Here is a 95,562-nt window from a genome sequence, read left to right as displayed (position 1 = left end):
ACGCTTCCTCCCCACACTCGGTCACCCTCATGCAGTTGCGCTTCGCTTCGTTCGCTGTGATCAACTCACGGGAGGACTTGCACCTCCAAGAGTGCGCCCGTGCCGGGCGCACAACGAAAAAGCCCTAGAACATTGCTGTTCTAGGGCTATCCGTTTGGTGCGGCTGGCAGGATTCGAACCCACGACCCCTTGGTTCGTAGCCAAGTACTCTATCCAACTGAGCTACAGCCGCTGAGCTTTGAATTATAGCACGGAAAAATCAGTGCTTGGTAGGGCGTGTTGGACTTGAACCAACGACCAAAGGATTATGAGTCCTCTGCTCTGACCAACTGAGCTAACGCCCCGCGTGCCGGCCCCCGTTTCGGAACCGGCGCGAGCCCGTATTGTAGGGGCCTATTTGTTGTGGCTCAGCGCATTGCTGAGCAGACGCGAGGTGATGTCCACGATCTGGATCATTCGATCGTAGGGCATGCGCGTGGGACCGATCACCCCCAGGGTGCCGACCACCTGGCCGTCGACCTCGTAGGACGCGCTCACCACCGACAGCTCCTCGACCGGGACGACCTGGCTTTCGCCGCCGATGTAGATGCGCACACCGTCGGCCTGGGCCGAGACGTCGAGCAGGCGCATCAGCTGGGCCTTCTGCTCGAACAGGTCGAAGGCGCGGCGCAGCTGGCTCATGTCGCTGGAGAAGTCGCTCACGGCCAGCAGGTTGCGCTCGCCCGAGATCACCACCTCGCCCTGGGCCTGGTTCAGGGCCTCGGAGCTGGCCTGCACGGCCGCCTGCATCAGCGTGGCGATCTCGCCGCGCAGGGTGTCGACCTCCTGCTGCAGCTTGCCGCGCACCTGCTCGATCGCCATGCCGGCGTAATGCGCGTTGAGGTAGTTGGCCGCCTCGACCAGCTGCGACTGCGAGTAGTCGGCCTCGGTGAAAAGGACGCGGTTCTGCACGTCGCCTTCGGGCGAAACGATGATGACCAGCAGGCGGCGCTCGGACAGGCGCAGGAACTCGATGTGCCGGAACACCGAGCTGCGGCGCGGCGCCATGACCACGCCGACGAACTGGGAGAGGTTGGACAGCAGGCTGGCCGCGTTCGCGATCACCTTTTGCGGCTGGTCCGGCGCCAGGCTAGGCGCGGCCAGCTCCTCGCGCTGGGCGGTCAGCATGGTGTCGACGAACAGGCGGTAGCCGCGCGCCGTCGGGATGCGTCCGGCCGAGGTGTGCGGGCTGGCGATCAGGCCCAGCGCCTCCAGGTCCGACATGACGTTGCGTATGGTCGCCGGGGAAAGCTCCAGCCCCGAGGCGCGCGACAGCGTGCGCGAGCCCACGGGCTGGCCTTCTGCGATGTAGCGCTCCACCAGCGCCTTGAGCAGCAGGCGGGCCCGGTCGTCGAGCATGTTGGAATCCCTTGACATGTTGTGTCAGATTTTAGTGATGTAATTCAGGGCCTGTTTACACTGTTTTTGCCAGATGCGTTGCGGAGCAACCCGGAGGGAACGTGGTTAAAAGCGCGCCACTCGTTGTTGCACTCCTGGCCCAGGCGGCCAGCCTGGGCGTCGTCGCGCGCCTAGATTGGCGCGGTTTTAACCACGTTCGCACTGGCAAAAACAGTGTGAACAGGCCCTAATCCATGAAGTCGAAATTCCGCCATGTGGCACTGATCGGCAAGTACCACGCCACGGTCTCGGGCAAAGCGGCCGACAGCGCGCGGCAGGTGCTCGATGGCCTGGCGCATTTCCTGAGCCGCCAGGGCTGCGAGGTGGCGCTGGAGCAGGTCACGGCGGCCAGCATGGGCCTGTCCACCTACGCCACACTGGACGTGGCTGGCATAGGTGCGCAGTGCGACCTGGGCCTGGTGGTCGGCGGCGACGGCACCATGCTGGGCATAGGGCGGCAGCTGGCGCGCCACGGCGTGCCGCTGATAGGCATCAACCAGGGCCGCCTGGGCTTCATCACCGACATCCCGCTGGACCATTACCGCGAGACGCTCACGCCCATGCTGCAGGGCCAGTACGAGGAGGACCAGCGCAGCCTGATGCACGCCAAGGTGCTGCGCGACGGCCACTGCGTGTTCGATGCGCTGGCGATGAACGACGTGGTGGTCAACCGCGGCGCCACCTCGGGCATGGTGGAGCTGCGCGTCGAGGTCGACGGCCATTTCGTCGCCAACCAGCGCGCCGACGGCCTGATCGTCGCCACGCCGACCGGCTCGACCGCCTACGCGCTGTCGGCCGGCGGGCCCATGCTGCACCCCTCGATTCCGGGCTGGGTGCTGGTGCCTATCGCGCCGCACACGCTGTCCAACCGGCCCATCGTGCTGTCCGACAGCGCGGAGATCGCGATCGAGGTGGTCGCGGGACGCGACGCCAGCGCCAGCTTCGACATGCAGTCGCTGGCCTCGCTGCTGCACGGCGACCGCATCTCGGTGCGCCGCTCGCAGCACCGCGTGCGCTTCCTGCATCCGCGCGGCTGGAGCTATTTCGACACGCTGCGCAAGAAGCTGCACTGGTACGAGGGAGGTTCCTGAAGGTGGCGCTCAGAAACATCAGCCTGCGCGATTTCGTGATCGTGCACGCCCTGGAGCTGGACCTGTCGGAGGGCTTCACGGCCCTGACCGGCGAGACCGGCGCCGGCAAGTCCATCCTGATCGACGCGCTGCAGCTCGCGCTGGGCGCGCGCGCCGACCCGGCCCTGGTACGCGAGGGCGCGGCCCGCACCGAGGTCAGCGCCGAGTTCGACTGTCCGCCCGGCTGCGCGGCCTGGCTCGAGGATGCCGGCTTCGAAGTCTCGACCCAGCTGCTGTTGCGGCGCAGTGTCGACACCCAGGGCAAGAGCCGCGCCTGGATCAACGGCAGCCCGGCCACGGCCACCCAGCTGCGCGAGATCGGCGAGGCCCTGCTCGACATCCACGGCCAGCATGCCTGGCAAAGCCTGACGCGGCCCGACGCGGTGCGCGGCCTGCTCGACGCCTACGCGGGCCTGGACACCCAGGCCCTGGGCCGGCTATGGCAGCAGTGGCGCCAGGCCCAGAAAATCCTGGGCGAGGCGCGTGCGGCGCAGGACTCGCTGCAGCGCGAGCGCGAGCGGCTGGCCTGGCAGATCGCCGAGCTCGACAAGCTCGCGCCCGGCGCGGACGAGTGGGAGGAGCTCAGCGCCAGCCACAACCGGCTATCGCACGCCCAGGCCCTGATCGATGCCGCAGGCCAGGCCCTGGCCGCGCTCGAGGCCGACGATGGCGGCGCCCTGCCCGGCCTGTCGCGGTCCTGCGGCCTGCTGCAGCAGCAGGAGCAGGTCGAACCCGAATTCGGAGCGCTGGCCGAGATCCTGGCCTCCAGCCTGGCCCAGGCCCAGGACGCCGTGCACTCGCTGCACGCCTACCTGCGCCGGGCCGAGCTGGACCCCGAGCGCCTGGCCGAGCTCGACCAACGCATGGGCCAATGGGTGTCGCTGGCGCGGCGCTACAAGCGCCCGCCGCCCGAGCTGGCCACGCTGCTGGCCGGCTGGAAGGAAGAGCTCGCCAAGCTCGATGCGGCGGCCGACCTGGCCGCGCTCGAGTCCGCCGAGCAGGCCGCCGCGTCCGCCTGGCTGGCCGAGGCGCGCCGCGTCTCGGCCCAGCGCATCCAGGCCGCGCCGCGGCTGGCGCGCGCCGTCACGAGCGCCATGCAGGCCCTGGGCATGCAGGGCGGGCGCTTCGAGGTCGCGCTGGACAAGGCCGCCGAGCCGGCCCAGCATGGCCTGGAGGACCTGGCCTTCCTGGTCGCGGGGCACGCGGGCAGCACGCCGCGCCCGGTCGGCAAGGTGGCCTCGGGGGGCGAGCTCTCGCGCATCGCGCTGGCGATCGCGGTCACCACCAGCCAGCTCGGCGCGGCCCAGACCCTGATCTTCGACGAGGTGGACTCGGGCGTGGGCGGCGCCGTCGCGGAAACCGTGGGCCGGCTGATGAAGCAGCTGGGCCGCGACCGCCAAGTGCTGGCCGTGACCCACCTGCCCCAGGTGGCGGCCTGCGCCGACCACCACCTGGTGGTCGCCAAGCGCCAGGAGGGCGGCCGCGTCGCCAGCGGCGTGAGCCTGGTGCTCGGCGAGCAGCGCGTCGGCGAGGTCGCGCGCATGCTGGGCGGCGAACGCCTGTCCGACACCACCCTGGCCCATGCGCGCGAGATGCTGGGCGTCCAGGCCGATGGCGGCGCGCCGCGCGAGCGCAAGGTCAAGGCATGAATCTCGAGCAGGAGCCCGGGCGATGAGCGCGGCCGAGGCGAGCCCGCTGGAGGTGGTGCTGATCACCGGCATGTCCGGTTCGGGCAAGTCGGTGGCGCTGCACGCGCTCGAGGACGCGGGCTACTACTGCGTGGACAACCTGCCGCCCGAATTGCTGCAGCCCTTCGTCGCGCTGCAGCAGGCGCACCACACGCAGCGCGTGGCGATCGCCATGGACGTGCGCAGCGCCGCCTCGCTGCCCATGGTGCCCGAGCAGCTGGCCGCGCTGCGCGCCCAGGGCGTGGCGATCAAGCCGGTGTTCCTGGACGCGACCACCGACACCCTGGTGCGCCGCTACTCGGAGACCCGGCGCAAGCACCCGCTGTCGCGGCGCGACGACGCCGACATCCAGCACGCGCTGATCGAGGCGATCGAGCTCGAGCGCGAGCTGCTGGCCGAGCTGCGCGAGCAGGCCCATGCGATCGACACCAGCCTGATGCGCTCGGCCCAGCTGCAGGGCTACGTCAAGGCGCTGATCGCGGCGCCGGCCAGCCACCTGACCCTGGTCTTCGAGTCCTTCGCCTTCAAGCGCGGCATTCCGGTCGATGCCGACTACGTGTTCGACGTGCGCATGCTGCCCAATCCGCATTACGAGGATGCGCTGCGCCCGCTGACCGGGCGCGACCCCGCGGTGGCCGAGTTCCTGCGGCGCGCGCCCGAGGTGCTGCAGATGGAGCGCCAGATCGAGGCCTTTCTCAGCGCCTGGCTGGGCGCGCTGGCCCAGGACCATCGAAGCTATGTCACGGTGGCCATAGGCTGCACCGGCGGCCAGCACCGCTCGGTCTACCTGGTCGAGCAGCTGGCGCAGGCCTTCAGCCCCCATTGGCTGACGCTCACGCGCCACCGCGAGCTCGACAAGGCCTGATCCGGGGACTTCAGTCAGGCAGCAGCAGTCTGCGCACCGGTGCAGGCAGGCCTAGGGCTGGCCATTGCTCGGCGGTGAACCAGGCGCCGGGCCGACCGGCCAGCGCACGGCTGCCCAGGCGCACGCGCACCGGGTGCAGGTGCAGGTCCTTGTGCGTCAGCACATGCTTGAAGCCCTCCAGGTCTTCGAGCGCCGCCTGCTGGCCCTCGGGCAGGGCCGCCTCCAGCGCGGCGCGGCTGTCGAACAGGGGCAGGCAATACAGGCCCGCCCAGACTCCCGGCGTGGGCCGCTGCTCGAGCCAGACCGAGCCGGCGCGGTCGCTGGCCCACAGCAGCCACAGCGACTCGCTGCTGCGCCTGAGCTTGCGCGTCTTGACCGGATAGGCCTCGGGCCTGCCCTCGCGCCTGGCCTCGCAGAGCTCGGTCACGGGACAGGCGGCGCAGTCCGGGCTGCGCGCCTGGCAGACCGTGGCACCCAGGTCCATCAGGCCCTGCGTGTAGCTCGGCATGGCCTCCTCGAGCCGCGCCCGGGGCAGCAATTCCTCGGCCAGGCCCCAGAGGCTGCGCTCGTGCGCCGCCACGGACAGGTCGGCGCCGTAGCCCAGGGTCCGGCTGAGCACCCGCTTGACGTTGCCGTCCAGGATGGCGGCGCGCTCGCCAAAGCAGAAGGCCGCGATGGCCGCGGCCGTGGAGCGGCCTATGCCCGGCAGGCTCTGCAATTGCTCGGCGCTGTCCGGAAAGCGGCCGCCGAAGCGGGTCACCACCTCTACGGCGCAGCGGTGCAGGTTGCGCGCGCGGCTGTAGTAACCCAGGCCGCTCCACAGCCCCAGCACCTCGTCGAGCGAGGCCGCAGCCAGCGCCGCCACGTCGGGAAAGCGCTGCAGGAAGCGCGGGTAGTAGTCGAGCACGGTGGCAACCTGGGTCTGCTGCAGCATGATCTCGGACAGCCAGACGCGATAGGGGTCGCGCTGGTCCTGCCAGGGCAGGTGGCGGCGGCCGTGCCGCCTCTGCCAGGCCACGACCCGGCCGGCAAAATCTTCCTCCAGCGCCCTCATGGCAGCGCCTGCTCTGCGGGGGCGGCCGCGCCGGCTGCGAGCATGGGCGCCGTCAGGGCATCGAGCCGGACCTGCACCGCGTCCAGCGCGGCCTCCTGCGCCTCGAGCTCGGACAGGCGCTGCTCCAGACCGTCGGCCGCCTGCTCGATGCGCGCGATCGCCTCGATGCGGCGCCCGAAGTCGCGCCGCCGGTCGCGCAGCTGCACGTCGAGCTGGGACGCGAAGGCCTTGCTCCAGCGCTCGACGTCGGCCAGCGCGGCCTCGAAGATGGCACGCACCCGCCCCATCAGCGCGCGCGCCAGACGGTCGGAGAAGTCGGCCCGGGACAGCCTCAGCACGTTGCCCACGCCCAGGTACTGGCGGTAGCTCTGCGCCACCTGGTCCAGGTCGGCGAGCAGCGGACTCAAGTCGGGCGGATCGCTCATCTGCACGGAAAAACCATGCTCGGCATTGATCTGGCGGCAGCTCGCCTCCAGCATGGCCTGGATGTCCAGGATCAGATCCTGGGCCTGGGTCAGGCTGGCGCGCAGGCGCTCGAAGGCCAGGCCGTAGGCCTTGTTCAGCCCGAGCTTGAAACCGCCCTGGCGCAGGGCCGCGCCGAGTTCGGCCAGTTCGGCCTTGAGGGTGGCCGTGCCCAGCTGCTGAAACACCTGCTGCAGCAGCTTCAGGTGCACCGAGCGCATGGCGTGCACGCGGGTGGCGCTGCGGTCGAATTCCAGCCGCTCCTGCTCGACGCGCTGACGCATCTGGCGTATCACCGCCGTGTTCTTGCCGCGCAGGCCGCGCAGCTCGAGTGTCTGCTCGGCCAGCGCCCGGCGGCGCACATGCAGCACGCGAGCGGCCTCGGCGCGCAGGCCCCTGACGCCCGCGGCCAGGGCCGCGGCCAGCACCTGCTGGCGCCGCGCAAGCAGGCCCTCGCCCAGGGCCTGCTCCAGCTGGGGCAGGCCGCTGGCGCGCAGCAGCTCGGCATCGCCGCGCACCTTGGCCAGCAGGCCCTTCTGGGCCGACACCGGAATCACCTGCTGCGGCGCCACGCCCAGGGTCTCGGCGCAGGCCGCGCGCTGGCGCTCGATCTGGGCCTGGACCTGGGCCGGGGCGCTGAGCGCATCCCACAGCGTGTCGACCTTGTTGAGCACCACCAGGCGGCTGGCCGGATCGGCGCCGACCTCGGGCAGGTGTTCGCGCCAGACCTCCAGGTCGGTGCGCGACACGCCGGCATCGGCGGCCAGGATGAACACCACCGCATGGGCCTGCGGCAGCAGGCCCAGCGTCAGCTCGGGCTCGGCGCCGACCGCGTTGAGGCCCGGCGTGTCCAGCACCACCAGCCCCTGGCGCAGCAGCGGGTGTGGCAGGTTGACCAGGGCATGGCGCCAGCGCGGCACCTCGACGCAACCTTCGGCGTCGGGCAGCGGGTTGTCCTGCGGGCTGTCGTCGTGCCAGAAGCCCAGGGCGCGCGCCTGGTCCAGGTCCACCCGCCGGGTCTCGGCCACCTGCTGCAGCGCAGCGGCCAGGCGCGGCGCGTCGGCCACGTCGAGCTCTACCCGGTTCCAGCGCTGCGGCATCTGGCGCCACTCGGCCAGGGTCTGGGGCGCAAGCCGCGACTCTATGGGCAGCAGGCGCAGGCAGGCCGGCTCGCCGGCCTCGTAGGACAGCTCGGTCGGGCACATGGTGGTGCGACCGGCACTGGCCGGCACGATGCGCTGGCCGTAGCCGGAGAAGAACACGGCGTTGATCAGCTCGGACTTGCCGCGCGAGAACTCGGCGGCAAAAGCCACCATCAGCTTGCCCTGCCGCAGCTGCGCATCGAGCCGCTGCAGGCGCTCCTGCACAGCCGCGTCCAGCAGCTCCTGGTCCTTCAACCATTCGCCCAGGCCCTTGAGCCGAAGCGCATGCTCGCGGCACCATGCGCCATGCAGGTCGAACTGCTGATCGAAAGACATCTCCCGGCCACCTCCAAACTGCGGGCCAATATAACACCGGGGCTTGGCCGCAGCGCCCCGGGACGCGCCGACTTCAGCGCTGCTGGCAGACCGGACAGAAGAAAGTGCTGCGCTGCCCCTGCCGCAGGCTGCGCACCGGCGTGCCGCAGACGCGGCAGGGCTGGCCCGCGCGGCCGTAGACCATGGCCTCGAGCTGGAAATGGCCGGCCTGGCCGTCGGCGCTGGCGAAGTCCCTGAGCGTGCTGCCGCCGCGGTCCACGGCCCGCGCCAGCACCTCGCGGATCGCCGCGTGCAGGCGCGCCGCGCGCGGCGCGCTCAGCCGCGTGGCGCTCAGGGTCGGACGTATGCCGGCCAGGAACAGCACCTCGGAGGCGTAGATGTTGCCGACCCCGACCACCAGGTCGCCGGCCAGCAGCACCTGCTTGAGCGGGCCGCGGCGCTTCTTCAGGCCGGCCTGGAAGGCCTCCAGATCGAAGCCCTCGCCCAGCGGCTCCATGCCCAGCTTGCCGAGCAGCTGCTGGGCCCGCGGCGAGGCCTCGCCGGGCGCCCAGACCACGGCGCCGAAGCGGCGCGGGTCGTGCAGGCGCAGCGTGCCGCGGCTGGTGACCAGGTCGAAATGGTCGTGCGTGCCGGGCGGTGGCTGCTGGGGCGCGAAGTTCAGGCTGCCCGACATGCCCAGGTGCAGCAGCAGCAGGCCCTGGTCCAGCTGCAGCAGCAGGTACTTGCCGCGCCGCCCCACGCCCTGCACCACGCGGCCCTCCAGGGCCGAAGGGTCCAGGCCTAGCGGCCAGCGCAGCGGCTTGCCGAGCCGGACCGCGGCGATGCGCGCGCCGCGGATGCGCTCGGCAAAGCTCAGGCGCGTGACTTCGACTTCGGGCAGTTCGGGCATGGAGGTCCAAGGGTGAGAGCTGTGGATTATCATGATTTCATGAAGTTTTCTTACCGCCTGGCCGCCCTGCTGGCCTGTGCCCTGAACGCGGCGGCCCAGGCGCCCGCGGCAGACGCGCCCGCCCCCGAGGCGCCTCAGCCCTCGGCCCTCGATGCGCAGCTGTTCTACCAGCTGCTGCTGGGTGAGCTCCAGGTGGGCGGCGGCGAGCCCGGCGCCGGCTACTCGCTGATCCTCGACGCCGCGCGCCGCAGCAAGGACCCGGCCCTGTACCAGCGCGCGGTCGAGATCGCGCTGCAGTCGCGCTCGGGCGACGCCGCGCTGCAGGCGGCGCGCGCCTGGCGCCAGGCGCTGCCGGCTTCGCGCGATGCCAGCCGCTACGAGCTGCAGATCCTGATTGCGCTCAACCGCATCGAGGACACCGCCGAGACCCTGCAGCTGGTGCTGGCGGGCACGCCGGTGGCCGAGCGCCCGGCCCTGATCGCGACCTTGCCGCGCCTGTACAGCCGCACCCAGGACAAGAAGCTGTCGGCCCGCGTGGTCGAGGGCGCGCTGGCCGAGGCGTCGCGCCAGCCACCCACGGCGGTCGCGGCCTGGACCGCCAACGGCCGCATGCGCATGCTGGCGGGCGACCTGGCGGGCGCGATCGAGGCGGCGCGCCAGGCCCAGGCCCTGGACCTCGGGGCCGAGGGCCCGGTCCTGCTGGCGCTCGAGATGATGGACGGCTCGCAACCCCAGGCCGAAGCGCTGGTGCGCAGCTACCTGGAAGGCAAAGGCAAGCCCTTGCCCGAGCTGCGCCTGGCCTATGCCCGCGCCCTGCTGGACCAGAGCCGCCACGCCGAGGCCCAGCGCGAACTGCAGCGCGTGATTGCCGAAAAGGCCGAACTCGCCGAGGCCTGGCTGCTGCTGGGCACGCTGCAGGCCCAGGACAACCAGTTGGCCCAGGCCGAAGCCACGCTGCGCCGCTTCCTGGAGCTGGCGGCGGCCGACCTGCCGGCCGAGGAACTGCAGCGCGGCACCACGCAGGCCTACCTGGTGCTGGCCCAGATCGCGGAGAAGCGCCGCGATTACGCCGCCGCCGAACGCTGGCTGAGCCGCATCGAGAATTCGGCCGACATGGTCGGCGTGCAGAGCCGGCGCGCCTCCATCCTGGCGCGCCAGGGCCGGATGGACCAGGCCCGCCAGTTGCTGCGCAGCCTGCCCGAGCGCAGCCCCGAGGACGCGCGCATGAAGCTGATGGCCGAGGTGCAGCTGCTGCGCGAGCAGCAGATGCTGCGCCAGGCCTACGAACTGCTCGGCGCCGCCATCGCCCGTTATCCGCAGGACTTCGAGCTGCTCTACGAGCAGGCCCTGCTCAGCGAGAAGCTGGGCAACTTCGAGGAAATGGAGCGCCTGCTGCGCGAGCTGATCGCGCGCCGGCCCGACCACCACCACGCCTACAACGCCCTGGGTTACTCGCTGGCCGAGCGCAACGTCCGCCTGGCCGAGGCGCGCGAGCTGGTGCAGAAGGCGCTCGCCATGGCGCCTAACGACCCCTTCATCCAGGACAGCCTGGCCTGGGTCGAGTTCCGCCTGGGTCGCAAGGACGAGGCGCTGCGCATCCTCGAGTCGGCCTTCCGCGCCCGCCCGGACCCGGAGATCGCCGCCCACATGGGCGAGGTGCTCTGGAGCCTGGGCCAGCGCGAGCGCGCCACCGCCATCTGGCGCGAGGGCCTGCGCCTGAATCCCGAGAACGACACCCTGGTCCAGACCCTGCGCCGGCTGCAGGTGAAGCCGTGACCGGCACGCGTCGGCGCTGCGTCCTGGCCGGCCTCGCACTGCCGCTCGCGGCAGCCCTGCTCGCGGGCTGCGCGCAGCCGCCCCGCAGCGCGCCGCCGGGCCCGGGCGTCTGGAGCGGCCGCCTGGCGCTGCAGATCGCGTCCGAGCCGCCGCAGTCCTTTGCGGCGGGCTTCGAGCTGCGCGGCCGTGCGGACGAGGGCGAGCTGCTGCTGACCAGTCCGCTGGGCAACACCCTGGCGCTGATGAGCTGGTCGGCGGACTCTGCCCGGCTGCGCCAGGGCACCGAGGAGCGCCGCTACGAGTCGCTCGACGCGCTGGCCAGCGAGATCACGGGCGCGCCGATTCCGGTGCGCGCGCTGTTCGACTGGCTGGAAGGCCATGCCACCGTGGCCGACGGCTGGCAGGCCGACCTCACGCGCCTGGCCGAGGGCCGTCTGCTCGCGCGCCGCGCCGAACCCGCGCCGGCGGCCGAGCTGCGCCTGCTGCTCGAACGCTGAATAGTGCCCCCACGCTCGGCACTGGCGTGTCCTCGCTGCCCCCCGAGGGGGCCCAGGTCGGCTTGGGGCGGCCCGGCGCCAACCTGGGCCGCGCTAGCGATAATGCCGCGATGAAGTCGCTGTACGACGTGCCGGCCCCGGCCAAGCTCAACCTGTTCCTGCACATCACGGGCCGCCGCGCCGACGGCTACCACCTGCTGCAGTCGGCCTTCATGCTGATCGACTGGTGCGACACCCTGCACTTCGAGCTGCGCGCCGCAGGCGACATCAGCCGCGAGGACCTGACCACGCCGCTGCCCGCCGACGACCTGGTCACGCGCGCCGCGCGTGCGCTCAAGGCGCACACGGGCTGCCCGCTGGGCGCGCACATAGCCGTGGCCAAGCAGATTCCGGCCCAGGCCGGCATGGGCGGCGGCTCCTCCGACGCGGCCAGCTGCCTGCTGGCGCTCAACCGCCTGTGGAAGCTGGGCCTGCGTCTGTCCGAGCTCGAGGCCATAGGCCTGACCCTGGGCGCCGACGTGCCCTTCTTCCTGCGCGGGCGCAACGCCTGGGTCGAAGGCATAGGCGAGCGCATCGCGCCGATCTCCCTGCCCGCGGCCCGCTTCGTGGTCGTCAAACCACCCGCGGGACTGGAGACAAGAAAGATTTTTGAAGACCCGACTTTGAAGCGCGATACAAATGCTGCTAGAATTTCAGTCTTTGCTGCAAACGCATACGACTTCGGTCGAAACGACTTGCAGCCGGTTGCCCAGAGGCTTTGCCCGCAGGTCACCCAGGCCCTTCAGTGGCTTGAAGACGCGGGTTTGCACGGCAGAATGACCGGCTCAGGCAGTGCGGTGTTTGCACAATTGCCGGATGGCAAGAATCTCGGTCAGGTCCCTGACCAATGGCAGGTTCGGACATGCGGCAACATGGATGTTCATCCCTTGCTGGGATGGGCAACCAGCGACGATTATCGGTAGGCAGTTTCTGACTGTCGACCTGTGTAGGGGAGTCGCCAAGTTGGTCAAGGCACCGGATTTTGATTCCGGCATGCGAGGGTTCGAGTCCTTCCTCCCCTGCCAAATACGTTTCACGTACAGGCACACTGTCACGTACAGGCATATTGTTTAGATCGCTGGGACGCTGATGCAGCCGAACTCCACCCCCGACTTCATGGTTTTCACGGGCAATGCCAATCCCGGCATGGCGGCCGAGATCGCGCGTCACCTGGGCATCTCGCTCGGCGCCGCCGACGTGGGCCGCTTCTCCGACGGGGAGGTCACCGTGGAGGTCAAGCAGAACGTGCGCGCCCGCGACGTGTTCGTGGTCCAGTCCACCTGCGCGCCGACCAACGAGAACCTGATGGAACTGCTGATCATGGTCGACGCGCTCAAGCGCGCCTCGGCCGAGCGCATCAGCGCCGTCATCCCCTACTTCGGCTACGCCCGCCAGGACCGCCGCCCGCGCTCCACGCGCGTGCCGATCTCGGCCAAGGTCGTGGCCAACATGCTGCAGGCCGTGGGCGTGGCGCGCGTGCTGACCATGGACCTGCACGCCGACCAGATCCAGGGCTTCTTCGACATCCCGGTCGACAACATCTACGCCTCGCCGGTGCTGCTGGGCGACCTGCGCCAGAAGAACTACGAGGACCTGATCGTGGTCTCGCCCGACGTGGGCGGCGTGGTGCGCGCGCGCGCCCTGGCCAAGCAGCTGGGCTGCGACCTGGCCATCATCGACAAGCGCCGCCCCAAGGCCAATGTCAGCGAGGTCATGCACGTGATCGGCGAGATCGAGGGCCGCAACTGCGTGGTCATGGACGACATGATCGATACCGCCGGCACCCTGGTGAAGGCGGCCGAGGTGCTCAAGGAGCGCGGCGCCAAGAACGTCTACGCCTACTGCACGCACCCGATCTTCTCCGGCCCGGCCATCGAGCGCATCGCCAAGGGCGCGGCGCTCGACGAGGTGGTGGTGACCAACACCATCCCGCTGAGCGACGCCGCCGCCGGCTGCCGGAAAATCCGCCAGCTCTCCGTGGCGCCGCTGATCGCCGAGACGATACAGCGCATCGCCAAGGGCGAGTCGGTCATGAGTTTGTTCTCGGATCAAGAAAACCTTTTCTGATCCGGACAAGAAGCGGGCCTGCCAGCCCCTCGCGGGCGAAGCAGGCCTTTTTGTAATCGGAGCCGCACTGGTCGCGGTCGGCTTCCCTAGGAGTCTTTATATGAAATTCGTCGCTTTTGAGCGCGCCAAGCAGGGTACGGGTGCGAGCCGCCGTCTGCGCATCTCGGGCAAGACGCCCGGCATCGTCTACGGTGGCGAGGGCCAGCCGCAGCTGATCGAGCTCGATCACAACGCCCTGTGGCACGCCATCAAGAAGGAAGCCTTCCACTCCAGCATCCTGGAAATGGAACTGAACGGCCAGACCAGCAAGGTCCTGCTGCGTGACCTGCAGATGCACCCGTTCAAGCAGCTGGTGCTGCACATCGACTTCCAGCGCGTGGACGCCAACACCCGCCTGACCATGAAGGTGCCGGTGCACTACAGCGGCGAAGAGAACTCCGGCGCCGTCAAGCTCGACAAGTGCCTGGTCAACCACATCGTGAACGAGCTCCAGGTCAGCTGCCTGCCGGCCGACCTGCCCGAGTTCATCGCGGTGGACCTCAGCGAACTGAAGAAGGGCGTTTCCCTGCACCTGAACGACGTCGCCCTGCCCAAGGGCGTGAAGGTCGTCACGCACGGCAAGCCCAATCCGGTGCTGGTCTCGGTCACCGCCCCGGCCGAGGAAGTTGAGGAAGCCGCCCCCGCGGCTGCCGCGCCGGCCCCCGCGCCGGCCAAGGGCAAGGGCAAGAAGTAAGGACGCCCTGCCTCAAGGCATCGACGGCCCGCCTCGGCGGGCCGTTGTCGTTTGGAGCCCGTCAACGCCCATGCCGGGCGCGGATAATCGAAGGCCATGATCAAGCTGTTTGTCGGCCTGGGCAACCCCGGCCCCGAATACGAGGACACGCGCCACAACGCGGGCTTCTGGTGGATAGACGCGCTGGCGCGCGAGCTCAAGCTCTCGCTGGTGCCCGACAAGGGCTACCACGCCCAGGTGGCGCGCACCAGCCTGCACGGCCAGACCGTCTGGCTGCTCAAGCCCCAGACCTTCATGAACCTGTCGGGCAAGTCGGTCGCCGCGCTGGCGCGCTTCTTCAAGATCCAGCCGCAGGAGATCCTGGTCGCGCACGACGAGCTCGACATAGTTCCCGGCCAGGTCAAGCTCAAGCGAGGCGGCAGCCATGCCGGCCACAACGGGCTGCGCGACATCCACGCCCAGCTCGGCTCGCCCGACTACTGGCGCCTGCGATTGGGCGTTGGCCATCCCGGCGTGAAGTCCGAGGTGGTGAACTGGGTGCTCAAGAAACCCTCGCCCGAGCACCGCGCGGCCATCGACGACTGCATTGCACGCGCGCTCAAGGCCCTGCCGGCCCTGATCGCCGGCGAGATGGACAAGGCCACGCTGCTGGTGCATACCAGCCAGCCGCCGCGCCCCAAGCCGCCCCGCCCGGCGGCGCCGTCCATACCATGAAAAACGCCACCTCGCAGGTGGCGTTTTTCATGCCTGGGCCTCGGCCTGCAGACGCTGGTACTTCTGCCACAGCGTCTCGCGGCTCTCGATGTGCTGGGGATTGACCGGTATGCAGGACACGGGACAGACCTGCACACATTGCGGCTCATCGAAATGGCCCACGCACTCGGTGCACTTGTTCGGGTCGATCTCGTAGATCTCCACGCCCAGGTAAATCGCCTGGTTGGGGCACTCGGGCTCGCAGACGTCGCAGTTGATGCACTCGTCGGTGATCATCAGCGCCATGACGGCCTCCCTTCGCAACGCCCGCACCGACACGCGCCGGCGGCAGGCGCAGCAGACGGCAAGGCGGCAAGCGACACGGTGACAGCATCCATGCCGATATTATCGACGCTGCCGCCGCCTTTTTCCCTTGTGGCCCCGCTTCACCCTGATGGCCTTGTGGGCCGCCCTGCCAGAGAAACCCGATGACCGAGCTGCACGCGCTGTCCGCCCACGAACTGCTGGACGCCTACCGGCGCCGTGCCCTGTCCCCGGTCCAGGTGGCGGACGCCGTGCTGACCCACATCGAGCGCTGCGAGCCGCAACTGCACGCCAGCTACCTGCTGCGCCCCGAGCTGGCGCTGCAACAGGCCCGCGCCTCGGAGCAGCGCTGGCTGCGCAACGCCCCCTGCGGCCCGCTCGACGGCGTGCCGGTCACGATCAAGGAGAACATCGCCACCGCGGGCGACCCGGTGCCGCTGGGCACGGCCGCCACGCGCCTGGTGCCGGCCACAGTCGACGCGCCGCCGGCCGAGCGGCTCAGGGAGGCCGGCGCGGTGATGGTCTGCAAGACCACCATGCCCGACTACGGCATGCTGTCCTCGGGCCTGTCGAGCTTCCACCCGCTGGCGCGCAACCCCTGGGCCCCGACGAAGACACCGGGCGGCTCCAGCGCCGGCGCCGGCGCGGCGGCCGCGGCGGGCTACGGCCCGCTGCATCTGGGCACCGACATCGGCGGCTCGATCCGGCTGCCGGCCGGCTGGTGCGGCGTGTTCGGCCTCAAGCCCAGCCTGGGCCGCGTGCCGATAGACCCGCCCTACACCGGCCGCGCCGCCGGCCCGATGACGCGCAGCGTGGCCTACGCGGCGCTGATGATGCAGGCGCTGTCGCAGCCCGACGCGCGCGACAGCATGAGCCTGCCGTTCCAGGACATCGCCTGGTCGCAGTTCGAGGACGGGCCCGAGCGTCTGCGCGGCCTGCGCATCGGCCTGCAGATCGCGGGCCTGCGCTTCGACGACCTCGGCGTGCTGCAGCTGGCACGGGCCTTCGAGCAGATCCGCGCGCCCCAACGCCCCTGGCCGTCCTGCACGTCCTGCACGTCCTGCACCTAGCCTCTAGAATGGCTGTGTGCAAGCCATTCTCAACGCCGACCTGCATTGCCATTCCGTCGTCTCCGACGGCACCCTGACGCCGGAGACGCTGGCGGCGCGCGCCCATGCCAACGGCGTGGCGCTGTGGGCCCTGACCGACCACGACGAAATCGGCGGGCAGCAGCGCGCCCTGGCGGCCGCGCAGGCCCTGGGCATGAAATACCTGACCGGCGTCGAGATCTCGGTCACCTTTGCCGGCCAGACCGTGCACATCGTGGGCCTGGGCTTCGACGCCGACGATGCACGCCTGCGCCAGGGCCTGGTCGACACGCGCGGTGGACGCGGCCAACGCGCCCAGGAGATGGCCGAGGGCCTGGCCCAGGTCGGCATACGCGGCGCCTACGAAGGCGCGCTGCGCTACGCCGGCAACCCCGAGCTGATCTCGCGCACCCATTTCGCGCGCTTCCTGGTCGAGACCGGCGTGTGCCGCGACACGCCCGAGGTGTTTCGCAAATACCTCACCGAGGGCAAGCCCGGCTTCGTGCCGCATCGCTGGGCCACGCTGCACGACGCCGTGCACTGGATCACCGAGGCCGGCGGCCAGGCCGTGATCGCCCACCCCGCGCGCTACGACTTCACGCCCAACGAGGAATACGCGCTGTTCACCGAGTTCAAGGCCCATGGCGGGCGCGGCGTCGAAGTCGTGACCGGCAGCCATTCGGCCCAGGAAGCCGTGAAATACGCCGTCACGGCCCAGGAATTCGGCCTGGCGGCCTCGCGCGGCAGCGACTTCCACAGCCCCGACGAGAGCCATACCGACCTGGGCGCCCTGCCCTGGCTGCCCGGTGAGCTCACGCCCGTCTGGGAACTGCTGGCGGACCGCATCCAGTGAACCGCCACGCCACGGCCCTGCTGGGCGTTGCCTTCCTCGTGGCCGCCGTGGCCTGCTTCGCGGCCCTGGACACCACGACCAAGTATGTCAGCGCCAGCGTGCCGCTCTTGATGGCGCTGTGGTTCCGCTACGCCTTCCAGGCCGTCGCCACCACGGCCGTGGTCTGGCCGGGGCGCGGCCGCCGCGTGCTGCGCACCCAACACCCGCGCTTCCAGTTCCTGCGCGGCACGCTGCTGTTTCTCTGCAGTCTGTTCGCCTTCTTCAGCCTCAAGTTCATGCCGGTGGGCGAGTTCACCGCCATCGTGATGATCACGCCGCTGGTCATCACCCTGCTGGCCGCGACCACGCTGGGCGAGAACGTCTCGTCACTGCGCTGGCTGCTGGTGGCCGGCGGCTTCAGCGGCACCCTGGTCATCATCCGCCCCGGCGGCGAGGACTTCGACTGGACCCTGCTGCTGCCTTTGGGCCTGGTGGCCTGCAACGCCTGGTTCCAGGTGCTGACCAGCAAGCTCGCGCGCACCGAGGACCCGGTCACCATGCATTTCTACACCGGCTGGGTCGGCACCCTGCTGGCCTCGCTGGCCCTGCCCTTCGTCTGGCACACGCCCGGAACCTGGACGGAATGGGCCGCGCTGGCGTTCATGGGCGGTGCCGCCACTGTCGGCCATTTCCTGCTCATCCTGGCCTATGCGCGCGCGCCGGCCACGACGCTGACGCCCTACCTCTACGCCCAGATCGGCTTTGCCATGCTGGGCGGCTGGCTGGTCTTCGCCCATGTCCCCGACACCTGGTCGCTGCTGGGCATGGCCCTGGTGGCGGCCTGCGGCGCGGCCGGTGCCTGGCTCACGGTGCGCCAGAGCCGTGTCCTCGTGCAGCCGGCCGAATCCTGAGCATGAAACAACGCCCCCACGCTCATCACTCCGTGTATTCGCTGCCCCCCGAGGGGGCCCAGGCCTCCCTTGGGGCGGCCCGGCGGAAGGCCTGACCCTCATGGCACAGTACTTCGCCGTCCATCCCGACAACCCGCAGCCTAGGCTGCTCAAGCAGGCAGCGGCCCTGCTGGCGCAGGGCGGCATCCTGGCCGTGCCCACCGACTCGAGCTACGCCCTGGTCTGCCACCTGGACGACAAGACCGCGGCCGACCAGCTGCGGCGCATCCGCGGTGTCGACGACAAGCATCACCTGACCCTGCTGTGCCGCGACCTCAGCGAGCTCGCCAACTACGCGCGCGTGGACAACCGGCAGTTCCGCCTGGTCAAGCAGGCCACGCCGGGCCCCTACACCTTCATCCTGGAAGCCACCAAGGAGGTGCCGCGGCGCGTCAGCCACCCGCAGCGCAAGACCATAGGCCTGCGCGTGCCCGAGCACCGCACCCTGCAGGCCCTGCTGGAGCTGCACGGCGCGCCGCTGCTGGCGACCACGCTGATCCCGCCGGACGAGACCGAGCCGCTGAACGACTCGGAGCAGATCCGCGAACGCTACGAGCACGCCATCGCCGCCGTCATCGACGCCGGGGCCTGCCCCCTGGAGCCGACCACGGTGGTGGACCTCAGCAGCGGCGAGCTGCTGCTGGTGCGCCAGGGCCGCGGCGACCCCGCGGCGCTCGGACTCTGAGGCCGATCCGGGCCGGATGCCAGTCGGGCCGCCCCGTGCCGGTCTGAGACAATGGCGTCCGTGGATATTTCCAGCCTGATCCAGACCGTCCTGATCTATGCCCTGCCCGTGCTGTTCGCCATCACGGTGCACGAGGCCGCCCACGGCTACGCCGCGCGCCATTTCGGCGACGACACCGCCTGGATGATGGGCCGCGTCACGCTCAACCCGGTCAAGCACATCGACCCGGTGGGCACCGTGCTGATGCCGCTGCTGCTGTACTTTGCCACCGCCGGCGCCTTCCTGTTCGGCTACGCCAAGCCGGTGCCGGTGCGCTTCGACCGGCTGCGCCACCCCAAGCGCGACATGATCTGGGTGGCCCTGGCCGGCCCGGGCGCCAACCTGGCCCAGGCCCTGGTCTGGGGCGTGCTGCTCTACCTGCTGGCGGGCAGCGGCGTCACCGAGCGCTTCTTCCTGTCCATGTGCCGTGCCGGCATGCTGGTCAACGTGGTGATGTTCGTCTTCAACCTGTTCCCGCTGCCGCCGCTGGACGGCGGCCGCATCCTGGTCGGCCTGCTGCCCTGGCGCCAGGCCATGCTGGTGTCCCGCATCGAGCCCTGGGGCTTCTTCATCGTGATGGCCCTGGTGATCGCCGGCGTGGTCAGCAACTTCTGGATGCGCCCTCTGATGGCCCTGACCTACGACCTGCTCGAGATGCTGCTCTGGCCGCTGTCCTTTCTGATCCGCTGATCTTTCCCGTCTTTCCATGAACCCCTTGCGCGTCCTGACCGGCATCACCACCACCGGCACCCCCCACCTGGGCAACTACGTCGGCGCCATCCGCCCCGCCGTGGCGGCCAGCCTGCAGCCGGGCAGCGAGAGCTTCTATTTCCTGGCCGACTACCACGCCCTGATCAAGTGCGACGAGCCGGCGCGCATCCAGCGCTCTACGCTGGAGATCGCCGCCAGCTGGCTGGCCTGCGGCCTGGACCCCGAGCGCGTGACCTTCTACCGCCAGTCCGACATCCCCGAGATCCCCGAGCTGACCTGGCTCCTGACCTGCGTGACCGGCAAGGGCCTGCTCAACCGCGCCCATGCCTACAAGGCCGCGGTCGACAAGAACCTGGCCGGCGGCGCCGAGCCGGACGACGGCGTGACGGCCGGCCTGTTCATGTACCCGGTGCTGATGGGCGCCGACATCCTGATGTTCAAGGCCCACCAGGTGCCGGTGGGCCGCGACCAGATCCAGCACATCGAGATGGCGCGCGACATGGCCGCCAGCTTCAACCACCTCTACGGCGAGCATTTCGTGCTGCCCGAGGCGGCGATCGAGGAATCGGTGGCCACGCTGCCCGGCCTGGACGGGCGCAAGATGAGCAAGAGCTACGACAACACCATCCCGCTGTTCGCGCCACGCGAGCAGCTGCACAAGCTCATCATGGGCATCCTGACCGATTCGCGCGCCCCGGGCGAGCCCAAGGACACCGAGGGATCGGCCCTGTTCCAGATCTACCAGGCCTTCGCCTCGGCCGAGGAGACCGCGGCCATGCGCCAGGCCTACGCCAAGGGCATCGCCTGGAGCGCGGCCAAGGAGCAGCTGTTCGAGCGCATCGACCGCGAGCTGGCGCCCATGCGCGAGCGCTACCAGGCCCTGATGCAGGAGCCGGCGCGCATCGACCGTATCCTGCGCGCCGGCGCCGACAAGGCGCGCCGCCTCGCCTCGCCCTTCATGGCCGAGCTGCGCCACGCCGTGGGCCTGCGCGGCCTGGAGGGCCTGGGCACGCCGGCCCCCGCGCCAAAGGCGGCCAAGGCCAGCCTGCCGCAGTTCAAGCAGTACCGCGAGCGCGACGGCAAGTTCTACTTCAAGCTGACCGACGCCCACGGCCGGCTGCTGCTGCAAAGCCTGGGTTTCGACGCGCCGCGCGAGGCCGGCCAGCTGATCGCGACGCTCGCGCAGCAGGGCAGCGCCGCACTGGCCAACCACCAGGCGCAGCTCGAGCCGCTGGCCGAGGTCGGCCTGGCCGAGTTGGACCAGGCCCTGGCCCAGTTGCGCGACGCGGCACAGGACAAGCGCTGAAACCTCGCGCTTCGACTATGCTTGTGAAACCCCATGAGAAGCTTGTCCCGATGAGTCTGTATGTGATCGACGACCACCCGCTGATGCGAGAGGCGATGGTCATGTTGCTGCGCCGCCTGTTCACCGGCGAGAAGATCGTGGAGTTGACGCGCCTGAGCGGACTCGAGGAGGCGATTGCCGTGTACGGCGAGCCCAGCCTGTTCTGCCTGGACCTCAAGCTGCCCGACACCGTGGGCCTGTCCGGCATACAGGAGATCCGCTCCCGCCATCCCAACACCCCGCTGGCCGTGATCTCGGGCTCGCCCGCCGCGGACATCGAGGAGATGTGCCTGGAAGCCGGGGCCGACGTCTACATCGAGAAGTCCGCCGGCAGCGGCGAGATCACGGCGGCCCTGCGCGCCCTGCGCACGCCGCCCGGCGACGCCTCGGCCCAGCCCGACCCGGCCACCAACGGCAAGCTCTCCAAGCGCCAGAGCCAGCTGCTGGTCATGCTCGACCAGGGCCTGAGCAACCGCGAGATCGCCGACCAGCTCGGCATCAGCGAGCACACGGTCAAGGTCCACCTGTGGCGCCTGTTCCGGCGCCTGGGCGTCAAGAGCCGCACCCAGACCCTGCACTACGCGCGCGCCAACGGCCTGCTGGGCCTCTGAGCCTGGCCCGGTCTAGACCGATGCGGCGGGGGCGACGCCCAAATTTTGGGCAGCCCCGGCAAAGCCAGCACCGACGCCGCTTCGCCGACTTGTCCAGCCGCTTATCCACAACCTAGGGCACAAGCCCTGGGGGCAAGTCCAACGCCGGGTGCGGCCAGTTCAGCAATTCCGCCAGCCGGCAGACCACCCAGTCCGACTCGGCCGCGCTGAGCACCGCGCCCTCGCCCTGCAGGCCCTGACGGCAGCGCGACAGCACGTCGGCCTCGGTGATGCCCAGGCTCAGCAGCATGTTGCTGGCGAACTCGGTCAGCATCTGGGCCATGTCCTCGCACAACTCGTAGCGGCCGGCCACCAGCTCCCTGGGGGCCTTGGGCTTGAGGCGCCCTGGCGCCATGAACAGCGCCATGAAGGAAGGGGGGATCTCGATGGGGTATTCGTCCGACATGGTGCCTTGCCAATGAGGAATGTCCCGGCCATAGAGGCATGGAGCGGCCACGACCTGATCGGGGCATGGACCGGAACATCCGTAAAACCGGGCATTTTGTCATCGAAGGCGGCCAAGCCGCCGGCCCAGAGCAGCCCTCCGCAAGAGGTCCACCGGCTCCTGCCCAGCGCCGGGCGCCCGGCTCCTACCATGCGACCATGGCGAGGTGGCCGATCCGAAGCAGACCGGCTGGCCCCCAACCTTCGGCAAGGCCGAGATGACGATGGCCCGTCTGCGCTGATCCAGAGCTTCGTCGACACGGCACTGGGCTGCCTGGTCGGGCTGGCCTGTGCAGGTCGCACGCTAGCCGCGCTCGACCGGCTTGTCGGCGAAGCGCATCGAGAAATCGACCGCCTTGATGTCCTTGATCAGCGCGCCGACCGAGATGCGGTCCACGCCCGTCTCGGCCAGCTCGCGCAGCGTCTGCAGGCCCACGCCGCCGGAGATCTCCAGGCTGCAGCGTTCGCCGGCCATCTTCACCGCCTCGCGTATGGTCTGAAGCGGCATGTTGTCGAGCAGCACCATGGTCACGCCCGCGTCCAGCGCCTCGCGCAGCTGGCCCAGGGTCTCCACCTCGACCTGGATGAAATCCACCGGCTGGGTCAGCGCCTGGGCCGCGCGGAAGGCCGCGGTGAGGCCGCCCGCGGCGGCGATGTGGTTCTCCTTGATCAGCACGGCGTCGTAAAGGCCCATGCGGTGGTTCTTGCCACCGCCGCAACGCACCGCGTATTTCTCGGCCACGCGCAGGCCGGGAATGGTCTTGCGCGTGTCGAGGATGGCGGCCCGGGTGCCGGCCACGGCTGCCACATACTGCGCCGTCTTGGTGGCCACGGCGCTCAGCGTCTGCAGGAAATTGAGGCAGAGCCGCTCGGCGGTCAGCAATGCGCGCGCCTGGCCACTGATCTCGACGATCTTGCTGCCCGGGCTGCAGCGTTCGCCATCCTGCACCAGCCAGTTTGCCTGGGCATCGGGCGCGACCTGGCGCAGCACTTCGTCGACCCAGGGCTGGCCGCAGATCACGGCGGCCTCGCGGCAGATGATGGTGGCCGTGGCGCGCTGCTCGGCGGGCACCAGCGAGGCGGTGAGGTCGCCGCTGCCGACGTCTTCCTCGAGGGCGCGTCGCACGTCGGCTTCGACTTGGGCGGGGGACAGCTTGGTTTGCATACGGATTTCGTTCATGGGGCTCTATTTTCCTCTGCCGGCGGCACCGGCCGCTGGGCCAGCTCCTGCGCGAGGCGGCGGCACACTGCGGAGTCGCCATGGGCGAGCAGGGCCTGCACCTCGCGCGCGGACACTTGAGCACGGCCGCTTGCTCGTCGATGTGGCATTCGCCGGCGGGGAACCCGGTCTGCGCCAGCCAGTCAGTGCGAAAACCTGGTACCGCTGGCTACTGACCTGCGTCGCACCCCGGGCTACGAGGAGGCCACCAGGGTCGATCTCACCGCCGCGGCCTACCGGCAGGAGCGCCGCTCCTCCTGGCAAGATCCCGACCACCGGATCACCCTGCCCTACTACGGCTTCGGCCATGTCGAACTGTTCAACCACCATGCAGACGAGACTTTTGGCGACTGGAGCCGGTGGGCCGCCCAGAAGTATCCCGGTTACGAGCAACTGTGCGGCGCGACGAACGCGGGGGCCGATGTCCGCTTCACCGCCCCGCAGGCCTGGAAGACGCGTCTGCCCGAGGAGCTTTACTCGACCCACTACGTCGCCGAGCGCTCTGAGGAATTCATCCGAAGGCGTGCGGCCAAGGGCGACGGCAAGCCCTTCTTCCTGCAGTGCTCGTTCCCCGACCCTCACCATCCCTTCACGCCGCCTGGGCGCTACTGGGGCATGTATTCGCCGCAGGACGTTGCCGCGCCGCCGACCTGCCACGAGCCCGGCGTCGGCGCGCCGCCACACCTGCGCTGGATCCATGAGGAGCGTCGCCAGGGCCAGTCGGTACTGACCTCGCAACGCATGTTCGCCGTCGACGAGCGCGAGGCCAGGGAGATGATCGCACTGACCTACGGCATGATCACCATGGTCGACGACGCGGTCGGCCGCATCCTGCAGGCGCTACGCGAAGCCGGCCTGGAAGATGACACGGTGGTGGTGTTCACCAGCGACCATGGCGACTTCATGGGCGATCACGGCCTGATGCTCAAGGGCCCTCTGCATTACCAGGGACTGGTCCGGGTGCCCTTCATCTGGGCCGACCCGGCGGAAAAATGCGCCGGCGCGCGCAGCGCCGGCTTGGCCAGCAGCGTAGACATCGCGCGCACGGTGCTGGCCCGGGCCGGCATCGCGCCGGTCAACGGAATGCAGGGTCGGGACATCGTGGGGCTGCAGGGGCGCGGTGACCGCGCAACAGGGCCCGAAGCGGTGCTGATCGAGGAGGACAACCAGCGCGCCTACCTTGGCTTCAAGGAACCGGTGCGCGCACGCACCCTCGTGACGGCGTGCCACCGGATCACGCTCTACCGCGGCGCCGACTGGGGCGAGATCTACGATCTGCACGACGACCCACTGGAGCAGGAGAACCTGTGGGATCGCGACCCTGCGCTGCGCAGCCGGCTGCTGGAATTGCTGGCAAGGAAGATGATGGACAGTTTCGACCGCAGCCCCCGGCCTACCCATGTGGCCTGAGGTCTTCGCTGTTGTGCGAGTGGCGCGGCACCGGAATACCTACCGGTAGTTTGGAGATGTCCGTGTGCACGACGCAGCCCCCTTCCACCAGTGCGAATGGGGCCAAATTCGGGTGACGCCAGTCGGCGAAACCAAGGTCCGTCAGGACCCGGCGCAGAACTCGAAGTGCTCCACGAACGGAGCTTGCGCGAAGTACGGACCGACAATATCGCGCCATTGCGCGTACGCGGGTGAGGTCCGGAACCCCACCGTGTGGTCTTCGAGCGTGTCCCAGTGGATCAGGAGCATGTAACGCTCGGGCGATTCGATGCTGCGCCGTACCTCGTACTTTTGGAAGCCCTTGGCCTTCGAAAGCACCATGTCGAGGCCGCGCTTCGCGGCCTCCTCGAATTCGGCCTCCCGGCCGGACTGGATGCGGATGTCTGCAAGTTCCAGGATCATTGTTGCGTCCTTGCGCTCAGAGGGTCATTTCGTGGCGGATCCATGCCAGCGCCGATTCGTGACACGGCGTCCAGCCCAGTTCGCGACGCGCTCGCTTGGCGCGAACGCGGCTGTTGCTTCCGTAGGTGTAGTAGGCCCTGGCCGGGCCCCACAGCTTGGCCGCCTCCTCCGCCGGAACTGACTCGAGACGGCCCAGGCCGAGGCGTGCGGAGATCTCTTCGCCAATGGCCGTGAACGACGCCTCACCGCTTTCGGCAAAGTAGAAGGATCCGGCCGGCGCCTTTTCCAGAGCAAGCAGGTACAAGTCTGCCAAGTCGTCGATGTGCACAGTCGACCACCGGTTGAGGCCCTGGCCGACCACGCGCACCACGCCGTGCGAGCGCGCCTGCTCCACGAGAAAGGGGATCTGGATGCTGTGCGGATTCAGGCCCCTGCCTTCGCCATAGATCAGGGTGGGGCAAATGATGACCGTGCGCACGCCCTGTGCCGCGGCGGCGAGGACCGTGCCGTTCAAGGCGTGACGCGCCTGCTTGCCTGCCTCGACCACGAATGGGGTCTCTTCGTCGAAGATTGCCTCCGAGAGCCGGTTGCCGCGGGCATCGTCTCCGATGAGGCTGGACCCGCTGGTGTGCACCAGCGGTTTGCCGGAGCCCTTCAGAGCCTCCAGCATCGCCAGCAGGGACGGAAGGTGGTCTGCGTTGGCGGTGTTCACGACCCCGTCGGCTTCGCGCGCCTCGCGCGCCAGCACGCGCTCGTCGTCCAAGCTACCGATCACGGGCTCAATGCCGCATGCCACCAGCAGGTCGGCCTTGGTGCGGTCGCGCACCAGCCCCCGGACGCTATGCCCTTGGGCAACGAGGCGCGCCGCGACGCTGCCGCCTATGTAGCCGGTGGCGCCGGTGATGAACAGTTTCATCTCGCGCTCCTTACAAGGCGATGGTCGAGAGGGTGGGGACGGTCGCAATCACGATCACACCCACCAGCAGGGCTGCCATGTATGGCCAGATGGCCCGCATGACCTCCTCGGGCCTGCCCTCACCGATTCGGCAGGCCACGTAGAAGCCCACGCCGACGGGCGGCAACATCAGGCCGATGTTCATCGAAGAGACGATGACCATCGCATATTGGATGTCGTGGATCCCGAGCCTCTTTGCGATCGGAAACATGATGGGCGCGAGCAGCAGCACGGCGGGCAGTCCCTCCAGCAGACAGCCGAGCACGACGAAGATCACGATGGACGCAGCCATGAAGGCGATCGCGCCGCCAGGCAGCGTGGCAAGGAATTGCGACATGGCATGGACCACGCCGCTCTGCGTGATCGACCAAGCCATGGCGGAGGCCGTGCCTAGGATCATCAGGATCGCCCCGCTCAGGGCAGCGGTCTCGACCAGCATGCCATAGAGCTTTCGGGGACGGATGCCTCCGTAGAGGACGTGCCCGACGATCAGGGCATACAGCACGGCGATCGTCGAGACTTCCGTCGCGGTGGCGACCCCTTCACCGACCGCACTGCGAATGAGGAAAGGAAGAGCCAATGCAGGGGCGGCGATCACCGTCAGGCGACCGATGGCTTTCCACGGCGGCCGCTTCGTTCCGTCGGTCTGCTCATTCCTTGCCTTCCAGCGCGCCACCGCCACCAGCGTCAGCAGCAACACCATGGCGATCACGAAGCCGCTCTGGAACAGGCCGGCGATCGACACGCCCGCGACGGAACCGAGCACGATCAACACGATGCTGGGTGGCACCGTATCCGCCATTGCAGCGCCGGTGCCCAGCAGCGCGACCATCTCCGGCCGTTTGTTCCCGCGCCGTGTCATCTCGGGGAACAGGGCCGGCGCGACCGTCGCCATGTCGGACACCTTGGAGCCCGAGATGCCGGACACGATGAACAGCGAACCCAGCAGCACATAGGACATGCCGGCCTTGATGTGGCCGATGAGGGCCGCCAGGACGTCAACGATCACCTTGCCCATGCCGGTTGCATCGAGGATGCAACCCAGGAGGACGAATACGGGCACGGAGACGAGCACCAGGTTCGACATGCCTTCGTCCATCCTGCCGACCACGACGCCAACGGGCACCGTGGTGCCGAAGGCCAGGTAAGCCATGACGCCCAGTCCGAAGCAGAAGGCAATCGGCACACCGGCTGCCAGCAGCAAGGCGACCAGGCCGGCCAAGAAGAAGACCAGGCCTCCCACCTTGAACTGCGACAGGGACGGAGACACGAGGAGGAAAACCAGGGCGGCGGCCCCGACGACGCCGACCGCCGCGGCAAGACGCGCTTTGGGAACTGTCCGGACTGCATGCATCAGTACGACGGCCAGCATCAGGAGGGCACCGGCGGCGATGGCGCTGACCCGGAAGGTGTTCGGGATATGCAGCGTCTGCATCTCGATCACCCACTCCTGCTTCGCATGCTCGATGGCGGGCGGAATGAGGGCGATCAGGAAGGCAGCAACGCAGACCAGCCCCACCGCATTGACGAAGTCGCGCTTGCGTGGTGGCAGCATGTCCACGAATGTCGCCAGCCGGAGGTGTTCGTGGCGATACATGGCGATGGCAGCGCCGATCATTCCGACCCAGATGAACGCCATCGATACCGTTTCGTCGATCCAGCCGATGGGACTGGAAAAGACGTATCGGGACACGACTCCGCCGAACAGCAGCAGCACGATACCGGCGATCAAGACGGCTGCAAAGACCTCCAGGGGGACGATCCAGCCCGACTTCGGCAGGATCGCGCCCTCTGCGGGAAATATCCCGTCCTCCAGGACAGGCATGGCGCCTGCGTGGCTTACTTGAGTCATGTCCGGTCCCCCGCCTCAGGCCAGCTTGCCGGAGTATTTCTCCAGCAACGCCCAGGTCTCGTCGCCAAACTTGGCCTTCCACTCCTTGTAGGCTCCGGCCTTCTGCAGGGCATCGCGGAAGGGCTGGGGGTTGACGGTGTTGAAAGTCAGTCCACGCTTCGACAGGCTGTCCTGGAGGGAGGCGGTCATCGTTGCCAGGGCTGACCGCGTCTTCACGGCGTGCGTCTCGAATGCACGGGAAGCGATCTGGCGCAGGTTCTCCGGCACGGCGCCCCATGCGCGCGGATTCGCCGCGATCCAGAAGCACTCCCACGCATGGCCGGTCAGTGAGCAGTATTTCTGGACCTCGTAGAAACGCTGTGCTTCGATGATGGCCAGCGGGTTCTCCTGCCCGTCCACGACCTTTGTCTGCAGCGCCGTGTACACCTCGCCGATGCCTATGGTGGTGGGGGATGCGCCCAACGCCTTGAAGGTCTGCTGGAGAACCGGCGTCGCGGGCACGCGCAGCTTCACCCCCTGCAGGTCCTGCACCGAGGTGACCGGCTTGGTGCTCATGGTGATGTGGCGGAAGCCGTGGTCCCAGGCCTTGCCGAGGGGAACCAGGTTCACCTTGGTGAAGCCGGCGCGGATGTGGGCGCCGAGGTCACCGTCCATCGCGCGGAACGCGGTCGGGAGGTCAGCGAACACGAAGGGAGTCACGGCCACCGCAGCGCTCGGGATCAAGGTGGCGAACACGCCGCTGGCGGTGGCCATCATGTCGATGGCGCCCGATCGCACCTGGGAGATCATGTCCGTGTCGCTGCCCAGCTGGCTGTTGGGAAACACCTCGATGGAGAGCTGCCCGGCAGATTCCTTCAGGATGTCGGCGCAGGCCGCTTGCAGGCCGACGACGGTAGGGTGCGATTGCGCCAGGGAAATGCCCAGCTTCATCGAAATCTTGTTGCCTTGCGCAAAGGCGAAGCCTGGCACGGAGGCGGCAGCAGCAGCGGCAGTGCCTGCCAGCGCCTTGAGAGCGGTACGACGGTGCATCATGGTTGTCTCCTTGGTGGCCTTGCGGCCGATGGTTGAGAGCGCGCATTGCGCGCGAGTTGGAAAGTCCTCAGGCTTTTTAGGGCCCTAGTGGATGTGGCTACCGCCGTTCACATCCAGGGTGGCGCCGGTGACGAAGCCGCCGAGATCGGATGCGAGGAATAGGCACGCGCCGGCAGCTTCACGTGGGGAGCCGGCGCGCTGCAACGGAATCGCCTCGAGGATGTCCTTCATACGCTCGTCTGGCAGACCGTCCAGCATGGCCGTCTCGATCATGGCGGGACAGACGATGTTGGCGCGGACGCCCTTGGGACCGAACTCCCGGGCGATCGTGCGAGTGAGGCCAATGACGCCGCCTTTGGACGCCGCATAGTGCGCGCCGCCTACAAGTCCGCCGCCCCGCTGCGCAGCGGACGACGACAGGTTCACGATGGACCCCGAGCCTCGCGCCACCATGACTGGAAGGACGCTCTGGCAGAGGTTGAAGGTGCCCTTGAGGTTGACTTCCAAGATGCGCTCGTACTCGTCTTCCTCGATCGACAGCATGGGAGTGCCGCGCACGACCCCTGCGCTGTTAACCAGGCAGTCGATAGAGCCGTGTTGCGTCACGATGCCCTCGACGGCCCGCCTGCAGTCCTGCAGGCTGGTGATGTCGCACCGGATGCCGCGGACGTCCGCGTCGCGGGCCGCGCCAGCGGGCAGCGCCGCTTTCAGCCCGTCGACGATCCCGGCGTCCATGGCGATGTCAAGCATGACGACTTTCGCGCCGTGCTCCGCGAACAGCTGCGCGGTCGCGTAGCCGATGCCGCGCGGTGACCCCGCGCCGGCCACGACACAAACCTTGTCTTTCAGCATCATGGCTTACAGGCCGGGCTGGTGGACTTCAATGACGTTGCCGTCCGGGTCCTGCAGGAAGACCTGGTGCCACCCGGCGATGGCCCACTTGCCGTAATCCGAATACCGGATGCCAAGCTCGTCGCACTTGCGCATGAAGCCCTTGATGTCGTCCGTGCGGAAGCAAAAGTGGCCGCGCGCCATGGGGTTGACGAACTGCTTCATCTTGAAGCCCGTATTGAGGTCGCGCTCGGCCCAGTGGAATTCGATGGCGCCGTCGCTCAGGAAGTCCACCTTGCCGTTGTATCCCGTGCGGTCGCTGTTCGCGTCCACACGCGTGTGCTCCTCGTCTTTGATCGTGCCGAGGTCAAACAGCGTTTGATAGAACTTGGTGAGCCTGGGGAGACTGTCCGTGCACAGGTTCAGGTGATGGAACTTGAAATTCATGATCGGTTTCGGCAGTTGGGTGGAGGTTCGTGTGGATGGAATGGGAGTGACAGAGTGGCATCGCTCCCTCATCACGCCGCAATGTTATTAAGTTTTACCTGTGAAGTCTATAATGCACTAATGCATTTTTGCTAGGGGAAACCCTAGGATATTTCGCGCTGGACGCGGATTTCCGCAAGTCATAGAATTCACTAACACATTTTTTAATTCATAAATGAATTCAACCCACGCAAGCGAACAACTCGCCGAGGCTGGCGAAAGCATCTCCCGGACGGAGACCTGCAGCGTGTCCGCGGTGCGGCGTGTCGCCGCCATGCTGGACCTCGACCCGGACACGGTGGTGGAAGGCGCGCCCCTGCCGCGCGGCTGGCAGTTCATCCTGATGGCCGCGGATACGCGGCGCTCCGCGCTGCGCGCCGATGGATTTCCCGGACTGGGCGTCGCCATGCCCGAGCTGGGACTGCCGCGCCTGCTGCTGGGAGGGAGGGCCGTCTCCTATATGAAGGACATTCCGATCGGCGCCACCGTGCAGCGCACCAGCGCCATGCAAAGCCTGACGCGCAAGACCACGGAGGCTGGTCCGATGGCGATCGCCAGCATCCAGCACGAGCTGAGACTCGGGACCGACGCGACGCCAGCCCTGGTGGAGACGCAGACCTACCTCCTGCTGCCCGCGCGCGAAGGGGCTGCGGCGCCCAGCTCTGCTGCGCGCGTGGACGCGGTGTCCGCCGAAAGAACGATGACCTTCGTGCCGGACGAAACGCTGCTGTTCCAGTATTCCGCACTGGGCTTCAACTCCCACCGGATCCACATCGACCGGTCCCACGCCAGGAACGTGGAAGGCTTCCCTGATCTCGTCGTCAATGGGGGGCTTGCCACGCTGCTACTTACCGAGTTCCTGCGCCGTGACCTGGGCGTGACGCCTTCGGCGCTGAAGGTGCGCCACGTGGCGCCGCTGTTCTGCGGGCGGCAGATCACCCTGGCCGCGAATCGCGACGGTGCGAAATGGCGGCTGCAGGCCTACGACGACCGGAACGTCCTGGCCGTCGAAATGGAGGTCAATGTCCAATGAGCTTCGAACCCTTGAAAGGTATCCGTGTCCTCGACCTGACGAGCGTGGTGGTCGGGCCCGTGTGCACCTGGCGCCTGGGACAGTACGGCGCCGAGATCGTGAAGGTCGAGAGTCCGGAGGGTGATCTGATGCGCGGCCTGGGCGGCTTATCGCCCACCGGCCAGCACTCGGGCGCCTACCTGCACTTCAACCGCGGCAAGCGCAACATCTGCCTCGACCTGAAGCAGGAAGGCGCCAGACAGGCCATCGACCGGCTCATCGCGTCGGCCGATGTCATCGTCGCCAACATGCGCCCGCAGGCCCTCGAGCGACTGGGGCTCGACGCGGCCACCGTGCGTGCCAGACATCCCGACAAGGTCTACTGCCTGATCACCGGCTACGGCACCGACGGTCCGTACGCGGGCCGCCCCACGTACGACAGCGTCGTGCAGGGCGTCACGGGCATGGCCGGGCTCATGCTGGCACGCGACGGCGAACCGGCCTATGTCCCAATGCTCATTTGCGATCACGTGGCCGGAGAGATCGCGGCGGGAGCGATTCTTGCCGCACTCGTGGAACGAAAGGCCAGCGGTGCGGGCTGCAGCATCGAGGTGCCGATGTTCGAGACCATGGCCGCTTTCGTGCTGCAGGAACACCTCGCGCAGCAAAGCTTCGACCCGCCCGTCGGCCCACCCGGCGATCTTCGGCTGCTGAGCCCACACAACAAGCCGGTGAAGACCGCGGATGGTTGGATCTCGTTCACCATCAACACCGACCCGCAGGTGCGCGCATTCCTCAAGGCCACCGGCCGGCAGCACCTGCTCGACGACCCCCGGTTCACAACCGTCGCGGCGCGTGCACGCTATGTCTCCGAATGGTTCGAAATCCGTGGTGCGCCGTTGACGAGCCGGACGACGGCCGAGTGGCTCGAAATCCTGCGCGCTGCGGACGTCGCCGTCCAGCCCTGCCACACGCTCGAGACCCTGCCTCGTGACCCACACCTCGAGGCGGTCGGGCTGATCGGCTTCGAGCAGCATCCGACCGAAGGCCGGACGGCAGCGATCCGCTCGTCAATCCGCTTCGGGGACGCTTATCCGCCGAGACGCCCGCCTGCTCAGCCCCGCGGGGCGGACACCCGCGAGCTGCTGCGCGAGATCGGCTACGAAGCCGACGCCATCGAGGCGCTGCTGTCCGCCGGCGCTGCACAGGCCGCGCCCTCCAATTGACCCATAAGCGCAACCTCGCGCCGGCTCCCGGCGCTCCATCAAGGAACCGTTGAATGATGAGCTCAAATCCCTTCGGCCACCCCGCCCGCTGGCTGGACCGTCGGCAACTGCTGAAATCGGCAGCCGCCGGCCTCGCCACACTCCCATTCGGCTTGCATGCCCAGGACTATCCGTCGCGCCCGATCCGCCTGGTCGTGCCATTTCCGCCGGGCGGACCGACGGACGTGCTCGCTCGCATCGTCGCGACGCGCCTGGCCGAGAAGCTGAAGCAGCAGGTCATCGTCGACAACAAGCCGGGGGCGAGCGGGATGATCGGCGCCGACATGGTCGCGAAAGCTGCGCCAGACGGCTACACGCTGCTGGCCAACGCGTCGATCCACGTGATCAACCCGAGCCTGTACGCGAAGCCGCGCTACGACGCGATTGCCGACTTCGCGACCGTCAGCAATCTCGCCGATGTGCCCCTGGTGCTCGCCGTGCATCCCAAGGTCCCGGCGCGGTCGGTGAAGGAACTGGTCGCGCTGGCCAAGTCTGCCAAGACACCGCTCGCCTTTGCCTCGGCGGGCAACGCGACGTCGCAGCATCTTTCCGGTGAGGCCTTCAAGCTCGCCGCCGGCATCGACATGCTGCACGTGCCGTATAAGGGCAGCGCACCTGCGTTGACGGATTTGGTGGGTGGGCAGGTCCAGCTGATGTTCGACTCGTTGCCCTCGAGCATGCCGTTCATCAAGTCCGGCGCGATCCGCGCGTTGGCGGTGACGACGCCTCGGCGGTCCCTGGCGTTGCCAGATGTGCCTACAGTTGCCGAGAGCGGATTCCCTCAATTCAGCATCAGCACCTGGTACGGCGTGTGGGCACCGGCGGGCACACCGGCCGGGCTGGTGCAGCGCTTGTCCAGCGAGATCGCGGCCATCGTCCGCCTGCCGGACGTTCGCGAGCAGTTCGCCAGCCTGGGCGCCGAGCCGGTCGGCAACACCCCCGAAGAGTTCGCCGCATTTGCCAAGTCGGAACTCGCGAAATGGGCCCGGATCGTCAAGCAGTCGGGGGCGAAGGTCGACTGAAGTCAACGGTCCCGCAGAAGAAGAGCAACATGCTGGCCGAGGTTCTGGGCGAGCATCCGCGCGAGACGGGCATGGTGCACGACTTGTGGCCATGGCCTTGAACCGCCCGCGGCGGCCGGTCTCTGAGCTGCTCCCTGCACCAGGTTCCCGGACTTTCTTCTGCTCTGACGCACAATAACGAGGATGAATCGAAGCCCAGGAACGCCGATGTTGCGGTGGGCAATGAATCGGAGCGCGACATGAAAGACGACAGGAATGAAGTGGCCACGGTGGCCGAAGCCGAAGGTCGGTTGTACTCGGCGCCGGCGCTGGAAAAGGGGCTCGATATCCTCGAGACGCTCTGCCGCAGCGAGCAGCCCTTGTCGCAGAAGGACATCGCCCAGCGCCTGGGCCGCAGCGTCGGTGAGATCTACCGGATGGTCGCGTGTCTGGTCAACCGCAACTACGTGACCCTCGTCGACGAGAACTGCTACGGGATCACAACCAAGCTGTTCGAGCTGGCTCACATCAATCCGCCAACGCACCGCCTTCTCTTCGAGGCCGCGCCGATCATGCAAAGGCTGGCCGGCGAACTCGATCAGTCTTGCCACCTCACGGTTTACGGTCAGGGCAAGCAGGTGGTGCTGTGCAAGGTCGATACGCCCAGTGGCATGGGATTTGCGGTCCGTGCCGGCGCGGAACTCGACGTGCTGATCTCCGCGTCCGGGCGCGTCCTGCTGGCGTTCCAGGACGAAGAGACCCGCAAGCTGCGCATCGAGGAGTCGCTGCAGCGGCGGCCGGAGCAGGCCGACCCGCAGATCGACAGCGTTCTCGATTCGATCCGCACCGCAGGCTATGAATCCATCCCGAGCGTACAGGTCCGCGGACTGTATGCCGTCAGCTTCCCGATCCTGGACACGCAGGGGCGCGCGATGGCCGCACTGACAGTCCCGTACGCCGAGCGGATTGACCAGGGGCAGCGAAAGTCGATCCCGGAAGTGACCGAGGCGCTGGGCGCCGCGGCTCGTACCCTGTCAGCGCGGATTGGCGGGATGGTGTCATCAAGCGGCTTGAACGTCACGGAGAAGGTGGAGGTCCTGAGGCGGACGGCGCGGCCCAGCGGACGCTGAGCCTGCGAGCTGGATCACGGCGGCGCGGTCGTTGACGTACCCCGGAATTGGGCGGCTGAGAATGGCCGCCGAAATCGGGGCATTCAGGGGCTGAGAAGCCAAACAGAGAGTACGCGCATCGCGCCGTAGCCCGCACTAACCTCGAGCGCCGCGTCCCGCGCGCCGGCCAGGACACCTGATCGCCATCGGCGGCCGGCGTTCGGCACTACCCCGCCCATAATGATCGCTTGCCCGGCCCGTCTCCTAGAGCCTCCGACACGCGATTCGCCCCAGTGCAGCCGCTTCGACGGCGCTGGCCATCGCGTCTGAGGGATGCCATGTTCCTCCTTGTGCAATGAACCGCGCGGCGGCGTCGAGAACCCTTTGCTCGCTCCCGGAAATATCGAACGCGGGATCAAGCGCCGATTCGGCAAGGGCCCATTGCTGTTTGACAAACCTGCCCGAGTCAATTCGGCCCTTGTCGTCGAAAGACAGCATGGCGAACGTCCTGCGGAGCACGCGGACTGGGGCGCGACCATCCAACTCGACGACCAAGTCGGCCATGCGCACTCTTTGCGCCGCAAAGACCGGCAAGACATGGGCATCCGGATCCCGCAGCATCCGGTCAAACAGCGTGTTCGCCAGGCGATAGAGGCTTCCATCCTGAGCGATGAGAAACCGGCGGGAGGACAGGCTCATCGCTTCACCGCCTGAGGTCAGCTGCCAAGATCAGGGCGTTCACTGAGATCCCACAACGTGCCTTGCCAGTTCGAGATCCGACCCTCCGCCTTGCACCTTGCGCATGACCATAGGATGGCGTCGTCTTGCGCGATCGTCGCTTCGACCGCGCTCTTCTTGCACTTGAAGCAGCTCGGGGCCATGACACCCGTGCCGTCGAAGTCACTGGCGCAGGCGATCACCATTGCGTGAAAGTCAGCCATGGCCTTGGCAGGCCCTCGGCGCGCTGCGATGGCGCCCTTCTCGTCAAGAAAGTGTCTTGCGTCGGTGATGTACATGGGGAATCGGATTCGGGGCGATAGGGCAACGCCAGACGCGAGAATGCCACATCTCACGCACCAGCAGCGGATGGGGCCAGCCTCGCCGCAGCCGATCCAGGCAACCGAAGCGAGACGGTGGTTGTGACATGAGCGATCGTCCTCACTGTGCCTCGCCGACGTGGAAAGTCCAGCCTGTGCAGCCGGGAATCCGGCGCCTGCCACCGCCAGCACCCGACAGTTGGTTACCGGTGCGTGACTCGCCTCGTTCGCCGTGCGTGATGACCGATGCGCCGTCCCACGAGAACATGGCTAAAACTCAGAGCGGCAACGGTCGGCTAGGCTCGCACGGTGCGCCGCTCTTCCTTCGGACGGTGCGCGCCGGCCGCCAGCGCCTGCTTGAGCTGCTCGATGTCCGGCGCCAGCAGCGCGCAGCTCACTCGAGTAGTCCAAAATTCTAGACTTTTCCCGTTGAAATTGGGCGTTGCCACATAAAGTCTAGATTCCTAGACTAATCCGTTGACCAAGCTAGGCAACAGGCATAAAATCTAAAAATCTAGTCTTTATGAAACGCGTCAAACCTCTCCCGCCTCCGACGGACCTCGTCGTGCCCGACAGCCAGGCTTTCGGGGCGTCGATTCGAATCGCGCGCTGTGCTGCTGGGATGACCCTCAGCGAAGCAGCGCTGTTGCTGGGCATTGCACGGCAGACCCTCATCAACCTCGAGACCGCGAAGAGCAGCGTCAGCTTGGAAACCGCCCTGCGCGCGGCTCGTGAATTCGGCGTCTCCATTCTGGCGGTTCCCGCAGGCCAGCGCGAGACCGTGCGCCGCGTCTTGTCTGCGTTGGTGCCCGACGCCGAAAATAAAGGCAGCACCTCGCCGGGTCGCTAATTGGATATGGTCACGTTGGATGTCTGGATTCGCGATGAGTTGGTGGGTGTTCTGGCGCACGACCCCCAAGCCAACCGGTTCCGCTTCGACTACACAGCCGATTGGCGAAAGGCAGAGCATCGCTTTCCCCTGAGTCCGCAGATCCCGTTGCAGCGGCCCGAGGGTGAAACAGCGGAACAGCACAGCGCCCAGGTTCGGCAGTTTTTCGAGAATCTCCTCCCGGAAGGAGAAGCCCTCGACCATGCGGCACAGGCGGCCGGCACGGCACGCTCCAACCTCGTCGGGCTGCTGGTGCACCTCGGCAAGGAAACCGCCGGGGCATTGCGCGTCACCCTCACCGGCCAGAGGGCGGACGTGGCGGCCGAGGCCGAGCTTCGCGAGGTCACGCCGGCCCAGCTCTCGCAGCGCATTCGGGAACGCGAGAACCTTCCGTTCTCGGTCTGGGATGGAAAGGTACGTCTCTCCATTGCGGGCTACCAAGACAAGATTGCCGTGTACGAGCGCGAGGGCAGGTGGTACCTCGTCGAAGGCGGGAGGCTCGCTTCAACTCAGATCGTGAAGCCGGTCCCGGTGCGCGAGCAGCTTGCGAGCCTGCCGGCCAACGAACACATGAGCATGCAACTGGCGCGTCGTGTCGGGCTGGAGGTTGCGCAGACGCGGCTTGTCTACGTCCCGGAGCCGGTTCTGCTGGTGAGGCGCTTCGACCGCGTCGAAGTCGGGGACGAAGTCAGGCGCCTTCATATCGTGGACGGCTGCCAGGCCTTGGGCCTGGCTGTGGCGATGAAGTACGAGCGGGCGTACGGAGACGCCCCTGAAGTCGCCCACCTGCGGGACGGCGTGAGCCTCCCCAAGCTCTTCGCGCTGATTGACCACAGTCCGGTGCCCGCGGTGGACAGGCTGGGTCTGCTGCGCTGGGCGATCTTCCAGGTCCTTATCGGCAACACGGACGCGCACGGCAAGAACGTTTCGTTCTTCTGTGATCGGCAGGGCCTTCGCCTGGCCCCGGCATACGACCTGGTCTGCATGGAAGCGCTGGACGCCGGCTTCGGACATTCGTACGCGATGGCCATCGGGGATGCCTTCTCGGAAGACCAGTTGACCCCCTATGAGTGGGCACATTTCGCGTACCTCTGCAAGCTGCCGTTCAGACTGGTGGCGCACGAACTCGGTGCCCTGGCCGACAAGGCGCTCGCCGCCATGGATGACCTGCTGGCCGAGATGGGCCAACACGCGGTGCCCAGGCCGGTAGCGCAGCGATTCAAGGAGGTCGTCGCCGCAACCTGTATGCGCCAGCGCGCGCATGCCAAGCAGATCGCGCGGTTCAAGCGCTCTGACTTCGAGTGAGCTCGATCGGGCTCACTGACGGCCGCGCGTGTGGCCGGAGCGACGCCTGGCGCATCCTGGCGAAGCGCGGAGAATCCCGCTCGGCGGCCCGATTGTCTGTGGTGTGAAGCTGCAGATTCCGGATTGCCGCTGGTCGGTTTGGTGTACCCCAGGTTGTACCCCAGCAGATAGGACGAATCGGTGAGAGTGAGTGCTGGCGCCGCGGGCGGCTGATTTTTGGATTCCGACCCAGGCAACCGAGGCGGGAGGTCGTCGTGATATGAGCGATCGTCCTCACCGCCCGTCCCCGACGTGGGGAGTCCAACCTGTGCAGCCGGGAATCCGGCGCCCGCCACAGTCACCTCCCGACCATTGGGTGCTAGCGCGTGACTCGCCGCGTTCGCGGTGCGTGATGGCCGGTGCGCCGCCCCACAAGACCAGGACTGGATCTCAGAGCGGCATCGGTCGGCTCAGCACGCTCTTGGACTACCCGTTTGCTGCCCTGCGACGTCCGAGCGTAGCTGCCATTGGTACAGGACGGAATGAACCTGGTCCTTGACCTGCCGGCGGGCTTCGTGCCTATCCTGGCCGGCGGCGAGGAACTGATCGTATGGGGTCTTGGCGTGGCGGATGTGTGCAAGCACAGCAAGGCGTACGGCATCTTCCTCGAGATCCTTTGCGGCGGCCGAGCGCCCCACCCGTCTGCTGTACTTGAGGCAGGCGTGTTCTGCGACGGTGTGCTCTGTTCCGGCGGGGCAGCTCGGAAACAACTGACGCACTCGCTGCGCAAAACGCTCGATGTACTCTTGGTCGAAATCCGCGCGCCGCTGCGCCTCGCGCTCTCGATGACGTGCGCGCGCGTCAGCATCGGCCAGGCACTCCGCTTCGGCCCGCGCAAGTCCGGCTTCCTCGACCAGAACACCCTGTCGCTCGTAACGCTGGCGGGCGCGGCTCCACTTGAGAACTACAGCGGACAGCGTGGAGTGCGTTCGTGCCCGACGGGTCAGGGCGGCGTTCCCGGGTGGCAGGAAAACGAGGTGGTCGAGGTCAGCGCAGGACAGGCAAAGGGCGCCGCGCTCCCCGGCCAGGGTGATCCACGCGTGGTGTCCGAGCTTCTGGCCACAGTCGTCGCAGCTGGATTCGCCGGTAGGAATGAATACCTTGAGGTCAGGCGTTTCATGCATGGTCGCACCGGGATGGCTTTGAACTTGGTTGCGGGCGGGCCCAGTCACCGCTGGGCCGGGGCAAGTGCGGTGAGCGCTGCCTGTTGCGCAGCGGTGGCGACACGCCAAGCTTGCGCCATGTGGTGGCGCCGATCATGGCCGGCGAAGTGCGTGATCGCTTGGTCGACAATCCGTGCGAACGCCTCGGCCGCGGCGGTCTCGGCCAGGCACCGAAAGTAGGCTGGGAACGCCGCACGCCAGTGCACGCCGACATCCCGGGCGCTGCCCTCGTCGGCGAAGAAGATCAGGTCGTCGTGTCCCTCGTCGATATGCCGCAGCAGACCGAAGAGGAGCTCGAATGCCTCCCGCACCGCAGGCTGCGGGCCGGTGTCTGCTTCGCTGATGCACTTGCTCACAAGCCGGTCAAACTCGGCGATAAATGCATCTGTCCCCTTGGACCTCTGCGTGCAGTTCCGGCCGTTGACGGCGAAACTCTCGTAGTAGGCGCCGCTCATGCTGTTCGCATGAAACTCGCGCACCTCATCAAGCAAGGAGGGCGCGTCTGTCGTCGCGTTCCCGGGGACCTCGATCTGCACGAAGTCACCCAGCAGCGCGGGCAAGGCGGCACTCGGCACCAACGCAGCTGCCCGCTCGGCAATGATGAGGGGCTCGCCGCGGCTCAGCTGGCGCAGCGAGAGGCGTATCTTCGCCAAATCCGAAGGGCTGCCAGTCATTCTCGGGACTTCCCTGGCCTGGGCAGGTGGAACGGGCCACCGCCCGGCCAGACGAAATGTGTCGCGTAGGCCTGCTCGAGCTTCGCCTCACCGGACTTGGTAAAGCGCAGGCGCTGCCTAGCACCCTTGCTGTGGTGCATGTCGTTTTCGAATTCCACTTCGAGGTGCAAGGCCACCAGCCACTCCCTTTACTGCTTTGTCAGTCTTGGCCTTCGTCTTCGTCTTCGGTCAGCGGCAGCCCCTGCATGGCGCGGCTCACCGCCATCTCGACGGCATCCAGCACATGATCCGGAACGCGCTCCGCGAACCGCTTGCGGCGTCTGTTCGACAACTTGCCGCCGTTCTGAAAGATGGTGACGATCAAGGTGGTGAGGTCGCTGCTTCTCAAATCGTAGCGATCGTTGATGAAGCGGGCGACACGGTCGAACAGGCCCAGGAAGTCGACTTCCTGTCGCAGGTGCGTGTCCAGCGCCGCCTCTGCCATGCGCAGCGCAAACTCGGCGCAACCGGTCAGATCCATGTATCGGAACCAGGCGTCGGCGCCCTCCGCCCACTCGTAGCTGTAATGCTCATCGCCTGCCCAGCTGACACCGCACAGCTGCCGGGCGGGCCTGCTGAATGAAGTCAGCGCCTGCAGGTACTGCGCCTCGTGCTTCTTCATCGCCACGGAAATGGGCAGCAGGAACTGCGGCGGCAAGCGCCCGGATTGCCCCAGGCAGTGGTGCATCAGGAAACGCGACAGGCGACCATTGCCGTCCATGAAGGGGTGGATGAGCACGAAGGCAAACGACACCACGGCCGCGTGCACCAGAGGGTCAAGGTGCTGGGGCCGATGGTTGCCCAGGGCCATCAGCTTGTCCATCAACTCCACAGCCAGGTCGGGCCAGGGCGGCACATAGGTCACACCCGCGGCATCCGGAGCGTCCTTTTGCAGGCGGTTCTGCTCGACACGAAACTGCACCGCCTTGTCAAAGGGGTTGGAAATGGCTGCGTTCTGCAGCTCGACCAACAGGCCTTCCGTCAAGGGCCGCCGCTCATGCGCCTGCTTGAGCAGACCTGCGAACAGCGCTGCCTTGTCCTGGCTGGGCGTTTCACCCTCGATGGCGAACGAGCCTTCGGTTTCGCTCAGGTAGGCCCAGGAGAGGGCGCGCTCCAGCATCGCTTCGCCAATGCCATCGGCAAATGCCTGCACCTGACCCAGGATGTCTTTCTGCAGCAGTCGCGTCAGCTCAGGCGTCTTGCGCACCATGGGGCAAAACGACAGATCGCCCAGCCCATTGAACTCGACGCGCCAGCGCGCATCGCGGTGCGGCGCACCGACGATATAGTCTCCCGGGTCAAACAAGGGCACATAGGCGGCGGCCACGCCCGGATCGCCCAGGCCAGGCAGACGCTGTCGATGCAAGCCCTCCCACAGGTGACAGAGCTTGCGTGTGTAGACCCCGTTCGGCGCCGCCCTAACCAGATCAACCAGCTGGTCAGGCGGGATACGGTGCAAGGCCGCAGCCAACAAATCCAGCCGGACCCCTTCATGCTTGATGGCAAACAGGGCCTGTGGCAGCAGACCTTGCGCCGGGGCCAGCTTGTGCGGGACGAGCAAGGCCCCCTCGGGCAGTCGTTCGATGCGGTTGACCGGTGCCAGGCGCGCCTGTTGGGTGCCCAGGAAATCCGGGGCTTCCACAGCGTTCTGGATCCAGGCGTAGCCCACGGTGCTCATGTCAAGCGAACTCCCATTTGCGGAAAAATCTTCAGCATTTAAGAATTATCCTCAGATATGCGCCGCATGAAGAATTTTTCTTCAGAGCCAGCTCAGGCGCTTGCCGACCCCAATCCGGGGCCTGCACAGAAGAAGAATCTTCAGCCGTCCGTCTTTTTCTTCATTTTCGCCACCTTCCGGTGTTTTTCCATCAGACCTGTTGGCGGCGGTTTGGATCCGCATCTATTCGGCGGCGAGGATGCGGTTTGCGCTGCCGGCGGATGTCGATGGGCAGCGATGAACGACAATGGCGGGCTTGTGCAGCTGGAACTGACCGATGTCCCGTAGCAACGCCCTGCAAATTTCGCCCGACAAGGCCGGGCCTTCGCTGACACCGCCGCAGAAGCGATTCAACACGCTCGACTTCACGCCGTTCTGAGGCTGTCCTTGCAGCGATCAGAACGGACCGTTGGGATCGAAGTCGGACATCGGCCGCTGCGGCAGCAGCTGCTCGCGCAGCGCGTGCAGGCACTCGAAGACGGCCAGCGCCTGTTCGGGCGACCCGTGCGTCGGCAGCGGTGGTGGTGGTGCGTCGCGCCGGGTCATGGCGTTTCCTTGCCGGCCTTGCCCGAGCGCCGCCTGGCACGCGCGGCCAGCCGCTCCTGCGCTTCCTTGGCGCGATAGGACTCGCGCCCTCGATGCGCACGACCTCGGCGCGGTGCATGAGGCGGAATTGATTGACTTTGGACGCCATCCTGGGGCGCAGGAAATGTGATTCACTTGACTTGGCGCACCTTGTTGTTGCCCGCCTCTGAACTGTGCTGGCAGTCGCTCTGGCAGGTATTTGTATATGTTAGTAATATACGGAAATGGTTGACTTGGATCAGATCTCGGGCTTCGACTGGGATGACGGGAATGCCCGCAAAAATGACAAGCACGGGGTCTCGACGGCCGAGGTGGAGCAAGTCTTTTTCAATGCACCGCTGCTGATGCTGGAGGATGCCGCGCACAGTCGGGTGGAGCCCCGCTTGCATGCGTTGGGCCGAACCGACGAGGGTCGGCGATTGCACATCACGTTCACCTTGCGCCAGGCAGGCACCTTGATCCGGGTGATCTCAGCCAGGGACATGCACCGAAAGGAGCGAGCCGTTTATGAACAAGCCGACTAAGACCGTTCCCAAGTTCGCGAACGAGGCCGAAGAGCGCGCCTTCTGGGAAAGTCACGATTCCACCGACTACGTGGACTGGTCGAAGGCCCGCAAGGTGGCCTTGCCGAACCTCAAGCCCACGACGAAGACCATTTCGCTGCGCCTGCCGCAGCACCTGCTCGCCTCGATCAAGGCGGCGGCCAATGCGCGCGACGTGCCTTACCAGTCGCTCATCAAGGTCTGGCTGCAGGAAAAGCTCCACGGCCACTGAGCGGGACGGCAGCGTCCTGTCATCCAGATGTACTGGCACGACCATGCGCCCCTGCTGTGCCTGGAGGAGAGCGCAACGGGCGACTTCGCGCTGACGCTCGCTGTCGAGCGCGGCGCTGCCGCGCTGGAGCGCCCCGTAGCCCTGTCGGCCGTGCTGGGCGAAGCACGGTGGGCCAAGGCGCGTTACGGCATCCTGCAGCAGGTGTCGGTGCTGGCGGAGTTCTTCCCGCCGCTCGCCGAGCATGTGCGCAGCGGTGCCGCCGCGCCGCTGGTCCTGGCGCCCGCCGAGCTGCCGGGGTTCCTGTTCGACACCTTGCCGGTGGTGCGCCTGCTGGGCATGCGCGCGCTCCTGCCCAAGGCGCTGGACCGATTGTTACGCCCCCGCTTGTCAATGCAAGTCAAGGGCAGCGTCGGCGGCGCGCCGAGCTTCCTCAAGGCCGGCGACATCTTCGCTTTCGATTGGAAGGTGGCCATCGGAGACCGGTTGGTCTCGCGTGCGGAGTTCGAGCGTCTGGTCAAGAAGGCCACCGGCATCGTGCGCTTCAAAGGCGAGTACGTCTACCTCGACCCGGCGCAGATCGAGCGTCTGCGCGCACAGTTGGACAAGCCGCCCAGGCTCGACGCCGCCGAGCTGATGCGCGTGGCCCTGGCCGGCGAGTATGGTGGCGCGGCGGTCCGGCTCGATGCCCGGGCGCAGCGCATCGTGCAGCAACTCGTCGAGGCCGGCGAGGTGCCCGCGCCGGCCGGCCTGCAGGCCACGCTGCGCCCCTACCACTGGTGCAATCGCACGCCTGATCTGTCCGTCTGGAAAGACACAGGCATTCCTCCGCGACGCGCGGGCACCAGGCCTGCGCGTGCGAGTCACCCCCGCCGGCTCCAAGTCGTTCATCTTCGAAGGCAAGCAGAACCGGGAGACCATTCGCAGAACCATCGGCGACGTACGAGTCTGGAACATCGATGATGCCCGCAAAGAAGCCCGCCGCCTCCAGACCATGCTGGACATGGGCAAGGACCCGCGTGCGGTTGAACGCCAGGAGCGAGCAGAACAGGAAGCCCGTCGCCAAAGTGAGCACGATGAGATCAACCGCCTGAACCTCTTGGGGCTTGATGCCTGGGCCGACTATGTCAGAGAGGGGCAGGAGATGGGGTTCACCAGCCGTGGTTCGTGGAGCGCCCGGCATGTCGCCGACCATGAAGCCATGAGCAATGCCGGCGGCCAGCCCTTCAAGCGGGGCAAAGGCACCGCTGCACCAGGGCCGCTGCATGCCCTGCTGGCCCGCCCCCTGGTGAAGATCGACGCGCGGACCGTGAGCGAATGGCTGAAAACGGAAACCCTGAAACGCCCAGCCCGAGCCGCCCTGGCCTTTCGCCTGCTGCGTGCCTTTCTGAACTGATGCGCCGAGCACCCGACCTATGGCGCCATTGCCCACTCCGAGGCCCACAAGCCCAAGGACGTGCGCCGACTGGTGCGGCGGCAAGCTCCCAAGCAGGACGCGCTGCAGCGAGAGCACCTACCGGCTTGGTTCGAGGCCGTCATGGCCGACATGAACGTGTACGCCAGCGTCTATCTCCAGGCTCTTCTGCTGACCGGGGCGCGCAAGGGAGAGATTGCCGGCATGCGCTGGGAGGACGTGAATTTTCCGTTCGGTGGAAGTCTGACTGTCCGCGATAAGGTGGAGGGCCAGCGAGTCATCCCGTGCCCGCCCTACCTTGGCCACCTGCTGGCAATGCTGCCACGTCGTGGCGACTGGGTTTTCGGCGCCACCGCGCCCACGATGGCACACAACGCCGCTTACAACCACCGCCGTGCCCTCGCCGCCGCAGGCTTGCCTCACATCAGCCTGCATGGCTTGCGCCGCTCGTTTGGCACCCTTGCCGAATGGGTGGAGTGCCCTGCCGGTGTGGTGGCCCAACTGATGGGGCACAAGCCAAGCGCCACCGCCGAGCGGCACTACCGCGCCCGCCCACTCGACCTGCTGCGGCTATGGCACACAAAGATCGAAACCTGGATGCTGGGTCAGGCCGGTGTGCAGTTCGCAGCCAACGCGGAGCCGGACAAGCCGGATGTGATGGCTGGCATGAACGCCAAATGATGCAACCGGCGCCGGTGGCTACATGGTGACTACATGGAGCCCTCGGGGCACAAACTGGAAGGCCCCGTGCTATTTGTACAATAGCATCGGGGCCTTATTCTTGGCGGAGAAGGAGGGATTCGAACCCTCGATACGGTGAAACCGTATACCGGATTTCGAGTCCGGCGCATTCGACCACTCTGCCACCTCTCCTGTGTGTCGAATCCGGGATTCTAGCAGAGGTCCGGAGAGCCTCAGCCGCCGAGCCGCTCCAGGCCACCCAGGTAGGGGCGCAGCACCTCGGGCACATCGACGCTGCCGTCCGCGCGCTGATAGTTTTCCAAGACCGCCACCAGCGCACGGCCCACGGCCAGGCCCGAGCCGTTGAGGGTGTGCACCAGCTCGTTCTTGCCCTGGGCATTCTTGAAGCGGGCCTGCAGGCGGCGCGCCTGGAAGGCCTCGCAGTTGGAAACCGAGCTGATCTCGCGGTAGGTGCCCTGCGCCGGCACCCAGACCTCGAGGTCGTAGGTCTTGGCCGCGCCGAAGCCCATGTCGCCGGTGCAGAGCGACACCACGCGGTAGGGCAGGCCCAGCTTTTGCAGGATGGCCTCGGCGTGGCGCGTCATGTCCTCCAGCGCCTCGTAGCTCTTGTCGGGGTGCACGATCTGCACCATCTCGACCTTGTCGAACTGGTGCTGGCGGATCATGCCGCGCGTGTCGCGCCCGGCGCTGCCGGCCTCGGAGCGGAAGCAGGGCGTGTGGGCGGTGAGCCTGATCGGCAGCTCGGCCTCGGCGACGATCTCGCCCCGCACCAGGTTGGTCAGCGTGACCTCGGAGGTGGGGATCAGGTACAGGGCCTGGGTGTCGGGCTGGGCCTCGCCTTCCTGGCCGCCCTTCTTGACCGCGAACAGGTCGGCCTCGAACTTGGGCAGCTGGCCGGTGCCGCGCAGCGTCTCGGCGTTGACGATGTAGGGCGTGTAGCACTCGGTGTAGCCATGCTCCTGGGTCTGCACGTCCAGCATGAACTGGGCCAGGGCGCGGTGCAGGCGCGCGATAGTGCCGCGCATGAAGCTGAAGCGCGAGCCGGCGAGCTTGACGCCGGTGTCGAAGTCCAGGCCCAGGCCCTCGCCGATCTCCACATGGTCGCGCAGCGCGAAGTCGAAGCTGCGCGGGCTGCCCCAGCGGCGCAGCTCGACATTGCCCGCCTCGTCGGCGCCGATGGGCACGCTCTCGTGCGGCAGGTTGGGCACGGCCAGCAGCAGGGCCTGCAGCTCGGACTGGATGGCCTCCAGCCGCTGGGCCGAGTTGTCGAGCTCGGTCTTGAGCGCGGCCACGGCCGCCATGATGTCGTCGGTGCTCTCGCCCTTGGCCTTGCGCTGACCGATCTGCTTGCTCAGGCTGTTGCGCTGGCTCTGCAGTTCCTCGGTGCGGGTCTGCAGGCTCTTGCGCTCGGCCTCCAGCGTGCGGAAGGCCGCCACGTCGAGGAAGGCCTGCGGCTTCTTGCGGGTCTCGAGCCGCGCGACGGCGGCGTCCAGGTCTTTGCGAAGGAGAAGGATGTCTAGCATCCGGCGATTTTAAGAGCCAGCCGGAACGCCCCTCCCCGACCGCTCAGCGCAGGTGCGCCAGCGGCGCCTCGTCGCCCCCTTCGAGCTTGAGGCCCTTGGGCAGCGGGAACTTCATGGTCTCGGCGATGCCGTCCATCCTGCGCACCGACACCGCACCCAGCGCCTTGATGCGCTCGACCACCTGGCGCACCAGGATCTCGGGCGCCGAGGCGCCGGCCGTCAGGCCCACGCGCAGCTTGCCCTCGAACCAGGCCGGCTGCAGCTCGTCGGCGCTGTCGACCATGTAGCTCTCGGTGCCCAGCTTGCGCGCGACCTCGCGCAGGCGGTTGCTGTTGGAGCTGGTGGGGCTGCCGACCACGATCACCAGGTCCACCTGCGGGCTCAGCAGCTTGACCGCGTCCTGGCGGTTCTGCGTGGCGTAGCAGATGTCCTGCTGCTTGGGCTCGCGCACCTTCGGGAAGCGCGCGCGCACGGCCGCCGCGATGTCGGCCGCGTCGTCCACGCTCAGCGTGGTCTGCGTGACCACGGCCAGCTTCTCGGTCTGCGCCGGCTGCACGCGCGCCACGTCGGCCACGTCCTCGACCAGGTGGATGCCGCTGTCGAGCTGGCCCATCGTGCCCTCGACCTCGGGATGGCCCTTGTGGCCGATCATGATGAACTCGTAGCCCTCGCGGTGCAGCTTGGCCACCTCGACATGGACCTTGGTCACCAGCGGGCAGGTGGCGTCGAAGATGCGAAAGCCGCGCGCCTGGGCCTCGGCCTGCACGGCCCGGCTCACGCCATGGGCGGAGAACACCAGCGTGGCGCCGGGCGGCACCTCGGCCAGATCCTCGATGAAGATCGCGCCCTTGGCCTTGAGGTCGTTCACCACGTAGGTGTTGTGCACGATCTCGTGGCGCACGTAGATCGGGCGGCCGAACTTGGCCAGCGCGCGCTCGACGATCTCGATCGCGCGGTCCACGCCGGCGCAGAAGCCGCGCGGTTCGGCCAGCAGAAGCTCCTGGGGCTTGATCATCACAGCACCCCGATGAGCCGCACTTCGAAGGTCACGGGCTGGCCCGCCAGCGGGTGGTTGAAGTCGAACAGCACCGCGCCGTCCTCGCGCACCTGCTGCACCGCGCCGGCGTAGGAGCCCAGGCCGTCGGGCGTGGGGAACTGCACCACGTCGCCGACCGTGTAGCGCTCGTCGGGGTCGCCCAGCTCGTCGAGCAGCTTGCGCGCCACCCATTGCTGCATGTCGGCGTTGCGCTCGCCGAAGGCCTCGCCGGCCGGGATCTCGAAGGTGGCGTGCTCGCCCTCCTCCAGGCCCAGCAGGCGCTGCTCGACGGCGGGCGAGAGCTCGCCCGTGCCCAGCGACAGCGTGGCCGGCTTGTCGGCAAAGGTGTTGATGATGTCGCCCTGCGGACCGGCGAGGCGGTAATGCAGGGTCAGAAAGGAACCCGGTTGGACAATGGCCATGACAATCCTGTGTGTGCCGCCCGGGCGGCACCGTAAACTGCCCTCCATTGTAAGAACCTGAGCAAATCCCCAGCTGGCAGCCCCCCATGGCGCTCAAAGACATTCCTATCGACGCGCGTCCGCGCGAGAAGCTGATCGCGCGCGGCCCCGGCGCCCTGAGCGACGCCGAGCTGCTGGCCCTGCTGCTGCGCACCGGCCTGGCCGGCAAGAGCGTGCTGCAGCTGGCGCAGGAGCTGCTGCAGCGCTTTGCGGGCCTGCGCGGCCTGCTCAATGCCAGGCTCGAGGACCTCAAGCAGGTCAAGGGCCTGGGCGGCACGGCCAAGCGCGCCGAGCTGGCCGCGGTGCTGGAGCTGGCGCGCCGCGCCCTGGCCGAGCAGCTGAGGGCGCGCGAGGTCTTCGAGTCGCCGGGCGCCGTCAAGGACTACCTGCAGCTGCACCTGGCGGACAAGGCGCACGAGGTGTTCGCCGTGCTGTTCCTGGACAGCCAGCACCGGCTGATCGCCATGGAGGAGCTGTTTCGCGGCACGCTGACCCAGACCAGCGTCTACCCGCGCGAGGTGGTGCTGCACGCGCTGCGCCACCAGGCCGCGGCCCTGGTGCTGGCGCACAACCACCCGAGCGGCGCGGTGCAGCCCAGCCGCGCCGACGAGGCGCTGACCCAGACGCTCAAGTCCGCGCTGGCCCTGGTCGACGTGCGCGTGCTCGACCATGTGATCGTGGGACCGGGCCAAGCCCTGTCCATGGCAGAGAAAGGACTGCTGTGAAGCTCAAATCGCTGCAGGACCTCAAGAAAATCCAGCAACACCTGGCCGAGCAGCAGGCGCGCGCCGCCGCCGAGGCCGCCGCCAGGCAGGCCGCCGAGCGCAAGGCCCAGGCCGAGAAGAACCTGTTCGCGCGCGCCGTCGGCGCCGTTCAGCCCCTGCCCGACCGGCGCCAGGCCCATCTGCCGGCCGCGCCCGCCGCCCCCATCCCGGTGCAGCGCCAGCGCGACGAGCAGGCGGTGCTGCGCGAGGCGCTGAGCGACGAGTTCGACGTGACCACCCTGCTCGACACCGACGAGGCCCTGAGCTTTCGCCGCCCCGGCATAGGCACGGACGTCACGCGCAAGCTGCGCCGCGGCGACTGGACGATACAGCGCGAGATCGACCTGCACGGCCTGCGCAGCGACGAGGCGCGCGAGGCCCTGGGCGCCTTCATCCGCGAGGCGCACAAGCTGGGCCTGCGCTGCGTGCGCGTGGTGCACGGCAAGGGCCTGGGCTCGCCCGGCAAGACGCCGGTGCTCAAGGCCAAGGTGCAGAGCTGGCTGATCCAGAAGAACCAGGTGCTGGCCTTCGTGCAGGCCCGGCCGGCCGATGGCGGGGCCGGGGCGCTGGTGGTGCTGCTCGGGCCCCTGCTCGGCCGCTCCTGAGCCCCGCGGCGCTCACCGCGCCGCGCCAGCCGCGGCCTGACGGCGCCCCTGGTACAGCAGCAGCGCGGCGCACAGCAGCGCCGGCAGGGCCAGAGCCGCATAGCCCGCGCGGTAGCTGCCGGCCGCGCCCGATAAGGCGCCGAACACCGCCGGCCCCAGCACCACGCCCAGGAAGGTGATGGCCAGCGTGCCGCCCGTGGCCATGCTCGCCATGCCCGCCGGCGCCTGGCGAGCCACCTCGGCCAGGTAGACGCCGTTCCAGCCGATGGCCGAGGCGCCGAACAGCGCCAGCACCGCCAGCAGCGCACCCGTGGGCAGGGCCGCGCTCAGGGCCGCCGTGGCCAGGCAGCCGAGCACCATCAGCAGGGCCAGCAGGATCAGGGTGCGCCGCGCGCCCAGGAAGCGGTCCGCCACCCAGCCCCAGGCAATGCGCCCGGCCACGCCGGCCAGCTGCGACGCCGACATGGCCAGGCCGGCGGCCACCAGGGCAAAGCCCAGGTCCTCGTGCAGGTAGGTCACGAGGTAGGTCGTCAGCGAGACCTGGATCGCCGAGAAAAAGAACGAGCACAGGGCCAGCAGGGACAGCGCACGCTGCGACAGCACCAGCCGAACCGGCTGCGCCAGCTGGCCCAGCGCCAGCGGTCGCCGCGGGTCGCGGTCGGCGTCGAGCCGGGCGCGCAGCGGCTGGGCCAGCCAGGCGCAGGCCAGGCTCAGCACGGCCACGCCCAGCAAGGCGCCTTGCCAGCCGACCAGCAGCAGGCTGCCTGGCACCAGGGCGCCGGCAAGCATGCCGCCCAGCGGCACCCCGGTCTGCTTGACCGAGAACACCAGCGACATGCGGTGCAGCGGCGTGGTGCGCGCCAGCAGATGCGAGCTGGCCGGCGTGACCGGGCCGTAGCCCAGGCCGATCAGCAGCGCACCAAGCGCCACCGCCGGCAGCGCGGGCACGGCGCACAGCACCAGGCCCAGGGCGCACAGCAGCAGGCCGATCTGGCTGATGCGGATGGCGCCCAGCCTGGCCACGGCCGCGCCCGAGGCCAGGCTGGCCAGCATCGCCGCGAGGTAAGTCAACGCCACGTAGACGCCGGTCAGCGTGGCGGACACGCCGAGCGCGCGCGCGACCGCCGGCGCCATCACGGGCAGGGTCAGCAGGGCCATGGAGACCATGGACTGCACGGCCAGCGTGATGGCCAGGCTCAGCCAGCCGCCGTCCGCGCCGTTTTCCGGCGCTGCCTCAGCCATGGCGGTTGCGCATCCAGTCCGCGGTCTGGAAGAAGCTCTCGCGCAGGCGCGTGCGCAGGGCCTCGGGCACGCCGGTCTCGCCCATGGCCTGGTCCATGCAGGCCAGCCACTGGTCGCGCTCCTTGATGCCGATGCCGAACGGCATGTGGCGCATCTTCAGGCGCGGATGACCGAACTGGTCGGTGTAGTAGGACGGGCCGCCCAGCCAGCCGCAGAGGAACCAGAACAGCTTGTCGCGCGCGTCCGCCAGGTGGCTGCCATGCGCGGCGCGCAGCTCGGCGTAACCGGGCTCCAGGTCCATCAGGTCGTAGAAGCGGTCGACCAGGGCGCGCACGCGCGCCTCGCCGCCTATCCATTCGTACGGCGTCGCCGCCGCAGGGGTCTTGTCTTCGTTGCTCATCCAGGGTCACCTCATTCGGCCGCGCGGCGCAGGGTCTCCACCACCGGGCGGCGCAGCACGTCGCGCAGGCCCCACCAGCCGGCCGCCAGGGCCAGCAAGGCGCCGGCCAGGGCGCCGGCCAGCGGCACCCAGGGCGAGGCGGTCCAGCTGAACTCGAAGGCATAGCGCGCCATGCCCCAGCCCACGGCCACCGCCACCACGCTGGCCAGCAGGCCCGCCAGCAGGCCCACGCCGGCCAGCTCGGCGCGCTGCACTTGGCGCAGCAGGCTGGCGCGCGCGCCCACGGCGCGCATGATGGCGTACTCGCGCGCGCGCTCCTCGCGCGTGGCCGTGACGGCGGCGAACAGCACGATCAGCCCGGCCGCCAGCGTGAAGCCGAACAGGAATTCCACCGCGCGTATCACCTGCTCCAGCACCCGCTGCACCTGGCCCAGGGTGCTGCTCATGTCCACGCTGGTGATGTTGGGAAAGCGCCGCACCAGGCCGTTGTCGAAGCCCGCCTGGGCCGGCGCCCGGAAGGCCGCCATGTAGGTCGCCGGCACGTCGGCCATGCGGCTGACCGGGTACATGACGAAGAAGTTGGCGCGCATCGAGCTCCAGTCCACCTTGCGCAGCGAGGTGATGCGGGCCTCGCTCTGGACTCCCGCGATGTCGAAGCGCAGCTGGTCGCCCAGCTTGAGGCCCAGGGTCTCGGCAATGCCCGACTCCACGCTGACGGCGCCGGCCTCCTCCTCGGTCCAGCGGCCCGCCACCACCTCGTTGTGCGCAGGGCGCACCGCGCTGTGCGAGAGGTTGAACTCGCGGTCCACCAGGCGCCGCGCCCGGTCCTCGATGTAGTCGTCGGGGCGCACCGCGCGCCCGTTGACCGCGACCAGGCGGCCGCGGAACATGGGATACCAGTCGTACTGCTGCACGCCGCCCTCGTGCAGGGCGCTGCGGAAGGCCTCGCCCTGCTCGGGCATGACGTTGATGACGAAGCGGTTGGGCGCATTGGCCGGCGTGGCCTGGCGCCAGCTGCTGATCAGGTCGGTGCGCAGCAGCACCAGCAGCACCAGGGCCAGCAGGCCCACGGCCAGGCTGCTGACCTGCACCACGGCGTAGGCCGGTCGCGCCGAGATCTGGCGCGTGGCCAGCACCAGCCAGCGCGGCGCCGTGGCCTCGCTGACCACGCGCCGCAGCAGCTTGACGGCCAGCCAGCTCAGGGCCGCGAACAGCGCCACGGCGACGGCAAAGCCGCCGACCGCGATCAGGCCCAGCATGAGATCCGAACTCACGGCCAGCAGCAGGGCCGCGAAGCCCGCCACGCCCAGGCCCAGCACGGCCAGCGAAGCCGGCCTGAGGTTGCCCAGCTCGCGCCGCATCACGCGCAGCGGCGGCACCTGGGCCAGCTGCAGCACCGGCGGCAGGCCGAAGGCCAGCAGCAGGGTCAGGCCCATGCCCAGGCCGAAGGCCGCGGGCCAGACGCTGGCCGCCGGCAGCGCCGCCTCGACCAGGCCGGCCAGCAGCTGCACGAACACATGGTGCACGGCCCAGCCGATCGACACGCCCAGGCTGCTGGCCGCCAGCCCCACCAGCGCGAATTCCATGCTGTAGCCCAGCGCGATGCTGCGCTGGCTCTGGCCCAGCACGCGCAGCATGGCGCAGTCGTCGAGGTGGCTGGCGGCGAAGCCGCGCGCCGCAAGCGCCACGGCCACGGCGCTCAGCAGCGCGGCCAGCAGGGCCACCAGGTTGAGGAATTTCTCGGCGCGGTCCAGGGTCTGGCGCATCTCGGGCCGGCCGCCCTCCAGCGACTCGACGCGCAGGCCGCGCACCTCGGGCTTGCCCACCTCTTCCTCGGCCCAGGCCACGAAACGGCGCACCGGCCGGTCCTCGCCGGCCACGGCCAGGCGCCAGGTCAGGCGGCTGGCGGGCTGGACCAGGCCCGTGGCGGGCAGGTCGGCCTCGTTCAGCATCACGCGCGGCGCAAAGCTCAGGAAGCCGGCGCCGCGGTCGGGCTCGACCACGATGACGCGGGCGATGCGCAGCGCGCTGTCGCCCAGCAGCAGCGCGTCGCCCGGCTTCAGGCCCAGGGCCTCGAGCAGGGGCGCGTCGACCCAGGCCTCGCCGCGCGCGGGAATCTCGCGCGTGGCCTGGCCCGGCGCGCCCGGCGCGTCGGCCACGCTGAGGCCGCCGCGCAGCGGGTAGCCGGGCGCCACGGCCTTGAGCGCCACCAGGCGGCTCGCGCCGCCCTGGGCCTCGCCGGCGCGCGCCATGGTCGGGAAGCTCAGCGTCCTGACCGTGCTCAGGCCCAGGGCCTGTGCGCGCTCGGCAAAGGCGGTGGGCGGGGCGTGGTCGGCAGCGACCACGGCGTCGCCGCCCAGCAGCTGGCGCGCATCGCGCTTGAGCCCGCCCTGCAGGCGGTCGGCGAAGAAGCCGACTGCGGTGAGCGCCGCGACGGCCAGCGTCACGGCCACCATCAAAAGGCGCAGCTCGCCCGAGCGCAGGTCGCGCCAGAGCGTACGCCAGCCCTGGCGCCAGAAGGCCGAGCCGGCGTGCGGAAACGAGGGGGCGGTGTTCATGGCGCCATTATTGGCGCTGGCCATCGACCTTACGCGGCCTGGGGCCGGGCGGCCCCGCCTCGGCCGCGATGCCGCGCGCGACCTCACGTAGGCGCTCGAATAGCTTGGGACCACGAGTCCAGACTTCGCGAGTCGTAACACCGGCCTTGCCAGAAAGAACAGCGCCGCTGTGCCCTGTGACGCTGCAATCAGGACGGCTGAGGCGCGCCACCCTGGCCGCCTTCCCACGGCGTCGAACTCGCAGGGAGTTCCGCTGGCGTGTTGCTGGTGGCAATCCGTGCGAGTTCTTCGACGGCGGAAAGCTCGCTGCGCGCCTCATCGACCAGCGGATGCGGCAGCTTCTTGGTCACCTTGACGCCCAGGTTGCGCAGCATTTCCGCCTGACGGATCACATTTCCCTTGCCGGTGGACAGCCGCTTGTGGGCGTCCGCGTAAGAGTCCTGGGCCTGCTTCAGGCGCGTGCCCACCTGCTCTAGGTCCTTCACAAAGTCGACCAGCTTATCGTAGAGCTCGGCGCCGCGCTTGGCGATGTCCTGCGCATTCTTGCTTTGGGCTTCCTGGCGCCAGAGGTGGGCCACGGTACGTACGACGAAGAGCAGGGTGGAGGGGCTCACCAGTAGGACGTTGCGCCCCCAGGCGTCCATGAAGAGGCGATCGTCATGGGAGATCGCCAGCATGAACGCCGGCTCGATCGGTATGAACATTAGCACGAAGTCCAGGCCGCCACCGTAGAGCTTTTCGTACTCCTTGCTCGACAGGCCCTGCACGTGCTTGCGCACCGAGTCCAGGTGCTTGCGGGCAGCCAGGGCTCGGATATCGTCGGATTCGGTGACGGTGTATTCTTCGTAGGCAATGAGGCTCACCTTGGAGTCGATCACCAGCTTGCGCTGCTCGGGCAGCATGATGACCACGTCGGGCTGGGCGCGACTGCCGTCCTCGCGCACTTGGCTGTCCTGCACGATGTACTCCTCACCCTTGCGCAGGCCAGAGGCCTCAAGCACGCGCTCGAGCACCAGTTCGCCCCAGTTGCCCTGGGCCTTGGTGTTGCCCTTGAGCGCGTTGGTGAGGTTCTTGGCTTCCTGGCTCACGACCTGGTTTAGGGCGACGAGCTGGCGCACCTGTTCGGCCATGGCCGAGCGGTCCTTACTCTCCTGGACGTAGACCTCCTCGACCTTGCCCTTGAACTCGTTGATCTGCAGGCGCAGTGGGTCAAGCAGCTGGCCGAGGTTGGCCTGGTTCTGTTCGGCAAAGCGCCTGGATTTTTCCTCCAGTAGGTCGTTGGCCACGTTCTTGAACTGCTCGGACAGGGTGTTCTTGGCGTCGTCGAGCAGGGCCAGCTTTTCCTGCGACGCCTTGAGCTCGGCCTGCAGCTGGGTGCTTAGCTGCGTGACTTCGGCGGTCAGCCGATTGACCGCGCCCTCGGCATCGGCGCGGGCCTGCTTCTCGGACGCGAGTTCACCGCGCACAGTCGCGAGGCTGTCGCGGTCAGCCGCCAGTTCTGCCCGCAGCGTGGAAGTCTCGGCGCCCGAGGCTTCCTTGAGGCTGGTCAGCAGGTCGGCTGTGTCCTGCAGGGACTTGCGGACCCCCGCCAGTTCGTCTTCGAGCGGCTTGATCCGCGAGACCTGCTCCTCGAGCGTCGCCTTGCGCTCGGTGACCGTGTTCAGCTGGTCGCCGAGCTCCTTGATTCGCTGGTTGGCCGCGGCTAGGCTGTCCTCCAGCGGCTTGATGCGGCCATTCTGTTCCTCCAGAGCGGCGCGCCGCTCGTTGCTGGCGCCCAGGTCGTCCTGGGCTCTCTTGAGCGCTTGCTCCTGGGCGGCGAGATCGTCCTGCAGGGGCTTGATTCGCGACACCTGTTCTTCCAGCGTTGCCTTCTGCGCCGTCACGGTGTAGAGGCTGTCGGTGGCCTGGCGCAGCTGGCTGCGCACCTCGGCCAGGTCCTTGTCCAGGGCCTCGGCCTGCTGGGCGTTGGACAGGGCTAGGGCCGCCTTCTGCGAGGCCTCGGCCGAGACCTGCCGCAGTTCCTCGGCCTGGATGCGCAGGTCCTCCCCGGCCTTGGCCAGGCTCTCCTCCAATCCCTGCACACGCCCGGCGCGCTCCGAGAGCCGGGATACATCGTCACGCGCCGTGTCCAGCTCCTCGCGGCGCTTGTCGTACTGCGCTTTCAGGTCGTTGTAGTTCCCCAGGTCCTGCTTACGCGCCTCCTCCAGGGCCCTTGCGCGTTCACGTAGTTGGGACAACTCGGCCTGGGTGTCGGTTTGCGCCTTGGCGACTGCTGTCTCGACCGCCGACAACTGGCCGCTGCGGGCAACGAACCAAGCCAATGCGGCCCCGAGCACAAGCCCGACAAAAGCGGCCACAAGAATGAAGATCGTTTGCAAATCCAAGGCCAAGCCCTCCAGGTCAATGGAACGATGATGCGTCAAAAATGGATCGGCGCAACCGAGCCATCCCAGAAAAGGAAGGCCAGGGTCAGGGCGTGCGCAGGCGCCAGAATGGCCTGGACGTTCATGGCGGTCGGCGTGGACGTGCTGCTCTACGCCAACGCGGCGCAGCTCCTCGGCCCGCAAGCGGCCGAGCTATAACACAAGCCCGGCGCCGCTTACTGCGCGGCCTGGGCTCGGACCGCGCGCGCCGCGGGCATGGGCTTCTCGCCCGCAAGCCCGCGCTGCAGCAGCAGCCTGTGCGGCGCCGTGTAGCAGAGGAAATGCCGGTTGGTCGCGCGGCCTATGGTGCACAGGCCCAGGCGCTCGGCCACCTCGTAGCCCATCTGCGTGATGCCGCTGCGCGAGACCACGATGGGCACGCCCATCTGGGCCGACTTGATGACCATCTCGCTGGTCAGGCGGCCGGTGGTGTAGAAGACCTTGTCGTCGCCAGGCATCTGCTCGGGATCATTCATCCACATCCAGCCCGCGATGGTGTCGATCGCGTTGTGGCGGCCCACGTCCTCGACGAAGATCAGCATGTCCTCGCCGCGGAACAGGGCGCAGCCGTGCACCGAGCCGGCCGACTTGTAGGTACTCTCCTGCAGCCGTATCGCGCTCAGGATGCCGTAGAGCTGGGCCTGGCTCAGCGTGGCCGGCGGCAGGGCCACGCGGTCGATCTCGGCCATCAGCTCGCCGAACACGCTGCCCTGGCCGCAGCCCGTGGTGACGACGCGCTTGGCGGTGCGCTGCGCTATCCGCGCGATGCCGCGCCGCGTCTTGACGGCCGCCACGCCGGGCTGGCCCAGCTCGCCCTCGCCCACCGCCCAGTCCACGGTGATCGATTCGATATCGGCCGCCGAGCGCACCAGGCGCTGGTTGCGCAAGAAACCGAGCACCAGCAGCTCGGGCTGCGCGCCCAGCGTCATCAGCGTCACGAGCTCGCGCTTGTCCACGTAGACGGTCAACGCGCGCTCGACCGGGATGGACACGGTGTCGCTGTCGCCGAACTCGTTGATGACGCGGATCTCGCGCGTGAGCGGAGCGCGCGCCTGGGTCAGGCAGGGCTTGAGGACGGCGTGGGCGGCTTCGGACATGGCGACAGCCTACAACAGGCGCAGGCCTGCTCGCGCGGGGCCGGGCCCAAGACCTTGCCGTCGGCAGGCGCGGTGGCTCAGGATTTCTTCGCCGCAGGGGCGGCCGGCGCGGCGGGAGCGGCCGGGGCCGCGGGCGTGGCGCCGTAGGGGCCGGGGTCGGCGCAGGGCGGCACGGGCAGCGGCGGCCGGGTCTGCTTGCCAGCCGCCTTGGCGCTCTTGTAGTAATGCGCGGCGGCCCGCTCGCGCGAGCGGCACAGCTGGTAGTCGGCCAGCTTGTTGCCGTGCGCAGCGCGCGCCGCGGCCTCGGCCGCCTGGGCCTTGGCCTCGTCGCTCTGCGCAGGCAGCCTGGCCGCGGCCGGGCCTGCGCCAGCCCAGGCGAGCAGCAGGATCAGGGCAGGCGTGATGGGTTTCATGGGGTCAAGCCTCCACGGTCTGCCCGCCGGCCGCGGGCGCGCTGCGCTCGGCCGGGATGCGGCCGGCCTGGATGTCCTCGTACCAGAGTTCGTGGTGCTCCCTGGCCCAGGTCTCGTCGACGTAGCCGCTGCGCATGGCCTGGTAGGCGCCCTGCATGCCCAGGGTGCCCATGTAGATGTGGCCCAGGAACAGGGCGATCATCAGCAGCGTGGCGACGGCGTGCACCATGTGGGCGACCTGCATGGTGGCGCGCGCGTAGACCAGGCCCGGCACCAGCCTGTCGAGCACCAGGCCCGAGGCCACGACGATGGCGCCCAGCAAGAACACGCCGCCCCAGAACACCAGCTTCTCGCCGGCGTTGAAGCGGTGCGAGGGCGGCTCGGCGCCCGACAGCAGGCCGCCGCCCTCGAGCAGCCAGCTCAGGTCCTCGCGGCGCGGCAGGTTGTCGCGCAGGAAGCTCAGGAACACGACCACCAGCGACACCGCAAACAGCGGCCCGGCGAAGTTGTGGATGTTCTTCAGCAGGTAGACCAGCCAGCCGTGCAGCGTGAGCCCCAGCACGGGCAGCAGGAAGAACTTGCCGAAGGCCATGACCAGGCCCGAGAGCGCGAGCAGCGAGAAGGCGATGGCATTGGTCCAGTGGGCCGCGCGCTCGAAGGGCGTGAAGCGCTCGATGCGGCGGCCGGTCTCGGCGCCGTGCAGCGCGATCGTGCCCTTGCGCCAGTGGAACAGCGCGATCGCGACGGCCACGATCAGCAGCAGGGCACCGCCGTAGGGCAGGATCCAGCGGTTGCGCACCTGGCGCCAGGCCTCGCCGGCCGTGGTCAGGCGCGAGCCGGGGTACTGCACGAAGGGCTGGACCAGGTTGCCGGCCTCGGGCGCCTGGGCCTTGGGCAGGCTGCTGTGGCCGCTCGCGCCGCGGCCGACCTCGCGCCACATCGGCGCGTTGTTGCCGGGCTGCACCCTGGCGCGCTCGGCGTTGCTCTGCTCGGCATAGCGCAGGTCGGCACTGGCGTCGGGGCGGATCTCGAAGATGTTGGCGTTCTGCACGCCGGGCATGGCGGCCGACGCCGCCGGAGCCGCTGGCGCGGCGGCGGCAACGGGCGGCTGGCCCTGGGCCCAGGCCAGGCCGGCCAGGCCCAGGCAGGACGCGATGAGTAGGTGGCGCAGCATGAGGTGGCCTCCTGGACGCTCAGGGCGCGCGGCTGTACTCGTTCTGGCCGTACTGGCCGCGCGCCTTGAGCGCCTGCTCCCAGCTGGTCTTGTCGCCGGCCCGCCAGTCCGGCGCCGTGAAGGCCGCCACGCCGGTGCCGGCATGGGGCGCAGCGTCCTGCTTGGCGCCGCCCAGGCCCTGGGGCTTCTCGCCGCAGGCCGCCAGCAGCAGGGCCACGCACAAGATCAATGGCTTCAATGGCTTCATGACTTGGTTCCTTCGGGCGGCTTGCTGCCGTAGGCCGTGCCCCAGCCCCAGACCTCGGCGCCCTTGCCGCGCCGGACCACGCGGGTGCGGAAGATCTCGGCCACCATGTCGCCGTCGCCGGCCAGCAGGGCCTTGGTCGAGCACATCTCGGCGCAGGCCGGCAGCTTGCCCTCGGCCAGGCGGTTGCGGCCGTATTTCTCGAACTCGGCCTGGCTGCCGTGGGCCTCGGGGCCGCCGGCGCAGAAAGTGCACTTGTCCATCTTGCCGCGCACGCCGAAGCTGCCCTGGGCCGGGAACTGCGGTGCGCCGAAGGGGCAGGCGTAAGAGCAGTAGCCGCAGCCTATGCAGACGTCCTTGTCGTGCAGCACCACACCCTCGTCGGTGCGGTAGAAGCAGTTGACCGGGCACACGGCCATGCAGGGCGCGTCCGAGCAGTGCATGCAGGCCACCGAGATCGACTTCTCGCCCGGCACGCCGTCATTGAGCGTGACCACGCGGCGCCGGTTCACGCCCCAGGGCACCTCGTGCTCGTTCTTGCAGGCCGTCACGCAGCTGTTGCACTCTATGCAGCGCTCGGCGTCGCAGATGAACTTCATTCGGGCCATCTCGCTCTCCTTGTGCTGCTAGGCCTTCTCGACGTTGCAGATCGTGGTCTTGGTTTCCTGCATCATGGTCACGCTGTCGTAGCCATAGGTGGTGGCGGTGTTCACGGCCTCGCCGCGCACCACCGGCGCGGCGCCCGCCGGGTAGTGGCCCAGCAGGTCCTGGCCCTGCCAGCGGCCCGAGAAGTGAAAGGGCATGAAGGCCGTGTCCGGTCCCACGCGCTCGGTCACCAGGGCCTGCACGTTCAGGCGCGCGCCGGTCGGCGTGCTGAGCCACACGCGGTCGCCGTTGCGTATGCCGCGGTCGGCCGCGGCGCGCGGGTTGATCTCGACGAAGGCCTCCTGCTGCAGCTCGGCCAGCCAGGGGTTGGAGCGGGTCTCCTCGCCCCCGCCCTCGTACTCGACCAGGCGGCCCGAGGTCAGGATCAGCGGGAACTTCTGGTACAGCTTGTCGGCGACATTCTTCTCCTGCACGCTCTTGTACAGGGTGGGCAGGCGCCAGAAGGCCTTCTTGTCGTCGTGCGTGGGGTACTTGGCGACCAGGTCGGGCCGCGTGCCGTAGAGCGGTTCGCGGTGCTGCGGGATGGCGTCGGGGAAGTTCCAGACCACGGCGCGCGCCTTGGCGTTGCCAAAGGGATGGCAGCCATGGTTCTTCATGGTCACGCGGATGATGCCGCCCGAGGGGTCAGTCTTCCAGTTCTTGCCCTCGGCCGCAGCCTTCTCGGCCTCGGTCAGCTCGTCCCACCAGCCCAGCTGCTTGAGCAGCAGGTGGTCGAACTCGGGGTAGCCGGTCGTGATGTCGGCGCCCAGCGAGTGCGAGCCGTCCTCGGCCAGCAGGCTCTGGCCGTCGCGCTCGACGCCGAAGTTGGCGCGGAAGTTGCCGCCGCCCTCCATGACATGCATGGAGGTGTCGTAGAGGTTGGGCGAGCCCGGGTGCTTGAGCTCGGGCGTGCCGTAGCAGGGCCAGGGCAGGCCGAAATAGTCGCCCGAGAGGTCGTAGCCGGTCTCCCTGTCCTTGCCGCCGCGCGACTTGAGCGTCTTGACGTCGAACACATGCATGTTGCGCATGTGGGCCTTCAGGCGCTCGGGGCTCTGGCCGGTGTAGCCTATGGTCCAGCAGGAGCGGTTGATCTCGCGCAGCATGTCCTCGGGCATGGGCTCGTCCATGCCCTTGACTTTCTGCATCTTGTAGTTCTTGACCAGCTCCTTGTCGAAGCCCAGCTTCTGCGCCAGCTGGTACATGATCATGTGGTCGCTGCGGCTTTCCCACAGCGGGTCGATCACCTTCTCGCGCCACTGCAGCGAGCGGTTGGAGGCGGTGCAGGTGCCGCTGGTCTCGAACTGCGTGGCCGCCGGCAGCAGGTAGACCGCGCGCTGGGGGTTCAGGTCCTCGGGCTTGCCGGGCATGGCGGCCATGGCGGCGGTGGCCGAAGGATAGGGGTCGACCACCACCAGCAGGTCCAGCTTGTCCATGGCGCGCTTCATCTCCAGGCCGCGCGTCTGCGAGTTCGGCGCATGGCCCCAGTAAAAGACGCCGCGCAGGTTGGCGTCCTGGTCGATCAGCTCGTTCTTCTCGAGCACGCCGTCGATCCAGCGCGAGACCGTGATGCCGGACTTGGTCATCATCGCGGGCGAGGCGTAGCGGCCCTTGATCCACTCGTAGTCCACGCCCCAGACCTTGGCGAAATGCCGCCACGCGCCCTCGGCGATGCCGTAGTAGCCGGGCAGCGAGTCGGGGTTGGGGCCCACGTCGGTCGCGCCCTGCACGTTGTCGTGGCCGCGGAAGATGTTGGTGCCGCCGCCGGACTTGCCCACGTTGCCCAGCGCCAGCTGCAGGATGCAGGAGGCGCGCACGATGGCGTTGCCTATGGTGTGCTGGGTCTGGCCCATGCACCAGACGATGGTGCCGGGGCGGTGCTCGTTGAGCAGGGTCGCGATCTTGAGCAGCTGGGCTTCCTTGACGCCGCAGACCTCCTCGACCTTGTCGGGCGTCCACTTGGCCAGCACCTCCTCGCGCACCTTGTCCATGCCCCAGACGCGGTCGTGCAGGTACTTCTTGTCCTCCCAGCCGTTCTTGAAGATGTGGTGCAGCAGTCCGAACAGGAAGGCGATGTCGGAGCCCGAGCGTATGCGCACGTACTCGTCGGCCTTGGCCGCGGTGCGCGTGAAGCGCGGATCGACCACGATCATCTTGCAGCCGCTTTCCTTGGCGTGCAGCATGTGCAGCATGCTCACGGGGTGGGCCTCGGCCGCGTTGGAGCCTATGTACAGAGCGAGCTTGCTGTTCTGCATGTCGTTGTACGAGTTGGTCATGGCGCCGTAGCCCCAGGTGTTGGCGACGCCGGCCACCGTGGTCGAGTGGCAGATGCGGGCCTGATGGTCGCAGTTGTTGCTGCCCCAGAAACTCACGAACTTGCGCAGCAGGTAGGACTGCTCGTTGCTGTGCTTGGACGATCCGATGAAGTAGACGCTGTCCGGGCCGCTGGCCTTGCGCAGCTCGAGCATCCTGGCGCTGATTTCGCTCAGCGCCTGGTCCCAGGAGATGCGCTGGTACTTGCCGTCCACCAGCTTCATCGGGTAGCGCAGCCGGTACTCGCCATGGCCGTGCTCGCGCACCGAGGCGCCCTTGGCGCAGTGCGCGCCCAGGTTGATCGGCGAGTCGAACACCGGCTCCTGGCGCACCCAGACGCCGTTCTCGACCACCGCGTCGATCGCGCAGCCGACCGAGCAATGGGTGCAGACCGTGCGCCGCACCTCGACCTTGCCACGGCCCACCGCGGCCTCGGCGCCGGCAGCCTGCGCCTTCTTCACCAGCGCGAGCTGCGAGGCGGCGAGGCCGACGCCGACACCCAGGCCCGAGCGGCGCAGGAAGGCGCGGCGGTCCAGCGTGGGCAGCGCCTGCGCCAGGCCGCGCTGCAGGCGCTGCACGAAGGGGGAGGAAGCGGCCTGGGAGGCGGCTTGGGACGTGGCCTGGGCAGTGCCCGGTTTCCTGGTCAGCAACATGGGGGCTCCTGAAACCGGGGGTCAGACGCGGGTGGTCCGGTAGTAGCGCAGAACGTGCTCGGTCAGGCGGTAGCCGCCGCCGCGCGCGGGCGCCGGGCGCGGCGGCTCGGGCTCGGCCGGCGCCGCGGGGGAAACCGGCATCAGTCGGGCGGCAGCGGCGAGGGCGCCGGCGCTGCCGGCTCCGGCAAAGAGGGTGCGACGCGATAGCTTGCTGGCAGGCTGGCTCATGCGGAGTCTCCTCGGTGCCCCACAGACTGGGGCTCGGCTAGATTACGCTCGAATGTAACCACGCGCCCGTCGCAGGGCAAGGCCCACTGCCCGCGCGCCTCATCGGCCATGACGCACCCAGACCGCCTCCTCCTGTTCCTGCTGCTCCAGGCGCGCCGCGATGGCGTGGATGGACTGGTCCAGCTCCGGCAGCAGCACATCGTGCAATGCGCGTGCCCGCCTGACCGTGCGGCGGTACTCGTGGCTGAGCCGCTCCAGGTTGCCGGCGGCTGCGGCCAGCGGCGCGGCCTGCGCCAGCAGCGCCGCGAAGCGCTCGCGCGCCCGCTCGGCTTCCGGCGACGGATTGACGGGTGTCGGCACGCTCGCCGGGGTGCCGCCGAGCTCGGCGTCCTGCAACGTGACGCCCAGCAGCGCGCGACGCGCGATCTGCAGCTGCGCCTCGTCGAAGGACGGCGCGGGCATGCATTCGACGCCCTGCAGGCCGTGGCGCAGCAGTGCGCCCCGCAGACCCGCACAGGCCTCGCCGTGCAGGCGACGGAACTCGTCCAGCAGCGCCGCATAGCGCCTGAGCTCGCGCAGGATCTCGGCGGCCAGCAGCAGGCATTTCTCGTCGAGGAAGCTGTAGCCCTCGCCCATCGCACGGCGCTCGTCCCTGAGCTCCAGCAAGCTGCTGCGCGTCGCGCCCGCGATGGTCATGCGGCAGCCCCCACGCTTGTCACTTCGTGTACTGCGCTGGGCTCGCGCAGCGTCCGTGCGCGCAGCTGTACAGCGCAGCGAGCCCATGCCGGGCCTGCGCTATGCACGTTCCGAGGCATCACGCTTCGGCCCGGCCCCGAGGGGGCCTTCGCGCTTTGGGGCGGCCCGGCGGCGCTCATACGTCAGCCCCCGCGCTTGTCACTTCGTGTACTGCGCTGCCCCCCAAGGGGGCCTTCGCGCCTTGGGGCGGCCCGGCGGCGCTCATGACGCAGCCCCCGCGATGTAGCGCGCGATCTGCGCATCGGAGAGGCGGCTGAGCTCGGCGACGGGCAGGGCGCGCAGGACCTGCCAGCCCAGCGCCATGCTCTGCTCCAGCGTGCGCGCGCCCTGCTGGTCGAGCAGGTCCTGCTCGAAGCGCGTACCGAACTCGAGGTAGCTCTTGTCCAGCTCCGTGATGCCCTCCTCTCCCACCACGCCCGCCAGCACCCGCGTCTGCACGGCGCGCGCATAGGCCGCGTAGAGCTGGCTGGCGAGCGCCGGGTGGTCGGGATGGGTGTACTCGCCGCCGGTGCCGTCCTTCATGAGACGCGACAGGCTGGGCAGCACCTGGATGGGCGGGTAGATGCCGCGCCTGTCCAGCGCCCGGTCGAGCACGATCTGCCCCTCGGTGATGTAGCCGGTGAGGTCCGGCACAGGATGGCCGATGTCGTCGGCCGGCATGGTGAGGATGGACAGCTGGGTCAGCGTGCCGGGCCTGCCTCGGATGCATCCGGCGCGCTCGTACAGCGCGGCCAGCGACGAGTACATGTAGCCCGGGAATCCCATGCGGCCGGGGATTTCGCCCAGGCTGCTCGAGACCTCGCGCAGCGCCTCGCAGTAGTTGGTCATGTCGGTGAGTATGGCCAGCACATGCTTGCCCTCCTCGAACGCCAGATACTCCGCCGCGGTGAGGGCGAAGCGCGGCGTCAGCAGCCGCTGGGTGCTGGAATCGCTCGCGAGGTTGAGGAACAGGGCGGTGCGCTCCAGCGCACCGCTGGCCTCGAGGCTGCGGCGGAAGTATTCCGCGCTCTCGTAGGGCACGCCTATGCCGGCGAACACGATCGCGAAGTCCTGCTCGCGGGCGCGCCGCAGCCGGGCGTTGCAGGCAATCTCGACCGCGATACGGTCGTGCGGCAGTCCGCCACCCGAGAACAGCGGCAGCTTCTGGCCGCGCACCAGGCTGTTCATGAGGTCCACCGCGGTGACGCCGGTCTCTATGAAATCGCGCGGCGTGGCGCGCGCCATGGGGCTGATCGGCAGGCCGTCGATGCGCAGGCTCTGGACCGCGGCCAGCGGCGGGCCACCGTCGATGACCCTGCCGACGCCGTCGAACACGCGTCCGAGAATGCCCGGACCGACCTCGAAATGCAGCGGCCGGCCGTGAAAACGCACACGGACGTCGGCCAGTCCCAGCCCGCTGGTGGACTCGAGGACTTCCAACGTGATGAAGTCCTCGTCCAGCGCCGCGACCCGGCCCAGGCGCGGCGGCCCCTGCTCGCTCTCGATCTCCACCGCCTCGTTCAATCCCGCGTCGAGCGTGCGGCGCAGGAACAAGAGCGGCCCCTCGAGCCGGGTGGCGGCGCCCTCGACGTAGATCCTAGGCCGCATGGTTTGCCTGCAGTTGGGCGAAGGCCTGCTCGAGCTCGTCGCCGAGCCGGCTGAAGCCTTGCGCCTGGCCCTCGGGAATGTCCTCTCCCATGCGCTGCAGCTTGCGGAAGACGTCGAGCTGCGTCAGGCGCTCGGGCGCCTGGCCCTGGGCCACGGCCTGCTCGGCCAGGTCGACGAAGCGTCCGAGCAGGCGCATCATCGCCGTCTGCCGCTGCGGGCTCGCGAAGTGGTCCGCCTCGGAGAACGCGGACTGGCGCAGGAAGGCCTCGTTGACCAGATCGGCGCACAGCAGCGTGAGCCGCTGGCGCACCGGCAGCGCGTCCTTGCCGATGATGCGCGCCATGCGCTCGAGCTTGGACTGCTCCTCGAGCAGCACCAGAAAACGCCGCCGCAGCTCGCTCCAGTGGGTGTTGCCCTGGGCGCGCCACCAGGGCGCGAGCTCGGCCGCGTCCTCGGAGTAGGAGGCCAGCGGATTGATCGCGGGATAGAAGCGGGCCTGGGCGCGCCGGGTGTCGAGCGCCCAGAAGCTGCGCACATAGCGCCGTGAGTGGCTGACCACCGGCTCGGAGAAGTCGCCCGCAGGCGGGCTCACGGCGGCCATGACGGTGACCGACCCTTCGGCCCCGGCCAGCGTGCGCACCCGCGCCGCGCGCTCGTAGAACTCGGCCAGGCGGCTCGAGAGGTAGGCCGGGAAGCCGCCCTCCCCGGGCAGCTCGCCGAGCCGCCCCGAGACCTCGCGCAGCGCCTCGGCCCAGCGGCTGATCGAATCGGCCATCAGCGCCACGTGCAGGCCCTGGTCGCGAAAATACTCGGCGACCGTGATGCCGGTGTAGATGCTGGCCTCGCGCGCAGACACCGGCATGTTGGAGGTGTTGGCGATGATCACGGTGCGCTCCATCAGCGATCGCCCCGTCTGCGGGTCGGTGAGCTGCGGAAACTCCTCGAGTGGACCAGCGATTTCGTTGCCGCGCTCGCCGCAGCCCACGTAGACGATCACGTCGGCATTGCACCAGCGCGCCAGGCTCTCGAGCAGGATGGTCTTGCCGGTGCCGAAGCCGCCCGGCATCGCGGCCTTGCCGCCGCGCGCCACGGGAAACAGCGCGTCGATGATGCGCTGCCCGGTGTGCAGGGGCTCCTGCGCGGGCAGCCGCGCCGCCACCGGCCTTGGCTGGCGCACCGGCCAGACCTGGCTCATGGCGACTTCGCGCGCGACGCCCCGCTCGTCGCGCAGCGCGCACAGCGGCGCGTCCTCGGCGTGGCGGCCGGCGGCGGCGATGCGCACGACTTCGCCGGCCACACCCGGCGGCACCAGGCAGAGCTGGCTGCGGCCCTGCTCCGGCGCCAGCTGGCCGAAGGTCGCGCCCGCGCCCAGCCGCATGCCGGGCTCGACCAGCGGCGTGAAGGGGAACACGCCCGGCGCCGCGCTTCGCAAGCCGGGCTGCACGTAGGGCGAGTCCGCGCGCGGCAGCGGCCGCAGCAGGCCGTCGAAGATGCCGCCCAGCACGCCCGGCCCGAGACGCACGTTGAGCGGCGCGCCCGTGCCCACCACCTGCGTCCCCAGGCGCAGCCCGCTCGTGTCCTCGTAGACCTGCACCAGGATCTCGTCGCCGTTCAGGCGTATCACCTCGCCCAGCAAGGCGTCTTCCCCGACCTGCACCGCCTCGCGCAGATGGAACGGCCCTTCGGCGCGCGCGCGCAGCACCGGACCGCTGAGCCAGCAGATGCGCGCGATGCTCATGCCTCAGCCCCCAGCGCGGCCAGCAGCTGGCCCTGCAGCCGCGTGCGCTCCGAGGCCAGGCCCTCCAGGCTGCCATCGAGGACCACGTGGTCCGAGCGTATGCACAGGCCCGCCGTCAGCTCGGCATCGGCCAGGCATTGCGGCGGCAGCGGGAGCCCCTCGCGCATGCGCTGCAGCTCGTCCTCGGGCAGATCGGGCGGATGGCGGATCTCCCAGGTGCCGCCCGGCAGCGTCGCTAGCGCCTCGCGCAGCAGTTTCGCGATCCAGGCGCGGCGCGCGGCGGGATCGCGCCAGCGCCGGCGCAGCGCGGCGCCCAGGCTCTCCCAGGCCGCCGCCAGCAGCGCGGCCTGCTGCGCCTGCTGGTGGCGGCGCCGCAGGGTCTGCCAGTGCGCCCTGGCCGCCGCCAGCTCGCCGTGCGCCCGCGCCCGCTCCTGCTGCACGGCCCGGTGCAGGTGCTGCCTGGCTTCGGCACGGCCCTGCGCCACGATGGCCTGGGCCTGGTCCTGGGCCTGGGCCAGCAGGCGCTCGCAGAGCTGTCGGCGGTGGTCCTCCACCAGGGCCAGCAGGGGCTCGGCAGCGCGCGCCTCGACGCCTGCTTCCGCCATGGCCTGCTGGCGGTCCGCCGTCATTCCGCGATCCCCAGCTGCGCCAGCAGGCGCGCCGCGAGGTCGGGCGGCTCGGCGCGCCCAAGCAGGTCGGGCACCACGAGCACCAGCGGCAGCGGCGCCGTGAGCGCCCGGCGCAGCAGCGGCGCGGGAATGCGCGCCGCGCACTCGGCGCTGAGCAGCACCAGCTCCGCCTCGCGCCGCGCCTGCTCGAGGAACGAGGCCTCCTCGCCGGGGGCCGGCACGCGCGCGCGCGCGCCGGCAAGGCGAAACCCCGCCGCACTGACTTCGTCCCCCAGGAAAATCGGCGCCGGCATGGTCGGAGGCGTCCCTACACCCGCGCGAGGATCATGATCGAAATGATCAGGCCGTAAATCGCGATGCCTTCGGCCAGCCCGATCACGATCAGCAGGCGCCCGAGCAGCTCGGGCTTTTCCGCCAGCGCGCCGACCGCCGCCGCGCCGACCGAGGCCACCGCGTAGGCGGCCCCCAGCGACGAAAGCCCGGTCGCCAGCGCCGCCGCGATGAAGGCAAGCCCCCGCCCCAGGCCCGGCTCCTGTCCCGTCGCTGCCGTGGCGGCCTGGGCGGCCAGCGGAGCCGGCCACCACAGCAGCACGGTGGCCATGACGGAGACCAGCAAGGCGGCCAGGGAGAGCACCATGATGGTCTTAAGACGCTGGCTCATGGAGTCCTCCTGACAGGTGGGTGGGCGGCGCAGGCAGCGGCCGGAACGGCCGGCCTTCGGCGCGCAGGAAACGGATGAAAAACTCGAACAGGACCAGGCGCGTGACCTGGACCGACACCACCAGGCCCTCCAGCACGACGGTCAGCAGGTTGCCGGCCACCAGGATCAGCCCCTTGACGACGGGCTGCTCGCTCGCCTGCATGAGGGCGACGATGGCCGTGGAGAGTCCGGCGTGCGCAAGGGCAAAGGCACCGACGCGGGTGAACGACAAGGTGTTGACGACGAGCTGCAGTCCTTTCTCGATCAGCTCGCCCGCCGCCGCCGGCAGCGCCCGGGGCCGCGGCTCGAGCCGCAGCTGGCCGAGCAGGAACCACAGGCCTCCCGCCGCCAGAAGCAGGTAGCCGCGCTCGAACACCCAGCTCGCCGCCAGGCCCAGGTAGAACGCGAGCAAGCCGCCCTCGCGCCAGCACCAGTCCGCCAGTTCGCCCCGCCAGTGGGCCTCGAGCGCGGCCAGCAGCTGGCCCAGCGTGAGCAGTCCCATGCCGCCGACCAGCGGCACCAGCAGGACAAGCAGCGGCTGCTCGAGCGGCCGGCTCCACAGCGGCGGCCACAGATGCTCGAGGGCGAACACGCTGCCATAGAGCAGCCCGAACAGCGCGGCGCTCGCCCCGCCAGCCATCAGCAGCCGGGCCATCGGCCAGCGCCGCAGCGCGATGCCCGCTGCGAGCAGCACCAGGCCCTGGCCGACGTCGCCGAACATATAGCCGAACATCAGCGGCACGACCAGGGCGAGCATCTGGCTAGGGTCGACCTCGTTGGCCGACGGCACGCCCAGCAGCCGACCGAAGGCCTCGAACGGCCTGGCCCAGCCGGGATTGCGCTGCACCAGCGGCGCGCAGGCGCCCGGCGGCGGCGGGCCCAGGCGCAGCAGCGCCCGCGCGCCCGAGCCCTGCAGCGCGCGCCGCAGGCCTTGGCCCTGCAGATCGTCGGTCCAGCCGCTGAGCCAGCTGAAGTTCTCGGTGGCGGGCAGCGCGTCCACCTGCTGCACGAACCAGCCCAGGCAGGCGACGTCGGCCAGCCGCTCGAGCAGCCGGTGGGACAGGCTCAACCGGTCCAGCAGGCCGCGCAGGCGCGCCAGCTCGGCATCCAGGGCCTGCAGGCGGGCCGCGGCAGCGGCCAGGCTTTGCCTGGCATTGCCGCGCGCCCAGTCGGGCACGGCCATGGCCCGCCCCTTGGCCGACGCGGCCTCGCGGGCCAGCGCAGCCAGGGCTGCGACAGGCCCCACGGCCAGCACGCCCTGCTCCTCTCCCAGGTCCACGCTCAGCAGCAGCGCGCCGCCCGCGGAGGGCCTGGGCGCTGTGCGCGGACGCAGCAACAGGCACGCCTGCAGCAGCGGGCCGGCACGGGCAGCGCGCCCGAAGTCGAGCGCGCCATCGCCGAGGCGGGCCCACAGATCGCGCCAGACCAGCGCGTCCAGGCGCTCCTTCTCCAGCCGCTCCAGCGCCTGTATCAGCGGATCGGCCTCGCGCCGCCAGGCTTCGAGCTGCTGCAGCACGTCCCGCAGCGTGAACGCAGGCGAAGCGTGCGGCGCGCCGGACGGGAGCTCCTGGCGCGGCCAGTAGCGCAGATAGCGGCGCGCCAGCACCTGGTATTGCGCGAGCGGCTCGCGCAGCCCGACCAGCGCGGCGCGGCTCGCGGCGGCGCGGATCTCGAGTTCCACCGCGCCGGTCCTGGCCAGGGCGGTCAGCACCCAGGCCACGTCGTCGTGCGCGACCAGCACCTCGAACCAGCGGGCCGGGCAGGGACGCAGGCTCATGACAGGAACCGTCCTTGCGGATAGAGCGCGCGCCCGACCAGGGCGGCGCGCAGCCGTTCCAGATCGAGCGCGACCAGCGCGAGATAGATGAAGGCCGCGGCCGCCTCGAACGCGGCGCCGCGGAACCAGCGCTGCAGGGTCTGCTGCAGGGCGCGGCGCAGCTCCCAGGCGCGCTCCGGCGCCATGCGCGCAAAACCCAGCAGGTGCGAGCGTATCAGCTGCGCCAGCCTCTCCAGCGAGCGCCTCTGCCCAGGGTCCATGAGGGGCCACAGGCCGCGCCACTCGGCCAGCCAAGCATCGGGCAACCAGCCCCCCTCTTGCCGCGCCGCCTGCCTCAGCCGCGCCATCGGGCCGGCGGGCCGGCCGTCCGGGCCTTCGGGGCTGGCCGACAACCAGGGCGCGAGGCTGTCGTCGCGGCGCATCCAGGGCCGAGGTTCCGCGCCACGCGCGAGTTGCTGCGCGACCGGCAGGCAGGCCAGTTGCGCGGTCCAGCGCACGGCCGGGCCCCACTCGCGCGGCAGCCAGCCGGCCACCTCGTCGATCAGCGCCCGCAGCACGGCGCGCAGCCGCGACTCCAGCTCGTGCACCGGGGTGGAGGGGGCGAGGCTGGCGACCCAGGGGCGCAGCGGCGTGCCGCGCGCCTGCTCCAGGTACAGAGCGAAATCCGCCACGCCGTCGAGTTGCTGCCAGACCTGAGGCTGCGGCCGTTCGCCGTAGCGCGCCTGGATGCGCGCCTGCGCATAGGCGAAATCGACCAGCGCGCTCACGCTGCGCTCCCGCTCAGGCGCGCGGCCAGGGCCTCGACCGCGGCCGCCATGCGCGCCTGCGTCTCGGGCGGGAGCGGGTGGGCGGCCAGCGCCTGCACCTCGGCATCGAGCCGGGCAAGCTCCACCGCTAGCCTGGCCCTGGCCGCGGCACGCATCGCGTCGATGCGCGCATCGGCGCGTTCGGCGATGCGCCTGGCGCTCAGCCTTGCCTCGGCCACGATGCGTGCGGCCTGCGCCTCGCAGGCCGCGACCGCGTCGCGGGCCTTGCTCTCGGCCTCGAGCACCCGCTCGATCGCGTCCTGCGCCCTCTGGTCGGCTGGGGCGTCCGGCCGCTGCGCCATGGCTCAAGACCTCGTCTGCCCGGGCGGGACGGCGATACCGGAGAAGTCGACGCTGCCGATGAACATGATCGGTCCTCTCAGTGTTTCAGCCGCAGCGTGTGGATCGCGCCCGCAAGCCTGACGATGTCCACGCCGCTTCAAGCATTGTCATCAAATCGGCCAGTCTGTCCAGACAGGCCCGGCGTGGCGGACGCGTCAGGCCAGCAGGTCGAAACCCTGCGTCTCCACGCCGACGAAGGCCTGCGTGAAGCCGGCCAGGGCCGCGTAGAAGCGCGCCCGGGGATGGGCCGCAATGGCCGCGCAGAGCGCGCCGAGCCAGGGCTGCACATGGGTGCTGAAGAACTTCTGCTGCTGCGCGAGCTTGGCCAAGGCGGCGTCCTTGCTGGCCGAACTGTGAGCCCCCACGCTTCGCTGCCCCCCAGGGGGGCTATCGCTGGCTAGGGGCGGCCCGTCGCCAGCCGAACTGTGAGCCCCCACGCTTCGCTGCCCCCCAGGGGGGCTATCGCTGGCTAGGGGCGGCCCGTCGCCAGCGATCAGGTAGCGCATGACCTCGCAGAGGTAGGCGATGTGGTCCTCGGTCTCGGGCATGGCCTCGTCGCGCGTCAGGCCCAGCGCCGCGAGATCGGCGCGCAGCCGCGCCAGGGGCTTCTCGTTGAGAAAGCCGCTGAGGTAATGCGAGCCGTAGAGGTAGACCTCGGGCTTGCCGACGCCGCCGAACAAGGCCTCGTACTCGGCCGCCACGGCCGCGTCGTCCTGCGCGCGCGCCGCGCCCACCAGGGCGCGCCAGGGCGCCTCCAGGAAGCCGCCAGCGGCCGGCGCCTCGGTCACGGCCACGCGCAGCCGGGCCAGCAGCTCGGCCGAGGGCGGCGCGTAGTACAGGGCGGCCAGCAGGCCATAGAGCTCGGCACGCGCGACTTCCTCGTCGAGGGCGGGGCTGGCGGACAGGGGCTCGCTCATAGGTCGGTGATCCGGGATTCGTCCTGCGCCGTGTAGAGGTCGATCACGCGGCAGTCGCCGCACATCTTCAGGCGCTGCAGGGCCTCGCCCTGGAACATGGGGTGGCCGGCCAGCCGGCCCAGCATGGCCTCGATGGCCTTGTGCGTGCCGAAGGGCTTGCCGCAGCGCAGGCAGGCCCAGGGCTGGGCCTCGTTGAGCAGGCGTGCGGCCTGGCGCTCGGGCGTCAGCAGCAGACGCGGCTGCAACGCCAGCGCGTGCTCGGGGCAGGTCTTGACGCACAGGCCGCACTGCACGCAGTTCTTCTCGATGAAGCGCAATTGCGGCCGCTCGGGGTTGTCCTGCAGCGCGCCGGCCGGGCAGGCGCCGACGCAGCTCAGGCACAGCGTGCATTTCTCCTGGTCCACCACCACCGTCCCCAGGGCCGCGCCCGCGGCCGGCAGTGCGATCGCCTCGGGGCGTGCCTCGTTCGTCAGCGGTGCCTGGGCAATCAGGTGGTCCAGCGCCAGCTCCAGCGTGGCGCGCTTGTCCGCCAGCGCGGCAAAGCGCGCCGCCTGGGCCGGCCGGACCGGGCGCGCGCCGACCAGGGCCTGAAGCACGCTGTCGAGCGCGCTCGCGCTGGCCGCGCGCAGCAACTGCAGGTGCTGGCCGTCGTAGCCCAGGCCCTGCAGCAGGGCCTGGGCCTGGTCCATCTGGGCCTGCAGGCCGTCGAGGTACTGCGGCGCCTCCTCCTCGGTCACCAGCACCGCGACCTGCGCGGCGCCCCAGGCGATGGCGCCGAGCCACAGCTCCAGGCCGACGCTGGCCGTGTGCCACAGCGCGAGCGGGATCACGTTGGCCGGCACGCCCTGCGCGACGCCCAGCTGCGCGGCGCGGCCCAGCTCCTCCACCAGGGCTTGGCCCCGCCCCTGGCTGTGCAGCAGCAGCACGGCGTCGCGCCCACCGGCCGCCGCGTAGGCGGACAGCAGGGTCTTGATCCGCGCGCCCTGCTCGTTCGCGCGCGGATAGGCGTAGCCCAGCGCGCCGGTCGGGCAGACCGTGGTGCAGGCGCCGCAGCCCACGCAGAGGTGGGGGTTGACCTGGATCTGCTGTCTGCTCTTGTCACTGCGGATGGCTTCGGCCGAGCAAATGTCCATGCAGGCCTGGCAGCCCACGGTCTGGTTGCGGCTGTGGGCGCAGAGCCTGGGCTGGTAGGCGAAGAAGCGCGGCTTCTCGAACTCGCCCACCAGCTCGCGCAGCCTGAGCAAGGTCGCCGGGTCGCGCCCGTCCCAGCGGAAATAGCCCTGGGGCAGGGCATGCTGGTTGAAGGTCGGCGTGGCGCTGGCCGGGCGCAGGTCCAGCACCAGGTCGAAGCGCTCGCTCTGCGCGGCCGGCGCGCGCTCGAAGTCGATCGCCCCGGCCACCTGGCAGGCCTGCACGCAGGCGCGGTGCGCGCGGCAGGTGGCCAGGTCGACCTGGTAATCGAGGCCGATCGCGTTCTCCGGGCAGGCCGCCACGCAGGCGTTGCAGCGCGTGCACAGGTCCAGGTCGATGGGGTTGTCGGCCTCCCAGCGCAGCTCGAAGGCGCCCAGCCAGCCCGCGAGGCCCGTGATGCGCCCGCCCAGCACCGGCCAGCGCCGCGCCTGGGCGCCACCGGCCTTGCCGGGGCCCTGGGGGAACAGCGTGACCTCCAGCCCCTCGCCCAGCAGGGCGGCGGCGCGCTCGGCCGCGTCGAGCGCGCCTATGACCAGCAGCCGGCCCGCGCTGCGGTAGCTGACCGTGGGCACGGGATCGGGCTCGGGCAGGCGCGCGGCGGCCAGCAGTGCGGCGATCTTCGGCATGGCCTGCGACGCGTCGCGGCTCCAGCCGCCGGTCTCGCGGATGTTGACGAAGCGCACGACCGAGGTCGCGCCCTCGGTCTGCTCGGCCAGCTCGGTGAACAGGCGCTGTTCCTGGGTGCAGGCCACGACCAGGGGCTCGCCCGAGCGCAGGGCCTGCTGGAAGTCAGCGGTCTCGCGGCGGCACAACTGGCTGTGCGGCTTCAGGTCCTCATGCAGCGCCTGGCCCAGGGCCTGGGCGTCGAGCGGCATGGTCCGGTTGCAGTTGCAGATCAGGGTCGGCATGGTGGGGCGAGACGGCCTCGGCGCAGCGGTGGGTGGCGTCCGGCGGAACCCGGTCGCCATGGGTGGACTGTGCCACGGTTGACCGCGGCGGGTCATCCGCAACATCCCCAGGCCCTTCGGATGCCGGTGCCGCGGCCTCGGGCGGCTGCTCCTCGACCAGCTGCAGGAAGCGGGCGCTGGCCATCTGGCGCAGCAGGCTGGGCGGCAGCGGATCGGGCTGGGTGTAGTCGTCGATGTAGACGTCCAGGCCGTCCATCAGGTTGAAGCGCGGATCGGCGAACAGCTTCCTGAGCGCGGCGTTCCTCACCTCGGGCGCGACGCCGCGCGCGAGGAAGGGTTTGAAGTCGGCGTCGGGCGTCAGCGCCTGCACGTCATCGAGCGTGGGCGTGGGCGGCTGCGGCTCGACTGCGGCGGAGGCCAACGGCTCGGGCTCTGCCGGATCGGGTGCAGCAACCGGTGGCGCGGATTCGTCGAGCGCGCGGCCGGCGCGCGCCTCGGCCTTGCGGCGCGACCAGCGATCCATAAATCCTTCGCTCATGTGACGCCCCCCACGCTCGGCACTCGCGTGTCCTCGCTGCCCCCCGAGGGGGCCTTCGCGCCTTGGGGCGGCCCGGCGGCGCTCATGGCCCCTCCCCCTGGCCCGGCCCTAAGCGCTTGCCCGTGCTGACCGAGGCCGGCTGGCCGAACCTGTCCTGCAGGCCCTGGAAGCTCTGCGGACGCTGGCGGCGCCGCGGCTCGGGCGCGTAATGGGCCTCGGCGAAGGCGCGCATCCAGGCCACGACCGCGGGCGGCGCCGGCAGCTGCTCCACCGTCTCCTGCGCGTCCAGCCAGCGCCCGGCCTCGTGGTAGCTCAGCGAGACCGCGGCCGGCCGCGCGATAGCCTCGTCGGCCAGCGAGGCCTGTTCCTCCATGCGCCAGAGCACGAACCAGCAGGGCGCGGGCGAGCTCGCGTTGAGAAAGTAGCCTTCGGCCTCGTCCCTGAACAGCTGCACCCTGAAGCCAGGGTGCAGCCAGCGCTGCCCGTTCTCGTCCTGCGCGAGCAGGCGCGGCGCCTCGCCCTGGCCCGGCGCCTGCGGCAGCACCTGGTCCAGCACCCAGCGCCAGGGCTGCCAGCGGCTCATCGGCCCGGCGACGCGCTCGCGGCGCATCACCACGGCCACCTGAAGACCGGGGCGCGGCGGTGTCATAGGGCCCCCACGCTTGCCACTGTGCGGCCCGCGAGGTCCAGCCGAAGCGGCGCGCCACGGCGCAGGATGCCGACCACGGCCAGCTTCTCGCGCCCCAGCAGCAGGCCGGCGGCCTGGCGCGCCATATCGTCGACGACGACGCACAGCTGGGCGCTGCCGTAGAGGCAGGTGCGCGCGGCGGGGGCTTCATCCATGCTCGACTCCCGATGCCAAGGTCCGCCTGCCAGTGTACTGGCGCGTGCCCTGAAAGTCCTGCCGCGCCGGCCGTGATTGAGGCCAAGAGGATTGCATCGGACAATAGGGGGCCGACCTTCGGAGATGTCTTCATGGATGAACGAAGCGACCGCACCGCGCATGCGACGCCAGGCGCGCCGAGCCTGCGCCCTGGCGACGCTCTGATCGTGGTCGACGTGCAGCGCGACTTCCTGCCCGGCGGGGCGCTGGCCGTGGCCGAGGGCGACCAGGTCGTGCCCGTGCTCAACCACTACATCGCGCGCTTCGAGCAAGCCGACCTGCCCACGGTGTTCACACGCGACTGGCACCCGCGGGACCATTGCTCGTTCCGCGCCCAGGGCGGGCCCTGGCCACCGCATTGCGTGGCGGACAGCGCGGGGGCCGCCTTCGCGCCCGGCCTGGCCCTGCCGCCATCGGGCCACTTGGTGTCCAAGGCCACCACGGCCGAGGCCGACGTCTATTCGGGCTTCCAGGGCACGGGGCTGGCGGACTGGCTGCGCGAGCGGGGCTGCCGGCGCCTGTTCGTCGGCGGCCTGGCCACCGACTACTGCGTGCGCGAGACCGTACGCGACGCGCTGGCCGCAGGCTTCGCCGTGGTGCTGCTGCGCGATGCGGTGCGCGCGGTCGAGGTCCAGCCCGGCGACGGCGCGCGCGCCGAGCAGGCCATGCGCGAGGCCGGCGCCGCCAGCGCCACGCTGCAAACCCTGGACGAGGTCCCGCCGTGAGCGACATGGGCGACAGCGCCCTGCTGACTGACCTCTACGAGCTCACCATGCTGCAGGCCTATTTCGACGAAGGCATGCAGGAGACCGCGGTGTTCGAGCTGTTCGTGCGCGGCCTGCCCGCCGAGCGCAACTTCCTCATGCTGGCCGGCATCGAGCAGGCCCTGCAGTACCTCGAGCAGCTGCAATTCTCCGAGGCCGAGCTGGCCTGGCTGCGCGCCAGCGGGCGCTTGCGCGCCGACTTCGTCGATTGGCTGCGCGCGCTGCGCTTTTGCGGCGAGGTGCACGCCATGCGCGAGGGCACGCTGTTCTTCGCCGACGAGCCGGTGCTGCGCATCACGGCACCGATAGCCCAGGCGCAGCTGGTCGAAAGCCGGCTGATCAACCTCGTTAACTACGCCTCGCTGGTCGCCAGCAAGGCCGCACGCTGCGTGCTGGCCGCGCCGGGCCGGCTGCTGGTGGACTTCGGCCTGCGCCGCGCCCATGGCGCCGAGGCCGGGCTGCTCGCCGCGCGCGCCTGCTACCTCGCGGGCTTCGCCGGCAGCGCCACGGTGCTGGCCGGCCAGCGCTTCGGCATCCCGGTGTTCGGCACCATGGCCCACGCCTACATCGAGGCGCACGAGCTCGAGGCTCAGGCCTTCGAGCGCTTTGCCGCCTCGCAGCCGGGCCAGGTGACGCTGCTGATCGACACCTACGACACCGAGGCCGCCGCGCACAAGGTCGTGGCGCTCGCGCCTCGCTTGCGCGAGCTGGGCGCCCATCTGGTCTCGGTGCGCCTGGACAGCGGCGACCTGGCCGAGCACGCGCGGCGCGTGCGCGCCATCCTGGACGCGGGCGGCCTGGCCGCGGTGCGCATCTTCGCCAGCGGCAACCTCGACGAAGCGCGCCTGGCCCAGCTGCTGGCGGCCGGCGCGCCGATCGACGGCTTCGGCGTCGGCACCCATCTCAGCACCTCCGCCGACGCTCCCGCGCTCGATGCCGTCTACAAGCTGCAGGCCTACGCCGGCCGGCCGCGGCGCAAGCGCTCCGAGGGCAAGGCCACCTGGCCCGGCGCCAAGCAGGTCTACCGCCGGCAGGACGCCGACGGGCGCCTGGCCGGCGACCGGGTCGCGCTGGCCGACGAAAACCCGCCCACCCAAGCCCAGGCCCTGCTGCAGCCGGTCATGCGCGACGGCCGGCGCCTGGCGCCGGCCGAGCCCCTGGACGCGCTGCGCCAGCACGCCGCCGCCCAGCTGGCCGCCCTGCCCGCGCCGCTGCGCCGGCTCGAGGCCGCCGCGGACCGCTACCCGGTGGAGATCTCGCAGGCCTTGCAGGCGCTGGCGGCGCAGCTGGATCGCATGCCGCACTGAAGCCGGGCCGCTCCGTGGCGAACCCAGAGCGCACGGCATGCGCGACCTCCCGCACGCCGAACACGGGCATGCTTGGAAAAGCTATCCGCGCTTGATCAGGCGCACGATGAACAGCAGCACCACCGCGCCCAGCGTCGCGACCACGATACTGCCCAGCAGCCCGCCGCCGGCCGAGACGCCGAGCGAGCTGAAGATGAAGCCGCCGATCAGCGCACCCACCACACCGACGACCAGATCGCCGACCAGGCCGAAACCGCCGCCCTTGACCAGCTGACCGGCCAGCCAGCCCGCCACGAGGCCGACGAGGAGAAACCAGATGAAGTTCATGTCAAGCTCCCGGGTTGGCCAGGCTGGCCCTTGTTCGATCAGCGTAGCAGGAGCGCGCAAGTCAGGCAAACTACGGGTGCCGGCCAGGGCCTGTCAACGCCCCTTGCACTTGACCTCTTCCTTGAAGGTCTCCCGGCTGGCCTCCAGCTTGATCTTGCACGGGCCGTCCCAGAACTCGTCCTTCCACTCGCCGCGCCAGGTGGCGCCGACCCCCCCCTTGCACTTGACCTCGCGCTTGAACTCGCCCGGCTTGGACTCGACCTTGACCTCGCAAGGCCGCTCCCAGTAGGGATCGCGCCAGGCCTGCTGCCACCACCCCCGGTGCGCATCATCGCCATAGGCGAGCGCAGGCAGCAGGGCGCCGGCCGAGGACAAAAGCAAAGCGAGGAAAACCGTGCGGGTGGACATGGGAGGATTACGTGACAGCGCGAGCGTAGCGCCGTGGCCGAAGCGACGAGGTAAGCGAACGCAAGAAAGGTCGCAGTTCATTGCCGGTGCGGGCTGTGCGGGCGGGCTAGCAGAACAGCGATTCAGAGAAATTGGCCTCGCCCTCGTAACGGCAGGCCAGGCCCGTTGCCTGCAGCAGCAGCTGCGAGCGGTTGGCGAACGCAAGCTCCAGCGTGACGGGGCCGGCGCAGGACGAGGGCAATGCCAGCTGCGAGGCCCAGCGGCCACCGAACTGCGCCCGCCCCTGGGCAATGCGTCCCAGGAATTCGCCGCTTGGCCGCGGCAACGCGGCCCCCGGCAGCCAGAGCTCGACCCGTCGCGCAAAGCCCGGCGTGGGCCTGGTGCCCGCCTCGCTGCGCAGCACATGGGCGGCGGACAGGCGGATGCGAACGCCATCGCCCAAGGACGAAACCACGGACACCTCGCTGTCGGCGAGGACGAGTACATGCATCACGGGCTTGCCTCTGCGGTCGACGCCTCGCTCGCAAAGCGAAGCCGGTTTCCGTTCCTAAAGCGCACGCCCGTTGAAATGCTTGACGCGCAAGGACTCCAGCTCGACGCCCTCCAGGCAACGGACGTTGATGGCCGCCATGGCCTGGCCATCGGGGCCCACGCCCTCGCCGAAGGGATGGATGCCGCAGCGGGGGCAGAAGCGGTGCTGTATCACATGCTTGTTGAACAGGTAGCTGCCCATGTCCTCCGGCGGGGTGAGCAGGCGCAATTTCTCGCGCGGCACGAACCAGAGCAAGGAGCCCTTGCGCTGGCACATGGAGCAGTTGCAGGACAGCACCTCACCGATCTCGCCCTCCACCTCGAAGGCGATCCGGCCACAGTGACAACTGCCTCGGTACTTCATGTTCTACCTCCTGAAACCACGCTCATGGGTGATGCCCGGCGCGCCGCAGCACGACATGGCTGGCTTTCTGCGACGCCACGAACTGCACGCATTCATAGCCCAGGGCGCGCAGGTCAACCCCCTCGAACAACCGCTCGCCCTGCCCCAGCAGCACCGGCGCGATGGCGATGTGCAACTCGTCGACCAGGCCTGCACGAAGGTACTGCTGTAGGGTGTGGGGCCCGCCGCCGATGCGCACGTCCAGGCCCTGGGCCGCCTCGCGCGCACGGTCCAGCGCCTCGTGGATGCCGCCGGTGACGAAGTGGAAGCTCGTGTGGCCGTCCATCCGTATGGTCGGGCGCGCGTGGTGGGTCAGGACGAACACCGGCACGTGAAACGGCGGGTTGTCTCCCCACCAGCCTTTCCAGCTCATGTCGGGCCAGGGGCCGCGAACCGGCCCGAACATGTTCCGGCCTATGATCCAGGCGCCGATGTCCCTGAAGCCCCGCGCGGCGAAGTCGTCATCGATGCCAGTGCTGCCGCCATCAGCACCGAACAGGGCTTGCTGGAAGGTGCGCGTGGGGAAGGCCCATTGATGCAGGTCCGCCCCGCCCAGGCCGAGCGGGTGAGTCATGTCCTGGCCCGGCCCCGCGCCGAAGCCATCGAGCGAGATGGTGAAGCTCTCGACCCGGACCCTCGTCATCGCCATGCCTCTAATCCGGAATCTCGGCCTCGACCAGCTGCGCCAGCAGCACCAGCGACTCCTGCCAGCCCAGGTAGCAGGCCTCGACGGGAATGACGCCGGGTATCCCTTCCTGCACCACGCTGAGCTCGGTGCCGCAGGACACCTGCTTCAGCGAGATCGTGGTGCGCATCTCGCCGGGCAGGTTGGGGTCGTCGAAGCTGTCCGTGTGGCAGATGCGCTCGTTGGGCACCAGCTCCAGGTACTCCCCGCCGAAGGAGTGGCTGGCACCTGTGGAGAAGTTGGTGAACGACATCCTGTAGCTGCCGCCGACCTTGGCCTCCAACTGGTGCACCTTGCCGGTGAAGCCGTGCGGCGGCAGCCATTTGGCCATGGCGTCGGGATCGAGGAAGGCCTCGTAGATGCGCTGCGGCGGCGCACGCAGCACGCGGTGCAGGCGGACGGTGCCTGTGGCCATGATCACGCTCCCTTTCTTGTGCCCGCGGCACGCTGGATGGGGGCTACAAGCATAGTTCAGATCGGCGCGGCACGATAATCAAAGCTGGAGAATGCCACCATGCCCTGCCGCCCATCCCCCACCTCGCCCGATGCCGCACTGGCCGAAGAAGGACCGGTGGTGACCGCCATCCGTGCCGCTTGGCCCGATGCGCTGGCCGTCTACGCCTTCGGCAGCCGGGTGCAGGGCACTGCCCGGCCCGACAGTGACCTGGACCTGGCGGTGCTGGTCCCGGGCTATGCCGAGCCGCTCAGGCTGTGGGAGCTTGCGGGCCAGCTCAGCGAGCGGCTGGGCTGCGAGGTCGATCTGCTGGACCTGCGCGCGGCCAGCACTGTGATGCAGCACCAGGTGCTGACGCAGGGGCAACGCCTGTGGGGCCAGGCCCTGGAGGCCGGGCTGTTCGAATGCTTCGTGCTCAGCGAAAAACTGGCACTGGACGCCGCGCGCGCAGGCCTGGTGTCCGACATCGAGAAGAAGGGGAAGGTGTATGGCCGATGACGTGCTGCTCAACAAGGCCGCGACCATAGAGCGCTGCGTGGCCCGCGCCAGGGAGGAATACGCGGCGGCCGGCGCGCAATTCGACACCGACTACACACGCCAGGACGCAGCCGTCCTGAACATCCAGCGCGCCTGCGAAGCAGCCCTGGACATGGGCCAACACCTGGTGCGGCGCGAAAAGCTGGGCCTGCCCCAGAGCACCCGCGACCTGTTCGACCTGCTGGCCAAGGCCCACTGGATCGAAGTGCCCCTGGCCGAGGCGCTGAAGAAGATGGTGGGCTTTCGCAATATCGCGCTGCATGAATACCAGCGATTGCTGCTGCCGATCACCGTGAACGTGATCACGCAGCATCTGGACGAATTCCTGGACTACAGCGCGGCCATCCTCAGGCGCGATGCGCAAGGCGCCTGATGCCGGGCGCCCGGCTCAGCAGTCGAGGGCATTGAAGCGCTTGCGCGCCTTGTAGAGATCCACCTCCGCCGCTGCGCGATCGGCCGGCGCCGCCACGGCCGTCTGCTGCCTGAGCGCGGGGTTGCGCCGGGTCACGCTACGTAGCAGAATCTTGCGAACCCTTTTTCCAGATCTGCGATCAGGTCCACTGGATCTTCCAACCCTATGTGCAGTCGGACCAGATGACCTGCTTCGTCCCACTTAGTGGCGGTGCGCATTTTTCGTGGATCCACGTTCATGGCCAGACTCTCGAAGCCACCCCAGGAATAGCCCAGGCCAAAGAACTCCAGGCCGTCGAGCAGCGCTTCCACGGCCTCAAATGGCGCCTCTTTGGTTACGAACGAGAACAGACCGCTCGCGCCTTGGAAATCCCGACGCCATAGCTCATGTTGAGGGTGTGACTCCAGCCCAGGGTGGATCACACGCGCGACGTCGGTTCGCATTTCCAACCAGCGTGCGACCGCGAGTGCGCTTTCCTGGTGACGCGCAAGCCGCATCCCCATGGTGCGCAAGCCGCGCAGGGCCAGATTCGCATCATCCGGCCCGACGTACACCCCGGCCTGAAACTGGTACGCCTTCAGTTGGTCCCAGGCGCGTGGGCCGGCCGCTACGGTGCCAATGAGCGCGTCCGAATGGCCCACCACGTACTTGGTGGCCGCCATCACACTGAGGTCGACTCCCATGGCCAGCGGCTTGAAGAACAGCGGCGTGGCCCAGGTGTTGTCCATGATGACCAGGGCGCCGCGACGGTGCGCGACCTCGGAGATGGCCGGTATGTCCTGGATCTCGAAAGTGTGTGAGCCAGGCGACTCGGTAAACACAGCCTTGGTATTGGGACGGAACAGCGCCTCGATGCCCGCGCCGACGCCCGGGTCGTAGTAGGTGGTCTCGAAGCCGAGGCGCTTGCCGGCCGTGTCGCAGAAATGGCGCGTGGGTGCGTAAACACTGTCGGGCACCAACAGGTGGTCACCCGCGCCCACCACGGCCAGGATGGCCGCCACGCAAGCGGCCAGCCCGGACGGGCAAAGCACGCTGCCTTGTGCGCCTTCGAGCGCATTGATCGCCTCGGTGAGCGCTTCCGTGGAGGGGTTGTTCCAGCGGCCGTACTGGTAGCGCTGATTGCCCGACTTCATCGTCGCCACGTCAGGAAAGACCACCGTGGAGCCGCGGTAGATGGGCGGGTTGACGAAGCCGTGGTGGTCTTCCGGATGAGAACCGGCGTGAGCCAGAACCGTGTTGAGTCCAAGTTTGTCGAAATCAGTTTTCATTAAAGGTTGTCCTGTTGTTGGAGCAGATACGCCATCAGTTCAGCAAGGAGCGCTTGCGCGCATAGGAGAAATAGACCGCGAGACCCAGCAGAAGCCAGATGCCGAAGGCAATCCAAGTCGTGGCCTGCAGGAAGGTCATCAGGGTGATGCAGAACCCGATCGCCAACAGAGGCACGATGGGGACCGCCGGACAACGAAAGGCGCGCGGCAGGTCAGGGCGAGTCTTGCGCAGCACGATCACGGCCACCGCGATCAAGCTGAAGGCAGCGAGCGTCCCGATGTTGATCAGCTCGGCCAGCACATTGAGAGGCACGACCGCCGCGATCAGGCCGAAGAAGATGCCGACGAGCCAAGTGGCAAAGAGCGGCGTTCCGAAGCGGGGGTGGACCCTGGAAAACCGTCGGGGCAGCAGGCCGTCGCGCGACATCGCGAAGAGGATGCGGGTCTGACCGTAGATCATGACCAGGATGACCGTGGTCATACCGAGGATGGCGCCCAGATCAACGAAGCCGGCGAACCAGTTCTCGTTGGCGCGCTGCAAGGCCAGCGACACGGGGTGGTCCACACCAAGAAAATCACGGTAGGGCACGATGCCCGTCATGATCAGCGAGACCGCGACATACAGCACGGCACAGATCGCCAGCGAACCAATGATGCCGATAGGCAGGTCGCGGTCGGGGCGTTTGACTTCCTCGGCGGCAGACGAGACGGCATCGAAGCCGATGAACGCAAAGAACACCAGTGCGGCTGCGCTGAAGATCCCGTTGGCGCCGTAGGGAGCGAAAGGCTGCCAGTTGACGGGCTGCACATGCTTGTAGCCCACGATGATGAACAACAACACGACAGCGACCTTGATGACCACCAGCAGGTTGTTGACTTTCGCCGACTCCTTGATCCCGATGGAAAGCATGGCGGTCAGTGCCAGCATGATCAGGAAGGCTGGCAGGTTGAACCAGGTTTCGACACCGGGAATCGCACCCGGCGCCGCGGACAGCACCTTGGGCAGGGCGATGCCGAAGCCGCTCAGCAAAGACTGGAAGTATCCTGACCAGCCTACGGACACCGCGGAGCTCGCCAGCCCATATTCGAGCATCAAGTCCCAACCAATCATCCAGGCGATCAGCTCACCCAATGTGGCGTAGCTGTAGGTGTAGATCGACCCTGCCACGGGAAACGACGAGGCGAATTCGGCATAGCACAGCGCGGCGAAGGCGCAGGCCATGGCCGCGATGACGAAGGATACGGTCAGCGCCGGCCCGGCAGTCAGCGCCCCCGTGCCCGTGAGCACGAAGATGCCAGTGCCCACGATGGCGCCGATGCCGATCAGTATGAGATCGAAGGGCCCGAGGACTTTCTTCAGACCATGGATGGATTGGGCGCTCGCGACCAGGTCGTCGAGATTTTTGGTACGAAACAGGCTCACATATGTCTCCAGTTGAATCGTTGTACTTGCCGGGCGCGCCACGCGGTTGAAGCGTGGCGCCAGGCCGACGGAGGTCACCGGCACGAGAACCGCCGATGCATCCAACTGAAAATTCTGTTCTTATTGTCGAGAAATTTGATTTCCAATATTTCTATAACAGTCTTGTTTTGGTTAATAATATTAGCCTGCATCGAGCTTCGGAAGGCGCCGCCATATATCAGGAGACGGATACCAGCCCGAGGTGACCGCAGGCGGGCCGGAAAGCTCGACGTTCCAGTGGCCAGCCCTTGGGTTCGGTTTGGCCCGCTTATGCCTACCGATGGAGGAAGTGAAATGGTGGAGTTGGACAACACGGATCGCACGATCCTGCAGCTTCTGCAGGCCGACGGTCGGCTGGCCAACACGGAGATCGCGTCCCGTGTGGCACTGTCACCTCCAGCATGCTGGAAGCGACTCAAGCGCCTGGAGGAGAAAGTAATTCGGGGCTACCACGCCTCGCTGGAGCCTCGGGAGTTGGGATTGGGGCTGTTCGCGTTCATCAGCATCATGCTCGACAACCATTCCGAGAAGGCGATGAACCGTTTCGAGAGCGGCGTGATGGCGCTGCCGAACGTCGTCGCCTGCCACAATGTCTCAGGCAAGTACGACTACTTGCTGCAGGTGGTCGTGAGCGACATGGCCGCTTTCCATGAACTGGCCATGCACAAGATCCGCACGCTGGGCAATATCAAGGAGATGTACACCGGCTTCTCGCTCAAGGAGATCAAGCGGTCAACGAGCCTGCCGTTGTGACCTCATGGGCGAGGAGACTCCGAACTGCGGGTGCGTGTGGTCATCTTCTTCTGCTTGGTTGTGCTTACCGAAGCCAGGGGGCTATCCAATGCCTCGGCCTCGACCTCCTCGAACAGCCACTCCCGGAACGCTTGCACGATGGGCCGATCCAACGCAGAAGGCTGGCACACCACGAAATAGGCGAAGGGACAAGGCATTTCCACATCGGAGGCGATAGCCAGTTTTCCGGCTTGCAACTCAGCTTGCACCAGTTGAGGACAGGCAAGTAGCAAGCCCTGGCCTGTGACGGCGGCTTCCAGTGCGAGTAGCCCGTTGCCGAAGCGCTGCTCGCGCAGCGAGGCCGGGACCGAAATGCCGGCATGCTGGAACCATTGAGGCCACCCGAAGCGCTCCGGTGAGCGGTAGGCTGTGCTGTCGCTCAGCAGTTGCTGTTTGAGCAGTGCGTGTGGTGACGCGAAGGGCAACGCTTTGCCACCGGGGGGTGAGCAAACAGGGACCAACGACACCGCCAACAGGCGCCGCGCATCAAGTTCCGCATATTCTCCGTAGCCAAAGCGGACGGCCAAATCGATGCCCGCGCGGCGAAACGTGGTTGGTCCAGTCGGCCCGCCGCGTGCCGTATCAACGGAGCTGAGGCTGGCCTGAAGGCGCACTTCCGCTTCCGGGCAACGCGCATAGAAGCGGTGCAGGCGAGGCACCAGCCACTTGGTTGCGAACAAGGGCTCTGCGCACACGGTAATGACCCAACGTGCCTCGCTGTGGGCGCGGATCTGCTCCACGGCTTCTGCCAGGGCGGAGAAACCGTCTTGCAATGTCGGTAGCGCCGCCTTGGCCGCCGGCGTCAGACTGACCTTGCGATGGTGGCGGACGAACAGCTCGACGCCGAGATGTTCTTCCAACGCCTTGATCTGGTGGCTGATCGCAGCCGGCGTGACGTGCAGTTCCTTGGCAGCGGCGGCGAAGCTCTGCGTCCTGGCTGCGGCTTCGAAGTACGACAGCGCGATGAGCGGTGGCAGGCGCTTGGCGCTGGTTGGCAAGGGCCATGTCCGGCCATCATCCTGCGGCGGGCAAGCGCGAACTGCGTTGTCATCAGCCACGGCCACACCTTGCTCCGCCGCAATCGCGTCGCGTTGGCGTTGGTGCTGAGTCGACGGAGCAGGCTTGCGCATGGAGGCATAGCTTACTTGACGTTGGCCACCTCGTGGACTGCCAGCATCCGGGCAAAGCTGCGCAACACCGGTTTCTCGATCAGCTTGCCCTTGTAAACCAGCAAACCGCCGTCGCATTGCGCGAAGGCCTCGATCACCTGCCGAGCGTGCTCTACGCTGGCCGCATCGGGCGTGAACGTGGCGTTGATGTCGGGGATCTGTTTGGGGTGGATCGCCCCTTTGCCGGTGAAACCCAGCTCGGCGGAGAGCGCCGCCTCGCGCAACATGCCTTCGCGGTCTTCCAGGTCCAGGTAGGGCACGTCGATCGCGTCCAGGCCGGATGCGGCGGCGGCATGCACGATGCGAGAACGTGCGTACTGCAGCGCCATCCAGGTGGACTTGCAGCGTAGGTCGGCGGCCATGTCCACTCCGCCGAAGAACAAGGCTTCGATGCGGTCGCTGGAGCGGCCGATCTCGTAGGCGGCTTCCAAGGCCTCGTTGGTCTCGATGATGACGTGCAGGCGAGTCGGCAGCTTGTATTCGGTGAGCAGATCGCTGAGGTTGCGCACCTCCTCCGGCCCTTTGACCTTGGGCAGCATGACGGCCGGGATGGGCTCAGGTGCTTGCAGCAGCGCCTGCACGTCCATCATGCCTTCGGTCGTGCGCAGGCAGTTCAGGCGAATGATGCGTTCCACCCGCTCTGGGCCTTCGGCCGTGGCCAAGTGTGCAAAGGCTTGCTGGCGCGCATGGGCCTTGTCCTTGGGAGCGATGGCGTCTTCGAGATCGACACAGACGATGTCCGTCCCGCAGGCCAGGGCCTTCGGGAACATGTCGGGCCGGTTGCCCGGCGCAAAGATAAAGCTGCGGCGGGCTCGGATAGTTTTGTCAGTCGTGAACAAGAGAATCGCTCCAATCAAAGGTTGTACAAATACTAATGTGAAGAGTGCCTGCGGGTGATATGGGACATCGACCTGAGGCGCATCGGCCATCGGGTTGTCTCATGTCTTTGATGCGCAGCTAGAAACGTGGCAGATCGGCATGAGGCAACTCACCGCGGCGTATGTGCATGCCGCCGAATTCGGCGCAGCGATGCAGGGTGGGAATGGATTTGCCCGGGTTGAGAATCCCATGGGGGTCGAACACAGCCCGAATCCCATGGAACACATCCAGTTCATCGGCCGAGAACTGCCAGCACATCCCATGCAGCTTCTCGGTGCCGATGCCATGCTCGCCACTCACCGTGCCGCCCGCAGCGAGCGCGGTTTGCATGATGGCGTCCGCGAGCGCCATGGCACGGTCTTCCTCGCCGGGGATATCGCTGTCGTAGCGCAGCACCGAATGCAGGTTGCCGTCGCCCGCATGAAAGGCCTGTACGACGTCGATGCGGCGCTCCCGGCCCAAATGCATCACCTTGTCCAGAACCTGGCTCAGTGCATGGCGCGGCACTACGCAATCGGCCACGTAGACATCGCGCGCGGTTCGCAGCAGCGCCGGCAGGACGTTCTTGCGCGCAGCCCACAATTGGTAACGTTGCGCTTCGTCGTCGGCGTGGCGAACTTCCAGTGCGCCCAGGGTTTCGAAGATGCTGCTGACGCGGCATGTTGCGTCAGCGATATCGATGAGCTCGCCGTCCAGCTCGCACAGCAGTGCGCCGCCGGCGTCGATGCGCAAGGCGAGTGCGGGTGAATAGCCGTCGGCTGTCTGCAGCGAAGCCTGGTCCATAACCTCCAGCCCCGCCGGCATGATGCCGGCGGCGATGATTCGCGTTACGGCCTCGCAAGTCGCCTGCACGCTTGAAAAGAAAGCCAGCAGCACGCGAACCGCCTTTGGCGCGGGCAGCAGCCGCAATCGGGCCTCGGTGACCAGTCCGAGCAACCCTTCGGAACCGTTCATCAGCGACAGCAGATCCAAACCCGCCTGATCCAGGCTGCCGCCGCCCAGTTCTAGCAGTTCGCCAGCACCAGTCACCACGCGCGCACCAACCACGTTGTTGACCGTTAGCCCGTACTTCACGCAGTGCACGCCACCGGCGTTCTCCGCGATGTTGCCGCCGATGGTGGAGGCGGCCTGGCTGGAAGGATCGGGTGCAAAGAAAAGCCCATGCGGCGCCGCCTGTTGCGACACCACCACATTGCGCACACCAGGCCCCGCCACGGCCTGCCGCGCTGCGGCGTCGATGACCAGCCGCTTCATCCTGTTGAGCGACATCACGATGCCTTCGGCCACCGGCATCGCGCCGCCGGACAGGCTGGTGCCTGCCCCGCGCGGGACGATGGCGATCCTAGCCTCGGCACAAAAGCGCAGTACAGCCAACACCTCGGATTCGTTACCCGGCAGCACCACCGCGCGCGGGCGCTGGCGCAGATGGAACAACGCGTCGCATTCGAACGGCGCAACCTCTTCGTCGCCGCTGAGCACCCAGGACGGGCCGACGATAGTCCTCAAGGATTCGAGAAATCCGTCGAGGCCGCTCGACTTCCGGTATGCGCCTTTCCGTCCCCATGCGTGCGTCGTCATGCCGCTTCTCCGCTGTCCACAGGCAGCCGCGCCTCGAGCAGCTCCAGCCAATGGTGTACGGCCACAGGACTGGTTTGCTGCAAATGCAGGATGCAGCCGATGTTGGCGGAGGCAATGCGCATGGGCAAACCAGCTGTCAAATGCCCGAGCTTGCGCTCGCGCAGGCGTCCGGCCAGCTCGGGCTGCAAAATTGAAAAGGTGCCCGCCGAGCCGCAGCACATGTGCGGTTCGGCAACTGGCGCGAGTTGGTAGCCAGCGCGCTTGAGCAAGGCCTCGACAGGCCCCTGGATGCGCAAGCCATGTTGTTGTGTGCACGGCGCGTGGTAAGCCAAGCGCTCTTCGCCCGGGGAAACAGGTTGCAGTGTGAGCGGCTGGCTCTCCCACAGATCTACCAGCAACTGAGCAGGGTCGCGCAGCATGGCGCTGATGCGGCGTGCCTTAGCTGCGTAGGCAGGATCATGCTGAAGCAAGTGGCCATAGTCCTTGAGCATCGCACCGCAACCGCTGGAACTGGCGACGATGGCCTCGGCGCCTTGGTCGAGCAGAGGCCACCACGCATCAATATTGCGGCGCATTGCGTTGGCCGTCTGGTCGGCTCCGCCCAAGTGCTGGCTCAAGGCGCCGCAGCAGCCAGTGCCTTCGATGCCCACGAGCGAGATGCCGAAGCGGTCCAGCAACCGGGCCAGCGCGGCGTCGTAGCCGGGCGCCAGAGTGGGCTGTACACAGCCGCGCAAGGTGAGGACGCGGCGTGCGTGGCGGGCACGAGGCCAAGCGCTGTGGGAAGGCCGTGGCGGGACTCTCGCCTTCAGCCTCGCTGGCAGCACGGGGCGGACACGCCACGCCAAACCCAGTGCCATCCGAACGAGCCGTTCGTTGGACAGGCTTCGCCGCAGGAGGCTACGCAGCCAGCGCTGGGCTGCAGGACGGGGCGCGCGGCGCTCGATCTCCTGGCGACCGATGTCGATCAAATGGCCGTATTCGACGCCAGAGGGGCAGGCTGGTTCGCAGGCGCGGCAGCTCAGGCAACGGTCAAGATGCTCGCGTGTCGTGGCGCTGGCCGGAGCGCCCTGCAGCATCTCGCGGATCAGATAGATGCGGCCGCGCGGGCTGTCCAGCTCGTGATCCAACAATTCGTAGGTGGGGCATGCAGCGGTGCAAAGTCCGCAATGCACGCAGGATTGGATGATGCGGCTGGCGTCGGCCGCGTCGACCTGCCCCTGCAACGAGTCTTCGAGTTCGATGCGCATCAGGCCGCCTTTTCGAGTGATGGATACATGCGTGCGCGATTGAAGACCCGGTGCGGATCGAAGATGTCGGACAGCTCGCGATGGATACGCCGAAGGGGCGGTGACAGTTCGGTGAAAACGCCCTGCGCGCGTTCAGCGCCGGTCGCGTGCGCCCAGAGGCTGGCATGGCCCCCATGGACGCGCGCCCAGGCCGCTATCTCGGCACCGGCCGCAGGCGGGGCCATCACCCAGCGCAAGGCACCGGCCCAGTCGATCGCTGTCGGGAACTGCGGCCAGGCGTGCGGTGCGTCACTGTTGACACTGACGCGCCACAGCCGCAGACCCGCGGTGGCCTGGAAAAAAGCCAGTGTCTGGTTGTTGAACGCCTGCCAGAACACCTGCGCGTCCGAAGGGGAAAGCTCGGTGCCGACATGGCGCGCAAGGAACTCCGCAACGCAGTCGTCCGAGCCGGAGCTGCGCAGATACAACTGGCCGTCAACATAGCTCGCTGCCGACAACAGCCCCGGCCCCACGGCTAGACGTTGCATCGTTTGCAACGCGGCTTCAGGCGCGGTCACGACGACGGTGGTACGCTCGACCATCGGGCGGGGAACGACCCGCAGAGAAACATCCAGAAGCAGCCCGAGGATGCCCAGGCTGCCCCCCATCAGCCGGGCGACGTCGAAGCCAGCGACGTTCTTCACCACTTTGCCGCCGAAGCGCAGCACGCGGGCCCGGCCATCCAGGAGGCGCGCGCCAATGAGATGGTCTCGCAGCGCGCCGGCAAACGGTCGTCGCGGGCCCGACCAGCCCAATGCCACGGCGCCGCCGATCGTGGAGCCAGCGCGCCGCGGCGGTTCAAAACCCAGCATCTGGCCGTGGCGGGCGAGTTCGGCGTCGAGTTCGTCCAGCGGCGTACCGGCGCGCACGGTCACCACCAGGTCGCCAGGGTCATACTCGACGATGCCCCGGTAACCTGCCGCAGACAAAGGCTCTCCGCGCAGCGGGCCACCGAAATCGCCCCGCGTCCCTGCACCTTCAAGGTTTAGTACGGTACGCGACGTAATCGCGGAACGGATTCGATCCTGCGCTACGTCAACCCAGCGTTCGCCCGAAAGCCCGGCGCAGGCGTCCGTGCGCTGATGCATCGACGACAGATTGGCCTCGATCATGGAGCCGCTGTTCCTTCCTTGAGCTGCTGGCGGAGCGCGAACTTCTGGACCTTTCCGGTCGCGGTGCGCGCCAGTGGCCCGAAAACGACCTTCTTGGGCACCTTGAAACGCGCCAGATGCGCGCGGCAAAAGGCGATGAGCTCTTCCTCGCCCAGCGTCGCGCCGTCGCGCAACTCCACGAACGCAGCCGGGACTTCGCCCCACTTGGTGTCGGCCATGGCCACCACGGCAGCGGACTGCACCGCGGGATGCCCCAGCAACGTGTCTTCGACCTCCAACGAAGAGATGTTCTCGCCGCCGGAAATAATCACGTCCTTTGAGCGGTCCCTGATCTTAAGGTAACCGTCAGGATCGACCACGGCAAGGTCGCCGGTGTGGAACCATCCGCCAGCGAAAGCCTCCTCGGTCGCCGCGGCGTTCTTCAGGTAGCCCTTCATGACGATATTGCCGCGGAACATGATCTCGCCGACGGTCTCACCATCATGCGGAATGGGTGCCAGCGTCTGCGGGTCCAGCGCGGCGACGGCCTCCTGCAGCGGATAGCGAACGCCCTGGCGCCCGTTGCGCTGGGCACGCTCCGTAGCCGGGAGAGTTGACCAGTCCGGCTGTTTGGCGCACACCGTCGCGGGACCGTAGGTCTCTGTCAGACCATACACATGCGTGAGGTCGATGCCAATGCGCTCCATGCGCTCGAACAAAGCGACCGGCGGCGCGGCGCCGGCAATCAGACCGTTCACGCGGTGCTCGATGCCGTCGCGCTGCTGTGCGGGTGCATCGCCCAACATGGCGTGCACGATAGGAGCGCCGCAGTAGTGCGTGACCCCGTGCCTGCGGATCAGGTCAAAGACGACCGCGGTGTCGATGCGGCGCAGGCACACGCTGGTGCCCGCGACGGCGGCCAGCGTCCAGGGGAAACACCACCCGTTGCAATGGAACATGGGCAGCGTCCACAGGTAGACGCAATGGGCGGGCAGGCCCCAGGACAACACATTACCCACGGCATTGAGATAGGCGCCCCGATGGTGGGTCACCACCCCCTTCGGATTTCCCGTCGTGCCCGACGTATAGCCCAGCGCGATCGCATCCCATTCATCGTCGGGCATCGATCCGGCGAACTGCGGATTGGCCGCTTCCAGGATCGCCTCGAATACCGCTTCACCAATCAAATTTCCATTGGCGACAGCGGCATCCGGGACGTCGATGACGCGGGGTTTGGGCCCATTCAGCAGCGCGAGTGCCTGCGTGATCACCTCCGCGAACTCAGGGTCGGTGATCAGCACCTTGGTCTCGCTGTGATCCAGCATGAAGGCGATGGCTTCGGCATTCAGCCGCACGTTCATCGCATTGAGTACGGCGCCCGCCATGGGCACGCCGAAGTGCGCTTCGTACATGGCGGGCACGTTGGGCAGCATGGTCGAGACCGTGTCGCCCCGCGATAAGCCCATCTGCTGCAGCGCAGAAGCCAGCCGGCGGCAGCGCTCATGGACCTGTGCCCAAGAGTAAGTAAGCTCGCCGTAGACAAGCGCGGTCAGATTGGGATGGACGTCTGCTGCGCGTTGGAGAAAGCTCAACGGGGACAGCGGAACATAGTTGGCCGGTGTCCGGTCGAGGCCTTGTTGGTAGGGGTTGGTGCGGGTCATTGCTGTCTCCGGCAGGCGCAGTTCATCGCTGCACCTCGTTCACTGGAATCGCATCGAAAGCTGTCAGGAGCGCCAACGGGGCTGGCGCTTTTCAAGGAAGGCATCGATGCCCTCGCTGGCGTCTTCCTCCATCATGTTGCGTGCCATGACGTCGCCGGCGTAGGCGTCGCCGAGTGCCATCTGCCTCTGCCGGTAGAACATGGCCTTGCCATAGCGCACGGCTATGGGACTCTTGGCAAGAATCTCGGCTGTCTTACGCGCCACGGCGGCATCCAGTCCGCCGTCGGGCACCGCCTCGTTGACGAGACCCCAGTCAACCGCCGTGGGCTGCGTCGATGAAGCGCGCGGTCACCATCCGGTGTCGAACCATCCGCCAGCGAAAGCCTCCTCGGTCGCCGCGGCGTTCTTCAGGTAGCCCTTCATGAAGGAGCGCCAACGGGGCTGGCGCTTTTCAAGGAAGGCATCGATGCCCTCGCTGGCGTCTTCCTCCATCATGTTGCGTGCCATGACGTCGCCGGCGTAAGCATAGGCGTCGCCGAGTGCCATCTGCCTCTGCCGGTAGAACATGGCCTTTCCATAGCGCACGGCTGTGGGACTCTTGGCAAGAATCTCGGCTGTCTTACGCGCCACGGCGGCATCCAGTTCGCCGTCGGGCACCGCCTCGTTGACGAGACCCCAGTCAACCGCCGTGGCTGCGTCGATGAAGCGCGCGGTCACCAGCATGTCGAAGGCACGTTTGGGCGAAACGTTACGCGACAAAGCCACGGCCGGCGTCGAGCAGAAAAGTCCTACGTTGATGCCTGAGACGGCGAAGCGCGCCGTTTCCGCGGCAATCGCGAGATCGCAACTCGCCACGAGTTGGCAGCCCGCGGCCGTGGCAACCCCGTGGACACGCGCGATCACAGGCACTGGCAGTGCCTGGATGCCCTGCATCACGCGGCTGCAGCGGGTGAACAGCGCCTGGTAGTAGTCAAGGCGGGGCTGCCCGCGCATCTCACGCAGGTCGTGTCCGGCGCAAAACGCCTTGCCGGCGCCTGCCAGCACAACACAACGCACGTTCGCATCCGCGCTGATCATGCCGAGTTCACGCTGCAATGCGTCCAGCAGGTCTTCGGACAGGGCATTGAACTGCAGCGGTCGGTTCAGATGCAGCGTGGCGACCCCATCCTTGTCTTCCCTAAGTAAGGGGGCGGGGGGGCGATCTGTACTCATGGCAATGCCTCCGATCGTGATCGTGCGAGCCGAGTCAGGCCGTGGCCGTCTCGGTCACTACCGTCACTCGGGCCTTGAGAGAGTTGGCAATGAAGCAGTTCTTGTGGGCGCCAGCATGTAGGCGAGCCAAAGCTGCGGCATCAGGCATTTTCTCTCCACCAAACGTGATTTTGGGTGAGAGCTCGATCCGGGTGATAGTCATTCCTTCGCCCTCGACTTTTTCGAGATAGCCGATGGCGTTGTCCTGGTACTGCTCCACGCGAAACTTTTGGAATTCCGCGATGGCAAGGAACGTCAACATGTGGCAGCTCGCCACCGCACTCACCAGCATCTGCTCGGGATCTGCACAGGCGGGATCGCCCTTGTATTCGACGGAGGCAGAAACGTTGACGGATTGCCCACCATTGAGCAACGCTTCATGGTTGCGTGAATAAGTGCGCTCATCAAGGGGGTGTGGGACGCGTTGCCATTGGATGCTGGCTTCGTGTTGGGACATGAGGACTCCTGTTCAATGTCAAGAAGATTCGAGCTTGTCAGAGCGCGCAGAAGCGTTCTCCGGACCTTCAAATCGTAGGCGTTAGTGCCAACCAGGTAAAACGATGTTTTGTAAGCCAATTGCTTAGCAAAAGTAACCCTAACGAATTTGCAACTTACACATCCTCCAGTAACCATCGCCTTTCTTCAATTACAAAGCCTAATGCTGCAATCTCAGCGACCTGCTGACGGCATACAAGCTGTCGACGCGGCTGCACGTCATCATTGAAACCAACGAGGCACTGGAAGCGGCCCAAGAAATTGCACGCTCCAGTGATCGCATCGAAGCCTTGTTCTTTGGCGGCGTCGACATGGCAGCGGACCTACGCTGCAAGTCCACATGGATGGCCTTGCAGTACGCGCGATCACGCATCGTGCATGCCGCAGCGACAGCGGGGCTGGATGCGATCGACGTGCCTTACCTGGATCTGAACGATCGCGACGGCATGCTGCGTGAAGCAGCCCTGTCCGCGGAGCTCGGATTCACCGGCAAAGGCGCGATCCATCCCAAGCAGATTCCTGACATCAATGCGTGCTTCGTGCCGGATAGTGCCAGTGTGGACCACGCGAGGCGGGTGCTGGAGGCATTTGCGAAGAGCGACGGTGGTCTGCTGGTCTTCGAAGGCAAGCTGATCGAGAAGCCTGTGATCAGAAGCTTTGCCCGAATGCTGGAAGTTCACGCGGTCGCAAACGCGCACTAGCAGGGCCCTCACGTGGCCAAAAGAACCCTCATCAGCGCGGCGTGGGCCTCGCGTGGATGCCGCAGCGCTGCCGAGGGACAACCGCAATGCGGTAGGTGTTCGTTGAGGAGCTGGTCGACGCGGCTCTCGTCCACCTGCTCGACACCCAGGCGACACAGCGCCATCCAATGGGCGAAGTGCGCGACACCGCCGAGGCAGCGGCGCATGGTGCCCTGTGCGTACTCGCCGCGCTTGAGCCGCGCGACATAGGCCGGCACATGCGCCGCCAGCGGGCCCTCAAGCAGCCAGGCTCGCACGGTCTCGTGCAATGCGGGGATCTCGGACATGGCAGTCTCCTGAAGTGGAGACGCCGTACTGCACCTGCGGCCGATTTATGTCCAGTTCAGTGCGTGCGAGCCTCTTCCATCATTCGATGTGGAGCCCACACCAGCAGCACCTACTGCGACCAACTGCTCATAACTGGGCACTGTGCCTAGTGGCCGTCAGTTCCAGTTCGCGCACGGCCGGTCATTTCGAGTGCGGGCGGCAGCAACGGGCACAAAACACCCAGCCGGCCCAACGGTACGGACCTTCGTTGGCAGAACTGCGGGCAATACGCAATAAAGCCCCGGCCCGTTAGTTTTACTGTGTTATATATTTTGTGCTCGTTGATGCCGAAGACAACAGGGACATCGGGGCAGGTCACGAGCCAGCAGAGCGCCGATACGCAATCGCAAGCTCGTGATGGAG

General features: G+C 68.2%; 101 protein-coding genes, 4 tRNA genes and 3 pseudogenes. 39 read left to right on the top strand and 69 right to left on the bottom strand.

Going from position 1 to position 95,562, the window contains the following annotated elements:
* Positions 1–155 precede the first annotated feature (155 nt).
* The 3 genes from FFS10_RS07875 to hrcA all read right to left on the bottom strand — a co-directional run bounded on the left by FFS10_RS07875 (position 156) and on the right by hrcA (position 1,398).
* A tRNA-Arg gene (locus tag FFS10_RS07875) sits at positions 156–232 on the bottom strand.
* Between the two features lie 35 nt (positions 233–267).
* A tRNA-Ile gene (locus FFS10_RS07870) sits at positions 268–344 on the bottom strand.
* A gap of 49 nt (positions 345–393) precedes the next feature.
* Positions 394–1,398: a heat-inducible transcriptional repressor HrcA gene (gene hrcA, locus FFS10_RS07865; protein WP_137893290.1), complete on the bottom strand. Its 1,005-nt coding sequence runs from the start codon at positions 1,396–1,398 to the stop codon at positions 394–396.
* Positions 1,399–1,631: 233 nt separating this feature from the next.
* Between hrcA and FFS10_RS07860 the strand changes: the two genes are divergently transcribed.
* The 3 genes from FFS10_RS07860 to rapZ are packed head-to-tail and all read left to right on the top strand — an operon-like array spanning position 1,632 to position 5,120.
* Positions 1,632–2,528, top strand: a complete 897-nt coding sequence (locus FFS10_RS07860; RefSeq protein WP_137893273.1) for an NAD kinase — start codon at positions 1,632–1,634, stop codon at positions 2,526–2,528.
* A gap of 2 nt (positions 2,529–2,530) precedes the next feature.
* Entirely contained in the window at positions 2,531–4,216 is a 1,686-nt protein-coding gene (gene recN / locus FFS10_RS07855) for a DNA repair protein RecN (RefSeq protein ID WP_137893271.1), read from the top strand.
* Between the two features lie 22 nt (positions 4,217–4,238).
* A complete protein-coding gene (gene rapZ, locus FFS10_RS07850) occupies positions 4,239–5,120 on the top strand; it encodes an RNase adapter RapZ (RefSeq protein WP_137893270.1) in 882 nt (293 codons plus the stop codon).
* 10 nt (positions 5,121–5,130) lie between these two features.
* Here rapZ and mutY read toward each other — a convergent pair whose 3' ends face one another.
* The 3 genes from mutY to mutM form a co-directional block, all read right to left on the bottom strand.
* Entirely contained in the window at positions 5,131–6,174 is a 1,044-nt protein-coding gene (mutY, locus tag FFS10_RS07845) for an A/G-specific adenine glycosylase (protein WP_137893267.1), read from the bottom strand.
* Complete coding sequence (locus FFS10_RS07840; protein WP_137893265.1) at positions 6,171–8,114, bottom strand: dynamin family protein; 1,944 nt, start codon at positions 8,112–8,114, stop codon at positions 6,171–6,173. Before FFS10_RS07840 ends, mutY begins: the two co-directional genes overlap by 4 nt.
* A gap of 73 nt (positions 8,115–8,187) precedes the next feature.
* Complete coding sequence (gene mutM, locus FFS10_RS07835) at positions 8,188–9,003, bottom strand: bifunctional DNA-formamidopyrimidine glycosylase/DNA-(apurinic or apyrimidinic site) lyase (protein WP_137893263.1); 816 nt, start codon at positions 9,001–9,003, stop codon at positions 8,188–8,190.
* Positions 9,004–9,042: 39 nt separating this feature from the next.
* On the opposite strand from mutM, the gene FFS10_RS07830 reads away from it, so the two are divergent.
* The 7 genes from FFS10_RS07830 (at position 9,043) to pth (ending at position 14,829) form a co-directional block, all read left to right on the top strand.
* A complete protein-coding gene (locus tag FFS10_RS07830) occupies positions 9,043–10,779 on the top strand; it encodes a tetratricopeptide repeat protein (protein WP_137893261.1) in 1,737 nt (578 codons plus the stop codon).
* A complete protein-coding gene (locus tag FFS10_RS07825) occupies positions 10,776–11,276 on the top strand; it encodes a lipoprotein insertase outer membrane protein LolB (RefSeq protein WP_137893259.1) in 501 nt (166 codons plus the stop codon). Before FFS10_RS07830 ends, FFS10_RS07825 begins: the two co-directional genes overlap by 4 nt.
* Positions 11,277–11,386: 110 nt before the next feature.
* Complete coding sequence (gene ispE, locus FFS10_RS07815) at positions 11,387–12,238, top strand: 4-(cytidine 5'-diphospho)-2-C-methyl-D-erythritol kinase (RefSeq protein ID WP_137893256.1); 852 nt, start codon at positions 11,387–11,389, stop codon at positions 12,236–12,238.
* Positions 12,239–12,263: 25 nt separating this feature from the next.
* Positions 12,264–12,340 (top strand) — tRNA-Gln (locus tag FFS10_RS07810).
* A gap of 64 nt (positions 12,341–12,404) precedes the next feature.
* Positions 12,405–13,382 carry a ribose-phosphate pyrophosphokinase gene (locus tag FFS10_RS07805; protein ID WP_137893254.1) on the top strand — a complete coding sequence of 326 codons (978 nt, stop codon included), beginning with the start codon at positions 12,405–12,407 and terminating at the stop codon, positions 13,380–13,382.
* A 100-nt stretch (positions 13,383–13,482) separates the two neighbouring features.
* Entirely contained in the window at positions 13,483–14,115 is a 633-nt protein-coding gene (locus tag FFS10_RS07800; protein WP_137893252.1) for a 50S ribosomal protein L25/general stress protein Ctc, read from the top strand.
* A gap of 96 nt (positions 14,116–14,211) precedes the next feature.
* Entirely contained in the window at positions 14,212–14,829 is a 618-nt protein-coding gene (gene pth / locus FFS10_RS07795) for an aminoacyl-tRNA hydrolase (RefSeq protein WP_137893250.1), read from the top strand.
* A 27-nt stretch (positions 14,830–14,856) separates the two neighbouring features.
* On the opposite strand, the gene FFS10_RS07790 is transcribed toward pth, so the two are convergent.
* On the bottom strand, positions 14,857–15,114 hold the full coding sequence (locus FFS10_RS07790; protein ID WP_137893248.1) for a YfhL family 4Fe-4S dicluster ferredoxin: 258 nt from the start codon (positions 15,112–15,114) through the stop codon (positions 14,857–14,859).
* A gap of 182 nt (positions 15,115–15,296) precedes the next feature.
* On the opposite strand from FFS10_RS07790, the pseudogene FFS10_RS07785 reads away from it, so the two are divergent.
* The 7 genes and pseudogenes from FFS10_RS07785 to FFS10_RS07755 form a co-directional block, all read left to right on the top strand.
* Positions 15,297–16,172: pseudogene (locus FFS10_RS07785) on the top strand (amidase); the annotation flags it as partial.
* Between the two features lie 46 nt (positions 16,173–16,218).
* Entirely contained in the window at positions 16,219–17,073 is an 855-nt protein-coding gene (locus tag FFS10_RS07780) for a 3',5'-nucleoside bisphosphate phosphatase (protein WP_137893244.1), read from the top strand.
* Positions 17,070–17,963 (top strand): DMT family transporter, encoded by an 894-nt coding sequence (locus tag FFS10_RS07775; RefSeq protein ID WP_249931203.1) that lies wholly within the window; start codon positions 17,070–17,072, stop codon positions 17,961–17,963. Before FFS10_RS07780 ends, FFS10_RS07775 begins: the two co-directional genes overlap by 4 nt.
* Before the next feature lie 100 nt (positions 17,964–18,063).
* Positions 18,064–18,687: an L-threonylcarbamoyladenylate synthase gene (locus FFS10_RS07770; protein ID WP_137893240.1), complete on the top strand. Its 624-nt coding sequence runs from the start codon at positions 18,064–18,066 to the stop codon at positions 18,685–18,687.
* 51 nt (positions 18,688–18,738) lie between these two features.
* On the top strand, positions 18,739–19,416 hold the full coding sequence (locus tag FFS10_RS07765) for a site-2 protease family protein (protein WP_137893238.1): 678 nt from the start codon (positions 18,739–18,741) through the stop codon (positions 19,414–19,416).
* Between the two features lie 16 nt (positions 19,417–19,432).
* Positions 19,433–20,743, top strand: a complete 1,311-nt coding sequence (locus tag FFS10_RS07760; protein WP_137893236.1) for a tryptophan--tRNA ligase — start codon at positions 19,433–19,435, stop codon at positions 20,741–20,743.
* A gap of 50 nt (positions 20,744–20,793) precedes the next feature.
* The gene (locus tag FFS10_RS07755; protein WP_137893234.1) at positions 20,794–21,393 is read left to right on the top strand and encodes a response regulator transcription factor; all 600 of its coding nucleotides are present in this window, start codon (positions 20,794–20,796) and stop codon (positions 21,391–21,393) included.
* A gap of 112 nt (positions 21,394–21,505) precedes the next feature.
* Here the strand turns inward: FFS10_RS07755 and FFS10_RS07750 are convergent, their stop codons facing one another.
* Entirely contained in the window at positions 21,506–21,838 is a 333-nt protein-coding gene (locus FFS10_RS07750) for an ATPase with chaperone activity (protein WP_137893232.1), read from the bottom strand.
* Positions 21,839–22,180: 342 nt separating this feature from the next.
* Positions 22,181–23,056, bottom strand: coding sequence for a carboxylating nicotinate-nucleotide diphosphorylase (nadC, locus tag FFS10_RS07745; protein WP_137893230.1), 876 nt, complete (start codon positions 23,054–23,056; stop codon positions 22,181–22,183).
* A 147-nt stretch (positions 23,057–23,203) separates the two neighbouring features.
* On the opposite strand from nadC, the gene FFS10_RS07740 reads away from it, so the two are divergent.
* A complete protein-coding gene (locus tag FFS10_RS07740) occupies positions 23,204–24,505 on the top strand; it encodes a sulfatase family protein (protein WP_137893228.1) in 1,302 nt (433 codons plus the stop codon).
* Between the two features lie 141 nt (positions 24,506–24,646).
* On the opposite strand, the gene FFS10_RS07735 is transcribed toward FFS10_RS07740, so the two are convergent.
* The 6 genes from FFS10_RS07735 to FFS10_RS07710 all read right to left on the bottom strand — a co-directional run bounded on the left by FFS10_RS07735 (position 24,647) and on the right by FFS10_RS07710 (position 30,063).
* On the bottom strand, positions 24,647–24,946 hold the full coding sequence (locus FFS10_RS07735) for an antibiotic biosynthesis monooxygenase family protein (RefSeq protein WP_137893226.1): 300 nt from the start codon (positions 24,944–24,946) through the stop codon (positions 24,647–24,649).
* Between the two features lie 16 nt (positions 24,947–24,962).
* Positions 24,963–25,862 (bottom strand): NAD-dependent epimerase/dehydratase family protein, encoded by a 900-nt coding sequence (locus FFS10_RS07730; protein ID WP_137893224.1) that lies wholly within the window; start codon positions 25,860–25,862, stop codon positions 24,963–24,965.
* Positions 25,863–25,872: 10 nt separating this feature from the next.
* Entirely contained in the window at positions 25,873–27,726 is a 1,854-nt protein-coding gene (locus FFS10_RS07725; protein ID WP_137893222.1) for a TRAP transporter large permease, read from the bottom strand.
* Positions 27,727–27,768: 42 nt separating this feature from the next.
* Positions 27,769–28,785, bottom strand: a complete 1,017-nt coding sequence (locus tag FFS10_RS07720; RefSeq protein ID WP_137893220.1) for a TRAP transporter substrate-binding protein — start codon at positions 28,783–28,785, stop codon at positions 27,769–27,771.
* Between the two features lie 84 nt (positions 28,786–28,869).
* Positions 28,870–29,640 (bottom strand): SDR family NAD(P)-dependent oxidoreductase, encoded by a 771-nt coding sequence (locus FFS10_RS07715; RefSeq protein ID WP_137893218.1) that lies wholly within the window; start codon positions 29,638–29,640, stop codon positions 28,870–28,872.
* A 3-nt stretch (positions 29,641–29,643) separates the two neighbouring features.
* Positions 29,644–30,063 carry a VOC family protein gene (locus FFS10_RS07710; RefSeq protein WP_137893216.1) on the bottom strand — a complete coding sequence of 140 codons (420 nt, stop codon included), beginning with the start codon at positions 30,061–30,063 and terminating at the stop codon, positions 29,644–29,646.
* A 214-nt stretch (positions 30,064–30,277) separates the two neighbouring features.
* Here FFS10_RS07710 and FFS10_RS07705 point away from each other — a divergent pair, with 214 nt between their 5' ends.
* The 4 genes from FFS10_RS07705 to FFS10_RS07690 all read left to right on the top strand — a co-directional run bounded on the left by FFS10_RS07705 (position 30,278) and on the right by FFS10_RS07690 (position 34,510).
* Positions 30,278–31,135, top strand: a complete 858-nt coding sequence (locus tag FFS10_RS07705) for an HTD2 family dehydratase (RefSeq protein ID WP_137893214.1) — start codon at positions 30,278–30,280, stop codon at positions 31,133–31,135.
* Positions 31,132–32,340 carry a CaiB/BaiF CoA transferase family protein gene (locus FFS10_RS07700; RefSeq protein WP_137893212.1) on the top strand — a complete coding sequence of 403 codons (1,209 nt, stop codon included), beginning with the start codon at positions 31,132–31,134 and terminating at the stop codon, positions 32,338–32,340. The genes FFS10_RS07705 and FFS10_RS07700 overlap by 4 nt, the downstream gene beginning before the upstream one ends.
* Positions 32,341–32,393: 53 nt before the next feature.
* Complete coding sequence (locus tag FFS10_RS07695) at positions 32,394–33,401, top strand: Bug family tripartite tricarboxylate transporter substrate binding protein (protein ID WP_137893210.1); 1,008 nt, start codon at positions 32,394–32,396, stop codon at positions 33,399–33,401.
* Between the two features lie 239 nt (positions 33,402–33,640).
* Positions 33,641–34,510 (top strand): IclR family transcriptional regulator, encoded by an 870-nt coding sequence (locus tag FFS10_RS07690; RefSeq protein WP_137893208.1) that lies wholly within the window; start codon positions 33,641–33,643, stop codon positions 34,508–34,510.
* A 243-nt stretch (positions 34,511–34,753) separates the two neighbouring features.
* Here the strand turns inward: FFS10_RS07690 and FFS10_RS07685 are convergent, their stop codons facing one another.
* Complete coding sequence (locus tag FFS10_RS07685; protein WP_249931202.1) at positions 34,754–35,188, bottom strand: hypothetical protein; 435 nt, start codon at positions 35,186–35,188, stop codon at positions 34,754–34,756.
* A 17-nt stretch (positions 35,189–35,205) separates the two neighbouring features.
* Positions 35,206–35,505 (bottom strand): hypothetical protein, encoded by a 300-nt coding sequence (locus FFS10_RS07680; RefSeq protein WP_137893206.1) that lies wholly within the window; start codon positions 35,503–35,505, stop codon positions 35,206–35,208.
* Between the two features lie 544 nt (positions 35,506–36,049).
* Between FFS10_RS07680 and FFS10_RS07675 the strand changes: the two genes are divergently transcribed.
* Both FFS10_RS07675 and FFS10_RS07670 read left to right on the top strand, forming a co-directional pair.
* On the top strand, positions 36,050–36,376 hold the full coding sequence (locus FFS10_RS07675) for a helix-turn-helix transcriptional regulator (protein ID WP_137893205.1): 327 nt from the start codon (positions 36,050–36,052) through the stop codon (positions 36,374–36,376).
* Positions 36,377–36,382: 6 nt separating this feature from the next.
* Positions 36,383–37,720, top strand: coding sequence for a HipA domain-containing protein (locus FFS10_RS07670; RefSeq protein ID WP_137893203.1), 1,338 nt, complete (start codon positions 36,383–36,385; stop codon positions 37,718–37,720).
* A gap of 449 nt (positions 37,721–38,169) precedes the next feature.
* Here FFS10_RS07670 and FFS10_RS07665 read toward each other — a convergent pair whose 3' ends face one another.
* The 4 genes from FFS10_RS07665 to FFS10_RS07650 are packed head-to-tail and all read right to left on the bottom strand — an operon-like array spanning position 38,170 to position 41,313.
* Positions 38,170–38,883, bottom strand: a complete 714-nt coding sequence (locus tag FFS10_RS07665) for a DUF2293 domain-containing protein (RefSeq protein ID WP_137893201.1) — start codon at positions 38,881–38,883, stop codon at positions 38,170–38,172.
* A gap of 44 nt (positions 38,884–38,927) precedes the next feature.
* Positions 38,928–39,596, bottom strand: a complete 669-nt coding sequence (locus tag FFS10_RS07660; RefSeq protein ID WP_137893199.1) for a hypothetical protein — start codon at positions 39,594–39,596, stop codon at positions 38,928–38,930.
* Entirely contained in the window at positions 39,593–39,772 is a 180-nt protein-coding gene (locus FFS10_RS07655; protein WP_137893197.1) for a hypothetical protein, read from the bottom strand. The genes FFS10_RS07660 and FFS10_RS07655 overlap by 4 nt, the downstream gene beginning before the upstream one ends.
* 23 nt (positions 39,773–39,795) lie before the next feature.
* A complete protein-coding gene (locus tag FFS10_RS07650) occupies positions 39,796–41,313 on the bottom strand; it encodes a Fic family protein (protein ID WP_249931201.1) in 1,518 nt (505 codons plus the stop codon).
* Between the two features lie 66 nt (positions 41,314–41,379).
* Here FFS10_RS07650 and FFS10_RS07645 point away from each other — a divergent pair, with 66 nt between their 5' ends.
* Positions 41,380–41,640: a hypothetical protein gene (locus tag FFS10_RS07645; protein WP_137893195.1), complete on the top strand. Its 261-nt coding sequence runs from the start codon at positions 41,380–41,382 to the stop codon at positions 41,638–41,640.
* Positions 41,641–41,748: 108 nt separating this feature from the next.
* On the opposite strand, the gene FFS10_RS22950 is transcribed toward FFS10_RS07645, so the two are convergent.
* Positions 41,749–41,898 (bottom strand): hypothetical protein, encoded by a 150-nt coding sequence (locus FFS10_RS22950; protein WP_171016147.1) that lies wholly within the window; start codon positions 41,896–41,898, stop codon positions 41,749–41,751.
* Positions 41,899–42,161: 263 nt separating this feature from the next.
* Here FFS10_RS22950 and FFS10_RS07640 point away from each other — a divergent pair, with 263 nt between their 5' ends.
* The 5 genes from FFS10_RS07640 to FFS10_RS23420 all read left to right on the top strand — a co-directional run bounded on the left by FFS10_RS07640 (position 42,162) and on the right by FFS10_RS23420 (position 44,803).
* Positions 42,162–42,461 carry a BrnT family toxin gene (locus tag FFS10_RS07640; RefSeq protein WP_137893193.1) on the top strand — a complete coding sequence of 100 codons (300 nt, stop codon included), beginning with the start codon at positions 42,162–42,164 and terminating at the stop codon, positions 42,459–42,461.
* Positions 42,445–42,711: a BrnA antitoxin family protein gene (locus tag FFS10_RS07635; protein WP_137893191.1), complete on the top strand. Its 267-nt coding sequence runs from the start codon at positions 42,445–42,447 to the stop codon at positions 42,709–42,711. Before FFS10_RS07640 ends, FFS10_RS07635 begins: the two co-directional genes overlap by 17 nt.
* 27 nt (positions 42,712–42,738) lie before the next feature.
* On the top strand, positions 42,739–43,671 hold the full coding sequence (locus tag FFS10_RS23430; protein ID WP_137893189.1) for an SNF2 helicase-associated domain-containing protein: 933 nt from the start codon (positions 42,739–42,741) through the stop codon (positions 43,669–43,671).
* The gene (locus tag FFS10_RS23425) at positions 43,565–44,104 is read left to right on the top strand and encodes an Arm DNA-binding domain-containing protein (RefSeq protein ID WP_249931200.1); all 540 of its coding nucleotides are present in this window, start codon (positions 43,565–43,567) and stop codon (positions 44,102–44,104) included. Before FFS10_RS23430 ends, FFS10_RS23425 begins: the two co-directional genes overlap by 107 nt.
* A gap of 141 nt (positions 44,105–44,245) precedes the next feature.
* Positions 44,246–44,803, top strand: coding sequence for a tyrosine-type recombinase/integrase (locus FFS10_RS23420; protein WP_249931199.1), 558 nt, complete (start codon positions 44,246–44,248; stop codon positions 44,801–44,803).
* Positions 44,804–44,904: 101 nt separating this feature from the next.
* Here FFS10_RS23420 and FFS10_RS07620 read toward each other — a convergent pair.
* The 4 genes from FFS10_RS07620 to FFS10_RS07605 form a co-directional block, all read right to left on the bottom strand.
* A tRNA-Ser gene (locus FFS10_RS07620) sits at positions 44,905–44,995 on the bottom strand.
* Between the two features lie 41 nt (positions 44,996–45,036).
* Entirely contained in the window at positions 45,037–46,347 is a 1,311-nt protein-coding gene (serS, locus tag FFS10_RS07615) for a serine--tRNA ligase (protein ID WP_137893187.1), read from the bottom strand.
* A gap of 43 nt (positions 46,348–46,390) precedes the next feature.
* The gene (gene ispH, locus FFS10_RS07610) at positions 46,391–47,362 is read right to left on the bottom strand and encodes a 4-hydroxy-3-methylbut-2-enyl diphosphate reductase (RefSeq protein WP_137893185.1); all 972 of its coding nucleotides are present in this window, start codon (positions 47,360–47,362) and stop codon (positions 46,391–46,393) included.
* Entirely contained in the window at positions 47,362–47,805 is a 444-nt protein-coding gene (locus tag FFS10_RS07605; protein ID WP_137893183.1) for an FKBP-type peptidyl-prolyl cis-trans isomerase, read from the bottom strand. Before FFS10_RS07605 ends, ispH begins: the two co-directional genes overlap by 1 nt.
* Positions 47,806–47,891: 86 nt before the next feature.
* Here FFS10_RS07605 and radC point away from each other — a divergent pair, with 86 nt between their 5' ends.
* Positions 47,892–48,569: a RadC family protein gene (gene radC / locus FFS10_RS07600; RefSeq protein ID WP_137893181.1), complete on the top strand. Its 678-nt coding sequence runs from the start codon at positions 47,892–47,894 to the stop codon at positions 48,567–48,569.
* Positions 48,566–49,213 (top strand): Smr/MutS family protein, encoded by a 648-nt coding sequence (locus FFS10_RS07595; RefSeq protein ID WP_137893179.1) that lies wholly within the window; start codon positions 48,566–48,568, stop codon positions 49,211–49,213. Before radC ends, FFS10_RS07595 begins: the two co-directional genes overlap by 4 nt.
* A 12-nt stretch (positions 49,214–49,225) precedes the next feature.
* Here FFS10_RS07595 and FFS10_RS07590 read toward each other — a convergent pair whose 3' ends face one another.
* The 4 genes from FFS10_RS07590 to FFS10_RS07575 form a co-directional block, all read right to left on the bottom strand.
* The gene (locus FFS10_RS07590; protein WP_137893177.1) at positions 49,226–50,455 is read right to left on the bottom strand and encodes an MFS transporter; all 1,230 of its coding nucleotides are present in this window, start codon (positions 50,453–50,455) and stop codon (positions 49,226–49,228) included.
* Complete coding sequence (locus tag FFS10_RS07585) at positions 50,448–50,855, bottom strand: group II truncated hemoglobin (RefSeq protein ID WP_137893175.1); 408 nt, start codon at positions 50,853–50,855, stop codon at positions 50,448–50,450. The genes FFS10_RS07590 and FFS10_RS07585 overlap by 8 nt, the downstream gene beginning before the upstream one ends.
* Before the next feature lie 11 nt (positions 50,856–50,866).
* Positions 50,867–53,413 carry an ABC transporter permease gene (locus tag FFS10_RS07580; protein ID WP_137893173.1) on the bottom strand — a complete coding sequence of 849 codons (2,547 nt, stop codon included), beginning with the start codon at positions 53,411–53,413 and terminating at the stop codon, positions 50,867–50,869.
* A 188-nt stretch (positions 53,414–53,601) separates the two neighbouring features.
* Positions 53,602–55,650, bottom strand: coding sequence for a DNA recombination protein RmuC (locus FFS10_RS07575; protein WP_249931198.1), 2,049 nt, complete (start codon positions 55,648–55,650; stop codon positions 53,602–53,604).
* On the opposite strand from FFS10_RS07575, the gene FFS10_RS23415 reads away from it, so the two are divergent.
* A complete protein-coding gene (locus FFS10_RS23415; protein ID WP_137893171.1) occupies positions 55,642–55,995 on the top strand; it encodes a hypothetical protein in 354 nt (117 codons plus the stop codon). The genes FFS10_RS07575 and FFS10_RS23415 overlap by 9 nt on opposite strands.
* A gap of 17 nt (positions 55,996–56,012) precedes the next feature.
* On the opposite strand, the gene FFS10_RS07565 is transcribed toward FFS10_RS23415, so the two are convergent.
* The 21 genes from FFS10_RS07565 to FFS10_RS07455 all read right to left on the bottom strand — a co-directional run bounded on the left by FFS10_RS07565 (position 56,013) and on the right by FFS10_RS07455 (position 75,332).
* Complete coding sequence (locus FFS10_RS07565) at positions 56,013–56,933, bottom strand: formate dehydrogenase accessory sulfurtransferase FdhD (RefSeq protein WP_137893169.1); 921 nt, start codon at positions 56,931–56,933, stop codon at positions 56,013–56,015.
* A gap of 77 nt (positions 56,934–57,010) precedes the next feature.
* Entirely contained in the window at positions 57,011–57,346 is a 336-nt protein-coding gene (locus tag FFS10_RS07560) for a hypothetical protein (RefSeq protein WP_171016148.1), read from the bottom strand.
* Positions 57,347–57,350: 4 nt separating this feature from the next.
* Positions 57,351–58,520 (bottom strand): formate dehydrogenase subunit gamma, encoded by a 1,170-nt coding sequence (locus FFS10_RS07555; protein ID WP_137893167.1) that lies wholly within the window; start codon positions 58,518–58,520, stop codon positions 57,351–57,353.
* Between the two features lie 19 nt (positions 58,521–58,539).
* On the bottom strand, positions 58,540–58,767 hold the full coding sequence (locus tag FFS10_RS07550) for a hypothetical protein (RefSeq protein ID WP_137893165.1): 228 nt from the start codon (positions 58,765–58,767) through the stop codon (positions 58,540–58,542).
* Positions 58,764–59,372, bottom strand: a complete 609-nt coding sequence (gene fdh3B, locus FFS10_RS07545; RefSeq protein ID WP_137893163.1) for a formate dehydrogenase FDH3 subunit beta — start codon at positions 59,370–59,372, stop codon at positions 58,764–58,766. Before fdh3B ends, FFS10_RS07550 begins: the two co-directional genes overlap by 4 nt.
* Before the next feature lie 18 nt (positions 59,373–59,390).
* Positions 59,391–62,372, bottom strand: a complete 2,982-nt coding sequence (locus FFS10_RS07540; protein WP_137893161.1) for a formate dehydrogenase subunit alpha — start codon at positions 62,370–62,372, stop codon at positions 59,391–59,393.
* 21 nt (positions 62,373–62,393) lie between these two features.
* Complete coding sequence (locus FFS10_RS07535) at positions 62,394–62,600, bottom strand: formate dehydrogenase (RefSeq protein WP_137893159.1); 207 nt, start codon at positions 62,598–62,600, stop codon at positions 62,394–62,396.
* Between the two features lie 99 nt (positions 62,601–62,699).
* The gene (locus tag FFS10_RS07530) at positions 62,700–63,296 is read right to left on the bottom strand and encodes a V-type ATP synthase subunit D (RefSeq protein WP_137893158.1); all 597 of its coding nucleotides are present in this window, start codon (positions 63,294–63,296) and stop codon (positions 62,700–62,702) included.
* Between the two features lie 261 nt (positions 63,297–63,557).
* Positions 63,558–64,943, bottom strand: coding sequence for a V-type ATP synthase subunit B (locus FFS10_RS07525; protein ID WP_137893156.1), 1,386 nt, complete (start codon positions 64,941–64,943; stop codon positions 63,558–63,560).
* Positions 64,933–66,681, bottom strand: coding sequence for a V-type ATP synthase subunit A (locus FFS10_RS07520; RefSeq protein ID WP_137893154.1), 1,749 nt, complete (start codon positions 66,679–66,681; stop codon positions 64,933–64,935). The genes FFS10_RS07525 and FFS10_RS07520 overlap by 11 nt, the downstream gene beginning before the upstream one ends.
* Positions 66,678–67,310 carry a hypothetical protein gene (locus FFS10_RS07515; RefSeq protein ID WP_137893152.1) on the bottom strand — a complete coding sequence of 211 codons (633 nt, stop codon included), beginning with the start codon at positions 67,308–67,310 and terminating at the stop codon, positions 66,678–66,680. Before FFS10_RS07515 ends, FFS10_RS07520 begins: the two co-directional genes overlap by 4 nt.
* Complete coding sequence (locus FFS10_RS07510; RefSeq protein ID WP_137893150.1) at positions 67,307–67,603, bottom strand: V-type ATP synthase subunit F; 297 nt, start codon at positions 67,601–67,603, stop codon at positions 67,307–67,309. The genes FFS10_RS07515 and FFS10_RS07510 overlap by 4 nt, the downstream gene beginning before the upstream one ends.
* 14 nt (positions 67,604–67,617) lie before the next feature.
* On the bottom strand, positions 67,618–67,971 hold the full coding sequence (locus FFS10_RS07505; protein ID WP_137893148.1) for an ATP synthase subunit C: 354 nt from the start codon (positions 67,969–67,971) through the stop codon (positions 67,618–67,620).
* The gene (locus tag FFS10_RS22945) at positions 67,955–69,787 is read right to left on the bottom strand and encodes a V-type ATP synthase subunit I (protein ID WP_171016149.1); all 1,833 of its coding nucleotides are present in this window, start codon (positions 69,785–69,787) and stop codon (positions 67,955–67,957) included. The genes FFS10_RS07505 and FFS10_RS22945 overlap by 17 nt, the downstream gene beginning before the upstream one ends.
* A complete protein-coding gene (locus FFS10_RS07495) occupies positions 69,784–70,554 on the bottom strand; it encodes a hypothetical protein (RefSeq protein WP_137893146.1) in 771 nt (256 codons plus the stop codon). The genes FFS10_RS22945 and FFS10_RS07495 overlap by 4 nt, the downstream gene beginning before the upstream one ends.
* Positions 70,551–70,895, bottom strand: coding sequence for a hypothetical protein (locus tag FFS10_RS07490; protein ID WP_137893144.1), 345 nt, complete (start codon positions 70,893–70,895; stop codon positions 70,551–70,553). Before FFS10_RS07490 ends, FFS10_RS07495 begins: the two co-directional genes overlap by 4 nt.
* Positions 70,896–71,090: 195 nt before the next feature.
* Positions 71,091–71,852 carry a TorD/DmsD family molecular chaperone gene (locus FFS10_RS23410; protein ID WP_249931197.1) on the bottom strand — a complete coding sequence of 254 codons (762 nt, stop codon included), beginning with the start codon at positions 71,850–71,852 and terminating at the stop codon, positions 71,091–71,093.
* Positions 71,849–73,918, bottom strand: a complete 2,070-nt coding sequence (locus FFS10_RS07475; protein WP_137893282.1) for a 4Fe-4S dicluster domain-containing protein — start codon at positions 73,916–73,918, stop codon at positions 71,849–71,851. The genes FFS10_RS23410 and FFS10_RS07475 overlap by 4 nt, the downstream gene beginning before the upstream one ends.
* Entirely contained in the window at positions 73,878–74,489 is a 612-nt protein-coding gene (locus FFS10_RS07470) for a DUF3306 domain-containing protein (RefSeq protein ID WP_137893141.1), read from the bottom strand. Before FFS10_RS07470 ends, FFS10_RS07475 begins: the two co-directional genes overlap by 41 nt.
* Positions 74,490–74,571: 82 nt before the next feature.
* On the bottom strand, positions 74,572–75,138 hold the full coding sequence (locus tag FFS10_RS07460) for a DUF3305 domain-containing protein (protein ID WP_137893139.1): 567 nt from the start codon (positions 75,136–75,138) through the stop codon (positions 74,572–74,574).
* The gene (locus tag FFS10_RS07455; RefSeq protein WP_212744103.1) at positions 75,135–75,332 is read right to left on the bottom strand and encodes a hypothetical protein; all 198 of its coding nucleotides are present in this window, start codon (positions 75,330–75,332) and stop codon (positions 75,135–75,137) included. The genes FFS10_RS07460 and FFS10_RS07455 overlap by 4 nt, the downstream gene beginning before the upstream one ends.
* A 132-nt stretch (positions 75,333–75,464) precedes the next feature.
* On the opposite strand from FFS10_RS07455, the gene FFS10_RS07450 reads away from it, so the two are divergent.
* Together FFS10_RS07450 and FFS10_RS07445 are read left to right on the top strand one after the other, a co-directional pair.
* Positions 75,465–76,097 (top strand): nicotinamidase, encoded by a 633-nt coding sequence (locus FFS10_RS07450; RefSeq protein ID WP_137893137.1) that lies wholly within the window; start codon positions 75,465–75,467, stop codon positions 76,095–76,097.
* A 5-nt stretch (positions 76,098–76,102) separates the two neighbouring features.
* Positions 76,103–77,443, top strand: coding sequence for a nicotinate phosphoribosyltransferase (locus FFS10_RS07445; RefSeq protein WP_137893280.1), 1,341 nt, complete (start codon positions 76,103–76,105; stop codon positions 77,441–77,443).
* Positions 77,444–77,524: 81 nt separating this feature from the next.
* On the opposite strand, the gene FFS10_RS07440 is transcribed toward FFS10_RS07445, so the two are convergent.
* The 6 genes from FFS10_RS07440 to FFS10_RS07415 all read right to left on the bottom strand — a co-directional run bounded on the left by FFS10_RS07440 (position 77,525) and on the right by FFS10_RS07415 (position 80,212).
* Positions 77,525–77,770: a GlsB/YeaQ/YmgE family stress response membrane protein gene (locus FFS10_RS07440; RefSeq protein WP_137893135.1), complete on the bottom strand. Its 246-nt coding sequence runs from the start codon at positions 77,768–77,770 to the stop codon at positions 77,525–77,527.
* Positions 77,771–77,863: 93 nt separating this feature from the next.
* Positions 77,864–78,178 carry a hypothetical protein gene (locus FFS10_RS07435; protein ID WP_137893133.1) on the bottom strand — a complete coding sequence of 105 codons (315 nt, stop codon included), beginning with the start codon at positions 78,176–78,178 and terminating at the stop codon, positions 77,864–77,866.
* A gap of 106 nt (positions 78,179–78,284) precedes the next feature.
* Complete coding sequence (locus FFS10_RS07430) at positions 78,285–78,668, bottom strand: hypothetical protein (protein ID WP_137893131.1); 384 nt, start codon at positions 78,666–78,668, stop codon at positions 78,285–78,287.
* A gap of 57 nt (positions 78,669–78,725) precedes the next feature.
* Positions 78,726–79,073, bottom strand: coding sequence for a GFA family protein (locus FFS10_RS07425; RefSeq protein ID WP_137893129.1), 348 nt, complete (start codon positions 79,071–79,073; stop codon positions 78,726–78,728).
* A 22-nt stretch (positions 79,074–79,095) separates the two neighbouring features.
* The gene (locus FFS10_RS07420) at positions 79,096–79,755 is read right to left on the bottom strand and encodes a dihydrofolate reductase family protein (RefSeq protein WP_137893278.1); all 660 of its coding nucleotides are present in this window, start codon (positions 79,753–79,755) and stop codon (positions 79,096–79,098) included.
* A gap of 10 nt (positions 79,756–79,765) precedes the next feature.
* On the bottom strand, positions 79,766–80,212 hold the full coding sequence (locus FFS10_RS07415) for an SRPBCC family protein (RefSeq protein WP_137893127.1): 447 nt from the start codon (positions 80,210–80,212) through the stop codon (positions 79,766–79,768).
* A 99-nt stretch (positions 80,213–80,311) separates the two neighbouring features.
* Between FFS10_RS07415 and mntA the strand changes: the two genes are divergently transcribed.
* Together mntA and hepT are read left to right on the top strand one after the other, a co-directional pair.
* Positions 80,312–80,749, top strand: a complete 438-nt coding sequence (gene mntA / locus FFS10_RS07410) for a type VII toxin-antitoxin system MntA family adenylyltransferase antitoxin (protein WP_137893125.1) — start codon at positions 80,312–80,314, stop codon at positions 80,747–80,749.
* Positions 80,739–81,161: a type VII toxin-antitoxin system HepT family RNase toxin gene (gene hepT, locus FFS10_RS07405; RefSeq protein ID WP_137893123.1), complete on the top strand. Its 423-nt coding sequence runs from the start codon at positions 80,739–80,741 to the stop codon at positions 81,159–81,161. The genes mntA and hepT overlap by 11 nt, the downstream gene beginning before the upstream one ends.
* Positions 81,162–81,292: 131 nt before the next feature.
* Here the strand turns inward: hepT and metC are convergent, their stop codons facing one another.
* Both metC and bcaP read right to left on the bottom strand, forming a co-directional pair.
* Positions 81,293–82,468: a cystathionine beta-lyase gene (metC, locus tag FFS10_RS07400; protein WP_137893121.1), complete on the bottom strand. Its 1,176-nt coding sequence runs from the start codon at positions 82,466–82,468 to the stop codon at positions 81,293–81,295.
* A 34-nt stretch (positions 82,469–82,502) separates the two neighbouring features.
* On the bottom strand, positions 82,503–83,891 hold the full coding sequence (gene bcaP / locus FFS10_RS07395) for a branched-chain amino acid transporter BcaP (RefSeq protein WP_137893275.1): 1,389 nt from the start codon (positions 83,889–83,891) through the stop codon (positions 82,503–82,505).
* Positions 83,892–84,224: 333 nt separating this feature from the next.
* On the opposite strand from bcaP, the gene FFS10_RS07390 reads away from it, so the two are divergent.
* Positions 84,225–84,683, top strand: coding sequence for an Lrp/AsnC family transcriptional regulator (locus FFS10_RS07390; protein WP_137893119.1), 459 nt, complete (start codon positions 84,225–84,227; stop codon positions 84,681–84,683).
* A 2-nt stretch (positions 84,684–84,685) separates the two neighbouring features.
* On the opposite strand, the gene FFS10_RS07385 is transcribed toward FFS10_RS07390, so the two are convergent.
* The 9 genes and pseudogenes from FFS10_RS07385 to FFS10_RS07345 form a co-directional block, all read right to left on the bottom strand.
* Positions 84,686–85,852, bottom strand: a complete 1,167-nt coding sequence (locus tag FFS10_RS07385) for a LysR family transcriptional regulator (protein ID WP_137893117.1) — start codon at positions 85,850–85,852, stop codon at positions 84,686–84,688.
* An 11-nt stretch (positions 85,853–85,863) separates the two neighbouring features.
* On the bottom strand, positions 85,864–86,730 hold the full coding sequence (locus FFS10_RS07380) for an HpcH/HpaI aldolase/citrate lyase family protein (RefSeq protein ID WP_212744102.1): 867 nt from the start codon (positions 86,728–86,730) through the stop codon (positions 85,864–85,866).
* Positions 86,731–86,848: 118 nt separating this feature from the next.
* Positions 86,849–88,348, bottom strand: coding sequence for an FAD-linked oxidase C-terminal domain-containing protein (locus FFS10_RS07375; protein WP_137893113.1), 1,500 nt, complete (start codon positions 88,346–88,348; stop codon positions 86,849–86,851).
* Positions 88,345–89,595, bottom strand: coding sequence for a glycolate oxidase subunit GlcF (glcF, locus tag FFS10_RS07370; protein WP_137893111.1), 1,251 nt, complete (start codon positions 89,593–89,595; stop codon positions 88,345–88,347). The genes FFS10_RS07375 and glcF overlap by 4 nt, the downstream gene beginning before the upstream one ends.
* A complete protein-coding gene (gene glcE / locus FFS10_RS07365; RefSeq protein WP_137893109.1) occupies positions 89,595–90,746 on the bottom strand; it encodes a glycolate oxidase subunit GlcE in 1,152 nt (383 codons plus the stop codon). The genes glcF and glcE overlap by 1 nt, the downstream gene beginning before the upstream one ends.
* Entirely contained in the window at positions 90,743–92,386 is a 1,644-nt protein-coding gene (locus FFS10_RS07360; protein WP_137893107.1) for an acyl-CoA synthetase, read from the bottom strand. The genes glcE and FFS10_RS07360 overlap by 4 nt, the downstream gene beginning before the upstream one ends.
* Before the next feature lie 63 nt (positions 92,387–92,449).
* Positions 92,450–92,741 (bottom strand): annotated as a pseudogene (locus FFS10_RS07355) (enoyl-CoA hydratase-related protein); the annotation flags it as partial.
* Positions 92,742–92,812: 71 nt separating this feature from the next.
* Positions 92,813–93,598 (bottom strand): annotated as a pseudogene (locus FFS10_RS07350) (enoyl-CoA hydratase); the annotation flags it as partial.
* Positions 93,599–93,632: 34 nt separating this feature from the next.
* Positions 93,633–94,094 (bottom strand): OsmC family protein, encoded by a 462-nt coding sequence (locus FFS10_RS07345; protein WP_137893103.1) that lies wholly within the window; start codon positions 94,092–94,094, stop codon positions 93,633–93,635.
* A 220-nt stretch (positions 94,095–94,314) separates the two neighbouring features.
* Here FFS10_RS07345 and FFS10_RS07340 point away from each other — a divergent pair, with 220 nt between their 5' ends.
* Positions 94,315–94,833: an HpcH/HpaI aldolase/citrate lyase family protein gene (locus tag FFS10_RS07340; protein ID WP_137893101.1), complete on the top strand. Its 519-nt coding sequence runs from the start codon at positions 94,315–94,317 to the stop codon at positions 94,831–94,833.
* Positions 94,834–94,841: 8 nt separating this feature from the next.
* On the opposite strand, the gene FFS10_RS07335 is transcribed toward FFS10_RS07340, so the two are convergent.
* On the bottom strand, positions 94,842–95,159 hold the full coding sequence (locus tag FFS10_RS07335; protein WP_137893099.1) for a hypothetical protein: 318 nt from the start codon (positions 95,157–95,159) through the stop codon (positions 94,842–94,844).
* Positions 95,160–95,562 lie beyond the last annotated feature (403 nt).

The organism is Ramlibacter sp. 2FC (genome assembly GCF_005503345.1).
GTDB lineage: Bacteria > Pseudomonadota > Gammaproteobacteria > Burkholderiales > Burkholderiaceae_C > SCMQ01.
Note: the sequence above shows the minus strand (reverse complement) of the source record. Positions and strands in the feature narration are given on the sequence as shown.

What these genes read in the sequence shown, in the direction of transcription:
- FFS10_RS07520 (WP_137893154.1), bottom strand. Translation starts at nt 66,681, where the DNA reads ATGAGCATCGCGCGCATCTGCTGGCTCAGCGGTCCGGTGCTGCGCGCG.
- FFS10_RS07445 (WP_137893280.1), top strand. Translation starts at nt 76,103, where the DNA reads ATGGGCGACAGCGCCCTGCTGACTGACCTCTACGAGCTCACCATGCTG.
- FFS10_RS07735 (WP_137893226.1), bottom strand. Translation starts at nt 24,946, where the DNA reads ATGATCCTGGAACTTGCAGACATCCGCATCCAGTCCGGCCGGGAGGCC.
- FFS10_RS07640 (WP_137893193.1), top strand. Translation starts at nt 42,162, where the DNA reads ATGGTTGACTTGGATCAGATCTCGGGCTTCGACTGGGATGACGGGAAT.
- FFS10_RS07435 (WP_137893133.1), bottom strand. Translation starts at nt 78,178, where the DNA reads ATGTCCACCCGCACGGTTTTCCTCGCTTTGCTTTTGTCCTCGGCCGGC.
- FFS10_RS07515 (WP_137893152.1), bottom strand. Translation starts at nt 67,310, where the DNA reads ATGACGGCGGACCGCCAGCAGGCCATGGCGGAAGCAGGCGTCGAGGCG.
- hepT (WP_137893123.1), top strand. Translation starts at nt 80,739, where the DNA reads ATGGCCGATGACGTGCTGCTCAACAAGGCCGCGACCATAGAGCGCTGC.
- FFS10_RS07540 (WP_137893161.1), bottom strand. Translation starts at nt 62,372, where the DNA reads ATGTTGCTGACCAGGAAACCGGGCACTGCCCAGGCCACGTCCCAAGCC.
- FFS10_RS07475 (WP_137893282.1), bottom strand. Translation starts at nt 73,918, where the DNA reads ATGCCGCTCGACGCCCAGGCCCTGGGCCAGGCGCTGCATGAGGACCTG.
- FFS10_RS07425 (WP_137893129.1), bottom strand. Translation starts at nt 79,073, where the DNA reads ATGAAGTACCGAGGCAGTTGTCACTGTGGCCGGATCGCCTTCGAGGTG.
- glcF (WP_137893111.1), bottom strand. Translation starts at nt 89,595, where the DNA reads ATGCGCATCGAACTCGAAGACTCGTTGCAGGGGCAGGTCGACGCGGCC.
- FFS10_RS07505 (WP_137893148.1), bottom strand. Translation starts at nt 67,971, where the DNA reads ATGAGCCAGCGTCTTAAGACCATCATGGTGCTCTCCCTGGCCGCCTTG.
- FFS10_RS07790 (WP_137893248.1), bottom strand. Translation starts at nt 15,114, where the DNA reads ATGGCGCTGATGATCACCGACGAGTGCATCAACTGCGACGTCTGCGAG.
- mutM (WP_137893263.1), bottom strand. Translation starts at nt 9,003, where the DNA reads ATGCCCGAACTGCCCGAAGTCGAAGTCACGCGCCTGAGCTTTGCCGAG.
- FFS10_RS07840 (WP_137893265.1), bottom strand. Translation starts at nt 8,114, where the DNA reads ATGTCTTTCGATCAGCAGTTCGACCTGCATGGCGCATGGTGCCGCGAG.
- FFS10_RS07415 (WP_137893127.1), bottom strand. Translation starts at nt 80,212, where the DNA reads ATGGCCACAGGCACCGTCCGCCTGCACCGCGTGCTGCGTGCGCCGCCG.
- ispH (WP_137893185.1), bottom strand. Translation starts at nt 47,362, where the DNA reads ATGATCAAGCCCCAGGAGCTTCTGCTGGCCGAACCGCGCGGCTTCTGC.
- radC (WP_137893181.1), top strand. Translation starts at nt 47,892, where the DNA reads ATGGCGCTCAAAGACATTCCTATCGACGCGCGTCCGCGCGAGAAGCTG.
- metC (WP_137893121.1), bottom strand. Translation starts at nt 82,468, where the DNA reads ATGAAAACTGATTTCGACAAACTTGGACTCAACACGGTTCTGGCTCAC.
- FFS10_RS07830 (WP_137893261.1), top strand. Translation starts at nt 9,043, where the DNA reads ATGAAGTTTTCTTACCGCCTGGCCGCCCTGCTGGCCTGTGCCCTGAAC.
- FFS10_RS23430 (WP_137893189.1), top strand. Translation starts at nt 42,739, where the DNA reads ATGTACTGGCACGACCATGCGCCCCTGCTGTGCCTGGAGGAGAGCGCA.
- FFS10_RS23410 (WP_249931197.1), bottom strand. Translation starts at nt 71,852, where the DNA reads ATGAGCGAGCCCCTGTCCGCCAGCCCCGCCCTCGACGAGGAAGTCGCG.
- FFS10_RS07710 (WP_137893216.1), bottom strand. Translation starts at nt 30,063, where the DNA reads ATGAATTTCAAGTTCCATCACCTGAACCTGTGCACGGACAGTCTCCCC.
- FFS10_RS07670 (WP_137893203.1), top strand. Translation starts at nt 36,383, where the DNA reads ATGGTCACGTTGGATGTCTGGATTCGCGATGAGTTGGTGGGTGTTCTG.
- FFS10_RS07555 (WP_137893167.1), bottom strand. Translation starts at nt 58,520, where the DNA reads ATGCTGCGCCACCTACTCATCGCGTCCTGCCTGGGCCTGGCCGGCCTG.
- FFS10_RS07565 (WP_137893169.1), bottom strand. Translation starts at nt 56,933, where the DNA reads ATGTCCGAAGCCGCCCACGCCGTCCTCAAGCCCTGCCTGACCCAGGCG.
- FFS10_RS07760 (WP_137893236.1), top strand. Translation starts at nt 19,433, where the DNA reads ATGAACCCCTTGCGCGTCCTGACCGGCATCACCACCACCGGCACCCCC.
- FFS10_RS23420 (WP_249931199.1), top strand. Translation starts at nt 44,246, where the DNA reads ATGGCCGACATGAACGTGTACGCCAGCGTCTATCTCCAGGCTCTTCTG.
- glcE (WP_137893109.1), bottom strand. Translation starts at nt 90,746, where the DNA reads ATGATCGAGGCCAATCTGTCGTCGATGCATCAGCGCACGGACGCCTGC.
- FFS10_RS07525 (WP_137893156.1), bottom strand. Translation starts at nt 64,943, where the DNA reads ATGCGGCCTAGGATCTACGTCGAGGGCGCCGCCACCCGGCTCGAGGGG.
- FFS10_RS07460 (WP_137893139.1), bottom strand. Translation starts at nt 75,138, where the DNA reads ATGACACCGCCGCGCCCCGGTCTTCAGGTGGCCGTGGTGATGCGCCGC.
- FFS10_RS07730 (WP_137893224.1), bottom strand. Translation starts at nt 25,862, where the DNA reads ATGAAACTGTTCATCACCGGCGCCACCGGCTACATAGGCGGCAGCGTC.
- FFS10_RS07765 (WP_137893238.1), top strand. Translation starts at nt 18,739, where the DNA reads ATGGCGTCCGTGGATATTTCCAGCCTGATCCAGACCGTCCTGATCTAT.
- FFS10_RS07695 (WP_137893210.1), top strand. Translation starts at nt 32,394, where the DNA reads ATGATGAGCTCAAATCCCTTCGGCCACCCCGCCCGCTGGCTGGACCGT.
- hrcA (WP_137893290.1), bottom strand. Translation starts at nt 1,398, where the DNA reads ATGCTCGACGACCGGGCCCGCCTGCTGCTCAAGGCGCTGGTGGAGCGC.
- FFS10_RS07605 (WP_137893183.1), bottom strand. Translation starts at nt 47,805, where the DNA reads ATGGCCATTGTCCAACCGGGTTCCTTTCTGACCCTGCATTACCGCCTC.
- ispE (WP_137893256.1), top strand. Translation starts at nt 11,387, where the DNA reads ATGAAGTCGCTGTACGACGTGCCGGCCCCGGCCAAGCTCAACCTGTTC.
- FFS10_RS07690 (WP_137893208.1), top strand. Translation starts at nt 33,641, where the DNA reads ATGAAAGACGACAGGAATGAAGTGGCCACGGTGGCCGAAGCCGAAGGT.
- FFS10_RS07470 (WP_137893141.1), bottom strand. Translation starts at nt 74,489, where the DNA reads ATGAGCGAAGGATTTATGGATCGCTGGTCGCGCCGCAAGGCCGAGGCG.
- FFS10_RS07675 (WP_137893205.1), top strand. Translation starts at nt 36,050, where the DNA reads ATGAAACGCGTCAAACCTCTCCCGCCTCCGACGGACCTCGTCGTGCCC.
- FFS10_RS07535 (WP_137893159.1), bottom strand. Translation starts at nt 62,600, where the DNA reads ATGAGCCAGCCTGCCAGCAAGCTATCGCGTCGCACCCTCTTTGCCGGA.
- FFS10_RS22945 (WP_171016149.1), bottom strand. Translation starts at nt 69,787, where the DNA reads ATGAGCCTGCGTCCCTGCCCGGCCCGCTGGTTCGAGGTGCTGGTCGCG.
- FFS10_RS07700 (WP_137893212.1), top strand. Translation starts at nt 31,132, where the DNA reads ATGAGCTTCGAACCCTTGAAAGGTATCCGTGTCCTCGACCTGACGAGC.
- FFS10_RS07335 (WP_137893099.1), bottom strand. Translation starts at nt 95,159, where the DNA reads ATGTCCGAGATCCCCGCATTGCACGAGACCGTGCGAGCCTGGCTGCTT.
- FFS10_RS07680 (WP_137893206.1), bottom strand. Translation starts at nt 35,505, where the DNA reads ATGTACATCACCGACGCAAGACACTTTCTTGACGAGAAGGGCGCCATC.
- FFS10_RS07660 (WP_137893199.1), bottom strand. Translation starts at nt 39,596, where the DNA reads ATGACTGGCAGCCCTTCGGATTTGGCGAAGATACGCCTCTCGCTGCGC.
- FFS10_RS07645 (WP_137893195.1), top strand. Translation starts at nt 41,380, where the DNA reads ATGAAGAATTTTTCTTCAGAGCCAGCTCAGGCGCTTGCCGACCCCAAT.
- FFS10_RS07530 (WP_137893158.1), bottom strand. Translation starts at nt 63,296, where the DNA reads ATGACCATCGCGGGCGCGACGCGCAGCAGCTTGCTGGAGCTCAGGGAC.
- FFS10_RS07685 (WP_249931202.1), bottom strand. Translation starts at nt 35,188, where the DNA reads ATGAGCCTGTCCTCCCGCCGGTTTCTCATCGCTCAGGATGGAAGCCTC.
- FFS10_RS07450 (WP_137893137.1), top strand. Translation starts at nt 75,465, where the DNA reads ATGGATGAACGAAGCGACCGCACCGCGCATGCGACGCCAGGCGCGCCG.
- FFS10_RS07455 (WP_212744103.1), bottom strand. Translation starts at nt 75,332, where the DNA reads ATGGATGAAGCCCCCGCCGCGCGCACCTGCCTCTACGGCAGCGCCCAG.
- FFS10_RS07750 (WP_137893232.1), bottom strand. Translation starts at nt 21,838, where the DNA reads ATGTCGGACGAATACCCCATCGAGATCCCCCCTTCCTTCATGGCGCTG.
- FFS10_RS07800 (WP_137893252.1), top strand. Translation starts at nt 13,483, where the DNA reads ATGAAATTCGTCGCTTTTGAGCGCGCCAAGCAGGGTACGGGTGCGAGC.
- FFS10_RS07345 (WP_137893103.1), bottom strand. Translation starts at nt 94,094, where the DNA reads ATGTCCCAACACGAAGCCAGCATCCAATGGCAACGCGTCCCACACCCC.
- FFS10_RS07725 (WP_137893222.1), bottom strand. Translation starts at nt 27,726, where the DNA reads ATGCCTGTCCTGGAGGACGGGATATTTCCCGCAGAGGGCGCGATCCTG.
- rapZ (WP_137893270.1), top strand. Translation starts at nt 4,239, where the DNA reads ATGAGCGCGGCCGAGGCGAGCCCGCTGGAGGTGGTGCTGATCACCGGC.
- mntA (WP_137893125.1), top strand. Translation starts at nt 80,312, where the DNA reads ATGCCCTGCCGCCCATCCCCCACCTCGCCCGATGCCGCACTGGCCGAA.
- FFS10_RS07580 (WP_137893173.1), bottom strand. Translation starts at nt 53,413, where the DNA reads ATGAACACCGCCCCCTCGTTTCCGCACGCCGGCTCGGCCTTCTGGCGC.
- FFS10_RS07360 (WP_137893107.1), bottom strand. Translation starts at nt 92,386, where the DNA reads ATGACCCGCACCAACCCCTACCAACAAGGCCTCGACCGGACACCGGCC.
- FFS10_RS07420 (WP_137893278.1), bottom strand. Translation starts at nt 79,755, where the DNA reads ATGACGAGGGTCCGGGTCGAGAGCTTCACCATCTCGCTCGATGGCTTC.
- FFS10_RS22950 (WP_171016147.1), bottom strand. Translation starts at nt 41,898, where the DNA reads ATGACCCGGCGCGACGCACCACCACCACCGCTGCCGACGCACGGGTCG.
- fdh3B (WP_137893163.1), bottom strand. Translation starts at nt 59,372, where the DNA reads ATGGCCCGAATGAAGTTCATCTGCGACGCCGAGCGCTGCATAGAGTGC.
- FFS10_RS07390 (WP_137893119.1), top strand. Translation starts at nt 84,225, where the DNA reads ATGGTGGAGTTGGACAACACGGATCGCACGATCCTGCAGCTTCTGCAG.
- FFS10_RS07650 (WP_249931201.1), bottom strand. Translation starts at nt 41,313, where the DNA reads ATGAGCACCGTGGGCTACGCCTGGATCCAGAACGCTGTGGAAGCCCCG.
- serS (WP_137893187.1), bottom strand. Translation starts at nt 46,347, where the DNA reads ATGCTAGACATCCTTCTCCTTCGCAAAGACCTGGACGCCGCCGTCGCG.
- FFS10_RS07430 (WP_137893131.1), bottom strand. Translation starts at nt 78,668, where the DNA reads ATGCATGTACTCGTCCTCGCCGACAGCGAGGTGTCCGTGGTTTCGTCC.
- FFS10_RS07385 (WP_137893117.1), bottom strand. Translation starts at nt 85,852, where the DNA reads ATGCGCAAGCCTGCTCCGTCGACTCAGCACCAACGCCAACGCGACGCG.
- mutY (WP_137893267.1), bottom strand. Translation starts at nt 6,174, where the DNA reads ATGAGGGCGCTGGAGGAAGATTTTGCCGGCCGGGTCGTGGCCTGGCAG.
- FFS10_RS07550 (WP_137893165.1), bottom strand. Translation starts at nt 58,767, where the DNA reads ATGAAGCCATTGAAGCCATTGATCTTGTGCGTGGCCCTGCTGCTGGCG.
- FFS10_RS07805 (WP_137893254.1), top strand. Translation starts at nt 12,405, where the DNA reads ATGCAGCCGAACTCCACCCCCGACTTCATGGTTTTCACGGGCAATGCC.
- FFS10_RS07590 (WP_137893177.1), bottom strand. Translation starts at nt 50,455, where the DNA reads ATGGCTGAGGCAGCGCCGGAAAACGGCGCGGACGGCGGCTGGCTGAGC.
- FFS10_RS07755 (WP_137893234.1), top strand. Translation starts at nt 20,794, where the DNA reads ATGAGTCTGTATGTGATCGACGACCACCCGCTGATGCGAGAGGCGATG.
- FFS10_RS07665 (WP_137893201.1), bottom strand. Translation starts at nt 38,883, where the DNA reads ATGCATGAAACGCCTGACCTCAAGGTATTCATTCCTACCGGCGAATCC.
- FFS10_RS07715 (WP_137893218.1), bottom strand. Translation starts at nt 29,640, where the DNA reads ATGATGCTGAAAGACAAGGTTTGTGTCGTGGCCGGCGCGGGGTCACCG.
- FFS10_RS07770 (WP_137893240.1), top strand. Translation starts at nt 18,064, where the DNA reads ATGGCACAGTACTTCGCCGTCCATCCCGACAACCCGCAGCCTAGGCTG.
- nadC (WP_137893230.1), bottom strand. Translation starts at nt 23,056, where the DNA reads ATGAACGAAATCCGTATGCAAACCAAGCTGTCCCCCGCCCAAGTCGAA.
- FFS10_RS07860 (WP_137893273.1), top strand. Translation starts at nt 1,632, where the DNA reads ATGAAGTCGAAATTCCGCCATGTGGCACTGATCGGCAAGTACCACGCC.
- FFS10_RS07560 (WP_171016148.1), bottom strand. Translation starts at nt 57,346, where the DNA reads ATGAAACCCATCACGCCTGCCCTGATCCTGCTGCTCGCCTGGGCTGGC.
- FFS10_RS07585 (WP_137893175.1), bottom strand. Translation starts at nt 50,855, where the DNA reads ATGAGCAACGAAGACAAGACCCCTGCGGCGGCGACGCCGTACGAATGG.
- FFS10_RS07510 (WP_137893150.1), bottom strand. Translation starts at nt 67,603, where the DNA reads ATGCCGGCGCCGATTTTCCTGGGGGACGAAGTCAGTGCGGCGGGGTTT.
- pth (WP_137893250.1), top strand. Translation starts at nt 14,212, where the DNA reads ATGATCAAGCTGTTTGTCGGCCTGGGCAACCCCGGCCCCGAATACGAG.
- FFS10_RS07375 (WP_137893113.1), bottom strand. Translation starts at nt 88,348, where the DNA reads ATGACGACGCACGCATGGGGACGGAAAGGCGCATACCGGAAGTCGAGC.
- FFS10_RS07720 (WP_137893220.1), bottom strand. Translation starts at nt 28,785, where the DNA reads ATGATGCACCGTCGTACCGCTCTCAAGGCGCTGGCAGGCACTGCCGCT.
- FFS10_RS07635 (WP_137893191.1), top strand. Translation starts at nt 42,445, where the DNA reads ATGAACAAGCCGACTAAGACCGTTCCCAAGTTCGCGAACGAGGCCGAA.
- FFS10_RS07490 (WP_137893144.1), bottom strand. Translation starts at nt 70,895, where the DNA reads ATGGCGCAGCGGCCGGACGCCCCAGCCGACCAGAGGGCGCAGGACGCG.
- FFS10_RS07440 (WP_137893135.1), bottom strand. Translation starts at nt 77,770, where the DNA reads ATGAACTTCATCTGGTTTCTCCTCGTCGGCCTCGTGGCGGGCTGGCTG.
- FFS10_RS07705 (WP_137893214.1), top strand. Translation starts at nt 30,278, where the DNA reads ATGAATTCAACCCACGCAAGCGAACAACTCGCCGAGGCTGGCGAAAGC.